At 69.2% G+C, this 113683-nt stretch carries 99 protein-coding genes, 20 pseudogenes and 1 riboswitch (2 of these 120 cut by a window edge); of the genes and pseudogenes, 44 read left to right on the plus strand and 75 right to left on the minus strand.

The window, feature by feature from the left end:
• The 9 genes and pseudogenes from BTZ20_RS21125 to BTZ20_RS21165 all read right to left on the minus strand — a co-directional run.
• Positions 1–887, minus strand: partial view of a sensor histidine kinase gene (locus BTZ20_RS21125; RefSeq protein WP_077042703.1) — the 5' portion only. Its footprint begins 316 nt before the window's first position; 887 of the gene's 1203 nt are visible here — the first part of the coding sequence; it begins with the start codon at positions 885–887; the stop codon falls past the left edge of the window.
• Positions 884–1258, minus strand: coding sequence for an MmcQ/YjbR family DNA-binding protein (locus BTZ20_RS21130; RefSeq protein ID WP_077042704.1), 375 nt, complete (start codon positions 1256–1258; stop codon positions 884–886). Before BTZ20_RS21130 ends, BTZ20_RS21125 begins: the two co-directional genes overlap by 4 nt.
• Positions 1259–1302: 44 nt before the next feature.
• Complete coding sequence (locus BTZ20_RS21135) at positions 1303–2529, minus strand: lipase family protein (RefSeq protein ID WP_077043881.1); 1227 nt, start codon at positions 2527–2529, stop codon at positions 1303–1305.
• Between the two features lie 32 nt (positions 2530–2561).
• Positions 2562–4150 (minus strand): annotated as a pseudogene (locus BTZ20_RS21140) (Na+/H+ antiporter).
• Positions 4151–4154: 4 nt separating this feature from the next.
• Entirely contained in the window at positions 4155–4538 is a 384-nt protein-coding gene (locus tag BTZ20_RS21145; RefSeq protein ID WP_077042705.1) for a thiol-disulfide oxidoreductase DCC family protein, read from the minus strand.
• Positions 4539–4560: 22 nt separating this feature from the next.
• Positions 4561–4749, minus strand: a complete 189-nt coding sequence (locus BTZ20_RS21150) for an antitoxin (RefSeq protein WP_077042706.1) — start codon at positions 4747–4749, stop codon at positions 4561–4563.
• An 87-nt stretch (positions 4750–4836) separates the two neighbouring features.
• A pseudogene (locus tag BTZ20_RS21155) lies at positions 4837–7298 on the minus strand (HAD-IC family P-type ATPase).
• A 73-nt stretch (positions 7299–7371) separates the two neighbouring features.
• Positions 7372–8490 carry an MBL fold metallo-hydrolase gene (locus tag BTZ20_RS21160; RefSeq protein ID WP_077042707.1) on the minus strand — a complete coding sequence of 373 codons (1119 nt, stop codon included), beginning with the start codon at positions 8488–8490 and terminating at the stop codon, positions 7372–7374.
• Entirely contained in the window at positions 8487–9218 is a 732-nt protein-coding gene (locus tag BTZ20_RS21165; protein ID WP_077043882.1) for an enoyl-CoA hydratase, read from the minus strand. The genes BTZ20_RS21160 and BTZ20_RS21165 overlap by 4 nt, the downstream gene beginning before the upstream one ends.
• Positions 9219–9257: 39 nt before the next feature.
• On the opposite strand from BTZ20_RS21165, the gene BTZ20_RS21170 reads away from it, so the two are divergent.
• Positions 9258–10340, plus strand: a complete 1083-nt coding sequence (locus BTZ20_RS21170; RefSeq protein WP_077042708.1) for an NAD(P)-binding domain-containing protein — start codon at positions 9258–9260, stop codon at positions 10338–10340.
• An 18-nt stretch (positions 10341–10358) separates the two neighbouring features.
• Here the strand turns inward: BTZ20_RS21170 and BTZ20_RS21175 are convergent, their stop codons facing one another.
• From BTZ20_RS21175 to BTZ20_RS21185, 3 genes are all read right to left on the minus strand, one after another.
• Positions 10359–11261, minus strand: a complete 903-nt coding sequence (locus tag BTZ20_RS21175) for a helix-turn-helix domain-containing protein (protein WP_189636523.1) — start codon at positions 11259–11261, stop codon at positions 10359–10361.
• A gap of 150 nt (positions 11262–11411) precedes the next feature.
• Positions 11412–12047: a relaxase domain-containing protein gene (locus tag BTZ20_RS21180; protein WP_077042710.1), complete on the minus strand. Its 636-nt coding sequence runs from the start codon at positions 12045–12047 to the stop codon at positions 11412–11414.
• Between the two features lie 106 nt (positions 12048–12153).
• On the minus strand, positions 12154–13890 hold the full coding sequence (locus tag BTZ20_RS21185) for a hypothetical protein (protein WP_077042711.1): 1737 nt from the start codon (positions 13888–13890) through the stop codon (positions 12154–12156).
• Positions 13891–14162: 272 nt separating this feature from the next.
• On the opposite strand from BTZ20_RS21185, the gene BTZ20_RS21190 reads away from it, so the two are divergent.
• From BTZ20_RS21190 to yidC, 3 genes are all read left to right on the plus strand, one after another.
• Positions 14163–14528: a hypothetical protein gene (locus BTZ20_RS21190; protein ID WP_077042712.1), complete on the plus strand. Its 366-nt coding sequence runs from the start codon at positions 14163–14165 to the stop codon at positions 14526–14528.
• A 157-nt stretch (positions 14529–14685) separates the two neighbouring features.
• Positions 14686–14934 (plus strand): DUF6412 domain-containing protein, encoded by a 249-nt coding sequence (locus tag BTZ20_RS28525; protein ID WP_083742982.1) that lies wholly within the window; start codon positions 14686–14688, stop codon positions 14932–14934.
• A 113-nt stretch (positions 14935–15047) separates the two neighbouring features.
• Entirely contained in the window at positions 15048–15980 is a 933-nt protein-coding gene (gene yidC / locus BTZ20_RS21200; protein ID WP_083742778.1) for a membrane protein insertase YidC, read from the plus strand.
• 22 nt (positions 15981–16002) lie between these two features.
• On the opposite strand, the gene BTZ20_RS21205 is transcribed toward yidC, so the two are convergent.
• Positions 16003–16851 carry an aldo/keto reductase gene (locus BTZ20_RS21205; RefSeq protein WP_189636524.1) on the minus strand — a complete coding sequence of 283 codons (849 nt, stop codon included), beginning with the start codon at positions 16849–16851 and terminating at the stop codon, positions 16003–16005.
• Positions 16852–16911: 60 nt separating this feature from the next.
• Here BTZ20_RS21205 and BTZ20_RS21210 point away from each other — a divergent pair, with 60 nt between their 5' ends.
• Positions 16912–18552: an ABC-F family ATP-binding cassette domain-containing protein gene (locus BTZ20_RS21210; protein WP_077042713.1), complete on the plus strand. Its 1641-nt coding sequence runs from the start codon at positions 16912–16914 to the stop codon at positions 18550–18552.
• Here the strand turns inward: BTZ20_RS21210 and BTZ20_RS21215 are convergent, their stop codons facing one another.
• From BTZ20_RS21215 to BTZ20_RS21235, 5 genes are all read right to left on the minus strand, one after another.
• Positions 18553–19764 (minus strand): Dyp-type peroxidase, encoded by a 1212-nt coding sequence (locus BTZ20_RS21215; protein ID WP_077042714.1) that lies wholly within the window; start codon positions 19762–19764, stop codon positions 18553–18555.
• Positions 19757–20281 carry a copper chaperone PCu(A)C gene (locus BTZ20_RS21220; protein ID WP_077042715.1) on the minus strand — a complete coding sequence of 175 codons (525 nt, stop codon included), beginning with the start codon at positions 20279–20281 and terminating at the stop codon, positions 19757–19759. The genes BTZ20_RS21215 and BTZ20_RS21220 overlap by 8 nt, the downstream gene beginning before the upstream one ends.
• On the minus strand, positions 20278–20850 hold the full coding sequence (locus BTZ20_RS21225) for a copper resistance protein CopC (protein ID WP_077042716.1): 573 nt from the start codon (positions 20848–20850) through the stop codon (positions 20278–20280). Before BTZ20_RS21225 ends, BTZ20_RS21220 begins: the two co-directional genes overlap by 4 nt.
• Positions 20847–22250, minus strand: a complete 1404-nt coding sequence (locus tag BTZ20_RS21230; protein ID WP_077042717.1) for a PepSY-associated TM helix domain-containing protein — start codon at positions 22248–22250, stop codon at positions 20847–20849. The genes BTZ20_RS21225 and BTZ20_RS21230 overlap by 4 nt, the downstream gene beginning before the upstream one ends.
• Positions 22251–22357: 107 nt before the next feature.
• Positions 22358–22861 carry a hypothetical protein gene (locus tag BTZ20_RS21235; RefSeq protein ID WP_145982382.1) on the minus strand — a complete coding sequence of 168 codons (504 nt, stop codon included), beginning with the start codon at positions 22859–22861 and terminating at the stop codon, positions 22358–22360.
• Between the two features lie 139 nt (positions 22862–23000).
• Between BTZ20_RS21235 and BTZ20_RS21240 the strand changes: the two genes are divergently transcribed.
• The 5 genes from BTZ20_RS21240 to BTZ20_RS21260 are packed head-to-tail and all read left to right on the plus strand — an operon-like array spanning position 23001 to position 27418.
• The gene (locus BTZ20_RS21240; protein WP_077042719.1) at positions 23001–23288 is read left to right on the plus strand and encodes a helix-turn-helix transcriptional regulator; all 288 of its coding nucleotides are present in this window, start codon (positions 23001–23003) and stop codon (positions 23286–23288) included.
• Positions 23281–23835 carry a hypothetical protein gene (locus BTZ20_RS21245; RefSeq protein ID WP_077042720.1) on the plus strand — a complete coding sequence of 185 codons (555 nt, stop codon included), beginning with the start codon at positions 23281–23283 and terminating at the stop codon, positions 23833–23835. The genes BTZ20_RS21240 and BTZ20_RS21245 overlap by 8 nt, the downstream gene beginning before the upstream one ends.
• Complete coding sequence (locus tag BTZ20_RS21250; RefSeq protein WP_077042721.1) at positions 23832–24734, plus strand: ABC transporter ATP-binding protein; 903 nt, start codon at positions 23832–23834, stop codon at positions 24732–24734. Before BTZ20_RS21245 ends, BTZ20_RS21250 begins: the two co-directional genes overlap by 4 nt.
• The gene (locus BTZ20_RS21255; protein WP_077042722.1) at positions 24731–25915 is read left to right on the plus strand and encodes an ABC transporter permease; all 1185 of its coding nucleotides are present in this window, start codon (positions 24731–24733) and stop codon (positions 25913–25915) included. Before BTZ20_RS21250 ends, BTZ20_RS21255 begins: the two co-directional genes overlap by 4 nt.
• A gap of 9 nt (positions 25916–25924) precedes the next feature.
• Complete coding sequence (locus BTZ20_RS21260) at positions 25925–27418, plus strand: carboxyl transferase domain-containing protein (RefSeq protein ID WP_077042723.1); 1494 nt, start codon at positions 25925–25927, stop codon at positions 27416–27418.
• A gap of 4 nt (positions 27419–27422) precedes the next feature.
• Here the strand turns inward: BTZ20_RS21260 and BTZ20_RS21265 are convergent, their stop codons facing one another.
• Positions 27423–28322 (minus strand): SDR family oxidoreductase, encoded by a 900-nt coding sequence (locus tag BTZ20_RS21265; protein WP_077042724.1) that lies wholly within the window; start codon positions 28320–28322, stop codon positions 27423–27425.
• A complete protein-coding gene (locus BTZ20_RS21270; RefSeq protein ID WP_077042725.1) occupies positions 28322–28999 on the minus strand; it encodes a GOLPH3/VPS74 family protein in 678 nt (225 codons plus the stop codon). The genes BTZ20_RS21265 and BTZ20_RS21270 overlap by 1 nt, the downstream gene beginning before the upstream one ends.
• Positions 29000–29035: 36 nt before the next feature.
• On the opposite strand from BTZ20_RS21270, the gene BTZ20_RS21275 reads away from it, so the two are divergent.
• Positions 29036–30934: a propionyl-CoA synthetase gene (locus BTZ20_RS21275; RefSeq protein WP_077042726.1), complete on the plus strand. Its 1899-nt coding sequence runs from the start codon at positions 29036–29038 to the stop codon at positions 30932–30934.
• On the opposite strand, the gene BTZ20_RS21280 is transcribed toward BTZ20_RS21275, so the two are convergent.
• From BTZ20_RS21280 to BTZ20_RS21295, 4 genes and pseudogenes are all read right to left on the minus strand, one after another.
• Positions 30931–31734, minus strand: coding sequence for a DUF1295 domain-containing protein (locus BTZ20_RS21280; RefSeq protein WP_077042727.1), 804 nt, complete (start codon positions 31732–31734; stop codon positions 30931–30933). The two genes, BTZ20_RS21275 and BTZ20_RS21280, sit on opposite strands and share 4 nt — an antisense overlap.
• Positions 31731–33000, minus strand: a pseudogene (locus BTZ20_RS21285) (class I SAM-dependent methyltransferase). Before BTZ20_RS21285 ends, BTZ20_RS21280 begins: the two are co-directional and overlap by 4 nt.
• Positions 32997–33773, minus strand: a complete 777-nt coding sequence (locus BTZ20_RS21290; protein WP_411269091.1) for a DUF1365 domain-containing protein — start codon at positions 33771–33773, stop codon at positions 32997–32999. The pseudogene BTZ20_RS21285 and the gene BTZ20_RS21290 overlap by 4 nt, the downstream one beginning before the upstream one ends.
• Positions 33728–35056 (minus strand): NAD(P)/FAD-dependent oxidoreductase, encoded by a 1329-nt coding sequence (locus tag BTZ20_RS21295; RefSeq protein WP_077042728.1) that lies wholly within the window; start codon positions 35054–35056, stop codon positions 33728–33730. The genes BTZ20_RS21290 and BTZ20_RS21295 overlap by 46 nt, the downstream gene beginning before the upstream one ends.
• An 83-nt stretch (positions 35057–35139) precedes the next feature.
• Here BTZ20_RS21295 and BTZ20_RS21300 point away from each other — a divergent pair, with 83 nt between their 5' ends.
• Positions 35140–35733: a lipocalin family protein gene (locus BTZ20_RS21300; RefSeq protein WP_077042729.1), complete on the plus strand. Its 594-nt coding sequence runs from the start codon at positions 35140–35142 to the stop codon at positions 35731–35733.
• Between the two features lie 16 nt (positions 35734–35749).
• Here BTZ20_RS21300 and BTZ20_RS21305 read toward each other — a convergent pair whose 3' ends face one another.
• The 4 genes and pseudogenes from BTZ20_RS21305 to BTZ20_RS26945 form a co-directional block, all read right to left on the minus strand.
• On the minus strand, positions 35750–37231 hold the full coding sequence (locus BTZ20_RS21305; protein ID WP_077042730.1) for an SDR family oxidoreductase: 1482 nt from the start codon (positions 37229–37231) through the stop codon (positions 35750–35752).
• Positions 37228–38592 carry a TIGR01777 family oxidoreductase gene (locus BTZ20_RS21310; RefSeq protein WP_077042731.1) on the minus strand — a complete coding sequence of 455 codons (1365 nt, stop codon included), beginning with the start codon at positions 38590–38592 and terminating at the stop codon, positions 37228–37230. The genes BTZ20_RS21305 and BTZ20_RS21310 overlap by 4 nt, the downstream gene beginning before the upstream one ends.
• Before the next feature lie 9 nt (positions 38593–38601).
• Positions 38602–39932 (minus strand): annotated as a pseudogene (locus BTZ20_RS21315) (cryptochrome/photolyase family protein).
• A gap of 75 nt (positions 39933–40007) precedes the next feature.
• The gene (locus tag BTZ20_RS26945) at positions 40008–41819 is read right to left on the minus strand and encodes a DUF222 domain-containing protein (protein WP_077042732.1); all 1812 of its coding nucleotides are present in this window, start codon (positions 41817–41819) and stop codon (positions 40008–40010) included.
• A 90-nt stretch (positions 41820–41909) separates the two neighbouring features.
• Between BTZ20_RS26945 and BTZ20_RS21325 the strand changes: the two genes are divergently transcribed.
• Positions 41910–42617: a response regulator transcription factor gene (locus tag BTZ20_RS21325; protein ID WP_077043886.1), complete on the plus strand. Its 708-nt coding sequence runs from the start codon at positions 41910–41912 to the stop codon at positions 42615–42617.
• Positions 42614–43936, plus strand: a complete 1323-nt coding sequence (locus BTZ20_RS21330; RefSeq protein WP_223263454.1) for a sensor histidine kinase — start codon at positions 42614–42616, stop codon at positions 43934–43936. Before BTZ20_RS21325 ends, BTZ20_RS21330 begins: the two co-directional genes overlap by 4 nt.
• 69 nt (positions 43937–44005) lie before the next feature.
• Here BTZ20_RS21330 and BTZ20_RS21335 read toward each other — a convergent pair whose 3' ends face one another.
• The 6 genes and pseudogenes from BTZ20_RS21335 to pdxH all read right to left on the minus strand — a co-directional run bounded on the left by BTZ20_RS21335 (position 44006) and on the right by pdxH (position 49147).
• On the minus strand, positions 44006–44371 hold the full coding sequence (locus BTZ20_RS21335) for an FKBP-type peptidyl-prolyl cis-trans isomerase (RefSeq protein WP_411269162.1): 366 nt from the start codon (positions 44369–44371) through the stop codon (positions 44006–44008).
• Positions 44372–44674, minus strand: a pseudogene (locus tag BTZ20_RS28530) (FKBP-type peptidyl-prolyl cis-trans isomerase); the annotation flags it as partial.
• 58 nt (positions 44675–44732) lie between these two features.
• The gene (locus tag BTZ20_RS21340) at positions 44733–46031 is read right to left on the minus strand and encodes a citrate synthase (RefSeq protein WP_077042733.1); all 1299 of its coding nucleotides are present in this window, start codon (positions 46029–46031) and stop codon (positions 44733–44735) included.
• Positions 46032–46142: 111 nt separating this feature from the next.
• Positions 46143–47090: an aldose 1-epimerase family protein gene (locus tag BTZ20_RS21345; RefSeq protein WP_077042734.1), complete on the minus strand. Its 948-nt coding sequence runs from the start codon at positions 47088–47090 to the stop codon at positions 46143–46145.
• Positions 47091–47172: 82 nt separating this feature from the next.
• Positions 47173–48458, minus strand: a pseudogene (locus BTZ20_RS21350) (MFS transporter).
• Positions 48446–49147 carry a pyridoxamine 5'-phosphate oxidase gene (gene pdxH / locus BTZ20_RS21355; RefSeq protein WP_223263455.1) on the minus strand — a complete coding sequence of 234 codons (702 nt, stop codon included), beginning with the start codon at positions 49145–49147 and terminating at the stop codon, positions 48446–48448. The pseudogene BTZ20_RS21350 and the gene pdxH overlap by 13 nt, the downstream one beginning before the upstream one ends.
• 237 nt (positions 49148–49384) lie before the next feature.
• On the opposite strand from pdxH, the gene BTZ20_RS21360 reads away from it, so the two are divergent.
• The 3 genes from BTZ20_RS21360 to BTZ20_RS28535 all read left to right on the plus strand — a co-directional run bounded on the left by BTZ20_RS21360 (position 49385) and on the right by BTZ20_RS28535 (position 52288).
• The gene (locus tag BTZ20_RS21360) at positions 49385–50509 is read left to right on the plus strand and encodes a citrate synthase 2 (RefSeq protein ID WP_077042735.1); all 1125 of its coding nucleotides are present in this window, start codon (positions 49385–49387) and stop codon (positions 50507–50509) included.
• A gap of 49 nt (positions 50510–50558) precedes the next feature.
• Positions 50559–51674 carry a phosphoserine transaminase gene (serC, locus tag BTZ20_RS21365; RefSeq protein ID WP_027500951.1) on the plus strand — a complete coding sequence of 372 codons (1116 nt, stop codon included), beginning with the start codon at positions 50559–50561 and terminating at the stop codon, positions 51672–51674.
• Between the two features lie 146 nt (positions 51675–51820).
• Positions 51821–52288, plus strand: coding sequence for a hypothetical protein (locus BTZ20_RS28535; RefSeq protein ID WP_077042736.1), 468 nt, complete (start codon positions 51821–51823; stop codon positions 52286–52288).
• 5 nt (positions 52289–52293) lie between these two features.
• Here BTZ20_RS28535 and BTZ20_RS21375 read toward each other — a convergent pair whose 3' ends face one another.
• Positions 52294–52482, minus strand: a complete 189-nt coding sequence (locus tag BTZ20_RS21375) for a hypothetical protein (RefSeq protein WP_027500952.1) — start codon at positions 52480–52482, stop codon at positions 52294–52296.
• A 204-nt stretch (positions 52483–52686) separates the two neighbouring features.
• On the opposite strand from BTZ20_RS21375, the gene BTZ20_RS21380 reads away from it, so the two are divergent.
• A complete protein-coding gene (locus tag BTZ20_RS21380) occupies positions 52687–54132 on the plus strand; it encodes a flavin-containing monooxygenase (RefSeq protein ID WP_077042737.1) in 1446 nt (481 codons plus the stop codon).
• A 64-nt stretch (positions 54133–54196) separates the two neighbouring features.
• Here BTZ20_RS21380 and BTZ20_RS21385 read toward each other — a convergent pair whose 3' ends face one another.
• From BTZ20_RS21385 to BTZ20_RS21415, 8 genes and pseudogenes are all read right to left on the minus strand, one after another.
• Positions 54197–54586: a RidA family protein gene (locus tag BTZ20_RS21385; protein WP_072751450.1), complete on the minus strand. Its 390-nt coding sequence runs from the start codon at positions 54584–54586 to the stop codon at positions 54197–54199.
• A 40-nt stretch (positions 54587–54626) separates the two neighbouring features.
• Complete coding sequence (locus tag BTZ20_RS28540; protein WP_223263456.1) at positions 54627–54815, minus strand: hypothetical protein; 189 nt, start codon at positions 54813–54815, stop codon at positions 54627–54629.
• Positions 54812–55132, minus strand: a complete 321-nt coding sequence (locus BTZ20_RS28545; protein WP_223263457.1) for a nucleoside deaminase — start codon at positions 55130–55132, stop codon at positions 54812–54814. Before BTZ20_RS28545 ends, BTZ20_RS28540 begins: the two co-directional genes overlap by 4 nt.
• The gene (locus BTZ20_RS21395; RefSeq protein WP_077042738.1) at positions 55129–56109 is read right to left on the minus strand and encodes an ornithine cyclodeaminase family protein; all 981 of its coding nucleotides are present in this window, start codon (positions 56107–56109) and stop codon (positions 55129–55131) included. The genes BTZ20_RS28545 and BTZ20_RS21395 overlap by 4 nt, the downstream gene beginning before the upstream one ends.
• 28 nt (positions 56110–56137) lie before the next feature.
• Positions 56138–57057 (minus strand): annotated as a pseudogene (locus BTZ20_RS21400) (ABC transporter permease).
• Positions 57058–57059: 2 nt separating this feature from the next.
• Positions 57060–58176: pseudogene (locus tag BTZ20_RS21405) on the minus strand (ABC transporter permease).
• Positions 58173–59731: pseudogene (locus BTZ20_RS21410) on the minus strand (ABC transporter ATP-binding protein). Before BTZ20_RS21410 ends, BTZ20_RS21405 begins: the two co-directional pseudogenes overlap by 4 nt.
• 17 nt (positions 59732–59748) lie before the next feature.
• Entirely contained in the window at positions 59749–60696 is a 948-nt protein-coding gene (locus tag BTZ20_RS21415; RefSeq protein WP_083742781.1) for a BMP family protein, read from the minus strand.
• A 254-nt stretch (positions 60697–60950) separates the two neighbouring features.
• On the opposite strand from BTZ20_RS21415, the gene BTZ20_RS21420 reads away from it, so the two are divergent.
• Positions 60951–61673, plus strand: coding sequence for a GntR family transcriptional regulator (locus BTZ20_RS21420; RefSeq protein ID WP_077042740.1), 723 nt, complete (start codon positions 60951–60953; stop codon positions 61671–61673).
• Here BTZ20_RS21420 and BTZ20_RS21425 read toward each other — a convergent pair.
• Entirely contained in the window at positions 61656–62453 is a 798-nt protein-coding gene (locus tag BTZ20_RS21425) for a hypothetical protein (protein WP_083742782.1), read from the minus strand. The two genes, BTZ20_RS21420 and BTZ20_RS21425, sit on opposite strands and share 18 nt — an antisense overlap.
• A gap of 198 nt (positions 62454–62651) precedes the next feature.
• Here BTZ20_RS21425 and sepH point away from each other — a divergent pair.
• Both sepH and BTZ20_RS21435 read left to right on the plus strand, forming a co-directional pair.
• A pseudogene (sepH, locus tag BTZ20_RS21430) lies at positions 62652–63520 on the plus strand (septation protein SepH).
• Between the two features lie 87 nt (positions 63521–63607).
• Entirely contained in the window at positions 63608–64681 is a 1074-nt protein-coding gene (locus BTZ20_RS21435) for an alpha/beta fold hydrolase (protein ID WP_077042742.1), read from the plus strand.
• A 260-nt stretch (positions 64682–64941) separates the two neighbouring features.
• Here the strand turns inward: BTZ20_RS21435 and BTZ20_RS21440 are convergent, their stop codons facing one another.
• Entirely contained in the window at positions 64942–65511 is a 570-nt protein-coding gene (locus tag BTZ20_RS21440) for a TetR/AcrR family transcriptional regulator (protein WP_077042743.1), read from the minus strand.
• A gap of 93 nt (positions 65512–65604) precedes the next feature.
• Here BTZ20_RS21440 and BTZ20_RS21445 point away from each other — a divergent pair, with 93 nt between their 5' ends.
• On the plus strand, positions 65605–66318 hold the full coding sequence (locus BTZ20_RS21445; RefSeq protein ID WP_077042744.1) for a lysophospholipid acyltransferase family protein: 714 nt from the start codon (positions 65605–65607) through the stop codon (positions 66316–66318).
• A 23-nt stretch (positions 66319–66341) separates the two neighbouring features.
• Entirely contained in the window at positions 66342–67076 is a 735-nt protein-coding gene (locus BTZ20_RS21450) for a DUF6928 family protein (RefSeq protein ID WP_077043889.1), read from the plus strand.
• 7 nt (positions 67077–67083) lie between these two features.
• Here the strand turns inward: BTZ20_RS21450 and BTZ20_RS21455 are convergent, their stop codons facing one another.
• Both BTZ20_RS21455 and BTZ20_RS21460 read right to left on the minus strand, forming a co-directional pair.
• Positions 67084–67359, minus strand: a complete 276-nt coding sequence (locus BTZ20_RS21455; protein WP_077042745.1) for a DUF2537 domain-containing protein — start codon at positions 67357–67359, stop codon at positions 67084–67086.
• Positions 67356–68161 (minus strand): annotated as a pseudogene (locus BTZ20_RS21460) (TrmH family RNA methyltransferase). Before BTZ20_RS21460 ends, BTZ20_RS21455 begins: the two are co-directional and overlap by 4 nt.
• 57 nt (positions 68162–68218) lie before the next feature.
• Between BTZ20_RS21460 and BTZ20_RS21465 the strand changes: the two are divergent.
• Complete coding sequence (locus tag BTZ20_RS21465; protein ID WP_077042746.1) at positions 68219–69421, plus strand: GNAT family N-acetyltransferase; 1203 nt, start codon at positions 68219–68221, stop codon at positions 69419–69421.
• A 72-nt stretch (positions 69422–69493) separates the two neighbouring features.
• Here the strand turns inward: BTZ20_RS21465 and BTZ20_RS21470 are convergent, their stop codons facing one another.
• Positions 69494–69925, minus strand: a complete 432-nt coding sequence (locus tag BTZ20_RS21470) for a MarR family winged helix-turn-helix transcriptional regulator (RefSeq protein ID WP_077042747.1) — start codon at positions 69923–69925, stop codon at positions 69494–69496.
• Positions 69926–69959: 34 nt separating this feature from the next.
• Complete coding sequence (locus tag BTZ20_RS21475) at positions 69960–71414, minus strand: NCS2 family permease (RefSeq protein ID WP_077042748.1); 1455 nt, start codon at positions 71412–71414, stop codon at positions 69960–69962.
• A 79-nt stretch (positions 71415–71493) separates the two neighbouring features.
• Here BTZ20_RS21475 and BTZ20_RS21480 point away from each other — a divergent pair, with 79 nt between their 5' ends.
• Entirely contained in the window at positions 71494–71742 is a 249-nt protein-coding gene (locus tag BTZ20_RS21480) for a DUF2530 domain-containing protein (RefSeq protein WP_077042749.1), read from the plus strand.
• A 6-nt stretch (positions 71743–71748) separates the two neighbouring features.
• On the opposite strand, the gene BTZ20_RS21485 is transcribed toward BTZ20_RS21480, so the two are convergent.
• From BTZ20_RS21485 to BTZ20_RS21500, 4 genes and pseudogenes are all read right to left on the minus strand, one after another.
• Complete coding sequence (locus tag BTZ20_RS21485) at positions 71749–73674, minus strand: YhgE/Pip domain-containing protein (RefSeq protein ID WP_077042750.1); 1926 nt, start codon at positions 73672–73674, stop codon at positions 71749–71751.
• Positions 73675–73722: 48 nt separating this feature from the next.
• Positions 73723–74286 (minus strand): phosphatase PAP2 family protein, encoded by a 564-nt coding sequence (locus tag BTZ20_RS21490; RefSeq protein WP_077042751.1) that lies wholly within the window; start codon positions 74284–74286, stop codon positions 73723–73725.
• Positions 74276–76931 (minus strand): annotated as a pseudogene (locus tag BTZ20_RS21495) (ATP-binding protein). The gene BTZ20_RS21490 and the pseudogene BTZ20_RS21495 overlap by 11 nt, the downstream one beginning before the upstream one ends.
• 182 nt (positions 76932–77113) lie before the next feature.
• Positions 77114–78076: a DUF3027 domain-containing protein gene (locus BTZ20_RS21500; protein ID WP_083742783.1), complete on the minus strand. Its 963-nt coding sequence runs from the start codon at positions 78074–78076 to the stop codon at positions 77114–77116.
• 41 nt (positions 78077–78117) lie between these two features.
• Between BTZ20_RS21500 and BTZ20_RS21505 the strand changes: the two genes are divergently transcribed.
• The 3 genes from BTZ20_RS21505 to BTZ20_RS21515 are packed head-to-tail and all read left to right on the plus strand — an operon-like array spanning position 78118 to position 81126.
• A complete protein-coding gene (locus BTZ20_RS21505) occupies positions 78118–78918 on the plus strand; it encodes a glutaminyl-peptide cyclotransferase (RefSeq protein ID WP_077042753.1) in 801 nt (266 codons plus the stop codon).
• A gap of 58 nt (positions 78919–78976) precedes the next feature.
• Positions 78977–80647 carry an MFS transporter gene (locus BTZ20_RS21510; protein WP_077042754.1) on the plus strand — a complete coding sequence of 557 codons (1671 nt, stop codon included), beginning with the start codon at positions 78977–78979 and terminating at the stop codon, positions 80645–80647.
• Entirely contained in the window at positions 80644–81126 is a 483-nt protein-coding gene (locus BTZ20_RS21515) for a DUF2771 domain-containing protein (protein WP_077042755.1), read from the plus strand. Before BTZ20_RS21510 ends, BTZ20_RS21515 begins: the two co-directional genes overlap by 4 nt.
• A gap of 67 nt (positions 81127–81193) precedes the next feature.
• Here the strand turns inward: BTZ20_RS21515 and BTZ20_RS21520 are convergent, their stop codons facing one another.
• The gene (locus BTZ20_RS21520; RefSeq protein WP_077043890.1) at positions 81194–81607 is read right to left on the minus strand and encodes a cold-shock protein; all 414 of its coding nucleotides are present in this window, start codon (positions 81605–81607) and stop codon (positions 81194–81196) included.
• A 122-nt stretch (positions 81608–81729) separates the two neighbouring features.
• Here BTZ20_RS21520 and BTZ20_RS21525 point away from each other — a divergent pair, with 122 nt between their 5' ends.
• From BTZ20_RS21525 to BTZ20_RS29575, 4 genes and pseudogenes are all read left to right on the plus strand, one after another.
• Entirely contained in the window at positions 81730–81957 is a 228-nt protein-coding gene (locus tag BTZ20_RS21525; protein WP_077043891.1) for a hypothetical protein, read from the plus strand.
• The gene (locus BTZ20_RS21530; protein WP_077042756.1) at positions 81954–82361 is read left to right on the plus strand and encodes a YccF domain-containing protein; all 408 of its coding nucleotides are present in this window, start codon (positions 81954–81956) and stop codon (positions 82359–82361) included. Before BTZ20_RS21525 ends, BTZ20_RS21530 begins: the two co-directional genes overlap by 4 nt.
• A complete protein-coding gene (locus tag BTZ20_RS21535) occupies positions 82358–83650 on the plus strand; it encodes a glycosyltransferase 87 family protein (RefSeq protein ID WP_083742784.1) in 1293 nt (430 codons plus the stop codon). The genes BTZ20_RS21530 and BTZ20_RS21535 overlap by 4 nt, the downstream gene beginning before the upstream one ends.
• A 188-nt stretch (positions 83651–83838) precedes the next feature.
• Positions 83839–84023: riboswitch (cyclic di-AMP (ydaO/yuaA leader) on the plus strand.
• A 5-nt stretch (positions 84024–84028) separates the two neighbouring features.
• A pseudogene (locus BTZ20_RS29575) lies at positions 84029–84642 on the plus strand (transglycosylase family protein).
• Positions 84643–84710: 68 nt separating this feature from the next.
• On the opposite strand, the gene BTZ20_RS28565 reads toward BTZ20_RS29575, so the two are convergent.
• A complete protein-coding gene (locus BTZ20_RS28565; RefSeq protein WP_072751546.1) occupies positions 84711–84905 on the minus strand; it encodes a hypothetical protein in 195 nt (64 codons plus the stop codon).
• Between the two features lie 60 nt (positions 84906–84965).
• On the opposite strand from BTZ20_RS28565, the pseudogene BTZ20_RS21550 reads away from it, so the two are divergent.
• The 4 genes and pseudogenes from BTZ20_RS21550 (at position 84966) to BTZ20_RS21560 (ending at position 90371) form a co-directional block, all read left to right on the plus strand.
• Positions 84966–87277, plus strand: a pseudogene (locus tag BTZ20_RS21550) (helicase-associated domain-containing protein).
• Between the two features lie 109 nt (positions 87278–87386).
• Positions 87387–87512, plus strand: a complete 126-nt coding sequence (locus tag BTZ20_RS29275; protein WP_257017835.1) for a hypothetical protein — start codon at positions 87387–87389, stop codon at positions 87510–87512.
• Positions 87513–88018: 506 nt separating this feature from the next.
• Complete coding sequence (locus BTZ20_RS21555; protein ID WP_189636525.1) at positions 88019–89701, plus strand: DNA repair helicase XPB; 1683 nt, start codon at positions 88019–88021, stop codon at positions 89699–89701.
• Between the two features lie 10 nt (positions 89702–89711).
• Complete coding sequence (locus BTZ20_RS21560) at positions 89712–90371, plus strand: DUF3239 domain-containing protein (RefSeq protein ID WP_077042758.1); 660 nt, start codon at positions 89712–89714, stop codon at positions 90369–90371.
• Here BTZ20_RS21560 and BTZ20_RS21565 read toward each other — a convergent pair.
• From BTZ20_RS21565 to BTZ20_RS21590, 6 genes and pseudogenes are all read right to left on the minus strand, one after another.
• Positions 90368–90937 carry a GNAT family N-acetyltransferase gene (locus tag BTZ20_RS21565; RefSeq protein WP_077042759.1) on the minus strand — a complete coding sequence of 190 codons (570 nt, stop codon included), beginning with the start codon at positions 90935–90937 and terminating at the stop codon, positions 90368–90370. The two genes, BTZ20_RS21560 and BTZ20_RS21565, sit on opposite strands and share 4 nt — an antisense overlap.
• Before the next feature lie 13 nt (positions 90938–90950).
• Complete coding sequence (locus BTZ20_RS21570; RefSeq protein ID WP_077042760.1) at positions 90951–91976, minus strand: LLM class F420-dependent oxidoreductase; 1026 nt, start codon at positions 91974–91976, stop codon at positions 90951–90953.
• A gap of 44 nt (positions 91977–92020) precedes the next feature.
• Positions 92021–93365 (minus strand): annotated as a pseudogene (locus BTZ20_RS21575) (LLM class flavin-dependent oxidoreductase).
• A gap of 13 nt (positions 93366–93378) precedes the next feature.
• A pseudogene (locus tag BTZ20_RS21580) lies at positions 93379–94170 on the minus strand (ABC transporter permease); the annotation flags it as partial.
• A gap of 75 nt (positions 94171–94245) precedes the next feature.
• On the minus strand, positions 94246–95079 hold the full coding sequence (locus tag BTZ20_RS21585; protein ID WP_077042761.1) for an ABC transporter ATP-binding protein: 834 nt from the start codon (positions 95077–95079) through the stop codon (positions 94246–94248).
• Positions 95076–96179, minus strand: coding sequence for an ABC transporter substrate-binding protein (locus tag BTZ20_RS21590; RefSeq protein WP_077042762.1), 1104 nt, complete (start codon positions 96177–96179; stop codon positions 95076–95078). Before BTZ20_RS21590 ends, BTZ20_RS21585 begins: the two co-directional genes overlap by 4 nt.
• 120 nt (positions 96180–96299) lie before the next feature.
• On the opposite strand from BTZ20_RS21590, the gene BTZ20_RS21595 reads away from it, so the two are divergent.
• On the plus strand, positions 96300–97223 hold the full coding sequence (locus tag BTZ20_RS21595) for a sigma-70 family RNA polymerase sigma factor (protein WP_077042763.1): 924 nt from the start codon (positions 96300–96302) through the stop codon (positions 97221–97223).
• Here BTZ20_RS21595 and BTZ20_RS21600 read toward each other — a convergent pair.
• From BTZ20_RS21600 to BTZ20_RS21610, 3 genes and pseudogenes are all read right to left on the minus strand, one after another.
• A pseudogene (locus tag BTZ20_RS21600) lies at positions 97195–97796 on the minus strand (carboxymuconolactone decarboxylase family protein). The gene BTZ20_RS21595 and the pseudogene BTZ20_RS21600 sit on opposite strands and share 29 nt — an antisense overlap.
• 81 nt (positions 97797–97877) lie before the next feature.
• On the minus strand, positions 97878–99461 hold the full coding sequence (locus tag BTZ20_RS21605; protein ID WP_077042764.1) for an ABC transporter permease: 1584 nt from the start codon (positions 99459–99461) through the stop codon (positions 97878–97880).
• A pseudogene (locus tag BTZ20_RS21610) lies at positions 99458–100368 on the minus strand (ATP-binding cassette domain-containing protein). Before BTZ20_RS21610 ends, BTZ20_RS21605 begins: the two are co-directional and overlap by 4 nt.
• A 114-nt stretch (positions 100369–100482) precedes the next feature.
• On the opposite strand from BTZ20_RS21610, the gene BTZ20_RS21615 reads away from it, so the two are divergent.
• Together BTZ20_RS21615 and BTZ20_RS21620 are read left to right on the plus strand one after the other, a co-directional pair.
• On the plus strand, positions 100483–101667 hold the full coding sequence (locus BTZ20_RS21615; protein WP_077043893.1) for a pyridoxal phosphate-dependent aminotransferase: 1185 nt from the start codon (positions 100483–100485) through the stop codon (positions 101665–101667).
• A gap of 7 nt (positions 101668–101674) precedes the next feature.
• Positions 101675–102693: pseudogene (locus BTZ20_RS21620) on the plus strand (AraC family transcriptional regulator).
• 15 nt (positions 102694–102708) lie between these two features.
• Here BTZ20_RS21620 and BTZ20_RS21625 read toward each other — a convergent pair.
• From BTZ20_RS21625 to BTZ20_RS21640, 5 genes are all read right to left on the minus strand, one after another.
• A complete protein-coding gene (locus tag BTZ20_RS21625; protein ID WP_077042765.1) occupies positions 102709–103134 on the minus strand; it encodes a VOC family protein in 426 nt (141 codons plus the stop codon).
• A gap of 40 nt (positions 103135–103174) precedes the next feature.
• Positions 103175–103426: a hypothetical protein gene (locus BTZ20_RS29950; protein WP_411269092.1), complete on the minus strand. Its 252-nt coding sequence runs from the start codon at positions 103424–103426 to the stop codon at positions 103175–103177.
• Positions 103414–103989, minus strand: coding sequence for an alcohol dehydrogenase catalytic domain-containing protein (locus tag BTZ20_RS21630; RefSeq protein WP_411269163.1), 576 nt, complete (start codon positions 103987–103989; stop codon positions 103414–103416). Before BTZ20_RS21630 ends, BTZ20_RS29950 begins: the two co-directional genes overlap by 13 nt.
• Positions 103986–104414: a CBS domain-containing protein gene (locus BTZ20_RS21635; RefSeq protein WP_077043894.1), complete on the minus strand. Its 429-nt coding sequence runs from the start codon at positions 104412–104414 to the stop codon at positions 103986–103988. The genes BTZ20_RS21630 and BTZ20_RS21635 overlap by 4 nt, the downstream gene beginning before the upstream one ends.
• A 109-nt stretch (positions 104415–104523) precedes the next feature.
• Positions 104524–105168 (minus strand): LysE family translocator, encoded by a 645-nt coding sequence (locus BTZ20_RS21640; RefSeq protein WP_077042766.1) that lies wholly within the window; start codon positions 105166–105168, stop codon positions 104524–104526.
• A gap of 118 nt (positions 105169–105286) precedes the next feature.
• On the opposite strand from BTZ20_RS21640, the gene BTZ20_RS21645 reads away from it, so the two are divergent.
• Genes BTZ20_RS21645 through BTZ20_RS21655 form a run of 3 tightly spaced genes read left to right on the plus strand, consistent with a single transcriptional unit; the run spans position 105287 to position 106820 of the window.
• Positions 105287–105784, plus strand: a complete 498-nt coding sequence (locus BTZ20_RS21645; protein WP_077042767.1) for a GbsR/MarR family transcriptional regulator — start codon at positions 105287–105289, stop codon at positions 105782–105784.
• A 13-nt stretch (positions 105785–105797) separates the two neighbouring features.
• A complete protein-coding gene (locus tag BTZ20_RS21650; RefSeq protein ID WP_083742984.1) occupies positions 105798–106142 on the plus strand; it encodes a hypothetical protein in 345 nt (114 codons plus the stop codon).
• Positions 106143–106187: 45 nt separating this feature from the next.
• Positions 106188–106820 carry an alpha-ketoglutarate-dependent dioxygenase AlkB gene (locus BTZ20_RS21655; protein WP_077042768.1) on the plus strand — a complete coding sequence of 211 codons (633 nt, stop codon included), beginning with the start codon at positions 106188–106190 and terminating at the stop codon, positions 106818–106820.
• On the opposite strand, the gene BTZ20_RS21660 is transcribed toward BTZ20_RS21655, so the two are convergent.
• From BTZ20_RS21660 to BTZ20_RS21675, 5 genes are all read right to left on the minus strand, one after another.
• Positions 106786–107883, minus strand: a complete 1098-nt coding sequence (locus tag BTZ20_RS21660) for a 3-deoxy-7-phosphoheptulonate synthase (protein WP_077042769.1) — start codon at positions 107881–107883, stop codon at positions 106786–106788. The two genes, BTZ20_RS21655 and BTZ20_RS21660, sit on opposite strands and share 35 nt — an antisense overlap.
• Positions 107884–108338: 455 nt before the next feature.
• A complete protein-coding gene (locus BTZ20_RS26960) occupies positions 108339–109064 on the minus strand; it encodes a hypothetical protein (RefSeq protein ID WP_145982384.1) in 726 nt (241 codons plus the stop codon).
• 184 nt (positions 109065–109248) lie between these two features.
• Positions 109249–109740 carry a DUF6301 family protein gene (locus tag BTZ20_RS21665; RefSeq protein ID WP_077042770.1) on the minus strand — a complete coding sequence of 164 codons (492 nt, stop codon included), beginning with the start codon at positions 109738–109740 and terminating at the stop codon, positions 109249–109251.
• A gap of 83 nt (positions 109741–109823) precedes the next feature.
• Entirely contained in the window at positions 109824–110108 is a 285-nt protein-coding gene (locus tag BTZ20_RS21670) for a hypothetical protein (RefSeq protein WP_145982385.1), read from the minus strand.
• 86 nt (positions 110109–110194) lie between these two features.
• Positions 110195–110695 (minus strand): DUF6301 family protein, encoded by a 501-nt coding sequence (locus BTZ20_RS21675; RefSeq protein WP_077042772.1) that lies wholly within the window; start codon positions 110693–110695, stop codon positions 110195–110197.
• 118 nt (positions 110696–110813) lie between these two features.
• Here BTZ20_RS21675 and BTZ20_RS21680 point away from each other — a divergent pair, with 118 nt between their 5' ends.
• Positions 110814–112001, plus strand: coding sequence for a hypothetical protein (locus tag BTZ20_RS21680; RefSeq protein ID WP_223263463.1), 1188 nt, complete (start codon positions 110814–110816; stop codon positions 111999–112001).
• 536 nt (positions 112002–112537) lie between these two features.
• Here BTZ20_RS21680 and BTZ20_RS21685 read toward each other — a convergent pair.
• Entirely contained in the window at positions 112538–113134 is a 597-nt protein-coding gene (locus BTZ20_RS21685; protein WP_077042774.1) for a DUF4178 domain-containing protein, read from the minus strand.
• A gap of 277 nt (positions 113135–113411) precedes the next feature.
• Here BTZ20_RS21685 and BTZ20_RS21690 point away from each other — a divergent pair.
• A pseudogene (locus BTZ20_RS21690) lies at positions 113412–113683 on the plus strand (DinB family protein); it runs 231 nt beyond the window's last position.

Here is a 113683-nt window from a genome sequence, read left to right on the forward strand (position 1 = left end):
CCGTGTCGCACGGCGTTTTCCACCAGGGGCTGCAGTGCAAGGAACGGCAGCACGACACCAAGCACCTCCGGGGCGACCTGCAGGCGTACCTCGAGGGCCTTGCCGAACCGGGCCCGCTCGAGGGTCAGATACCTGTCGATGTTGCGCAGTTCGTCGGCCAGCAGGGTGTACTCGCCCGCGGACCGGAACGAGTACCGGGTGAAGTCGGCGAACTCGAGGATCAGCTCCCTCGCCCGGTCAGGATCGGTACGGACGAAGGACGCCACCGTGTTGAGTGCGTTGTAGATGAAGTGTGGGCTGATCTGCGCGCGCAGGGCGCGCACCTCGGCCCGGTCCAGCCGCGCCCGGGACGTGTCGAGTTCGGCCAGCTCGATCTGGCTGCACGCATACCGGGCCACCTCCGCTATCGCACCCAGCAGGCCGGGGCCGGGCGCACCCGCGGTCAGCACGCCCATCACCCCGACCACCCCGGAATCCTCGATGAGCAGCGGTTGGGCGATCAACGCCCCGACCTCGGGCTTGCCGAGTTCGGCCGATTCGACCAGTACCCGTCGCTCACCGGCGACGGCCCGGAGCCCGGCCTCCCGGAACCGCTCGGCCAGGTCCGCGTGCGGTCCGTGCCAGGCCAGCAGCACCCCGTCCGCGGAGGCCAGCGCCACGGCATCCGCACCGGTCAGTGCCTGCAGGTGCGGGGCAGCCTCGGCCGCGGACGTGGCGTCGAGGCCGCGGCGCAGCGGTTTCGCGGCGAGGGCGGCCGTGTGCAGGGTGGCGTGCACGGCTCGCTCCGCAGGCGTGGTGAGTGTTCTGCGGCCGCGCAGCCACCACGCGCCGAGCGCGAGGGCCGCGGCGACGATGACCAGTAGAACCGCGGCGGTGGTGCCGGTCACCGGTCCCGACTCTCATCGAGCAGGGCGAGCAGCTTCCGCGGGGCGACCGTGCGGTACGCGTCCTCGACGATGTCCGCGATGTCGTCCCACTCCTGCGGACGGTCGAGGTACACGCCGATCCAGCCGCGCCCGCCCACGTACGGCGGCACGAAGAAGCGCTCCGGGTCACGGGCCACCCAATCCGACTGCGCCCCGGCGGGCGCCGCCGCCCAGAAGGCCAGCCGGTCGTCGTGATGGTGGTCGGACAGGGTCGCGAACTGCGGGGCCTTGCGGACGAACCAGGCCGGCTCGCCGTGGCTGATCCGCTCCGTCGCCTCGGGCATCCGCAGGCACAGCTCGCGGAGCCGGTCGAGCGGGCTGGTCGCGGTCATGAGTAGACGCTACGACAGCCGGGCGGTCGCCGACCGCGAGACGCTCACGGGGTGCCCGGGCAGGTGTTCGGCGCGGGCACCCCGGCGAACCGGTCCGCGATCCAGGCCACCGCCCCCGGGGTGGCCCGCGGGTCGGCATGTCCCTCACCCGGCCGCGACTCCAGCGCGATCACGTCGCCGAGGGCACAGGCCTTCGACACCGCCACCCTTGTCCAGTCCGCGGGGATCAGATCGTCGGTGTCCCCGACCACCACCAGCATCGGCGCCTCGGTGCGTTGCTGCGGCAGCGCGATCCGCTCCAGCCACGCCCGCATCCGATCGGTGTCGGCGGTGGTCAGCGGGAGGCTGTCGGCCCGGGTGATCTGCACCGCCGCATCCCATTTTCGCTCGGCCGCCGGCCCGGTGCACGACATCAGGATCTCGCGACTGTCCGCCAGCGCGCCCCGGATGTAGTTCGCCGGATCGAGGCCGGCGTGCTGCGCCTCGCCGCCCGCGAGCAGCATCGGCAGGAAGATCTGTTGCGGCAGCGTCAGCGAGATTCCGCCGAGGTCGTCGGCGATATGCGACAGGTCCGCTGCCGGGGACAGGTTTGCCGCGCCGACGAACTCGAGCCCGTCGCCGTATCCGGCCGCGTGTTCGGCCGCGGACCACGACGCCTGACCACCCTGCGAGAGGCCGAGCGCCGCCCAGCGGTTCGAGGTGCCCGGCACCGCCGCCCGGGCGGCCCGGACCCCGTCGATCAGGTTGTAGGCGGCGGACTTCGGCTCCAGGTACGGGTGCGGTCCCGGTGTGCCGAGCCCCTGGTAGTCGGAGGCGACGACGACATAGCCCCGATCGAGCAGCGCGGTGACCATACCGACAGCCCCGAGCAGGTCGGGGTACTGCGAGGGCGCACACTCGTCGGTGACGCCGGTGGTGCCGTGCCCGACGGTGACAATCGGCCACCCGCCCTCCGGCGCTGCGCCCGGCGGGACGAAGACCGTGCCGGACACCTCGGTTCCGCTGCCGTCCAGGCCCGAGGTGGAGCGGTAGACGAGCTTGCGGGCCGTGACCGGGCCGTGCGGACTCGCCGCCGCGGTCTCGGCGAGCGGCTGGTCCTCGATCAGCGCCCCTCGCTCGTCGCCAATGGGCGCCTGCGCCGACGTGATCGCGGCATCCTCGTCAGCGGCCGAGGTCGTGGCGTCGCGCACGGACTCGGCGGGCGCATCGGAGCAGCCGGCGGCGAGCGCCACACACGCGATCGCGGCGAGGATCGCCTTGGTCCGGTTCACGATCCGATTGTGCCCGAGCTGCGCCCGGGTGCTCACCACCGCGACCGCCGCACCCTCGACTCGGCCGCGACCTCTTCGATGTCGAGCCCGTCGAGCACGTACCTCAGCACCTCGTCGTCGAGTTCGCCCGCGTTCCTGGCCGCGATCAGCGCCGCCCGCTGGTCCTGGAGAACCCCACGACGCAGCCGGTTGAACACCGCGCTCGCCCGCAGTGCCTTGGCCTCGTATTCGCTGACCTCCTCGGCCCGATCCACGTTCGCCCTGGCCTCGGACACCCGCTGGACCCGCTGCACCAGCGCCGACAGCTCCGCGGTCGGCATCCCGGCAGGCGGATCCCGCAGCGCCTCCTCGAGGAACTGCGCGGCCGCATCGTGAGAGATCCGCCGCGCGAGCATCATCTGCTCGCCTTGTCGCTGGTCCTCATCCGGATCGGCCACATCGAGCCGCCGGATCAGCAGCGGCAGAGTCAGGCCCTGGATCAGCAGCGTTCCCACCGCCACGGTGAAGGCGACCGCCACGATGACGCCTCGTCCGGGGAACGGATCGCCCGCCAGGGTCGTCAGCGGCACACCGGACGCGGCGGCGAGGGTGACGACGCCGCGCATCCCCGCCCAGGAGATCACCAGGTTCTGGCGCCAGCCCTCACTCCTGGCCTGGGTGGCGAAAATCCACACGGGGCGGATCAGGATCACCAGGGCGAGGATCGCCAGCCCGTAGGCGAAGATGTGGTGGACGGGGAGCCCCTCGTCGCGCACGTCCTCGATGACGAACCGCAACTGCAATCCCATGTACGCGAAGACGAAGGTCTCCATGACCAGGTCGATCGTCGGCCACACCGCGCTCTCCTGGAGACGAGTGGAGACGGACTCGTCCCCGACATCGCGCCCGAGGACGAATCCCGCCGTGACGACGGCGAGCACCCCGGAGGAATGGACCTCCTCTGCCGCGAAGTACGCGGCAAACGGCAGCAACAACCCCAGCACGGTCTCCATCGGCGGGTCTGCGATCCGCGCGCGAACGAACCGGACCGCGAACGAAAGAGCAAGCCCGACAAGGACTCCGCCCACGACCTCGTAGAGGAAGTACAACACCGGCGACCCGATCGCGATCTTTCTGCCGGTGACCGCCGCGGTCGCAAGGGCGAAGAGGGTCAGCGCCGCAGCATCGTTGACCAGGGATTCGCCCTTGAGGATCGCCATCATGCGGCGAGGCAGACCCAACTTCCGGCCCACCGCGACCGCGGCCACGGCGTCGGGCGGCGCCACCACGGCACCGAGAACGAGCGCGGCTCCCAGGGTCAGCTCCGGCACCAGCCAGTTGGCAAACCATCCGACGGCGAAAGTGGTGACGACGACCATTCCGATGCCGAGCCGCAGGATGGGCGCGAGATTGCGCCGAAAGGTACTGAACGAGAAGTCGAGTGCCGCCGAGAAGAGCAGTGGCGGCAGGACGACGCCGAGCATCAGCTCCGGCGAGAGCTCGAGGCGAGGAAGTCCGGGGATGAACGAGGCGGCGCCTCCGATGGCGACGAGCACCAGGGGACCTGGAGATCGAACCGCTTGGCAAACCCCGTCACGGCCATCGCGACGATCACGACGAGGAAGAGCCAGGTGACCGACATCGGCCTAGTTCACCGCGCAGCTTCCACCCTTACCCGGCAGCCGATGCCTGTTGGCCGCCACCCAGTGATACAGGCGGTCCTGGAGCTGGCGAACACCCCAGATCCTGTAGACGAACAGGGGGATTCGGGTACCGAGCACCCCCGAGAGCGCAGCGTTGATGGCGCCGGCGCCCGCGTATCGGTCACCTCGGGAGTCCACCGCCCATGCCTGCTCGAGCGCGGCCTCGGTGTCCACTCCGAATCTCTCCGGCGCGCCCCGCTGCTGCAGCGCGACCGCGCTGACCCGACCGCGGCGGTCGATGCGCTCGAGGAACTTTGCACTACGTACACAGAAGCCGCAATCCCGATCGAACAACAGCTCCACCGTGTACGGGGAATGATCGGGCATTGCGGCTCCTGTTCGGGATCGGCTATTCGTTCGGGATGATCTTCTTGGCCGCGTCCTGGGCCTTGTCGACGTGCTGGGCGTACTTGCCGCCGGTCTTGTCGTCGATGAAATCGCCCGCCTTGTCGACGGCGTCCTCGATCTTGTCGGAGTGCTGGGCGGCCGCCTGCTTGCCCTTGCCGAACAGGCCCTTGAGGGTGTCCATGAAGCTCATAGCGTCTCCTCCTCCGGTGCCGACCAGGCACCTTGGGTCGCCGGGGCGTTCCCCCGCTCCGACCCCAGTCTCACAGAGATCCCGTGGTCACGCCACCGGATCCGGGCCATTCGAGCCGGTCACGCCGCCGACATCCGGCGCTGCGAACAGCCGCCGCTTCTCGCCGTGGATCGCACCGGAGACCCACCACGCCGCCTCCACCAGCACGATGCCAACCGCGCCGCAGACGAGCGCCGTGGTCGTGGCCGCCACGTTCGACGGGTCGAGCTTGAAGAACTCACGGGTGAAGGGCAGCGCGAACAGGACGAGGTATCCGGCCACCGACCCGGCGATCAGCGGCACCTTCCACCACGTGTACGGCCGCGCCACGATGGCCAGCACCCAGAGCGCGATCATGATCAGGGTGATCAGGGCCGTGGTCCCGGCCTGCACCCGCTGCGTCTCGGTGGCCTCCGGCCCCGCATACACCAGGGCATAGGCGACAAACGTGGCGACACCGATGACCAGGCCGGACGGCACCGCGAGCCGCATCACCCGCGGGACGAATCCGCTGCGCGCCCGCTCGTTGTTGGGCGCCAGCGACAGGATGAACGCCGGGATGCCGATCGTGAACCAGGCTGCGATCGTGACGTGCCGCGGCAGGAACGGGTACGGCATCGGCTCGAAGTCGAAGAACTCGGAGAGCACCCCGACAGCCCGACGAGCAGTGCCAGCAACACCGAGTACACGGTCTTGGTGAGGAACAGGTTCGAGACGCGCTCGATGTTGCCGATCACCCGGCGCCCCTCGCCCACCACGTACGGCAGGGTGGCGAACTTGTTGTCCAGCAGCACGATCTGGGCGACCGCCCTGGTCGCGGGGCTACCCGAGCCCATCGACACCCCGATGTCGGCATCCTTGAGCGCAAGCACGTCGTTGACGCCGTCACCGGTCATGGCCACGGTGTGACCGCGCGACTGCAGCGCCCCGACCATCTCGCGCTTCTGGTCCGGCCGCACCCGGCCGAACGTGGTGGCCGTGTCCAGGGTGTCGGCCAGCGCCTCCCGATCTTTCGGCAGCTCCCTCGCGTCGATCGGACGGTCACCGCCAGGCAATCCGAGTGAATCAGCGACCGCGCCAACGGAAACCGCGTTGTCCCCGGAGATCACCTTGACCGCGACATGCTGATCGGCGAAGTACTCGAGGGTCTCCCGGGCGTCGGGCCGCACCCGCTGCTCGAGCACCACCAGCGCCGCAGGCGTCACCCGACCCGGTGCCGCGGAGTCGTCCACCGACATGTCACTGCTGCCGAGCATCAGCACGCGCAGGCCCTTCGAGCCAAGCTCCTCGGCCTCACGGGCGGTCTCGGTCTCCGGGTCGAGCAACACGTCGGGGGCGCCGAGCACCCAGTTCCCGTTGTCGCCGTAGGAGATACCGCTCCATTTCTTGGCGGAGGTGAACGGCGCTGTGGCCGTGCTGGTCCAGCCGGGATCGCCGTCACAGGATTCCGCGATCGCCAGCATGCTCGCGTTCGGACGGGGGTCGCTGCCCGCCATCGCCGCCAGCGCGTCGCGGGCCGAGGCCTCGTTCCCGTCGAGGGAACGCAACTCCGACAGCCGCATGCCGTTCTCGGTGAGCGTGCCGGTCTTGTCCGCGCACACCACGTCGACGCGGGCGAGCCCCTCGATCGCGGGCAGTTCCTGCACCAGGCACTGCCTGCGCCCGAGCCGGACCACGCCAACCGCGAAGGCCAGCGAGGTCATCAGCACCAGGCCCTCCGGCACCATCGGGACCAACGCCGCGACCATGCCGTTGAGCGCCGCGGACAGATCCTGCTCGCTGACGAACAACTGGTTGTAGATGATCAGCAGGCCCGCCGGGATCATCAGGTACGTGATGAACTTGAGGATCCTGTCGACGCCGCTGCGCAGCTCGGAATGCACCAGGGTGAACTTGCTCGCCTCCGCCGCCAGCTTCGCCGCGTAGGCGTCCTTGCCGACCTTCGTGGCCTGATAGGCGCCGCTGCCGGACACCACGAAACTGCCCGAGAGCACCTGCTCGCCCGGCCGCTTGTGGACGGGGTCGGCCTCGCCGGTCAGCAGCGATTCGTCGACCTCGAGGACCTCGCCCTCGACAACGGCGCCGTCGACCACGATCTGGTCGCCCGCGCCCAATTCGATGATCTCGTCGAGAACCACCTCGTTCGGTGCCACCGACACCGCTACGCCGTCGCGGCGCACCTGGGGCTTGGCCTGGCTGACGATCGCCAGCTTGTCGAGGGTCTGCTTGGCCCTGACCTCCTGGATGATGCCGATCGCACTGTTCGCGATGATCAGCAGCCCGAACATGCCGTCGATCACCGAGCCCGTGGCCAGCACGATGATCAGCAGCACACCGAGGATCGCGTTGATCCGGGTGAACACATTGGCGCGGACGATCTCCTTGACCGACCGGCTCGCGCGCCCGGGCACGTCATTGGTCTGCCCGTCCACGACCCGTCGCGACACCTGCGCCGCTGTCAATCCGGTCGAGACGTCGACCTCGCCTGCCGTCAGTGTCGCGACCGTCACACCGTCGCCGGAATTCTCGTCGGGGCCATGCCGCCAGGCTATGCCAGACCCGGGGACACCCGCCGCCTCTCGATCACGCGAGCCGCAGCCACCACTGCCGCTGCGAGGCCGGCCGCAGCACGTCGATCCGCTGTCCCGGCATCGGCACGCTCACCTTCGTTTCCACCTCGCCCGCCGCCGCCAGCAGCCGGGTCACCGGCTCCGCCCACGGATGGAAAGCCAGATTGAAGGTCGCCCAGTGCACAGGCACCAGCACGCCGGATCCGGGCTCGCCCAGGTTGAGGTCGGCGTGCATCCGGACCGCCTCCTCCGGGTTCATGTGGATGTCCGGCCAGTGCTCGTCGTAGGCGCCGACCGGGAGCAGTGTCAGGTCGAACGGGCCGTGCCGCCTGCCGATCTCCGCGAACCTCGGGGTGTAACCAGTGTCACCACCGAAGAACACCGCTCGCTGCGGTCCTGCGATCACCCAGGACGACCAGAGCGTCGGGTTGCGCACCAGTCCGCGGCCGGAGAAGTGCCGCGCCTCGGTGCAGGTGAGGGTCATGGCACCGACCGTCGCCTGCTCGTCCCAGTCGAGCTCGATGATCCGATCGTCCGGCACCCCCCAGTGCCGCAGGTGCGCCCCGATGCCCTTCGGCACCACGAACGGGGCCCGCTGGGTGCGCACCAGGGCCATGACGGTGGCCTTGTCGAGGTGGTCGTAGTGGTCGTGCGAGACGACGACGGCATCGATCTGTGGCAGCGCCTCGATCCCGACCGGGGTCGGATGCAGCCGGGCGGGGCCGACAAGCCGGGAGGGCGAGACCCGATGGCTCCAGACGGGGTCGGTGAGCACCCGGTGCCCGTCGATCTCGATCAGCGCGCTGGAGTGGCCGTACCAGGTGACGGCGAGTTCCGCGGGCTGCGCGGGTGCGAGCGGGGTGGCCAGCGGGATCGGGTTGCGCGGACGTCCCAGCCGGCCGCGGGTGAGCAACGAGGTCACGATGCTCGAGCGGGTGGTCACGAACTGGCTGCTGGGTTCGGTGTTGTGGAACCGTTTGCCGCGATACCGGGCGGAACCCTTCGCGTGCGGCACGATCGCCGTGGTCGAGGCGCCCATCGCCGAGGACAGGTCCGTGCCGACGCGCACGAGCGCCGCGACCCCTGCCAGGCCGGCCGCGGCCGCGATGGCGCCCTTGATCCCGAGTCTCATCGGCCCTTGAACTCCGGCTGCCGCTTCTCCCACCGAGCCTGGCGGGCCTCGTCCATGTCCTCGCTTCGCCAGGCCGCCTGCAGCGCGCTGAGCTGTTCGGGAGTCGGGTCGTCCTGGGTGCCGTCGTCGTTGAACACCATCTTGAGGTGTCGCAGCGACAGCGGGGCCAGCGCCCCGATGCGCTTGGCCCAGTCCTGCGCGGCCGCGAGGTTGCCGATCTTGTTCGCCAGGCCCGCGGTCAGCGCCGCCTCGGCGGTCAACGACTCGGCTCCGAGCAGCATGGTGCGGGCCGGGCCGCCGCCCGCGAGGGACACCAACCGCTTCACGGTCCAGGTGTCGACGGAGATGCCGAACTTGGCGGCGGGGATCGCGAAATGGGCGTCGGGGGCGACGACCCGCAGGTCCGAGGCCAGGGCCAACTGGGTGCCCGCACCGACCGCAGGGCCGTTCACCGCCGCGATCACCGGGATCGGCGCCGCGTCGATGGTGTGCAGCATCTCGAGCAGGGTGTCGGTGAAACCGTCGGCGTACACGTCACCGGACAGGTCGGCGCCCGCGCAGAACGCGGAGCCCTGCCCGGTCAGCACGATCGCCCGCGCCCCAAGGGCAACGGCCTCGTCGACGGCATCGCGCAGGAGCACGCATTGCTCGGTGTTCAGAGCGTTCCGCCGCTCCTCTCGCTGGAGCTCGATGGTCACCACATCACCGTCGCGGCTGGTCCCGATCATGTGAATGACCGTACCGTTCACACCCGGGAGGTTGCCACCATGCAGACACGGTCGGACGTCGTGGTCATCGGCGCCGGGCAGGCAGGCCTGTCCGCGGGCTACTACCTGCGCCGGTTCGGACTCGAGCCCGGTGCGGGATTCGTGATCCTCGACCACTCCCCCGGCGCGGGAGGTGCGTGGCAGTTCCGGTGGCCCTCACTGACATTGAGTACCGTCAATCGCGTGCACGACCTGCCCGGCATGCCGTTCACCGATGTTCTGGACGACACCGCCGAGGTACACGCCGCCGAGGCCGTACCGCGATACTTCGCCGAGTACGAGCGCCGCTTCGAACTGCCGGTGCACCGGCCGGTGCACACCCGGGTGGTGTGTGATCAGGCGGGCGACGGCCTGCTCAGCCTGGAGACCGACTCCGGCGCGGTCACCGCCCGCGGGATCATCAACGCCACCGGCACCTGGGAGCGTCCGTTCATCCCGCGCTACCCCGGCGCCGAGCTGTTCTCGGGGCGTCAGCTGCACACCAGGGACTACCGGAGCGCCGCCGAGTTCGAGGGCCGTCACGTGGTCGTCGTGGGCGGCGGCATCTCCGCCGTGCAGCTGCTCGACGAGATCTCCCTGGTCACCTCCACCACCTGGGTGACCCGCAGCGTCCCGCAGTTCCGGGACGAACCGTTCACCGCGGAGGAGGGCAGGGCCGCAGTCGCGGTGGTCGAGGACCGGGTGCGGCGCGGCCTGCCGCCCGGCTCGGTGGTGTCGGTGACCGGGCTCCCGGTCACCCCGGCGATCCGGGCAGCCCGGGCCCGCGGCGTCCTCGCGCGACTGCCGATGTTCAGTGAGATCACCGCGGACGGGGTGCGCTGGGCGGACGGCACACACCGTCGCGCCGAGGTGATCCTGTGGTGTACGGGCTTCCGCAGCTCGCTCGACCATCTGGCCCCGCTCCGGCTGCGCGGGCCCGGCGGCGGGATCACCATGACCGGGCGGCTGGCCACGCAGGTTGCGTCCGACCCGCGGATCCACCTGCTCGGGTACGGCCCGTCCGCGAGCACGATCGGCGCAAACCGGGGTGGACGGGCGGCCGCGGCGGAGCTGATCGAGCATCTGGGCGCGACCACTCGGTAGCGGACCGCACCCGGCCCGTCAGACCGAGGCCGCGGCCCGTTGCCGGATCTGCCGCGGAGACTCACCGGCGAGGTCCCTGACGGCGCGACCGAACTGGCTCAACCCGGTGAACCCGCTCCTGCTCGCGATCTGGCCGACCGACAGGTGCGCGGCGTCCGGATCCGAGAGCAGGTCGATGCCATGTCTGACCCGTCGCCTGCGGATCATGCCGTAGACCGAAATGCCGTCGCCCTCCATGAGTTTATGGAGGTACCGGGGGCTGACGTTGATCCCCGCGGCGACGCGATCGACGTTGAGGGTCGGGTCCGTGAAGTTGCGCTCGATGAAGTCGTACACCCGGGCCCGGTTGCCGACGGCCCTCTCCTCCGGCGTTGGCGCCTCGTCGGCCGATGACTGGATCACGGCAAGCGCCAGATCCACGATCGCGTGCTCGATCAACGACTGTTCCGCGAGGGTGTTTGGGTGGTGGCGGGTGAGCGGCTCCAGCATTCCCGCCAGCGCGCTCCCGACGGGCGATCCCGGAATGACGGCGCCGGTGAGCTTTCGAGTGTCGATCGACCTCTCCGCGAGCAGCCGGCGAGGGAGATAGACGAAGACGACCTCGCTGCCTGCCGCGACATCGAGCTCGAACTCACGCCCGAAATCGACGAACGTGATGTCCCCGGCCGCGCCCCGACCCGAGGACCGATCCTGTTCCACGCCAACGGTGCCCGACCGGATGGTCGCCACCGAGACGTAGTCACCCATCTCGTCGTCCAACATGGTGCGGGTGCGGACCGCCGTGACCGCGGTCGATTTCATCCGATTCACGCGGATCGTCCCGAAGTCCGTGGATCCCATCGTCGCCCGGAACTGCGACGGTTGCTCGGCCCTGAATCGGCAGATCCCGGAGATCATGTCGATCCCATCGGCCCCGCGCATGTGGAGACCGCCAAGAAACCGTTGCGTCAGACCCGCGGTCTGCAGAGTTGCCGTGCCAGCGTTCAATTCGCCCCCAGTGTCGCCCGTGCCCCCCGACATGAGTTTCAGAACGCACTGTAACGCAACGCAACGGAACCCGTGGTCAGTCGGTCAGCCCGCGTCGGCGACCACCTGGCGCGTCTGCGTCAGCGGAGCGAACTCGAATCCCCAACCGAGCGACCGCCGCACGCCCAATGTGAGCAGCCGCTGGTACTGGGACCAGGCATGCGACTGCCAGTCCAGGAACCGCTCGACCACGAGCGTGCGCCACTGGGCATCGTCCAGGGTCAGCGCAACGGTGGACACGTGCAAACGGGTGCAGATCAGCTGTCGCTCGGCGCAGATCTCGGTGTCCGACAGCCCGGCCAGACCCACCGCGGGACACCACTCGACCCCCGCACAGGTGTCGAACCTGACGGCCGTCGCATGCCGCTCCCAGGTCGCCAACGTCTCCTCGACCGCATGCTCGTGGGCCGACAGCACCGCGTCCAGGCGGTCCCGCAACCTTCCCCCGAATGCCGCACGCAGAACCGATCGCGGCGGGGTGAAGGTCACCTCGAGCGCCGACACCGATGCGCTCTCGCGCCGCACACCACAACCCTCCCCGAACAGCCACTCGGCGACGCGCATCTCGGGTGGATGCGCGAACTCCGGTCCAGCGGTGGAGGACCCGACCCAACGCAGCCGGGAGATGTCGGGACACTGGAGCGGCGGAACCGAATCCGCGTGTGCGATAACCCACGTCATAGCGGGCATGATGACATCCGGACAACCGTTCAGACCGGACCGAATACCCAATTGTGACCCTGATGCGCGAATCGTCGAATCCCCATGCGCGGATCACCCAGTCCGGTCACGGACTCGGCACCACCACACCAATGGGTCCTGATCCCACGCACAGCGTGAGGTCCGGCTCGGCCGCGCGCACCTTGAGCAGGCCGCCGCCACCCGTCAGGCGCACGAAGACACTGTTCGCTCCGCGCCCAACCGGGACCGTCACCGGCTCCCCCTGCTGGAGCGACACCGTGATCTCGCCGTCGGCCGAGGCCAGGTAGTTCAGCCGAACGGTCCACTCCCAGCCGGCCAGCGGTCCGTCGAGCGACAGCTCGGAGACGTCCGTTCCGACGCGGTGCCCGCAGCCCGGTTCCTGGCCCGGATCGATGGCCCGAACCCACGTCACCTGCGCGTCGACCAGTCGGCCGTCATCGTCGAGCATGCGCAGCTCCGGTGTGGACGCCGCGAACTCCGGGCGATCCGGCAGCGGCCCGAGGACATGACTGACCAGGTTGTGGGGATGGGCGACGGGCAGCAGCACCCAAATCGACGCAGGCTGCTCCAGCAGCGGAACCTCGGGATGCGCCGCGAGCGCCGACCGTGCGTTGGCCAGGTAGTCGCGTGTCGTGTCGTCCCGCCAGCTGTCGGCAAAGGTCGCGGTCGAGACCAGGCTGCCTGCGACGAACGTGGACATCACCGCCACCGCCACCGCCGGTCCGCGCCGGGAACCCGCCCTTGCGGTTCGGGCGGGGGCGCGCAGGATGACGGCAAGCGCGATGGCGATGATGACGGCGCTGTCGGTCAGGTAGCGCAGCGTCTGCCCGAGCTCGAAGGTCGTCTCCGCACCCGATCGGGTGACGACCATCGCCGCGACCGAGGCGAACACATAGGCTCCCACCGCGATCCACACCCACGCGACCCGTCGCTTCCAGACGATCGTGGCGACGACAACCGCGGCGGCGAGGACCCCGCTCGCTGCGATGAGCACCCCGGGTGGGTCCGCCCACGGCGGACTCGGTGGCCAGCGGTCCCAGGTCCATGGCCCGCCGAAGAGCGTCGGCAGCAGCCCTTTCGACGTCGCATGCCGGACCATCTCGACTGCCGACGAGCCGTCGTATTCCGCGAAATCCACGGTGACGGTGAGGCGGTAGATGAGCGACCACACGACTGCCAGGAGCAGCGTGGGCGCCCAGAGGAGCGCCCCCCTGACGGCGGCGGCCCGAATCGGTCGTACCCGGCCGTCCACCCGGTAGATCAGCGCGACCGCGGCAAAGGCCACCAGCGGCACCAGCACCGCCTTCTCGAAAAACTGCAGCGATACGGCGAATGCCAGGAACCCGGAGATCGCATAGCGCGCATTACCGGTGCGGCACAGCCGAATCGCGTCCCCCGCCACCCAGGCGAGGCCGATCTGCAGCGGTAACGCATTGAGACCCGCGGCCCACCACGCGAAAGCGGGCAGGGTCAGCGGCGAGAAGAGGTAGAACACCAGCGGGATCAGGATGACCGGGCGGCGACCGAGGATCAGACGGAGCAATCGCAGCAGGGCCAACGAGGCCAGCGTCTGGAGGACGAGCAGCATCAGAGCCGCCACCAGCCAGTTGTACGGCGCCACCCTCGTTGCGATCCCGGCGACGAGGAATGCCGCCGGCATGAAATGACCATCGTGGTCGTAGAACAGGAACTGCGACGACAGCAGCGACATCGATCCGGACCGTCCGGTCAGGATCAGGTCGTCCCAGTAGAAGTAGCCGCGACTCAGGACCAGACCCCGCACGACCAGCTGCAGGGCGATCAGTGCCAGCGCGAGTTGCATGACCCGGATGCCCGACAGTTGCCACCAGCGAGGCGCCCGGGTCCGCCGCCCGTCGGCGGCAGACCCCGAGCGCCACCAGCGAGGCGCCCGGGTCCGCCGCCCGTCGGCGGCAGACCCCGAGGCGGACGCCGGGTCCGCGGGGACGAGCATCTCTGCGCGCATGGTTGCACCGACCCTAGTGGCTCGAGTCCATTGAGCCCGCATTCGTGCTGACGCTGGCTAGAATCGGTGCTGGTGTTTCCTGAGAGTCCCGTGCGACCGAGAGGACCCGAATGCGTTTCCTCAAGCTTGCCGCCACTGCCGCCGCACTCATCGCTGTGCCCGCCGCCCTCGCGGCACCAGCCGCACAGGCTCTGACTCCGCGGACCGTCTTCGGGACGGTGACCTGCAAACAGGGTCAGCGGAGTTCGCCACCGGTGGCGGTGTGGGTGGTCGCCGAGAAGGGCGAATCCGGGTGGGCGGAACTCGACGACCCGGTCGGCGCCCGCGGATCGGTGCGCGAGTACTCGTACACGGCCTATGACGCCGAGCGATTCCGACTCGTCGTCGGGTGCGGGGGAACAGCCAAGCAGGCGGAGCGGGCCGTCGTCACCGACTGGGTCAAATCCGGTCGACACAACCTGACAGTGAACTACTGACCGTCCGGCACCCGTTGCCGTGGAATTGCGCTGGGCGAGCCTCACGCCACTCCTGCCCTCCTGACCGACGGGTATTGTCGGGCGGGTGACGTGGAATGGGGTCGGGCCGATGCGATCGCTGCATCTCCGGCATCTGCTCCTCATTTCCACCATTGCGATGCTGATCGCACCGGCCGTCGCCCCGAACGGCCCCGCGACGGCAATCGGCGCGACAGTGACGGTTCTCGCCCTCCTTGCGATTGCCGGTCGCAGCGCGATCGAACCGCTGTGCCTTCTTTTCGCGCCCTCGACAGGGCCCGCGCGCGATGAACAACGCCGGCGTGGCTCATTCCGCCGCCAGAGCAGCCCCGATACACCGGGAAAGCCGCAGCCCCGGGCTCCAGGAACTCACCTCTCACTCGCGTAGCTCGTTCCCTGACTTATCCCTGCGCGCTCCCGTGCAGCGTTGAGCAATCGACGGTCAAGCGTCGCAATTCCCGCCTGCACTCGTAGAGCGCGCCTCGCAGGAGGTGTTCACTCATGCTCGATTTCATCTACTACCCGGTATCGGGAATCCTATGGATCTGGCACGCCATCTTCGGGTTCGCCTTCGGCCCGGACAGCGGACTCACCTGGGTCCTTGCCGTCACGTTTCTCGTCTTCACCCTGCGGGCATTCCTGTACGTACCCGCGGTCAAACAAATACGCACCGCGCGGCAGATGCAGGAATTGCAGCCGCAGATCAAGGCCCTGCAGAAGAAGTATCAGGGTGATCGCCAGCGGCAAGCCCTCGAAATCCAGAAGCTACAGAAAGAACACGGGTTCAACCCACTCATGGGCTGCCTGCCGATACTGGTGCAGGCACCGGTTTTCATCGGCCTTCTCCACGTCCTCCGGTCGTTCAATCGGACCGGCGACGGATTCGGGCAACTCGGTATGTCGCCTGAGGCCAATGCGAGCACTCCGAACTATTTCTTCAGCGTCGACGAGGTTCAGTCGTTCCTCTCGGCGCGCGTGTTCGGGGCCCCGATCTCGGCGTGGATCACCCAGCCGAGAGAAGCCCTCGAGGCGTTCGCTCCGTTCGGAGGGATCCCATCGGTCGCGAGTATCGCGGCAGTAGCGATCCCGCTGATGGTCGCCGCTGGCATCGCCACCCATGCGAATGCCCGCGCCTCGATTCGGCGACAGAGCCAGGCGGCTCGGGAGAACCCGCAGGCCGCAATCATGAACAGATTGATGCTCTGGGTGTTTCCGCTCGGCGTCCTCGTCGGCGGGCCATTCCTACCCATCGCGATTCTGATCTATTGGGTGAGCAACAACCTCTGGACCTACGGGCAGCAGCATCTCATTTTCCGCCGGATCGACGCCGAGGAGGACGCTCGGCAACGAAAGATCACCGCGGAGCAGGCATCGGCCGCACCCCGCCCCGGCGTTCGCCCGACACACGCAAGGCGACCCAAACGCCGGCGCTGACGCCGGGCCGCCTCGGAGGCACTCACATGTCGAACACGTCCGGATCCGGTCCCAGCCGGTTGCCGGAGTCCAGGCCGGCGATCGCGACGAGGTCATCCGCGTCGAGCTCGAATTCGAAGACGTCGATGTTCTGCCGAATCCGGTACGGCGTCACGGACTTCGGGATGACGACGTTGCCGATCTGCAGGTGCCACCGCAGCACCACCTGCGCGGTGGAGCGCTGATGCTTCTCGGCGATCCGGGCCAACACCGGATCGTCGAGCAGCGCACCGCCCTGGCCGAGGGGCGACCACGCCTCGGTGACGATGCCGTGCTCGGCATGGAACGCCCGCAGCCCCGGCTGCGCGAAGTCGGGATGCAGCTCGATCTGGTTGACGGCGGGGATCACGGACGTTTCGTCGATGATGCGGCTCAGCTGCGCGGGCTGGAAGTTGGAGACCCCGATGGAGCGCACCCGTCCCTCCGCCTTCAGCTCGGCGAAGGCACGCCAGATGGCGATGTAGTCCTCGCGCGCCGCGCGAGGCCAGTGGATCAGGTACAGGTCGAGGTAGTCGAGGCCGAGGCGCTCGAGGGAGGCGTCGAACTCGCGGCGAACCGAGTCCGCCGTCCAGGTCTCCCCCGCGCCGTTCCACAGCTTGGTGGTGACGAACAACTCGTCCCGCGCCACCCCGGAGTCCGCGATCGCCCGGCCGGTGCCCACCTCGTTGCGGTAGATGGCCGCGGTGTCGATGCTCCGGTAACCGATGCTCAACGCGCTGGTGACGGCCGAATAGCTCTCGTCGTCGGGCACCTGCCACACGCCGAAGCCGAGCTGCGGGATGGTGTTGCCGTCGTTCAACGTCACGTTCGGGACAGGGCTCACAGAGGTCATGCAACGGACAACTCCGGCCGTCGGAGCCTTGTTCCCCACGCGACTGAGACAATCGTCGCCATGACCGCAACACTGCACGCCGACGGGCTGTCCGCATCCCGCGGCGAGCGCACCCTCTTCTCCGGGCTCGACCTCGTCGTGGCCCCCGGCGACGTGATCGGGCTGGTAGGCGCCAACGGCGCGGGCAAGTCGACCCTGCTCTCCATCCTGTCCGGACACAGCACCGCCGACATCGAGGGCGCGGTGACGCTCAGCCCGCCGCACGCCACCGTGGGCTATCTCACTCAGGAACCCGAACGCCTCGCAGGCGAGAGTGTCGAGGGATTCCTCGGCAGGCGCACGGGCGTCACCGGGGCAGAGGAGGAGATGAACGCGGCCGCGGAGGCGCTCGCGGAGGACGGCGGCGACGACCGGTACTCGCACGCGCTCGAGCGGTGGCTCGGCCTCGGCGGCGCCGACCTGTCCGAGCGCGCCGAGAAGGTACTGAGCGACCTCGGCCTGGACGTCGGACTCGACGCGGAGATGACCGCACTGTCCGGCGGCCAGGCCGCGCGTGCCGGCCTCGCCTCGCTACTGCTCTCCCGATACGACGTGCTGCTGCTCGACGAACCGACAAACGACCTGGACCTCGACGGCCTCGAGCGGCTCGAACGGTTCGTCGAGGAGGCCCGCACCGGCATCGTGGTGGTCAGCCACGATCGAGAGTTCCTGGCGCGGACCGTGACCGGAATCGTCGAACTCGATCTCGCCCAGCAGCAGATCGCGGTCTACGACGGCGGCTACGAGGCCTACCTCGCGGAGCGGGCCATCGCCCGCCAGCACGCGCGGGAACGCTACGAGGACTACGCCGACACCAAGTCCGGTCTCGAGGATCGCGCTCAGATGCAGCGCAATTGGCTCGAGCACGGTGTCCGCAACGCCCGGCGGAAAGCCAAGGGCGCAGACTCCGACAAGATGGGACGCAAGGCCCGCTCCGAGTCCACCGAGAAGCAGGCCGCGAAGGCCAGGCAGACGCAGCGCCGCATCGAGCGGCTCGAGGTCGTCGAGGAGCCCCGCAAGGAGTGGGAACTTCGGATGCAGATCGCGGACGCACCACGAAGCGGCACCGTGGTGGCCACCGTCAGTGGCGCGGTTGTTCAGCGTGAAACATTCCGACTCGGACCGATCAGCGCCCAGATCGAATGGGGCGACCGGGTTCTCATCACCGGGCCGAACGGTTCGGGCAAGACGACACTGCTTCGGCTGCTCCTCGGCAAGCTCGTTCCCGACGCGGGCACCGCTGCGCTCGGGTCCGGCGTCGCGGTCGGTGAGGTCGACCAGGCCCGCGGACTGTTCGAGGGCGACGAGGCCCTGGCGGCGGCGTTCGGCGCCCAGGTCCCCGACTGGCCCGACGCCGAGGTGCGCACCCTGCTCGCCAAGTTCGGCCTACGCGGCGCGCACGTCCTGCGGTCGGCGAGCTCGCTCTCCCCCGGCGAACGCACCAGGGCCGCACTGGCTCTCCTCCAGGCCCGCGGGGTGAACCTGCTGGTCCTCGACGAGCCGACCAACCATCTGGACCTGCCCGCCATCGAGCAGCTCGAGCGCGCGATGGACGAGTACGAGGGCACACTGCTGCTCGTCACCCACGACCGGCGGATGCTGGACACGATGCGCAGCACCCGCCGGTGGCGGATGGACGGCGGTCAGCTCACGGAATCCTGATCAGCCACCGAAGAGCTGCTGACCGATATAGCCACCCTTGGCACAGCCGGGCGGGATCGCGAACACCGCGGACCCGATCGGCGTCGTCCACTGGTTCAGCATGTCCAGCTCCGAAAGTCGTTGCTGGATGGGCACGAACTGGGCATCGACGTCGGCCTGGTAGCAGACGAAGATCAGACCCGAGTCCGAGATCTCGCCCCCAGCCGGCGCCTCGTCGTAGTTGTACCCGCGCCGGTGGATCCGCTGCCGCGGGTCCGCCGACCTGGCCCTGGCGATGTGCGAGAACTCCGGGATCACCGGAAACCCGGTCGCGCCCATCGCGGCGAAGTCGGGCTCGTCATGTTCCGAATCGCCTGTCAGCGGCGCTCCGTCCGACAGCCTGCGCCCCACCGATTGCTCGCGTCCCGGCCGGTCCACCTTGTCCCACTCGTCGAGGTCGAGGTGGGTGCGCCGGATCACCACCGAGGTTCCGCCCGCCATCCACGCCTGCCCGGACCCGGTGTCCCAGACCAGGTCCGCGAAATCCGCGGTACCGGGTGACGGGTTCACCGTGCCGTCCACCTGACCGAACAGGTTCCGCATCGTGGTGCCGGGAGCCTGCGTGCCACGGGCCCGGCGGAAGCCGCGCTGGGTCCAGCGCACCGAGCTGAAACCCGCGGAGCCCTTGAGCAGCACCCGCAGCGCGTGCGCCACGGTGACCGGGTCCTCCGCGCCGACCTGGAGCAGCAGATCACCTCCGCTCCACCGGTCCTCGAGCTTGTCAACCGCGAACGGGGGCAGCGGCCGCAGCCATGCCGGACGCAGGTGCTCGACGTCCCCGAGCCGGAAGACGCCAGGACCGAAGCCGACCGTGACCGTGAGTCGGGTCGGCTCGGTGGCCAGGTCCGGTTCGGTGTCCGCCAGCGCCGCTCGGCCCTCGGTGAGCCGGGCCGCGTCCTCGGTCCACACCTTCAGCAAGCGGATCAGCGCGGCCCGGTCCACCTCCGGTCGGAGATCGAGCGCGACGAACGTCGAGTGCGCCTGCGGCGCCGTGGCGATGCCCGCCTGATGCGTGCCGTAGAACGGCTCGACCTCCGATTCGGTTGGCACCGACGGCACCGCCGCCTGCTGCTCCTTGTCGAGCGTGACCTCGCGTGCGCCCCAGGCCAGGCCGGTGCCGCCGAGAACGACGGCACCGGCGCTGAGCAGGCGGCGCCGGCTCAGCTCAGCCATGATTCCCTTCGTAGCTCTCGTTGGCTCCTGTGAAATCCCGAACCTGAACGTTGGTCTCGGAGGTGGACCCGTCGCCGAAGGTGAGGGTCAGCGGCACGTCGGTGCCCGCCTTCACGGGAGCGGGCAGGCGAAGGAACATGATGTGGTCCGCCCCTGGCTCGAGCTTGTGCGTACCCGAGGCGGGGATCGCCACCCCGCCCTCCTTCTTCTGCATCACCATGGTCCCGTCGGGGCCCATCGCCATCTCGTGCACCTCGACGGCAGGCGAGATCGGGCTGCTCACCGCGACCAGGGTCGCGTCGGTCCCCGATTCGTTGACGAGGGTGCCGAAGGCCGCGGTCATCCCGCTGTCGGCCGCCTTCACCCAGGACTCGGTCAGGGTCACCGATTCGGCGGCCGGACGCGCCTCGTCGGCAGAGTTGTCGGAGTCCGAGGAGCAGCCCGCGAGTGCGAGTCCCATGGACAGAGCGGCGCCTGCGGCCAGCATTCGCCTGCGAGTGAAGATGTTGTTGCTCATGACTGATGTTCCTTCGATACGAGTTCGTTTGTCTTGGAGTGTTTTCCGGAGCGCCACGCGGCGATCGCGAGCGCGAGCCCGGCGATCACCAGGGCGGCCGGCCCGAGCAGGCGGCGATACAGCGGCGATGATTCCGCGGTAGGCGGCCGCTCGGCGGGCACCTGGGCAGCGGAGACCGGCGCCTGCGTCGTCGCGGCGACCGAGTCCCCTGAGGGCGCGCCCACCTGGTAGCCGAACGTGCCGGTGAGCGGGTGCCCGTCGTCGGACACCGCCCGCCAGCGGACGTTGACGGACCCGGAGCCTGCCTTCACCCGTTGGATCATCCTGGCGCCGTCGCGCGTGACCGGACCGTCGTCGAGCCGGGTCCCGTCCGCGGTGGTGACCACGATCGCGGCACCCGTCTTCTGCACCGCCGTGGAGAAGGTCAACACCACCTCGGTTGGCGGCGCCGCCAGCACGCCGTCACGAGCGGGAGACGTGGACAGCAGTTCGGAGTGCGCCGACGCCATCGGTGCGGTCAGCAGGACCGCGCCCATGGCCAGCAGCAGGGCGATCGCCGCCCGCCTCATGCCGGTTGCCGCCTCGAACGCAGCCCCAGCAACACGTCCACGATGAGGAAGCCGAGCAGCGAGAGGCCGAGCAGCGGCACGAAGATGCCGACGGCAACCGCGACCGCCGCGATGCCACCGATGGCGGGCCAGGGCAGCCGCCGCAGGGCGCCGCGGCGCGGCACGGTGCCGAGCGCGAAGCCCTCCGAGCGGCGGGGACGTCGCTGCCACCACATCCGGTAGCCGGTCACGATCAGCGTGATCAGCGACAGCGCGAGCGCCCCGAGCAGCAGCTGGTTGGCGAAGCCGAACAGGGTGCCCATGTGGCCGGCGATCCCCCACTGGCTCAGCTTGGCCGCCAGCGGCCAGTCCGCGAACCGGAGCTCGTCGGTGACCTGCATCGTCGCGGCGTCGACCGCGATCGAATCGCCGCCGGTCGCGGTCTCCTTCACCGTCCAGGCCTTCGAGGCGCTGGCCGGGATCGTCGCGGACAGCGATCCGGTCATCCCCTGATTGCGGGCCACCGCCAGCACGCCGTCCACGGCCGACGGGTCCACCGGCGCGCCGTCGACGACCGGGACGGCCGGTGCGCCGTGCCCCGCGTGCTCGCCCGCGGGCGCAGCCGGGACGGACCCGAGCGTGGTGTCCAGCTTCGGGGTGGTCCAGCTCATCTCGGTGCGGACCGTCTTCACGTTCTTGCCGGCATGGTCCGACCAGGTCAGTCCGGTGATCGAGAGGAAGATCAGGCCGAGCGCCGCGCAGGCACCGACGACACCGTGCCAGTTCAGCGTGCTCCGTCGGCCGGTCACCGACCGGTCCACAGTCAGCAACCGGCCCCGGGTGCCGTTCGCGCGGTCGCGGCGGTACTTGGTCCACCACAGGTACAGACCGGCCAGCGCGATCACGCCGAGCCAGGATGCCGCCAACTCGCTGTAGAGGTTGCCGACCTCGCCCAGGTGCAGGTTCTTGTGCAACGCCGACAGCCAGGCCCGCAGCGGGAGGTCACCGGAGTCCGTCGCGAGTGCGCCGAGCACCTTGCCGCTGCCCGGGTCGACGAAAACGGTCGTCTCCCCCGAGCCGACGCTCGGGTCGGCGAACACCACTCGGGTCGACCCTCCGGCCTCGGCGGTCTGCAGCGACAGCACCGTGGACGGGTCGCGGCCGTCGAGCGCGGCCTGGAGCTGCTCGGACGCGGGCAGCGGGCTATCCGAGGCGGGCGCCTCGAGGTAGCTCCCGTAGGCGAGCTTCTCCAGCGTCGGCGCGAACGCGTAGACGAATCCCGTCATGGCCGCGACCAGGAGGAACGGGCCGACGAACACGCCGGCATAGAAGTGCAGCCGCAGCAAGAGCTTGCGTAGCGCCTGGGATTCGGTGCCCGGCGGGGTGGATTTGGGCACGCCGGGTTCGGTGGTGATGGTCATGACATCGCTTTCGTCGATCAGACTTTGGGTGCGCGGGACCCTATGGGAACCGCGAGAGACCGCGCCCCGGCCAAGCGGCCGTGGTTACGCGGTGGGGTGAGGTGTGATCAGACGAAAAGCGGTGGGCCGCGCCGCGATACCGACACGCGGCAGAGCGCGGATACGAGCGGGTGCACCTCGGCGACAGGTCGCCAGCTGCGGGGTCGTTCGAGGACCGGGATGGCGACGACGACCGCGGCGACGATCGCGCGCAGCGCGGCCTCCGTGCGCGGGCCGATCCGTTCGGCCGCCGCGATGAGTGCGGCACAGACGCCGATCGCGACGGCGTGCGCGGCGAGCATCTGCGTGCTCATGCCGCCGATCGGCCCCGAGGACATGTCCGCGTGGTGACCGCCGCCGCCGAACGCCAGCGTCGTGTGGGCGCCGAGCTGCCCGACCGCCAGGATCGGGACCAGCGCGGGTCCCCCACGGCGAAGCACGGGCACCGCGGCCATCACGGCGACCAGCACCGCGGAGAATCCGACGAGGAGCATGAGGGTGGATCCGGAAGGCAGTCCGCCGCCGCCCGCGCCGTGCGCGGCAACGGCCACGGCCGCGGTGGTCGAACCCACGGACGCGCAGCGCACACGGCGAGAGAGCTTCTCACCTGGGCCGACGCGCATGGGCGAACCGTACTACATCGAGTAGGACTCATTCGCCGGCCGTGGGAACTACTTGACAGACTGTTGTGTTTTCCCAACAATCTGATGCATGAGCCCGGTACGACGCGGCGAATCGCGCCCGATCTTCAACCGCATCGCGGTGCTGCGGGCCGAGCGCTCGCTGAGTCGGGTCCGGCTGGCGGAACTGATCGAGGTGAACCCGCAGACCGTTGGCGCGCTCGAACGCGGCGACCACTACCCGAGCCTCGACGTGGCGATGCGGATCTGCGAGGTGTTCGGCCTGCCGATCGAGGCGGTGTTCTCGCGGTCCGAGTTCACGCCACTGTCCACCGAGCTCTACCGATCACGCGAATCAGGAGCGAACCGAGATGCCTGAGATGAACCTCGTCGAGCGCTATCAGGCGTACCGAGTGCGCCGGTTCCTCGCGAACTCCGAGAAGTGGCGGCACATGCTGCCCGGCTGGCGTACCCAGCGCCGGCGTCGAATCCTCGTGATCGCGCTCGCCGCGACCTTCGCCTTCATGCTCACGGTCGGGGTGTTGTGCCACTTCTTCGAACGCGGCCCGCTGCTGTGGCTGCCCGCCTGCCTGCTGTTCATCCCGATCTGGACCTCACTGCAGATCGTCTCCGGCCGCCTTGGCGACGCGCCCTCCGGGACCCTCGACGAGTGGGAGGTGCAGCAGCAGAACGCCGCCCGCTCCACCGGACTGTCCATCACCCAGTCGCTGGTGATGATCCCGGTGACCTACCTGATCGTCGGTAGCGTGGTCACCGAGGGAAACCACACCACGATGGCCTACACCGGCGGGCTGCTGACCCTCACCACGCTGATGATCGGCGGCTGCTCGCCCGCCATGATCCTGGCCTGGAGCCGACCCGATCCCGATCCCGAGTCCGACGAATTCCCCATGGAGGCAGCGTGACCGACAGCAACACCCTCACCATCGACCGCATCTCCAAGCGCTACGGCGACGTGGTCGCGCTCGACGACCTCAGCTTCGAGGTGCGCCAGGGCGAGATCTTCGGATTCGTCGGCAGCAACGGCGCGGGCAAGACCACCACCATGCGGATCGCGCTCGGCGTGCTGTCCGCCGATTCCGGCGAGGTGCGACTCGGCGGCAGGCCCGTCGACCTGGACGTGCGTCGCACCATCGGGTACATGCCCGAGGAGCGCGGCCTCTACCCGAAGATGAAGGTCGGCGCCCAGCTTTCGTACCTTGCCGAACTGCACGGACTCTCGCGCGCCGAGGCGAGGTCGGCGGTGGCCCGCTGGACCGAGCGGCTCGGTATCGCCGAACGCGTCGGTGACACGGTCGACTCGCTGAGCCTGGGCAACCAGCAGCGGGTCCAGTTGGCCGCGGCGCTGGTGCACGACCCGGCGGTGCTGGTCCTGGACGAGCCGTTCTCCGGGCTCGACCCGGTCGCGGTGGACGTGATGAGCGACGTCCTGATCGAGAAGGCGAAGACCGGGGTGCCGGTGATCTTCTCCAGCCACCAGCTCGACCTCGTGCAGCGACTGTGCGACCGCGTCGGCATCATCAAGCACGGCAAGATGCGTGCGATCGGCACAGTTGACGAACTGCGCGGCGGCGAGAACACCCAGCTCGTCGTGCACGCCCCCGGCGCGACCGCGGACTGGGCACGGCACCTGGCAGGGGTGAGCACGGTCAGCCACACCGACGGGCGCACCGTGCTGACGCTCGACCCCGGCGCCGACGACCAGGAGATCCTCGCCGCCGCCCTGAAAACCGGACCGGTGCACGAGTTCTCGTTGCACCGCCCGTCCCTCACCGAACTGTTCCGAGAGGTGGTCGCGGCATGAACACCGCCCGCGCGGTACGCCTGGTCGCCAAGCGCGAGTTCCTCACCCAGGTCCGCAAGAAGAGCTTCCTGATCAGCAATCTGGTCATCCTGATCGCCATCGTCGGCGGCATCGTCGGGTACTCGATCTTCTCGGGCGGCGACGAGGCCGACCGCGCCGCCATCGGACTGGTCGGGGACCAGTCGCTGTCCCCGGCCCTGGTGGCCGCCGGTGAGCAGGTGGGCACGTCGGTTGAGGTGTCCGAGATCCCCGACGAACAGACCGCTCGAGATCGCGTCGGCAGCGGTGACCTGGACGTGGCCCTGATCCCGAACCCGGACGGTTCCGCCACCGCGGTCACCGAAACCGAGATCGACGCCGGGCTGCGCACCGTGGTCGACATCGCGGTCACCGGCCAGGCACAGCAGCGGGCGCTGACGGCCCAGGGCGTCGACGTCGAACAACTGAGCGCGGACGTGGGCGCGGCCGTGGTCACGGTGGAGACGATCGATCCGCCCGACCCCGAGGAGGGCCAGCGCGTCGCGATGTCCATCGCCGCGGTGACCCTGTTGTACATGCAGATCCTCGGCTTCGGCATGTACGTCGCGATGGGCGTCGTGGAGGAGAAGTCCAGCCGGGTGGTCGAGCTGCTGCTGTCCACCCTGCGCCCGCTGCAACTGTTGTGGGGCAAGGTCATCGGCATCGGCGCGGTCGGACTGGTGCAGCTGACGGCATACGGTGTCGCTGGGGTCGGCGCCGGGCTCGCCACCGGCGTCCTGACCGTCACCGGCACCGCGCTCGGCGTGTTCGCGGGCACCCTCGGCTGGTTCGTCCTCGGCTTCACGTTCTTCGCGGTGCTCTACGCCGCGGCCGGCTCGATGGTCTCGCGCCAGGAGGACGTGAACTCCACCACGATGCCCCTGATGCTGCTGATCATGGCGATGTTCTTCTCCGCCTTCTCCGCGGTCGGCAACCCGGACGGCACCCTGAGCAACGTGCTGAGCTGGATCCCGCCGTTCTCGGCGATCCTGATGCCGCTGCGGATCGCGGCCGGGGTGACAGGCCCGGTGCAGGTGATCGGCACTATCGTGCTGATGACAGCGGTCACCGTGGCGCTCTCGCTCGTCGCCGCGAAGATCTACCAGCGCTCGATCCTGCGGGTCGGCAAGACGGTGTCCTGGCGGGAGGCGTTCGGCCGATAGGGTCGGGCCATGACCGTGCGCCTGTCGGCCCAGCAGATCCTGGACCTGGTACTCGATTCGGGGAGCTTCGAGCCCTGGGACCGGCCGCCGGTACCGGTCCAGGCGAACGCCTCCTACCGCGCCGACCTCGACGCGGCCGCCGCCAAGACCGGCCTGGACGAGTCGGTGATCACCGGAGTCGGGACGGTTCGGGGTCGCCGGGTCGCGGTGATCGCCTGCGAGTTCGGCTTCCTCGCCGGGTCCATCGGCGTCGCCGCCGCCGAGCGGATCGTCACCGCGATCGAGCGGGCGACCGCCGAGCGGCTGCCGCTGCTGGCCTCCCCGACGTCGGGCGGCACCCGGATGCAGGAGGGCACCCTCGCCTTCGTGCAGATGGTGAAGATCGCGGCGGCGGTCACCGTGCACAAGGCCGCGCACCTGCCGTACCTGGTGTACCTGCGCAACCCGACGACCGGCGGGGTGTTCGCGTCCTGGGGTTCGCTCGGGCACGTCACGGTCGCCGAGCCGGGGGCGCTGATCGGTTTCCTGGGTCCTCGGGTCTACCAGGCGCTGTACGGCGAGAAGTTCCCCGAGGGCGTGCAGACCGCCGAGAATCTCTACAACAGCGGGGTCATCGACGGCGTCGTGGCACCGGAGTGGTTGCGGCACCTGGTTCATCGCGCGTTGCGGGTGATGACCGGCGAGACCGGGCGGTGGCAGGATCCGCATCCCGAGCCCGCCGACATCCCGGACGTGCCCGCCTGGCAGTCGGTGATGCTCTCGCGCCGGGCCGACCGCCCCGGCATCCGGCAACTGCTGCGGTACGCGGCCACCGAGCAGATCCCGCTCAGCGGCACCGGTCAGGGCGAGGCGGACCAGACCGTGCTGGTGTCGCTGGCGCGGTTCCGGGGGGCGCCGTGCGTGCTGTTCGGCCAGGACCGCAGCGGTCAGTCCCCGGAACACACGATGGGTCCGGCCGCGCTCCGCGAGGCGAGGCGGGCGATGAAACTCGCCGAGGAACTGCGGATCCCGCTTGTGCTGGTCATCGACACGCTCGGTGCCTCGCTGTCGAAGGAGGCCGAGGAGAAGGGGCTGGCCCCGGAGATCGCGCGCTGCCTCGCGGACCTGGTCACCCTCGACACGGCCACCGTCTCGGTGCTGCTCGGGCAGGGCACCGGCGGCGGCGCCCTCGCGCTGCTGCCGGCGGACCGGGTGTTGTCCGCGCAGAACGGTTGGCTCGCACCGCTTCCCCCGGAGGGCGCGAGCGCCATCGTGCACCGCGACACCACGCACGCGCCACAGATGGCCGCCGCTCAGGGCATCCGCTCATTGGACCTGTTGCGGGACGGCATCATCGACGCGATCATCCCGGAATTGCCCGACGCGGCTGACGAGCCGATCGGGTTCTCCAAGCGGGTCGGCGAGGCGATCGCCAGGGAGCTGTCCGGCCTGGTCGATCAGCCCGCGGCGGATCGGTACGCGGCCCGGATCGCGCGCTACAGGAACCTGGGCGTGCCGCGCTGAACCGTCAGCGATACCCGGTGGTGTCGGCCGGTTTGCCGGGGTCCTGGACCTCGACCAGGTATCGCCACGCATCGGGCCTGCTGCCGTCGAGATCGGTGAAGCCGTACTCGCGCGCCAACTGCCCGCTGGAGAGCGACTGCCCGTTCCAGCGCGCGACATCGGGATCCTGCGCGAGGGCCGCGACGCCTCGGCCCACGTAGCTGGGGCTCTCCGAGATGGCGAAATGCGGGATCCGCTCGGTGGCATCGCGCCAGTTCGCTTCGGTGACCCCGAAGTTGTCGAGCATCATCTCCGACCGCAGCCAGCCCGGAGTGACCAGGACCGCGGTCGCACCGCGCGGGCCCAGCTCGTGGGCCAGCCCGAAAGCCATCCGGCTGACCGCGGCCTTGGCCAGGTCGTAGAAGAACGACACCCGGTAATTGGCGGCGTTGTACTCGTCGGTCCCGTCGGTCACCTCGACGACCAGGCCACCCGGGGTCTCCAGGAGGAGCGGGATCGCGAAATGGCTTGTGATGGCGTGGGTGTCGACGCCGAGCCGCAGGTACCGCAGGCCAACATCGAGGGAGGACTCCCACACCGTCTTGTCCCATTCCATCTCGGTGGCTCCCCAGATGTCGTTGACCAACACGTGCAGGGCGCCCTGCTCGTCCCGGATCCGCGCCACCAGCGCGCGCACCTCCTCCGGCACCAGATGGTCGACCCGGACCGGGATCCCGTGACCACCCGCGGCGTCCACGAGGGCCGCGGTCTCCTCGATCGTCTCCGACCGGTCCATCTCCGACCGCTCCGACCCACTGGTGCGGCCGGTGACGTAGACGGTGGCGCCCGCCGCACCGAGCTCGGTGGCGATCCCCCGGCCCGCGCCCCTGGTCGCGCCCGCGACCAGTGCCACCTTCCCGCGCATCAGGAAGCTCCGCCCGCCGCGGTCGCGGGGATGATCACCGCCACCACGATCGCCGCGTTCACGGCCTCGACCGTCCTGCGAACCGCCACCCCCGCCCACTCACCGTCGGCGATCTCCTTGGCCCGCTTCTTGATTGCGCGTCGGTCACCGTCCGTGACGACCTTGGTCGTCGCGTCGACGGCGGAGAGCAGCGAGATCAGCGCGGCGGTCCGCTCGGTCGGCGTGGCGCCGTCCACCAATGCCGCACGTAGCTCGTCGCGGACCGCACGCTCGTGGCTCTCGTCGACCGCGGGCCACACCGTGGTCGGGAAGATCCCGAGCAGGCGCCCCTTCGACTCGCGGACCCAGCCCCTGTCCACGATTCGCTGGAGAAGGGCCTCGCGCAGCCGCTGGTCGATCTTCTCGATCGCGCGCTCCGGCTTGAGCGGCTTCGATTCCCGGATCCGAGCGACCGCACCCGCGAGGATCGGGTCCTCGGGCGGCGCGTCCTCGCTCAGCACGAGCCTGCCCTTCTTCACCTCCTCCCCCTCACCGGCCGGGTGAACCAGGCCACCCAACGCGAGTTCGAGGAGGACGGCACCGGCCAACGCCCTGGGCAGCGCGGTGCTGTCGATCAGCGGCTTGCCGGATTCGTCATCGAGCAGGAGCAGGAGCAGATCTTCGGCGAGAAGAGTCATGCATCCACGGTACTTCGGATCAGTAGGGTGAGGGCCATGAGCACCGCGGGCGCGTACAGGTCAGCCATCGCCGAGAGCACCGCCGACCCGGAAGCCTTCTGGCTCCGGGCCGCGGAGGCCATCGACTGGGACACCGCGCCGACGAGTGCCCTCGACGACTCCGACGCCCCGATGTACCGGTGGTTTCCCGGCGCCACGCTGAACACCTGCTTCAACGCGCTCGACCGGCACGTCGCCGCCGGTCGCGGCGAGCAGGCGGCGCTGATCTACGACTCCGCGATGCTGGGAACCACCCGCACCTACAGCTACGCCGAGATGCTCGACGAGGTATCGCGTTTCGCGGGCGCGCTGGTCGCGCAGGGCGTGACGGCGGGCGACCGGGTGATCGTGTACATGCCGATGATCCCGGAGGCCGCGATCGCGATGCTCGCCTGTGCCCGCATCGGCGCGATCCACTCCGTGGTGTTCGGCGGTTTCGCGGCCGCGGAGCTGGCCGCCCGCATCGACGATGCCGAGCCGAAGGCCCTGATCACCGCGTCCGGCGGACTCGAGCCGGGCCGGACCATCGAGTACCTGCCCATGGTGGAGCGGGCGCTCGGGTTGGCCGCGAACGCCCCCGGCACCGTGATCGTCAAGAACCGCGAGCAGATCCCGGGATCGGCGAGCGACGTCGCGGGCTGGCTGGACTGGGACGCCGCGGTCGCCGATGCCGAACCGGCCGGCTGCGTGTCGGTGGCCGCGACCGATCCGCTCTACATCCTGTACACCTCCGGTACCACCGGGAAGCCGAAGGGCGTGGTGCGCGACAACGGCGGCCACGCGGTCGCGCTGGCCTGGTCGATGCGCAACCTCTACGACATCGGCCCGGGCCAGGTGATGTGGACGGCGTCCGATGTCGGCTGGGTCGTCGGGCACTCGTACATCGTGTACGGCCCGCTCCTGGTCGGCGCGACGACGGTGCTCTACGAGGGCAAGCCGGTCGGAACCCCCGACGCGGGCGCATTCTGGCGCGTGATCGGCGACCACGGCGTGCGCGCGCTGTTCACCGCGCCGACCGCGATCCGGGCGATCCGCAAGGTCGATCCCGAGGCGAAAGAGCTTGCCAAGTACGACATCTCCTCCCTCGAGACGCTGTTCGCGGCCGGCGAGCGACTCGACCCCGACACCTACGAGTGGGCCACCGAGAAGCTCGGCGTCCCGGTCATCGATCACTGGTGGCAGACCGAGACCGGCTGGGCCATCTGCGCGAACCTGCGCGGGCTCGACCCGATGCCCATCAAGGCCGGCTCCCCCACCGTGCCGGTGCCCGGCTATCACGTCGAGATCCTGGACGGTGAGGGCGCGCCGCTGCCCGCAGGCGCCGAGGGCAATATCGTCATCACGCTGCCGATGCCGCCCGGCACGCTTGCCGGGCTCTGGCGCGACGAGGACCGGTACGTCAAGTCCTACCTGGCGACCTTCCCCGGCTACTACCTGACCGGCGACTCCGGCTACATCGACTCGGACGGCTACGTGTTCGTGCTCGGTCGCAGCGATGACGTCATCAACGTTGCGGGGCACCGGCTTTCGACCGGGAGCATGGAGGCCGTGGTCGCCGGGCACGTCGCGGTCGCCGAGTGCGCGGTGATCGGGATCAAGGACGAGCTCAAGGGCCAGCGACCGAGCGGATACGTCGTGCTCAAGGCGGGCGCCGACATCGACCCGGAGCAGCTCAGGGTGGAGCTGGTGGCCATGGTGCGCGATCAGATCGGCGCGGTCGCGACGTTCCGCGACGTCACCGTCGTGCAGGCACTGCCCAAGACCCGGTCCGGAAAGATCCTCCGCAAGACGATGCGTCAGATCGCCGACCACGACGAGTACACAGTGCCCTCGACCATCGAGGACCCCGCGGTGCTCGACGACCTGGCCCGATTGCTGGGCGGGCTGGACGCCTAGGACGGTCGGGGCGCGCGGGGGAAGAAGAACCCGGTGCGCCTCTGATACTCGGCGTACCCCGGGCGCCGCGACATCGACTTCTCGAGAAGCGCGGCCCCGGTGGCGTACACGAGGAAATAGGTCATCAGGAGCGGCGAGAGGACGGTGAGCGGCCCCGGCCAGACGCTCGCGGTCACAAGCCACAGCCCCCACCACACGCAGGCGTCGCCGAAGTAGTTCGGGTGGCGGGTCCACGCCCACAGTCCGACGTCCATGATCCGGCCGCGGTTGGCGGGCTCGGCCTTGAAGCGCTCGAGTTGGCTGTCGCCGACAGCCTCGAACGCGAAGCCCACGACCCACACGGCCACGCCGAGGCCGATAACCGCTAGACCGGGCCCATGGGTGACTCCGAGCACCGCGGACAGTTGCAGCGGCAACGACACGAACCACTGCGCGGCACCCTGGGTGAGAAAGATCTTCCGAATCACCACCGCGGTGCGAGAACCCGCCGACCGAGCCAGCAGCTCCTCGTAGCGGGGGTCCTCGCCGCGCCCCCTGGACTTGGCGTGCATGTGCCAGCTCAGGCGCAGCCCCCACACCGCGACCAGGAGCACCAGCAGGACCCGGCGGGTCAGGTCGCCCCCGCCGACCGTCGCCGCCACCACCGCAACAAGGACAAAGCCCAGGCCCCAGGACACATCGACCACGTTGAAGCGCCCGACCCTGCGGCCGATCGCGAACGTGGCGGCCTGCAGCAGCGCCAACACCACCAGGCTGGCGACGCTGACCGCGGCAAAACCCGCGGGGCCGGTGGCGTTCACCGCGGACCGGTCCCACGGTCGAGCACGATCTGCTGGACGTCGAGATAGCCCGAACGAAACCCCGCCTCGGAGTACGCGAGATAGAACAGCCACATCCGCCGGAAGGTCTCGTCGAACCCGAGCGCGGCGACGTCGGCGCTACGCGCGGCAAACCGCTCCTTCCACAACCGCAACGTTTCCGCGTAGTGCCCGCCCATCGAGGTCAGCTCCCGCACCCGGAGCGTCGTGTGCCGCGAGGTGACGGCCTCGATCGCCTCCGTCGACGGCAGGCAACCGCCGGGGAAGATGTACTTGTGCACCCAGGTGTAGGTGTCCCTGGTCGCCAGCATCCGGTCGTGCGCCATCGTGATCGCCTGCAGTGCCACCGTGCCCTCGGGGTGAGCAGTCGGTCCAGCGCGGCGAAGTACGTCTCCCAGAACCGATGACCCACCGCCTCGATCATCTCCACGGAGACGATCGCGTCGTATTCGCCCTCGACCGCGCGATAGTCGAGCAGGTCGATCTGCACCGAGTCGGCGTGCCCGGCCTCGGCCACGCGACGGCGCGCCAGCGCCCGCTGCTGCGTCGACAAGGTGACCGAGCGGACGGTGGCACCCCGCTGCGCGGCGCGGATACACAGCTCCCCCACCCGGTGCCGATCTCGAGCAGCCGGGTGCCCGGTCCCACGCCCGCGGCATCGAGCAGCCGATCGATCTTGCGGCGCTGCGCGTTTGCGAGCTGGTCCCATCCGACCGGTCCCCCGTCGAACAACCCGCTGGAGTAGGTCATCGTCTCGTCGAGGAATAGCTCGAACAGTTCATTCGACAGGTCGTAGTGCCGGGACACATTCGACCGCGCGTTCTGTTCGGTGCCGAGGTCACCAGTGGGTTGCGCGGCGACGAACAGCCTGCGGAGCCGCTGCAGCGGACGCGGGACCAGCGTCTCCACGCCCGCGGCGAAGGTCGCCAGGACCGCGGCCAGGTCTGGCGCGGTCCAGTCGCCCGCCATGTAGGCCTCCGCGAACCCGATCAGCCCACCGTCGGCGAGCCGCGCGGCGAACGCGTCCGGTCTACGAATGATCATTCGCGGCAGGATGTCTCGGCGGTCGCCTGCTCCGACGATCGAGCCGTCCGGGTACTCGACGCGGATCTCGAGGCGACCGGCCGCGCGACGGAACAGTCGATCGGCGCCGGCCGCAAGAAATCGCGCGCGCGGCCCCGTGGGGACACCTGCGAGACCAGGCCAGATCCGGTCGTCGATATCGGTTCTCACACTCTCCGCGGTCACTGGGCCCTCTCCTTTTCCTCGGTGGCCGGGCGGGGCGCGATGGGTACCCCGCGCGCCCACAACCTGACGCCCTGGACTCTGATTCGCGCCGCAACCACCAGCGGGGCCAGCGGCGCCGCCAGAAGTGCGCGCACCACGTTCGCGGCGGTCGCGGGTCGTCGCCGGCCGCGCATCGTCGCGGCGAACGGTGCCCGCCCGTCCCGGTACAACACGACGCGGACGTCGAGATCCTCGGAGGGTTCCGTCAGCCGCATCGCGTAGACGCCATCGACCTCGTTGAACGGCGAGACGTAGAACCGCTTGTCGGTCTCGGCGCGACCGTTCCGATCCGTGCGGACGAGGTAGCAGTGCCTGCCCCCGTAGGTGTTGTGTACCTCGGCGAGCACGCAGCGCAGGTCACCGGCTTTGTCGTGACACCAGAACAGGCTCAGCGGGTTGAACACGTAGCCCAGCACCCGCGCGTTCATCAGCGCCGTCACCCGCCCGCCCCGCAGGTCGATGCCGTGCACAGCCAGCAGGGCATCGACGCGGTCCCTGAGGGTTCTGCCCCCGCCGGGCTCGAGATGGTCCTCTGCCCGGAATCCGGCGAACGGCCGGAGCCACCACGGTAAGCGGGGCAGCGCGTCGAGGTCGATGAACCAGCTGTAGCTGCGGTAGCCGAACGCGTTGTGAACGGGTTCGGTTCGGACGTGCCGGATCCTGGTCCGGTAGAGGGCGGCTGACCCGTTCACCGCGCGGCCTGCCGAACCGTGGTGGCCGCGTTCGCATCCCACACACCACCGAGCCGCTGCGCGGCGCGCACTCCGGAGAGCGCCCCGTCCTCGTGGAACCCCCAACCGTGATAGGCACCGGCGAATGCGACCGTGTCCGAGCCGAGGTCCGCCAGACGGGACTGCGCCTCAACGGACTCCGGTGTGTAGATCGGATGCTCGTAGGTCATCTCCGCGATCACCGACGCCGGGTCCACCAGGTGCGATCCGCCCAGCGTCACGAGGAATCGACGGTCGGTGACCGAGTCGATGCGCATCAGGCGAGTGAGGTCGTAGGTGACGATGACACCGTGCGGGCCGACGCCGCGCTCGGGAATCAGGTAGTTCCAGGAGGCTCGTGCCCGCCGTGCCCGCGGCAGAACGGACTGATCGGTGTGCAGCTGAGCGTGATTGGTCGAGTAGGGCATGGCGCCCAGCACGGACCTCTCGAGCGCGGAGGCGCGGCCGCCGAGCATCGCCAAGGCCTGGTGCGGGTGCACGGCGACCACGGCGGCGTCGAAGTAGCGCACCTCGCCCGTCGAGTCGATCACGCACACCCCGTCGCGGCGGTCGATCCGGGTGACCGCCGTGCCGGTGAGTACCTCGTCGATCCTGGATGCGATCTTCTCGACGTAGTTCGACGATCCGCCGGTGACGGTCCGCCAGGGCACCGAACCGAAAACCGTCAGCATGCCGTGGTGGTCGAGGAAGGTGAACAGGTACCGCGCCGGATAGCTCGCGGCCAACGCGGGGTCGCAGGACCAGACCGCCGCCACCAGCGGCGTCATGAAGTGGTCGAGGAAGTACCGGCTGAAGCGGTGCCGGGCGAGGAAGTCGGCGAGTGTCTCGTGCGAGTCGGGGTGGTCGGCAGGCATGCCGAGGACGCCACGGGCGGACCGGTGAAACCTCGTGATCTCCGCGAGCATGCGCCAGTGCCGCGTACGCCGCAGCGCGCCTACCGTCGGGAACAACCCACGCAGACCCCGCGCGCCCGCGTATTCGAGGCCGTTGATGTCGGACCGGATCGACATGGACATGTCCGACTCCTGCGTGTCGACGCCGAACTCGGAGAAGAGATGGAGCAACGTGGGATACGTCCGGTCGTTGTGCACGATGAACCCGGTGTCCAGCGACACCGTCTGCCCCGTGTCGAGGTGCACCCTGTGCGTGTGCGCATGCCCGCCGAGCCGGTCGTCGGCCTCGTACAGGGTGACCCGATCTCGGCGGGACAGGACGTGGGCGGCGGTCAGACCGGCGACGCCGCCACCGATCACGGCGACGTTCCGGCCCGCGGGGAGGTTCTGCATACGAGTGGTTCGGAGCAGGTCCGGATTCGGATGGGTGGCAATTCGGACCAATCCGGCCGGCCGTCCGCTACGAACCACATCGCATGACGAAGAATCCGATCTTCCACGCCGCCGTTGGCTTCGCCGTGCTCGCGGGCACCGTGCTCGTCGCGGCGCCCGCCACCGCCGCGCCCCTGAGTCCGGTCCCGTCGCTCGACGTGCAGCGCTACCTGGGCACGTGGCATCAGCTCGCCGCTATACCGCAACCGTTCAGCCTGACCTGTGCCCGTGACACCCGGGCCACGTACTCGTTGCTCGACGCGCGGAACGTGCGCGTCGAGAACAGCTGCACCACGTGGACCGGGGGCAGCAGCGGTGTCACCGGCAATGCGCGGGTGAACGACCCCGCCACCATGGCGCAGCTGCATGTGAGTTTCCCCGGGGTGTCCACGCAGGACTCGCTGGACGGGCCGACGAACTACGTCGTGAGCCACATCGCCGACGACTACTCGTGGGCACTCGTCGGGGACCCGGCCCGACTCTCCGGATTCGTGCTGTCCCGGTCCGCCTCCGCCTCCGCCGAACGCTGGCGGGAGATCCGCGCCGTCGTCGAATCACGCGGGTACAACTCGTGTCTGCTCCTCACCTCGCCAACGACCGGCGGGCGCGAGGACATCCGTCCGCTGTGCACGGTCTGACAAGCGCCGGCTGGGTTCAGGTTTCGTGGGGATGCTGCCGGGCCGCGGTGCCCGTGATGTTGTTGACCATGCCCTTGAAGATGATCCCGTGGAACGGGAGGATCGCGTACCAGTAGACGCGCCCCGCGATGCCACGCGGGAAGAAGATGGCCCGCTGATCCAGCCGGGCGGTGCCCGCGTCGCCTGGACGCACACGCCACTCCAGCCACGCCCCTCCAGGTGCACGCATCTCCGCCCGCAGTCGCAGCAGGGTGCCGCGCTCGATCTTTTCCACCCGCCAGAAATCCAGCGCGTCTCCGGTCTGGAGCCGCCGCGCGTCGCGGCGGCCACGCGACAATCCGACTCCCCCGACCAGTCGGTCGAGCCAGCCACGGACCGCCCATGCGAGCGGGAACGAGTACCAGCCGTTCTCTCCGCCGATACTCTCGACAACCTGCCACAACGTCCGCGCGTCGGCATCGCACATCTTGCTGCGCTCATCGGTGTAGACCACCTCGCCTGCCCAGGTCGGGTCCGACGGAAGGGGGTCCGAGGGTGCCCCCACCGGTGAGGCATTGGCCCACGTGGTCTCCACCTCCCCGCGTTCGATGCGGCGAAGAGCCAGACCAACAGCGTCGCGGTACGAGGTCAGCCCCTCCACAGGCGGCGGGATGACCTCGTCGATGCCGTGTTCGACCATCACGGCATCGTTGTGCAGCGACTCGATCAGGGCCCGGCCCAGGCCGGTGGGGATCGGCGTCACCAGCCCGATCCACAGACCGGCCAGCCTCGGTGTCAGCACCGGGAGCACCACGATGCGGCGGTTCGCCAGGCCCGCGACCTGCGCGTAGACCTTCATCATGTCGCCATAGCGCAGCACGTCCGGTCCCCCGATGTCGTAACTGCGGCTATGCGGCAGTGGGGCCTCGGCGGCCGCGATCAGGTAGTACAGGACGTCGCGGACCGCGATCGGCTGGATGCGGTTGTTCACCCACCTCGGTGTCGTCATCACCGGCAACCGATTGGTCAGGTGCCGGATCATCTCGAACGACGCGGATCCTGACCCGATGACCACCCCGGCCTGCAGCACCATCGTCGGGATCCCCGAGCCGACGAGGATCTGCCCGACCTGGGTGCGCGATCTCAGGTGCGCCGAGAGGTCGGCCGTGGCGGGGTGCAAACCGCCGAGGTAGACGATCCGCGATACTCCCGAGGACAGCGCGGCCGCAGCCACATTCAGCGCTCCGCGTCGCTCGGTTTCGACGAACTCGGCGCTGCTGCCCATCGAGTGGACGAGGTAGTAGACGACCTCGATGTCGGCGAACGCCCCCGCAAGCGACATGGGATCGTTCAGATCGCCACGCACGATCTCCACATCGGTCGCCCACGGCACGTCGTGCAACTTGTCCGGGGAACGCACCAGCACCCTGACGCGGTGGCCGGCCGCGAGCAACCGCGGCGTCAATCGGCCACCGATGTAGCCGGTCGCGCCCAGCACCAGGACGTGCGAGCCACTCATGGGGTGTCGATCGCCTTGCCGAGCTGGTGGCGCAGCACCGCGTCGACCTCGGGGTGCCGGAACCCGTGCCCCGCGAGCGCGAGCCTCGTCGGGACCACGTGCTGATCGGCCTCGGCCAGCTCGCGGGCACCCCGCTCGCCGAGCAGCAGGCGCGGACCGAAGCTCGGGACCGGCAGGACCGCGGGGCGGTGCAGGACCCGCGCGAGGGTGCGGGTGTAGTCGACATTGCGGACCGGGGCGGGCGCCACCGCGTTGACCGGTCCGCGGAGCGCGTCATCGAACAGGGCCCGGTGATAGACGTCCACCAGGTCGTCGAGCCCGATCCACGACAGCCACTGGCTACCGTCGCCGATCCGCCCACCCAGCCCCGCCGCGAACAGCGGATGGAGCAGCGCGAGGGTGCCGCCCCTGGCGGACTGTACGACCCCGGTGCGCACCCGGACGACCCTCAGCCCGGCCTCCTCCGCGGGCCCGGTGGCCGCCTCCCAGTCGGCGACCACGTCGGCGAGGAACCCGTCGCCGCGGGAGCTGTCCTCGGACAGGAGTTCCTCGCCGCGATCGAATCCGTAGTACCCGATGGCCGAGGCTGACACAAAGGTTCGCGGACCGCCGTCGGTGCGGCCCGCGAGCTCCGCCAGCAGCCGGGTGGGCCCGACGCGGCTGTCCCTGATCTCCCGCATGTGTGCCGAGGTGAATCTCCCGGCGATCGACGCCCCGGCCAGGTGCACCACGGCGTCGACGCCCGCCAACAGGTCCGCGGCGGGATTCGTGGGATCCCACCGTCGTTCGTCCTGCGTCCGCGGCGCGCGCCGCACCAGGCGGATCACCCGGTGCCCGCCCGTGCTCAGGAATGCGGTCAGCGCCGACCCGACGAGACCGGAGGCGCCGGTGACTGCCACCACCGCATGCCGGACACCCCGCTCGCTCGCCCAGCGGTGTGCGGCCAGGTCCCCGGCGAGCTGGCGATGCCGATAGGCGAACGTCGACCGCAACAGGAACTCCGGCACCGAGGTCTCGACCCGGTCGATCACCCGGGTCGATCCCGCGGTGACCTCGGCGAAATCGTGAATGTGCCTCCAGGACAGGGTGGCCCGGACCGGGATCGATGCCGGCCCGTCGGCGGCGAGCTCGTCGACGAAGCGATGGGGTGGGTCGTATGCGGCGCCGTCGTGGCGGGCCACCCACCGCAGCCCACCGGGCAGTGCGAGCACAGCGCGTCCGGTGGCGAGCGAGTCCGCCTCGGAGACGATCTGCAGCGGCTGCCACGGCGGGGACAGCCGGGCGAAGGCGCCCGGCCTGCCGTACCAGTCGAAGACCTCGGCTCGGGGCGTGTCCACCACGCTCGAGTACACGATGCCCATCGTTCGACCCTAGCCCCGTTTCAGCTCGCCGTAGCGTGCCAGCGCCTCCCGACGCTCGATGCCGTGATCCACGATCGGGTCCGGGTAGCCGTGGGGGCGACCGTCGGCCAACGTGTGTACCCGGGCTCCGGCGATGCCGCGCAGCTCCGGCACCCAACGGCGTACGTAGTCGCCGTCGGGGTCGAACTTCTGCCCTGGCTGATCGGGTTGAACACCCGAAAGTACGGGGCCGCATCGGTTCCCGATCCGGCGGTCCACTGCCAGCCGTGCTGATTCGAGGCCAGGTCACCGTCGATCAGGTGCCGCATGAAGTACCTGGCCCCGCGCCACCACGGCAGGTGCAGGTCCTTCACCAGAAAGGACGCGACGATCATCCGGACCCGATTGTGCATCCAGCCCTCGGCCAGCAGCTGACGCATGCCGGCATCGACGATCGGGTATCCGGTCCGGCCTGCGCACCAGGCCGACCACGCCGATTCCGCATCGGGTCCGCTGTCGTAGCGCAGCGCGTCGAAACGCGGGTCGTGGTTGCACCGTGCGGTGTCGGGGCGGTGGTGCAGGACGTCGGCATAGAAATCCCGCCAGGCCAGCTGCCGCCGGAACGCCGCAGGACCGGCGCCGCTCCGACCGGCGAGATCCGCGAGCATCGTGCGCGGGTGAATGCACCCGTACTTGAGGTACACCGACATTCGGCTCGTGCGGTCGAGGTCGGGCCGGTCCCTGCCGGTGTCGTAGTCCGCCAGGTCGTCGTCCCGGAATTCCGCCCACCGCGCGAGCGCCGCCCGCTCCCCCGCCCGCTCTCGGGTCGCGGGGCCGGTCCGCGGAATCGGCACCCGGATCGACAGCCCCGGATCCAGCCACGAAACCGTGCGCGCGGAGGTGTCCGCGGGTGCACGCCAGCCGTGGTCGAGCCAGCGACCGAAGTACGGGGTGAACACCCGGTAGGGCGCGCCGTCGGCCTTCGTCACCCGGCCCGGCGCCACCGCGTAGGGCGAACCGGTACGGACGAGATCGACCTCCCTCGCCACGGCGTCGTCGCGAGCACGCCCGTATGGCCCGAAGTCGGCGCTGACGTGCACCGCGCCTGCGCCGATGTCCCTGGCCACCTGCGGGACGACGACCCGTGGATCGCCCCTGACCACACACAGCCTGCCTCCGAGCTCCTCGTCGAGCGCTGCCAGGCAGGCGTAGAGGAAGTCGCGCCGCGGCTCGCCGGACGGTCGCAGCAACGCCTCGTCGAGCACGAAGAGCCCCAGCACCTCGTCCCCGGCGGCCGCCGACAGCGGCGGAAGGTCGCCGGTGCGCAGGTCACGCCGAAACCACACGATCGCGGGGCCCATGCCTGCATTTCTACACCGCAGCGCGGCCGGTTTCGCTGCGCCGCCCGACTCAGAACGGTGGCGGGTCCGGTGATGTCACCGGTGGTGGGGTGTGGCCGCGGCGGCCGGTGATCCGCGGGGCCGGAGTCGTGAGGGTGTGGCTGCCGTGGGCGCCGGTGGGGAGGGTGAGGGCGGTGGTGCCGGTGCGGGACGTCCAGAGCATGGCGTGGCCGGGTAGTGCGGTGACGGTCCAGAGGCCGAGGGTTTTGAGTTGATGATGGAACTGGCAGAGGCATTGCAGGTTGGTGGTGATGGTCCAGCCGCCGGCGATGGGGTCGTGAGCGCGGTATTCGATGATGTGGTCGAGTTGGCATCCGGCGGCGGGGCGGGTGCAGCCGGGGAATCGGCAGTGGCCGTCGCGGGCGTGGACGAGCGCGGTGGTGGCGGCGTCGGGACGGTAGGTGAGGGCGCCGACGGGTGGGGTGGTGAGGCCGCCGTGTCCGTCGGGGTGTTCCGGTCGGGCGAGGGTGGGGTCGGCTTCGATGGCGGCGAGGATCGCGTCGGTGATGGTGCCGATGCTGGTCGGGGGTGGTGGTGAAGTGCACGATCGCGGTGGAGGTGCCATACCGAATTCGGGATGTAGCCGGCTTTTCGGCGACTGCCTCGGGAGAGGAACGACCGCACGCAGAACCGCGGAGGTAGCGGTGGTGGCGGAGTAGCGAATTCGGGTGGGTCGGCCTCGGTCCGAGCTGACCTGTCTGCTGACTTCGACTCCGGCGCAATCTCATCGACCGCTCCGACCCTTCCCGCCGGGTAGTCGACCGGTTCCGCCGTCGGCTGATTGTCGGAGTCGTGGACACCCTCGCAGTCGGCGGCGCGGTGGTTGCCCTCACCGTCGGTGTCGTCGCCCTCCGGGTGGGTGACCAGCCCCAGCTCCTCGGCCAGATTGAGTGCCTCGGTGAGCAGTGCCTGCCAGGTTCCGTCCGCGGCCAGTTTGCGTGCCAGCTCCGGGTCGATCAGCCCGTGCCCGTGCAGGTACGCCGGCTCGGACAACAACCCGAGCAGCGTCGCAATATCAATGGTGACCTGCGTCAGCGGCGCCCGCCGACCCGGCAGCGCGGCCCGCTCGGCCTGTGTGCAGTCGGCGCGCCCGCAGCTGCACCGCAGGTACGGCTCGCCGTGCATGATCGCCATCACCGAATCCACCAGCCGGCACTGCTTGCCGCGCTTGTCATGCGGGCACACCGTGGCCGCGAACTCCGCGACCAGCTGCATCACCTGCTCGGCCTCCTCCGGCGACACATTCACCTCGATGGTGGAAATGATGCCGCGGGAACGCTTGACGATCCGGCGCCCCAACTCCTGCGCGGTTTCCCGTCGCGCGGCCGCCTCCTCCGCCGAAAACTCCGAGACGAGCCGACCGATCTCACCGGCCAACGGGCCCGGCGTCAGCCGCCGCGCGGCCGCCACGATCCCCAGCTCCAACGCCGCCACCGTCTCCGGCCTCAGCCCCGCCGTCTCACGACTGATCACCCGCACCCGCGGCAGATCCAGCTCACCGGACTCGAACACGGCACGGGCCAGCGGCAGCCGCAACCGGAGATCCATCCCCAGCGCGGCATGGGACTCGGCCACGGTCTTCGAGCAACCCATCCGCACCGCCAACTCCGCGACCGCACCATTGCCGCAATCGACGATGTCACCCGAACCCAACCGCACATCGCGTTCGATCCACGACTCCCAGAACCGGCCCGCCGCCAACACCTTCCGCGCCGCGAACCGATTCTCCGCCCGGCAGGACCAGGCCACCTCGTCGAGGGCAGCGACATCGGCCAGCAACGAGGCGACCTCCGCCTCGACACCGGACCCCACCTCGCCAACCCCGACCGCGCCACCGCTCTCGAACATACATTCGATTCTATGCCCAGAGGTTTGACGACAGGTCCGCTTTCGAGAAGGCGACAGAATTTCCACCATCGTTCCGGGCACAATGGCGTGGTGACCGAACCCGCCAACGCCACCCTCCTCGTCGTCGATGACGACGAGGACGTGCTCGTGTCCCTGCGACGGGGCCTGCGCCTGTCCGGCTTCACGATCCTGACGGCCTCGGACGGGGCCGAGGCGCTCACCGTGGTCGCCGACCGCTCCCCCGACGCCATCGTCCTCGACATGAACATGCCGGTCCTCGACGGCGCGAGCGTCGTCACGGCGTTGCGTGCGATGGGAAACGACATCCCCATCTGTGTGCTCAGCGCCCGCGCCTCGGTCGACGACCGGGTGTCGGGGCTCGAGGCGGGCGCCGACGACTACCTCGTCAAACCCTTCGTGCTCGCCGAACTGGTCGCCCGCATCCGCGCGATGCTGCGCCGCAGGACGACGCCGCCCGCCGCGCCGACGCCGCAGGGCGCGATCACCGTCGGCCCACTGACCGTCGACCTGCTGGGCAGGCGAGCACACGAGGGCGACCGCGAAATCGAGCTCACCAAAAGAGAATTCGAGCTGCTGGCCATCCTCGCTCGCAACAGCGGCGTTGTGCTGAGCCGGGAGCGGCTGCTCGAACTGGTGTGGGGCTACGACTTCGTCGCCGACACCAACGTGGTCGACGTGTTCGTCGGCTACCTGCGACGCAAGCTCGAATCGAACGGCTCGCCCCGTCTCCTGCACACCGTCCGCGGAGTCGGGTTCGTGCTCCGGGAAATGCCGTGAAGCGCGGGCACTCGTACTCGCTGCGGGTCCGGGTGGCGGCCGCCACCGCCCTCGGTGCCACCATCATCGTCGCGCTGCTCGGCGTATTCGTCGCCCTCGCGATCTCCCGCAACAACATGAGCCAGCTCGACCGCCGGCTGGAGACCGCTGCGAAGGTGCTGATCGTCAACATCGGCACCGCCTCGATGTTCCTGCCCCGGTTCGGCGACGCCGGCGCGTTCGCCGTCACGATCCGCAACGACGGTGCGCTCGCCGCCAGCACCCCCACCCAGCTCCCCGAGCTGCCCGTTGGCGCGGCCACGGTGAACGTCGAGCACACCGCGTACCGCGTGAACACCACCGCGGTGGCGGGCACCAACACGACGGTCTCGCTGGCGGTGCCCGCCGCCGAGGCAAAGGACGTGACCGCCGATCAGCAGCAATGGGTGCTGATCGCCGGGCTGCTCGCGATCGCCGCCGCGGCCGGACTCGGCTGGATCTTCGGCGGACGGGCCGTCCGCCCGATCGTGCAGCTCACCCACCAGATCGGCGGCGGACCACCGCAGGAGGGCCCGCCGCCGACTGCGTCCGGGGTCCGCGAGGCCGAGGAACTGGCCGACGCCATCGAGCTCATGCTGCGACGCATCGCCGAGGCCCAGTCCCAGACCACCGCCGCCCTCGACACCGCACGCGACTTCGCGGCCGTCTCCGCGCACGAGCTGCGCACGCCGCTGACCGCGATGCGCACCGACATCGAGGTGCTCAGCACCCTCGAACTCGACGAGTCGCAGAGGGCAGAGATCCTCGCCGACCTGGCCAGGACCCAGGGCCGCGTCGAGGCAACCCTGTCCGCGCTCGAACGCCTCGCGTCCGGGGAACTGTCGAGCGACGACGACCACGTCCCGACCGATGTCGTCGAACTCTGCGACCTCGCCGCCCAGGACGCGCGGCGGCACCATCCGGACGTACAGGTCCGGGTCGAATCCGAGCCCTCGCTGGTGATCCGCGGCCTGCCTGCCGGCCTGCGGCTGGCGCTGGACAACGCCATTGCCAACGCGATCCGCCACGGCGGCGCCACGACGGTGGTACTCGCCGCCCGCCGCACGTCCCCCGACACCGTCACGATCACCGTCGACGACGACGGCGCCGGGGTGCCCGAGGGCGAGCGCGAGGCGGTCTTCGCGCGTTTCTACCGCGGCGCCGGCGCCAGCAAGGGCGGTTCCGGGCTCGGCCTGGCGCTCGTGGCGCAGCAGGCGCAGCTGCACGGCGGCCGCGCACACTTCGAGGTCAGCGACCTCGGTGGGGCCCGGCTGGTGCTGGAGTTCCCGCACCGGCCGTGAGCCGGTCCCTGAGCATGCGAAAGGCCCCGTACCGCAACGCGATACGGGGCCTCTCGAGGCGAAGATCTACTAGACGTCCAGCAGGTCGATGACGAAGACCAGGGTCTTGCCGCCGAGCGGGTGACCCGAGCCGGCAGGCCCGTAGGCGAGCTCCGGCGGGACGGTCAGCTTGCGGCGACCGCCCACCTTCATCCCGGGGATCCCCTCCTGCCAACCGGGGATCAGCCGGCCGAGCGGGAACTTCACGGACTCACCACGCTGGAACGAGGAGTCGAACACCTTGTTCGTGTCGAACTCGACACCGTGGTAGTGGACGTCGACGACGCCACCGGGCTGCGCCTCCGCGCCGTCACCGACGGTGATGTCCTCGATGACCAGCTCGGTCGGGGCCGGACCCGTCGCGGGCTCGATGACCGGTGCGGCGGGCGGAACCACGACATCGAGCAGGTCGATGACGAAGACCAGGGTCTTGCCCGAGAGCTGGTGCCCGGCGCCTGCAGGACCGTAGGCCAGCTCCGGCGGGATGGTGAGCTGCCTGCGCCCACCGACCTTCATCCCGGGGATGCCCTCCTGCCAGCCGGCGATGAGGCCGGACAGCGGGAAGTTGATGGACTCGCCGCGGCTCCAGGAGGAGTCGAACTCCTCGCCGGACTCGAACTCGACGCCGAGGTAGTGGACCTCGACCTTGGCGCCGGGCGTTGCCTCCGCACCGTCGCCGACGGTGATGTCCTTGATCACGAGCTCGGTCGGCGGGGGCCGTCCTGGAACTCGATCACGGGCTCGTCACTCATCCGAGTCACCTGCTTCCCAGATCGGTGTAGTTGCGCTCGTTGTAGCCGGTGTAGATCTGACGCGGGCGGCCGATCTTGGTGGCCGGGTCCTCGTGCATCTCGCGCCAGTGCGCGATCCAGCCGGGCAGCCGGCCCATGGCGAACAGCACGGTGAACATCCGGGTCGGGAAGCCCATCGCGCGGTAGATCAGGCCGGTGTAGAAGTCGACGTTCGGGTACAGCTTGCGCTCGATGAAGTAGTCATCGGTGAGCGCGGCCTCCTCGAGCGCCTTCGCGATCTCGAGCAGCTCGTCGTCGCCGCCGAGCTTGGCCAGGATGGTGTCCGCGGCCTTCTTGGCGATCGCCGCGCGCGGATCGTAGTTGCGGTAGACGCGGTGCCCGAAGCCCATGAGCTTCACGCCGTCTTCCTTGTTCTTGACCTTGCGGACGAACTCCTTGACGTCGCCGCCGCCGGCCTTGATCTCGTCGAGCATCTCGAGCACGGCCTGGTTGGCGCCGCCGTGCAGCGGGCCCCACAGCGCATTGATGCCTGCCGAGACCGAGGTGAACAGGTTGGCGTCCGACGAGCCGACCATGCGCACCGTCGACGTCGAGCAGTTCTGCTCGTGGTCGGCGTGCAGGATCAGCAGCATGTCCAGCGCCTTGGCGACCTCGGGATCGACCTCGTACGGCTCGGCCGGGAAGCCGAACGTCATCCGGAGGAAGTTCTCGACGAGCGACAGCGAGTTGTCCGGGTACAGGAACGGCTGCCCGACGGACTTCTTGTACGCGTAGGCCGCGATGGTCGGCATCTTCGCGAGCAGGCGCGTGGTGGACAGCTCCACCTGCTCCGGGTCATCGGGGTCCAGCGAGTCCTGGTAGTACGCGGACAGCGCGTTGACCGCGGAGGAGAGCACCGGCATCGGGTGCGCGTTGCGCGGGAAGCCGTCGAAGAACCGCTTGAGGTCCTCGTGCAGCAGCGTGTGGCGCTGGATGCGGGTGGTGAAGGCGGCCAGCTCGTCGACCGAGGGCAGCTCGCCGTAGATCAGCAGGTAGCTGACCTCGAGGAAGGTCGAGCCCTCCGCGAGCTGCTCGATCGGGTAGCCGCGGTAGCGCAGGATTCCCTGTTCGCCGTCGATGTAGGTGATCGCCGACTTGGTGGAGGCGGTGTTGACGAATCCGGGATCCAGGGTGGTGTACCCGGTCGCGGACAGGAGCTTGCCCAGCTCGATGCCGTCATTGCCCTCAGTTGCTCGGGCAATCGTCATCGCATGTTCGCCACCGGGGTAGCTGAGCGTCGGTGTGGTGTCATCGGCAGCGGGCACGAAGGATCCCTCTCAAACTCGGATCAGCGAGTAGCACTATCAGTCGGATAGAACCTAGTCGCTGTTACACCCACTTGCCCAGGGAGGGTCCACGCCGAGTGGGATTTACCACTAGAGCGCGCCGAGACCCCAGGTCCCCGTCCAGGTCTCGCCGGACCGCAGTACCACCTGGTCGATGCCCGTGTTGAACGCGTCGGGCGGGCAGGTCATCGGTTCGATCGCCAGGGCTCTGCCGCGGCCGGGATAGCCCTGACCGCGCTCCGGATCCGCTGTGAACACCTGGATCCAGCCGAACTGGCGGTCGGTCCACAGCACAGCCCCCGAACCGTCCGGGGCGCGCAACTCGTGCCGGGCACGGCCGTCCGGATCCGGGACGATCGAGCTGAAAGGCGTGTCCAGCCAGACGCCGTCGAGCGAGCGCGGGGCGGTGAAGTCGAATTCGGTCCCGTACACCGACTCGGAGTTGCCCACCGGCAGCATCCGCTCCTGGTCCAGCGGCAACCGGGTGCCCGCGGTCAGCCGCAGGGTGCACTCGTCGAGCGGGGTGTCGCCCGCCCGGACGAAGGTGTGCACGCCCATCCCGAACGGTGCGGGCATCGCGCCGATGTTCTCGGCCGTGTGCGTGACGGTCAGCCCCGCCGGTCCCAGCTCGTGCGTGGTCGTGAGCTGCAGCGGGTAGGGCCAGCCCTTGTGCAGGCCGAGGCGGATGCTCTGCCGCACCCGGTTCTGGGTGTGCTCCTCGAGCTCCCAGTCGTCGCGGCGCACCAGCCCGTGGATCGCGTTGTTCCTGGCCGGCTCGGTGATGGCCAGCTGATGTTCGACGCCGTCGAAGATGAAGTAGCCGTCGCGAATCCGGTTCGGCCACGGCGCGAGGACCAGCCCCGCGGACAGCGGCGGCTTCTCCCCCGCGGGCGAGGTCTCGGTGAGCGGCCTGCCGCCGATCTCGAGCAGCAGGAGACCGGCGCCACGGGAGACGACCTCGGCGCGGTAGTCACCGTGCTCGATCTTGAGGCTGCGCACACCGGACGAGCGAACGGCGCCGTTGACGGACTCAGACATGACACGACTCGCACATGGCAAACAGTGTCCACCAATCGGCGCGCGACGGCATCCATCCCACCAAAGCCACCGCCCGTTGGGATCAGTCGCGCCGCACCCGGTACCGCAGGAACATCGGGAACGCGAGGCAGGCCAGACCGACGCCGATGACCACCAGCACACCGCCGCCCGCGGCGGCGGCCGCGGTGCCAACCGCGAAGGCCGCCGCGCCGTGCAGGACGTCGCCGATCCGCGGCCCGCCCGCGACCACCACGATGAACACCCCCTGCAGCCGCCCACGCATCTCGTCGGTCGCCACCTGCTGGAGCATCGTGCTGCGGAACGCGGCCGAGACCATGTCCACGGCACCGCCGAACGCGAGGAAGCCGAGGGCGACCCACAGCAGTGCCACCGAGCTTTCTGGGGTGGCGAACCCGACCGCGACACCGAAGCCGACCATCGCCAGGCCCCACGCCACGATGCAGACCACCACCGCCCGGCCCTGGTACCTGACCCCCGGCAGCCAGCCCGAGAACACGCCGCCGATCACTGCGCCCGCCGACATGGCCGCGAACAGCAGGCCCAGCGCGACGCCGCCGCTCACCGGGTCGCCGAAGCTCTCGTGCGCGATCTGGGGAACAGCGCCCTCGGCATGCCGAACACCATCGCGATGATGTCGACGACGAACGACGCGAGCAGCACCTTCTGCGTGGACAGGTACGCGAAGCCGTCGAGCACCGCCCGGAGCCCGGCCCTGGTGGCGGTGCCGGTCGGCGGCAGCGCGGGCAACCGCAACACCGCCCACAGCGTCGCCATCAGCGCGACCGCGTCGACCAGGTACAGCACGGCCAGCCCGGTCAACGGGACGAGCACGCCCGCCAGCAGCGGGCCCGCGATCGCACCGAACTGGAAGACCGTCATGTTCAACGAGTTGGCGGCGGGCAGCGCTCGCGAGGGCAGCAGCCGCGGGATGATCGCATTGCGGGTCGGCGAGTTGACCGCGAAGAACGACTGCTGCAGCGAGAACAGCCCCAGCACCAGCCAGACGTTGTTCACCCCTGCCGCGGCCTGCGCCCAGAACAGCACCGAGGTGACCGCGAGCCCGATCGTCGTGATCGTCATCAGCCTGCGGCGATCCATCACATCGGCGAGCGCGCCGCCCCACAGCCCGAAGACGACGAGCGGGACCAGCCCGAACAGACCGGTCAATCCGACGTAGGCCGAACTCCTGGTGATCTCGTAGACCTGGAGCGGCACCAGAACGACACTGATCTGGGCGCCGATCACGGTGACGATGCCAGCCACCCACAGCCGACGGAAGTCCTGGTTCTGCAGCGGCGTGACGTCGGCCAGCAGCCGCCTGCGCGTGACCTCGGTCAAGGCTGCAATCGCTCCGCGGTCCAGACGCCGTCCGTCAGCGTGGTCTTCACCCGGTTGTGCATCCGGTTCGCCCTGCCCTGCCAGAACTCCACGCTGTCCGGACGGAGCAGGAAGCCGCCCCAGTTCGGGGGCACCGGCACGTCGTCGACGTCCGCAAACCTGGCCGTGACCTCGGCCAGCTGCGCCTCGAGCGCGGCGCGCGAGTCGATGGGGCTCGACTGATTCGAGGCCCAGGCCCCGAGCTGGGATCCGCGCGGCCGGGTGTGCCAATACTTCTCGGTCACCAGCGGGTCCACCCGGGAGACCGATCCCCTGACGGTCACCTGGTGGGCGAACGCGATCCAGGAGAAGGTCGCCGACGCGTAGGGGAAGCCGGCCAGCTCCCGCGCCTTGTTCGACTCGTAGTTGGTGTAGAACACCAGCCCGTCCTCGGACAGGCCCTTGCACAGCACCGTCCGCGAGGCGGGCCTGCCCGCCGCGTCGACCGTGGCGAGCACCATCGCATTGGGCTCGGCGATGCCGGACGAGCGGGCCTGGTCCAGCCACCGGCGCAGCAACGGGTACCAGCCTCCGCGCAGCGATTCCGCACCGAGATTTCCCTCCGGCACAGCAGGATTCGGGTCCTGATGGGCATAGCCGACCCGCATCGCGGCGAGGTCGGGGTTCGCGGCGGACTCGGGCTCGGAATCGGGTGACACAGCCGCTGACGTTACTCCCGGGTATGTGCCGCTCACCCACGCCACGCAACGGGCTAGAGTTTGACCTGACCCACCCTGTCGACCGTGTATCGCACCCGCGATTCCCGTGAGGCAGGGTCACCAGTCACGGCGGCGCAGAGCCTGCACACCATGCATGCGCCCCGCAGACGGCGATGACTTAGGCGGAGCAGCCCGGACCGGGCGAATACCGAAGACGACGAGGAGAGTCCACGAGCAATGGCAGCGAGCGCGGCAGTACCCGAGGATTTTGTCAGCGGTCTCGAGGGCGTCGTCGCCTTCACCACCGACATCGCCGAGCCTGACAAGGACGGTGGCGCGCTGCGCTACCGCGGAGTCGACATCGAGGACCTGGTCGGTCGCGGCGTCACCTTCGGCGACGTCTGGGCACTGCTCGTCGACGGCGAGTTCGGCCAGGGCCTGCCGCCCGCCGAGCCCTTCCCGCTGCCGATCCACACGGGCGACGTCCGCGTCGACGTGCAGGCCGGCCTGGCCATGCTGGCGCCGATCTGGGGATACCAGCCGCTGCTCGACATCGACGACGACACCGCCCGCGAGCAGCTCGCCCGCGCCTCGGTGATGGCGCTGTCCTACGTGGCGCAGTCGGCCCGCGGTGTCTACCAGCCCGCCGTGCCGCAGAAGGTCATCGACGAATGCCCCACCGTCACCGCGCGTTTCATGACCCGCTGGAAGGGTGACCCGGACCCGGCGCACACCGAGGCCATCGACGCGTACTGGGTCTCCGCCGCCGAGCACGGCATGAACGCCTCCACCTTCACCGCCCGGGTCATCGCCTCCACCGGCGCCGACGTCGCGGCCTCGCTCTCCGGCGCCATCGGCGCGATGTCCGGCCCGCTGCACGGCGGCGCCCCTGCCCGCGTCCTCCCGATGATCGAGGAAACCGAGAAGAGCGGCGACGCCCGCGCTCTGGTCAAGGGCATCCTGGACCGCAAGGAGAAGCTGATGGGCTTCGGGCATCGCGTGTACCGCGCCGAGGACCCCCGCGCCCGCGTGCTCCGCGCCACCGCCAAGCGCCTGAACGCGCCCCGCTACGAGGCCGCCGCCGCGCTCGAGCAGGCCGCCCTCGCCGAGCTGCGCGAGCGCCGCCCGGACCGCGCGATCGAGACGAACGTCGAGTTCTGGGCCGCCGTCATCCTCGACTTCGCCGAGGTCCCGGCGCACATGATGCCCGCGATGTTCACCTGCGGCCGTACCGCCGGCTGGTGCGCGCACATCATGGAGCAGAAGCGTCTCGGCAAGCTGGTCCGCCCGGCTGCCATCTACACCGGACCCGAGCCCCGCACCCCCGAGTCCGTCCAGGGCTGGGACCAGATCGCCGGCTGATTCGGGCCCTCTGCCCGTTCGCACCACCAACGAGAAGGAACTCGAACCGATGACCACCCCGATCATCCCCGCCGACCTCAAGCCCGTCGATGGCCGATTCGGTTGCGGACCGTCCAAGGTCCGCCCCGAGCAGCTCCAGTCGCTCGTGGACGTGGGCGCCTCGGTGTTCGGCACCAGCCACCGTCAGAAGCCGGTCAAGGACGTCGTCGCCCGGGTGCGTTCCGGCCTGGCCGACCTCTTCTCGCTGCCCGAGGGCTACGAGGTGGTGCTCGGCAACGGTGGCACCACCGCGTTCTGGGACGCGGCCGCGTTCGGCCTGATCCGCGAGAAGTCCCTGCACCTGACCAACGGCGAGTTCAGCTCCAAGTTCGCCTCGGTGGCCAAGGCCAACCCGTTCATCGGTGACCCGATCGTCGTCTCGGCCGAGCCGGGCAGCGCGCCCGCGCCCGTGTCGGACCCGTCGGTCGACCTCATCGGCTGGGCCCACAACGAGACCTCCACCGGTGTCGCGATCCCCGTGTCGCGTCCTGCCGGCTCGGAGAACGCGCTCATCGCGATCGACGCCACCTCCGGTGCGGGCGGCCTGCCGGTGAACATCGCCGACTCGGACGTCTACTACTTCGCACCGCAGAAGTGCTTCGCCTCCGACGGCGGGCTGTGGATCGCGATCATGAGCCCGGCCGCCCTTGCCCGCGTGGAGGAGATCAAGTCCACCGGTCGCTGGACCCCGGACTTCCTGTCGCTGCCGATCGCGGTGGACAACAGCTCCAAGGACCAGACGTACAACACCCCGGCGCTGGCCACCCTGCTGCTGTTCGCGAACCAGATCGAGTGGATGAACAGCAACGGCGGGCTGGACTGGGCCACCAAGCGCACCGCCGATTCGTCCTCGCGCCTGTACAACTGGGCCGAGGCCAGCGAGTTCGCCACCCCGTTCGTTGCCGATCCGGCGCACCGCTCCCAGGTCGTCGGCACCATCGACTTCGACGACAAGATCGACGCCGCCGCGGTGGCGAAGATCCTGCGCGCCAACGGAATCGTGGACACCGAGCCGTACCGCAAGCTGGGCCGCAACCAGCTGCGTGTCGGCATGTTCCCGGCGATCGACCCCGAGGACGTCACCGCGCTGACCAAGAGCATCGACTGGGTCGTCGGCCAGCTCTGAGCCGAACCCAATACGTCAGCCCCCGGCATCGCTTGCCGGGGCTGACTGCTTTCTACGGCAGACCGCATCCGCATGGGTTGCCGCACTTTTCGGCCGGGGATGACAGGATCGGCAGCGACTGACATCGATTGGGAGGGAATCGCTTGATGTTCAAACGCAGTTTCGTCGTCCTCGCCGCACTGACCCTGGCCGCGTTCGCCGCGGGATGTGGGAGCGACTCATCGGACACGTCCACGACCACGACCACGACATCGGCGGCGATGTCGACCACGACCGCGCCGACCACCACGGCCGCGCCCGAGACCCCGGCGGCGGGACCCGTCGGCGCGGACGGCTCCACCGGCAACAACCTGAGCACCGAATACTGTGCGCGCAACCAGGATCCGGGATGCCCCATCGGCAGCTACGTCGCACCGAACGCCATCCCGCACCCCGACGGCAGCGGAAAGTACGTCCCGTGTGAAGGCACCATCTGCACCAACCCGAACCACGGCGCAGGCACCGACCCGCAGCAGAACGGCGGCGCGGTGATGGAGAACCCGAACGGCGACGGCACCGACGTCCCCTGCGAGGGCACCATCTGCACCAACCCGAACAACGGCGCGGGTGGGTAGTCGCCCTAAGGCCCGGTGATCGTGGTCAGGAAACTCGCTCGGATATCGTCGCGGCCCGCCGCCTCGAGCAACGCGGAGAACGCGGTGGCCTCCTCCGCGGATGCGCGGCGGGCCGTGTCGGCGAGGAAGGTCGGGTCGTCGAACAGGTCGGCGACGGCGTCGGCCGCACGGGCCAGGGTGAAGATGTCATACATGGCAGATCGGTCCTGACAACTGCGGTGAGCACGAAGGCCCTCCGCCAGTAATTAGCTTAGCGTGCCCTTCGTTAGGTCTGCCTAAGTAAAGGCGACGAGGGAACGCAAGTCAACACAGGTGGAGACCGGTCGCCATTTCACAACCACAGCCTATGCGGTACCTTCGGTCACATATACATTGCCCCGTCTCCGAGGAGGTCCGCCGTGACCGAACACATCGACGTGCTGATCGTCGGTGCAGGACTGTCCGGGATCGGCGCCGCCCACCAGATCCAGGCCAAGTTCCCCACCCGCTCCTTCGCGATCTTCGAGTCCCGCGATGCCATCGGGGGCACCTGGGATCTGTTCCGCTATCCCGGGATCCGGTCGGACTCCGACATGCAGACCCTCGGCTATCGGTTTCGGCCGTGGACGGACGAGAAGTCGATCGCGGACGGCCCGGCCATCCTGGAGTATGTCCGGGACACCGCCCGCGAGGCGGGGATCGACAAGCAGATCCGCTTCGGACACCGGGTGGTGCGCGCTCAGTGGTCGAGCGAGGACACCCGATGGACCGTCGAGGCCACGCACGGCGACGACACCGTCACGGTCACCTGCGACTTCCTCTACGTCTGCAGCGGCTACTACCGCTACGACGAGGGATTCACGCCGAACTTCGAGGGCACCGACCGCTTTCAGGGCCGGATCGTGCACCCCCAGCACTGGCCTGCGGACCTCGACTACACCGGCAAGAAGGTCGTCGTCATCGGCAGCGGCGCCACCGCCGTCACCCTGGTGCCCTCGATGTCCGACCGGGCCGAGCACGTGACGATGCTGCAGCGCTCCCCCACCTACATCGCCGCCCTGCCCGCCAAGGATCCGACCACCAACGGGCTGCGGCGACTGCTCGGCGACAGGCTCTCCTACCCGATAGCCCGATGGAAGAACGTCGCCTTCTCCACCGTCACCTACCAACTCAGCCAGCGGCAGCCGCGCCTGGTCAAGTGGTACCTTCGGCGAGCCCAGCAGCGCGCGCTGCCCGCCGGGTACGACATCGACACCCACTTCACGCCGAGCTACAACCCATGGGACCAGCGGATGTGCCTGGTGCCGGACGGCGACCTGTTCCGGGCGATCCGACACGGCAAGGCGTCGGTGGTCACCGACCGGATCGCGACCTTCACCGAGCGGGGCCTCGAGCTCGAGTCCGGCGCGGAGCTCGCGGCCGACGTGATCGTGACCGCGACCGGCCTGAACCTGCTCGCGTTCGGCGGGATCGAATTCGCGGTCGACGACCGCGAGGTATCTCTGCCGGACACCCTCGCCTACAAGGGCATGATGCTCAGCGACGTGCCCAACTTCGCCTTCACGGTCGGCTACACCAATGCGTCCTGGACGCTCAAGGCCGACCTCGTCGCCGACTACGTGTGCCGTCTGCTCGCACACATGGACCGGCAGGGCCACACGGTGTGCGTGCCGACCAACGACGACCCGGCGCTGTCCACCCGCCCGCTGCTCGATTTCGCCGCCGGTTATGTCCAGCGCTCGATCGACGAGTTCCCCAGGACCGGCACCAAGGCGCCGTGGCAGCTCGGCATGAGCTACGCACACGATGTGGTGACGCTACGGCACGGCCGGCTCGAGGACGACGCGATGCAGTTCAGCTCCTGACCCGGGAAACAGGTCGGCCCCCGACATCGCGTCGGGGGCTGACCTGTCTGCTGCGAGTGGAGATCTACTCCGCGATGATCGCGTCGGCCTCAATCTCGACCAGCAGCGCGGGATCGATGAGCGCGCTCACCTCGAGGATCGTGGTGGCGGGACGGATCTCGCCGAAGACCTCACCGTGCGCGAGACCGGCCTCTTCCCAGCGGCTCATGTCGGTGAGGTAGATCCGGGTGCGGATGACGTCCTCGGGCTTTGCGCCCGCCTCGGCGAGGGCGGCGACGATCCGGCTGACCGCCTCACGGGTCTGCTCGGCGAGGCTGTCGCCGCCGACCGGGCCGTCGGGGCCCGACGCGGTGGTACCGGACACCGACACCTGCTGGCCGATGCGGACGGCCCGCGAGTATCCGATCTTCGACTCCCAGTCGGAGCCGGACGAGATGTTGTTTCGATTCGACATGGCGCTGATTCTGTCAGGCCGCCGAGTCGCCTTCCGCAGGCTAGTCCGGGTTTGCCGCTACGAAGCGTCGGAACGGGTCGAGCGCCTCGTCGCCGAGGTGCGGCCCGGTCACCTCGATGCCTGCATCGGCGGACGCGGTGATGTCCGCACACCCGAGCGCGAAGCGCGGTCCGCCCTCGAGGATCGCGCCGAACTCCGCAGCCGACGCCGCGAACACGACCCGGCTCACCCCGCCCACACCATCGCCGCGCCGCACATCGGGCACGGCTCCCCGCTCGCGTACACGGTGCTGCCGACCAGGTCGTCCGTGCGATCCTCCGCGCAGGCGGTGGTGATGGCGTCGAGTTCCGCGTGCTCGGTCACGTCACCGGAAGTGGCAACGGAGTTCGCGCCCTCGCTGATCACCTCGCCGTCCGCGCCGACGATCACCGCACCGAATGGCCGGTTGCCTGCCTCTCCTGTCTCGTTCGCGAGCTCGATCGCCCTGCGCAGGAGTGCGCGGTCCTGGTCATCGAAGGCGTTGTCGTCAATACCCTTGTCGCTCATCGGCTCAGATCCACTTCCGTTCCCACTCCGACCGTTCTGGCTCTGTCGATCAGTATGCGCGCCGTGACCAGGTCCTGGAGTCCGATCCCCACCGAGTTGTACAGCGTGATGTCGAGGTCCGACACGCGCCCGGCCCTCCTGCCCGTGATCACATCGCCGAGCTCCGTGCTGACATCGGTCTCGGTGATCGCCCCCTCGGCGATCGCCAGCAGCGACTCCCCCGATTTCGTCAGCGTCGTGGCCGCCGAGTCGACCACCACGCGGGCCCGGCGCATGCCGACGCCGTCGATCTCGCGGTGATCCGCGCGCGGCGGCGCCCCGACGGCGTTGACATGAAGGCCCTCGCCGAACCACTCCCCGAGCACGATCGGATCACGGGACGGGGTGAGCGTGCACAGTACGTCCGCGGCCCTGGTCACCGCCTCCGGCGACTCCATCGCCTTGACCGCGACCCCGAGGTCGGCCAGGCGGTGACGGAACGCCTCGACGGTGGTGCCGGAGCGGGACCAGACCAGCACGGTCTGCAGTTCGAGGATCTGGGCGATGGCCCGGACGTGCTCGACCGCAAGCGCACCCGCGCCGACCACCCCCAGCACCGTGCTGTCGTTGCGCGCCAGGTACTTGGTGGCGACCGCGCTCGCCGCCGCCGTCCTGGTCGCGGTGATCAGCCTGCCGTCGAGCAACGCCTCGCACTCGCCCGTCTCCGCCGAGGTGACCAGGATCGCCGAGCGCTGCACGGGCAGACCCCGTTCCCGGTTGACGGGCAGGTCCGCGAGTAGTTTCACCCCCGCGGCCGCGGCTGACCGCGCGGTGGCCACCATCGGGATGAAGGCGGTGGCGCCCGAGCTCATCGCGGGCGGGGCCGGTGCGGCCGCGGCGCCGTCGGCCAGGTCGGCGTGCGCTCGTTCGATCGCCGCGAACACCTCGGCGCGGTCGAGCAGGCGCTCGACGTCGGAATGGGACAGGATCAGGGTCACGGGCAGAGTCCTCGAATCAGGTTGCAGATCAGGAAGTCCGGGCGAAGGCGACAGTGAGGTTTCCCGGTGAACGGCTGCGGCCGACCAGTCCGCTCACGGCGGCGATCGCGATCACGTAGGGCAGCATCACCAGCAGGGCGAACGGGACACTGACCCCGAGCGCGGGCAGGGCGAACTGCAGCGCCTGGGCGATCCCGAAGAAGACCGACGCCCAGATCACCCGAGCGCGCGCCATCGGCCCGCGATCACCGCGACCACGGCCAGGTAGCCGATGCCCGCGGTCATGTTGTCGCTGAACGAGCGCACCTCGGACAACGCCAGGTGCGACCCGGCGAGTCCGGCCGTGCCCGCCGCGACCAACACGCAGAGGTACCGGACGCGGCGCACCGGCAGTCCGGTCCAGTCCGCCGACACCGCGTCCTCGCCGACCGCGTCGATGACCAGCCCGGCCCTGGTCCGTCGCGACAGCGCCACCGCGAGCGTGGCGACGACGGCGATGCAGACGTAGCCGAGCGCGGTCTGGCTGAACAGCGCGGGTCCGAGCACCGGGATGCGGTGCAGCACGGGGATATCGATCGCCGAGAAGCCCGGTGCGCCCTGACCCTTGCCGTCCGAGAGCAGCAGGCGGGCCGCATAGGTGGTGCCGCCGAGGGCTAGCGCGTTGCAGGCGATGCCGACCACGATCTGGTCTGCGCAGAGTCGAATGCTCAGCACCGCCTGGAGCAGGCCGAACACCAGACCCGCCACGACACCCGCCACGAGACCCAGGACCGGGGACCCGGTGGCGACGGACCCGAGGATGCTCGCGAACGCGCCGGTCAGCATCATGCCCTCGAGGCTGAGGTTCAGCACGCCTGCACGCTCGCTGACCAGTTCGCCGCTGGCAGCGACCAGGATGGGCAACGCAAAGCCGACCCCGCTGCTGACGACATCGGACACGGTGCTCATGGTCATCGGTGCGCTCCTGCCAGATCCGGCACTGTTTCGGGTTCTGCCTGCTGGGCGGCAACGGGTTTCGACCGTCGGGAACCGGCCGTCCACAGCACCGCGCCCGCGATGAGGATGATCATCAGCGACTCCATGATCGACACGGTCGAGGCGGGCACACCAGCCGCCAACTGGAGATTGATCCCACCCGACACGAGGAACCCGAGCAGCAGCGAGACAGCCACCACCGCGAGCATCGAGCCGCGTGCGAGCAGGCCCACCACGAGGCCCGAGAACCCGTAGCCGGAGGAGAACCCCTCGACGAGGATGAACGGCGCGGTCGCCACCAGGATCCCGCCCGCCAGTCCGGCGAACGCGCCCGCGCAGGACAGGCTGAGGAACCGGAGCCGGTCCACGCGGACGCCCAGCCGCGCGGATGCGTCCGGATTCAACCCGACCGACCGGAGCCGGACGCCGACAGCGGTGTGCCGCAGCACCACCCCACGCAGATGACGCCGATCACGGCGATCCACAACGCGATCGTGGCGGGCGAACGCTCGATGCCGAGGAGCGGGAGCTGCGCCGGGTCGGACAGCGGCGCGGACTGCGGGAGTGTCTCCGAAGAGGTCACCGGCTGCCGCAGCAGGGCAGGCTCGTGCACCATGAGCAGGACCAACGCCAGGCCGACGAAGTTGAGCAGCAGCGTGGTGATGATCTCGCTGGTGCCGCGGCGCACGCGCAGGTAGGCGGCGATGGCCGCCCACACCCAGCCGGCCGCGGCGGCGGCGAGCAGCACTGCCACGATCGCCACCGGGGCGGCGTTCCCGAACCGAGGTTGGTGCCGACCGCTGTGGCCGCGATGCCGCCGACACAGAGCTGGCCCTCGCCGCCGACATTGACCAAGCCTGCGCGGTGCGCGACGGTGAAGCCCGCCGCGATGAGCATCAGGACCGCGGCGGTGTTGAGGGAGACACCGATCGCGTAACCGCTACCGAACATCCCCTCCGCCAACGCGTTCACCGTGTCGGAAGGCGAGGCGCCCGCGGCCGCCGCGAGCACGAGCCCGACCGCACCAGCCGCCACGATCGCGAGCAGCGCGACGGCGAGCGGGTGGTGCGTCCAGATCCTGATCCTGTTCATGCCGCCGTCCCCATCATCAGCTCGCTGATCTCCTGCATCGCTGTGGCAGAGCCCGTTTCGACGGGGCCACGAAGTGCGCCTCGATAGGAGACGAACACCCGATCGCACAGCGCCAGCAGTTCCGGTATCTCGCTGGAGACCACCAGCACCCCGCACCCCTGCGCCGACGCGGCGCGCAGCTGCGTCAACACGAAGTCGACAGCGCCGATGTCGAGGCCCCTGGTGGGCTGGGCCGCGACGAGGCACCGCAGGTTCTCGATCGTGAGTTCCCTTGCCAGCACCACCTTCTGCTGATTGCCACCGGACAGCGACCCCATGGGAGCCCACGGCCCGGCGGCCCGCACCGAGAACCGCTCGAGCTGCTCGCGGGCCGCCGCCTCCATCGCCCGGCGGCTCACCACGCCCAGCCGCCGGAAGCGGTTCAGCCTGCCGAGAAAGAGGTTCTCGGCGACGGACATCTCCGAGATCATCGCCTCGCGGTGCCGGTCCTCCGGTACCACGCCGAGCCCCAGTCCCGTCCTCGTCGAGGGGACATGGTGGTGATGTCGACATCGCCGAGGGTCACGGTGCCCGAGTCAGGACGGAGCGAACCGGAGATGATCGCGACGAGCTCGCTCTGCCCGTTGCCCTCGACCCCGGCGACCCCGACTATCTCGTGCGGGCGGACCTCGAGCCGGACACCGGCCAACGCGACGCTGCCATCGCCACGGGTGGCCGCGAGGCCGTCGAGAGTCAATATCGCCGAACCGGTCGGTGCGGGGATCATGTCGGGCGCCACCACATCCGGCGCCTCGGCGTCGATGCCGAGGCTCGCGGCCAGTGCCGGGTTCAGGTCCGACACTGGCCGGCCGACCATGGAGGTGAGTAGTTGCGGGATGGTCAGCTCCGACATCCTGCCGCCGCCTGCCACCTCGCCGCCGCGCAACACCGTCGCCGCGTCGGCAACCCTGGCCACCTCGCCGAGCTTGTGGGTGACCATGACCACCGACTTGCCCGAGGCCGCCACTGCTTGGCAGGTCCCGATGAGCGCGTCGATCTCGCCCGGATCGAGGACACCGGTCGGCTCGTCGAGCAGGATCAGGGACGGGTCGCCGAGCAGCGCCTTGACGATCTCCACCTTCTGCCGGGCTCCGATGGGCATGGCGGAGACCGTCGCGTCCAGGTCGACACGAAGCTTGAACTCGTCGGCGAGGCGCTCGAGCCTCCGCTCCAAGTGGGCCCTGCGCATCAGGAACCCGGAGCCGGTCAGCATCAGGTTCTCCGCCACCGTCATCGTGGAGATCAAGCTGAAATGCTGATGCACCATGGCGACCCCTGCCGCCATGGCGGCGGCGGGCGATGCGGGTGCGTACGGCGCTCCGCCGAGCGTCATGGCTCCCGCATCCGGCCGATAGCCGCCGTAGACCAGGTTGCAGACGGTCGACTTGCCCGCACCGTTCTCCCCGAGAATGCAGTGCACGGTGCCGGGCTGGACGGCCAGGTCGACACCGCGCAACGCCTGCACCTTTCCGAAACTCTTGCTGATCCCGGACAACTCCAGTGCGGGACTACTCATCGTGCGCCTCCGACATCTCAGTAGGCCGTGATCGCGCCGGACGCCAGTCCAGCCTTCGCCTCGCCGAGCTTCGCGGCGACGACAGGATCCGTGCTGCACAACACGAAGTCGGTGCCGCCGTTCGGGGAGGTGAGCCCGAATCGCACGTTCTCCGCCTTCCAGCTGCCGTCGAGAACGGCGTCCACGGCGTACTCGAGTTCTTTGCCGATGTCGGTGTGCACGTATCCGAGGTAGGCCTTGTCGGTGCAGTCGCCCGGGATCGGGCCGCCGACCATCGCGGCGCCGGACTGTCCTGCGGCCTGCTCCATGCCCGCCTTCCCGAGGTTGACGATCTGCCCGAGTGCGTCGGCCCCCGCGCCGTAGTCCGCCAGCGCCGCCTGCTTCGCCTTCGCCGGATCGTTGAAGTCACCTAGATACTGCGGGGTGAGCACCTTCGCGTCGGGCCGGCCGAACGCCGCGCCGTTCCCGAACGCCTTGGCCGCGTTGACGATCGCAGGCAGTTCGACTCCGCCGATGAAGGCGACCGACCCGGACTTGGACCCGCTGGCGGTCACCGTGCCGCTGAGGAACTCGGCCTCCGCCTGCTGCGGGTCGTAGTACGCCAGGTTCGGCAACGGAACCGCGTCGGCGGGGCCGCCGATCTCGACGAACTTCACGTCCGGGAACTGCGGCGCGACTTTGCGCACGTCGGCATCGGTCTGACCGCCCAGCGAGATGACCAGGTCGTTGCCGGTCGCGAACCGGACGAGGGCCTGCTGGTAGTCCGCGGCGGCGACCTGCTCGACGTGGCTCAGTTCGACCTTGTCGCCGAGCTCTTTCTCGATGCGCTCGTATCCGAGGTAGCCGGACTCCATGAATCCGGTGTCGGAGATCGAGCCGGGGAAGAACACGCCGACCTTGAGCTTGTCTCCCGATGAGCCGGAGGCGGCGCTGTCCGCGTCCGAGGAGCCACAGCCGGTGAGCATCGCGCCGAGCGCGACGACCGCGCACGCGGCGGGTACGGCGACGCGGGCACGGCGTGGGGAGGAAGAGTGATTCACGCGCTGGACTCCTTGACTGAAGACACCGCCACCAATTAGCGGTATACCGTTATTCGAGAATCCTGGGGTCGCCGTATTTCCGCCGCGTTACCGCAACGTAAGTACCGGCGTCCCCGGCGAAACGGTCCGATGACGCGTTCTACGGTGGCCTGAGACAACTTCGGACAACAGGAGGCGACGTGAGCACCGCGCCGGACCAAGCGAGCCGAAAGTCGCTGCGGGAAATCGCGTACGACGAGCTGCGGCAGCGCATCGTGGACCTGCGCCTCGCGCCTGGGCAGCGACTGATCGAGCGCGACCTGGCGGCCGAGCTCCAGGTCTCCCGCATCCCACTGCGCGAGGCGCTCCAGCTGCTGCAGAACGACGGACTGGTGGTGATCGTGCCGAGGCGGGGTGCGATCGTCGCCCCGTTCGGCGTCGACGAGGTCCGCGACCTCTTCGACGTTCGGGAAAGCCTCGAGGTGCTCGCCGCACGGCTCGCCGCCGAGCGCGCCGAGCCCGACTCACTGACCGCACTACGTGATCAGCTGCAAGCCGCCCGCGCCGCCACCGAGCGGCACGACGAGCCTGCCATCGCGGCAGCCAACGCCCGCTTCCACTCCCTCATCGTCGAGATGTCCGGCAATCCACTGCTGCGATCCTTGCTGCAGCCGCTCGAGGCCCGGGTGCAGTGGCTGTTCCACCTGACGAAGGAGCGCGACCCGGGCAAGCAGTGCGAGGAGCACGAAGAGCTCTGCACCGCCATCGCGGCAGGCGATCCCGAGCGGGCGGCGGAGATCGCCTACCTCCACGTGGCGTCGGGACGCGGGCAGAGCCTCGAGCTCGCCGAGGGGTGGTCCACACCCGCCGTCGATCCGCTCGAGGCGACCCGCACCCGGCAACGCTCACCGCGAAAGCGCTGAGCCCTCGTCCGACCGTCGCAGAAATGCCTGTACGGCGATCCCCGCCGCGATGAACGTGTACCCCAACCAGCCGGGGCCGCCGTCGGCTGTGAGGATCAGGATGCCGACCGGGATCAGCCACACGGCCAGCGGGGCCAGCAACGCGCTCAGCGGTGGCCGCGGATCCTCCGGATACCAGGCCGAGAACTGCAGCGCGATCAGCATCGCCGCGGTCTGGATCACCCACCCCGTCCACAGGTTGTCGCTGTCGCGCAGCACCGCATCGCCGTAGAACCCGGCGATCGCGGCGACCAGGAACGCCGCGGCCCACACACCGGTGATCACGTAGTTGATCCGCAGGAACCGCGGTGTCCGCCAGTACTGCTCGTCCACCTCCTCGCGCGCGTACTGGATGGTGAACGGCATCCGGGCCAGCATCGAGCCGACCGCGATGACCACCAGCGTGATGTTCGCGATCTCGCCGACCCAGGTCTCCATCCAGTCCTGCCCGGCTTGGTCGAGCAGGAAGTGGACGGCCAGCAGCGCCGCGAAGAACACGACGTCGATCACGCCGAGCAGTTTCAGGGACCGCCCCCGCAGCAGATCGACGGCGACGAACAACACAGAGAGGGACAGTGCGATCCCGGCCGCCCATGCGAGGCGCCCAGGACCCTCGACGACCGCGAGCACGATCCACGGAGCGAGCCCGGTCAGGGGGCCGTCCAGCACCGCGCCGAGCGCATCCCACGCCCGACGCACGGGCGAGGGACCTGCCCGCGTATCCGGAGCCTTCTCGATCATCGCTGCGCCCCCGCCGGTCCGACCACATCCGATTTCCTGAGGGTAGCCCCGAATTCGACAGAATTTCGGCCAGAGACAATAGCGCGCCCCGATCCAAACCTGTTGACCGGGCGAGGCGTGTCCTGACCCGACCCCCATCACGGGTCGATTACAGTCGGCAAGGGCAATATCGCGAGCTACGCGATGAGGGAGGTCACGGTGCGAGAACTTCGAGTGATCGGACTTGAGCCCGACGGAACACACATCGTGTGCGCCGACAGCGAGAGCGGCGAGCGCTTTCGCGTACCAGCCGACGACAAGCTTCGCGCCGCCTCTCGGGGCGACGTCGCCCGGTTCGGGCAGATCGAGATCGAGACCGAGAGCCGCATCCGACCCCGCGACATCCAGGCCCGCATCCGGGCCGGTGCCACGGTCGAGCAGGTGGCGACCGAGGCCGGTGTGTCGGTCAAGAAGATCGAGACCTTCGCACACCCGGTGCTGCTCGAACGCTCGCGTGCCGCCGAGATGGCGCAGGCCGGTCACCCGGTGCGCGAGAACGGCCCCACCGTCCTGACCCTGGCCGAGATCGTCGGCCTTGCCTTCCGCGCCCGCGGCCACAACCTCGACGAGGCCGAGTGGGACGCGTGGCGCGACGACGAGGGCCATTGGATCGCCCAGCTCGAGTGGCAGGCCGGACGCACTCGCAATGCGGCGCACTGGCGTTTCCAGCCGGACTCCCACGGCGGCACCATCGCCCCCCTCGACGCGGCCGCGACCGACCTGATCGACCCCGATTTCGGGCGCCCGCTACGCGGACTCGCCCCGATCTCCGCCGAGGACCCGCACTCCCCGTCCTCGAAGCCGTGATCGAGGCCGAGGTCGAAGAAGAATTGGCGGAGTCCGAGCCGCTCGAACCCGGTGCCATGGATGCCCTCTTCGAGGAGGAGGACATCGTCCCCGCCGAGGACGAGGAGCACCAACCGAAGCCGGCGCCGCAACATCAGGGCGCCAAGGACAAGCGCGGCAAGCCCTCGCTGCCCTCCTGGGACGACGTCCTGCTCGGCGTGCGCAGCAGCGGTCGCGGCTGACCGATACCCGGACCGACTCCCGCCACAGGGATCACTTAGAGTTACGCCGAGTAACACTAAGTTCCTGAAGTGAGCAGGGGGAAGACTGTGCTTGATTTCGACTGGCGTCCGCGGCTGAACACGCTGACCCGGAACGCCTGGGGCCTGACGTTCGGCGACGGAGTCCAGGAGGCCGAGCCGACCCCGTCCGAGCAGATCACCCGGGGCCTACACCGGGACCTGTACCGGTTCGGCCCCCAGATCGGCCCCCAGATCGGCACCCACCCGGTCCTCCTGGTGCCCCCGCTCGCCGCGCCTGCCCAGTGCTACGACCTGCGCCCCGGCCAGAGCCTCGCGGCACACCTGCTCGACAGCGGTCGCACGCCCTATCTCGTCGACTACGGCACCATGACCTCCACGGACCGGGGCCTCGGCTTCGAGGCCTGGGTCGACGACATCATCCCCGAGGCCCTGCGGCACGTCTCCGAGCTGCACGACGGCGCGCCGGTCGACCTGATCGGGTGGAGCCTGGGCGGGACGATCTCGCTGCTCACCGGGGCGGCGCACGCCGACCTCCCGATCCGGTCGATCACCGCGATCGGCACCCCTGTCGACTACACGGAGATCGCGGCCATCGCGCCACTGCGGGCCATCGGCCGGATCACAGGAGACCGGCCGCTCACCGCCGCCACCTGGGCGCTGGGCGGCCTGCCCGCCCCCGTGGTGCAGGCCAGCTACCGGGTCACGGCACTGCAGCGTGAGTTGACCAAGCCGTGGTTCATCGCGCGCAACCTGCACGACACCGAGACGTTGGCCCGGATGGAATCCATCGACAAGTTCATGGCCGCCATGCCCGGGTACCCGGCCCGGTTCTTCCATCAGATCTGCACCCAGTTGATCCTGGGAAACACTCTGGCGGCGGGGCAATTCCGGCTCGGATCCCGCACGGTCGAGCTGTCCGCGCTGTCGGTGCCGGTGCTGGCTATCGGCGGCACCGACGATGTCATCGCGCCGGTCGCCTCCGTCGCGCGCATCACCGACCTGCTGACGGGGGCCCCATCGGTCCGCTTCGAGACCGCGCCGGGCAGCCACCTCGGATTGCTCGCGGGCCCGGGAGCGAAGCAGACCACCTGGGCGCACATCGACGACTTCCTGAGCGAAACCGCGCCGCAGCTGGTCTGAGGGCTCACCCGTCGAACAGCGGCAGGCTCGGGTGCGTCACAGCTCCGCACCCGAGCCCTCGACAAGCTAGATCCCCGACGAGCCGAAAATCATGGCGATCGTCAACAAGATGCCCCCGATCACGCCCGAGAGGGGGTTGGCATCGCTGAGCAGCCATTCACCGACAGATCCCATATCGCTTCTCTTTCCAGTTGTGATCGATGGTCACGCGGAGCCTACTGAAAAGTGAATCAGTGACTGTTCACTTTCGGTCTGAGGGCTCACCCGTGGGCGAGGTGCGCGTCCACGGTCCGACCGACGAGGGCGGCCGCGCCCTGCGGGTCCCCGATGACCTGCAGGGCCCGGCCGGCCGCCAGCACGGCCATCCCGTGCAGTCCCGTCCAGATCCCGAGCGCCCGCTCCCGCGCATCCGCGCCGTCCGCGGTCGCCTCCTCCACCAGCGCGACGAGCGACGCGAACAACGGCAGACTCGTGCGCCGCAGGTCCGCCCCCGAGCCCTCAAGCAGGTCGTGGCGGAACATCAGCTCGAACATCGCGCGCCGGCGATCGGCAAAGCGCACATAGGCCCAGCCGAGCGCGACGAGCCGGTCTCGGGCAGGCAGGTCGCGGTCGTCCAGGATGGACCGGACAACCGCCGCGAGGTCGCCGAGGCCCTCGGCCGCGATCGCCGCGAGCAGCGCCTTGTGAGTCGGGAAGTACCGGCGCGGGGCGCCGTGCGACACCTCCGCCGCCCTGGTGATCGCGCGCAGGCTCACCCCCGCGATGCCCTCCCGCTCGAGAAGCTCGACACCACACCTGACCAGCTTGTCCCGTAATGGTTCGTCGTCCACGTAGACATTGTCTAACACTCGGTGACAGAATCGGCGACCTACGCGTAGACATTGTCTACGACCTGTCGATCGATCACCTCGGGAGCGCGCACTGTGTGGTACTGGCTGTTCAAGTACGTCCTGATCGGACCCGTCCTGCGCCTGTTCGGCAGACCGACGATCGAAGGCGCCGAGCACATTCCGCCGACCGGGCCGGTGATCCTTGCAAGCAACCACCTGACTGTCGCCGACTCGTTCTTCCTGGTCCTGATGGTGCGACGGCGCATCACCTTCGTGGCAAAGAGCGAGTACTTCACCGGCACCGGACTCAAGGGCAGGCTCACGCGCTGGTTCTTCTCCTGCACCGGCCAGGTCCCCATCGACCGCAGCGGGGCGGACGCCGCTCGGGGCGCACTGGCGACGGCGACCGGGATTCTCGAGGCCGGCGGCGTCTGGGGCATCTACCCCGAGGGCAGCCGTTCACCCGACGGGCGGTTGCACCGCGGCAAGACGGGCGTCATGCGGGTCGCGCTGCCCACCGACGCCCCGGTCGTGCCCGTGGTGATGCGTGGCACGCCCGCGGTCAATCCGGTCGGTTCCCGGATGTGGCGATTCGGCAAGGTCCATATCACCGTGTGCGCGCCACTGGATCTGGCGCACCACCGCGCGGCCGTCCCCAGCGAACGGTCGGTGCGCGAGGCGACCGACGAACTGATGCGGACCCTGCTCGCCAACTCCGACCAGGAATACGTGGACGCGTATGCCGCCAAACGGGTGGGGGTTTCGCTCCCACACGAAACCGCGCCCAGGTCGTACCCTTTCAGGTAAGCGACGAAAGGGAGGTGCAGGCTGTGGGGGCCAAAGCATCAACTATCTGGTACGTCGACGCCCCCGACCCCATGGCCGTCCTCCGCGATCATCCCGAGCCCGACGCCGAGGCGGCACACGCGCTGGTCGGCAAGCTCTATCCCGAAATGATCGTCACGCCACTCGAACCCGGCCTCCTCGCCACCTCGGCCGGGGTGCCACCCGGCGTGGTCTACGTCGGCAGTTATCCGGGGCTCACCGTGGTGTGCGGATCGAACCTCACGGTGCACGAGCCGTCGAAACTCGATGAATCCTGGACTCGCCCACTGGCTTCCGAGCGTACCTATCTGATGTGTACCGAACCGGACACCGCCTGGGCGTCTTTCGCGTACTGGGAACGCGGGGCACTGCGCCGCTCGTTCAGCGCGACGCCGGTGCACATCTACGAGGACTTCGGATTGCCGCTGGTGTGGGAGCGAGGGTTCTGGGCCGGGGAACATCCTATGGCCTACCCGGCGGAGGCGCTGCCCGACCCGCAGGCGCTGCCGTTCCATCCCGGCGAGTTCGCCGAGGCGGCCAACGCCGAGTGGCTCGGGTTTCGCTACACCGGGCCCGTCCGCGACGGCGAGATCGACCCCGCCATCGTCGGGGTCTGCGGATTCGCGATCTACAAGGAGGGCGAGGCGCCGCCCGCGATCCTCTCCGGGAAGCCCGACAGTGCGCCCCGGGTCGGACTCTTCCGCGGGATCCGCCAGTGGTTCGGGTTCGGCTTCGGCTGACCCGAGGTCAGCCGGCCCCGGCCAGCAAGGCGATCCACCCGGCGACGACTCCCACCACGGCACCGAGCACCGCCCAGCGCCACACCGGCACCGTCCGCCACTGCCACAGCGTCGGCGCCACACCGACCGCGACCAGCACGTTCACCACCAGCGCCAGCAGCGGGTGCACCGCCGCCATCGCCGCCCCGCAGGCGGCCACCCCGATGCCGGTGAGCACGGCCGCGAAACCCGACACCAACAGGCCGGTGGCCCACGGTGTGCGGGCGCCGACCGGACCACTCATCCGGCCGTCCTGACCCGTTCGTAGAACGCCATCGCGGCCGCGGTCGCCACGTTCAGTGAATCGGTTCCCGGCGCCATCGGGATCCGCGCGCGCACATCGGTGTTGCGCATCGCGTACTCCGACAGGCCCGGCCCTCGGCCCCGAGCAGCAGCGCCACCTTGTCCCCCGTCATCGCCTCGGCCAGCGTCACCGCGGACGGATTCGGAGTCAGGGAGATCAGTTGAAATCCGTTGTCCCTGAGCACATGCAACCCGCGCGGCCACTCCGGCACCCGCGCGAACGGCACCCGCAGCACGTGCCCCATCGACACCCGCACAGCCCGCCGGTACAGCGGGTCGGCGGTGCTACCGCCGAAGAGGACGGCGTCAACACCGAGTCCCGCGGCATTGCGGAACATCGAGCCGATGTTCTCGTGATCGTTGACGCCCTCGAGCACCGCGACGGTACGCGCACCGCGCAGCACCTCCTGCAGCTCCAGCGGGGGTGGGCGGTGTGCGGCGGCCAGCACGCCACGGTTGAGATGGAATCCGACCACCTCGGCCATCACATCGGCGGAGGTCCGGTAGAACGGCACGTCGACGCCCTCGAGATCGTCGGCCAGTTCGCTGAGCCGCCGATCCACACCCAGCAGACTGATCGGCTCGAACCGGGAGGCGAGCAACCGCTGGGCCACCAGCACGCCCTCGGCGATCACCAGACCCTTGCCCTCCGGCAGATCCGGGCGCCGATCCGACGAGTTCAGGTCGCGGAAGTCGTCCAGGCGGGTGTCGGCCGGATCGTCGATATCGATTACGTGAACCACACAGCCATCCTGCCGTACACAACAGTGCCACCTACAAATCTGTGCCACCCTCGAAGGATGACCGAGAGGGCGATCGCGATCAGGACGGCAACGGAGACGGACTGGGACGCGGTCGCGCTGCTCGATGCGCACGCGTTCGGTTTCCACCCCACCGACGAGGACATGGCCTTCACCAGGCGGTTCGCCCGGACGGAGGATGTCATCCTGGCCACCGACGACGACAGGCCCGTCGCGGTGGTGATGCACTTCGCGATGCGGATCACCGTCCCCGGCGGTACCCAGTTGGATCTGCCGGGGGTTTCCTGGGTCTCGGTCGCGCCGACCCACCGCAGGCGCGGCATCCTGCGCGCGCTGTTCACCGAACAGCACCGGCGGTTCGTCGCGGCGGGAGCACCGTTGTCGATCCTCACCGCCACCGAGGCCACCATCTACGGCCGCTTCGGCTACGGTCCCGCGACCAGCGAGCTCGCGGTGTCGGTCGACCGGCGTTCGGCCCGGATCCGTGACACAGCAGCGGATCCGGGCGGGGTGGCCCTGGTGCCACCCGCCGACGCCCGCGCGGCACTACCTGCGATCTACGACCGTTGGCAGGCGCGCACTCCCGGGGCCCTGGCCCGGCCGAAGGTGTTCTGGGACCGGATGTTCGCCGATCTCGAGCACCGCCGCGACGGCGCCTCCGCCCTGTTCTACCTGGTGCACGCGGACGGCTACGCGACCTATCGTCGCAAGCAGACCCCTGGCGGGATGGTCGCGGTGGTCGATGACCTCGTCGCCGCGACCGACGAGTCGTATGCGGCGTTGTGGCGGGTGCTCGCGGGCATGGACCTGATGAGCGAGATCCGGGTCGATCAGGCCGCGGACGACCCGCTGCCGTGGCTGCTGACCGACGCCCGGCTGCCGCGGGTGACCTCGCGGGACGACGCCGTCTGGGTGCGCATCATGGACGTGCCTGCCGCGCTCACCGCGCGCACCTTCGCCGTCGACCTGGACGTGATCCTCGAGATTCACGACCCGTTCCTCGACGCGGGCGGCAATTTCTCACTGCGCGTGGTGGACGGCCGGGCCACGGTCACCCGAACCGATGCTCCCCCGCAGGCCCGTCTCGATCTCGACGTACTCGGCAGCCTGTACCTCGGCGGCCACCGGGCGCGCTCGTTCGCTCGGGCCGGGCGGCTGTGGACGAGCGACGAGGCGGTCCTGGACCTGCTGGATCTGGCCTTCCGTGCCGACCGGGAACCGTTCGCCGGCTGGCACTTCTGAGGCTGGGGCAGGAGCGGAGCCTGCGGAGCGACCAACAGGACAGGAGCGGAGCCTCCGGAGCGACCGAAGGCCCTATTCCGAGTCGCTGACCATCGAACTGATGATCTCGACCGACTCGCGAAGCACGGCGATCTGCGAGTCGTCGAGCGCTGCCAGACGATCGTTCATCCACTTCTCCCTGGCGCTGGTCTCGTCTGTCACCAGGGCCTGACCGGAGTCCGATAGGGACACGATGATCTGACGGCCATCGGTGGGGTGCGGGGTCCGCACGACCAGGCCCAGGTCCGCGAGCGAAGCGATGACCCGGGTCATCGACGGCGGCTGCACCCGCTCCTTGGCCGCAAGCGCACCCGGCGTCATCGGCCCGTCCGCGGAGAGGCTGGCAAGCGCCGACAGCTGCGTCAACGACACCTGAGAGTCGGTGCGCCGCCCGCGGAGATGCCGCGTCAGACGCACGACGGCCAACGAGAGATCACTGGCCAGAGTGCGAGTATCCAATGTCACCCTCCGGAGGATACGGCACTACCTGACAAGCGGTTCAGGTAATCGCATCCGTGATGGGCCCGACCGCGAAATAGGCCACGAACAGGCCCGCGACCACCCACAACAGCGGGTGGATCTGCTTGATCTTGCCGCTGAACGCACCGATCACGACCCAGGCGATGAAGCCGACGCCGATGCCGTTCGCGATCGAGTAGGTGAAGGGCATCACGACCATGGTCAGGAACGCGGGCAGCGCGATGTCGAACTTGGTGAAATCGATGTCCCGGACCTGGCCGATCATCAGCGCGCCGACGATCACGAGGGCGGGCGCCGCGGCCTCGATCGGCACCACGGAATACAGCGGGGTCAGGAACATCGCGGCGAGGAACAACAGTCCGGTGACCACGTTGGAAAGCCCTGTGCGGGCGCCCTCCGCGATGCCGGAGGCGGATTCGACGAACACCGTGTTCGAGGAGGCGGACGCGCCGCCGCCGACGATCGCGCCTGCACCCTCCACGACGAAGGCCTTCCCGATCCCGGGCAGATTGCCGTGCTCATCGGCGAGTCCGGCCTCCTTGCCGAGGCCGGTCATGGTGCCCATCGCGTCGAAGAAGTTGGCCAGCACCAGGGTGAAGACCAGCAGGCTGGCGGCCAGCACGCCGATCCGGGTGAAGGCCCCGAACAGGTTGACGTCGCCGACCAGGCTCAGATCCGGCATCTGCGCGAGCACGTCCGGCATCGTCGGGACACTGAGGTTCCAGCCGCTCGGGTTCACCCCCTTCGAGGGGCCGACATGCCAGATCGCCTCGATGACCGCGGCCAGCACCGTCGTCACCACGATGCCGATGAGCAGGCCACCGCGGACCTTGCGCGCCACCAGGATTCCCATCAGCAGCACGCCGAAGACGAAGATGACCGTCGGCCAGGTGGAGATGGAGCCGCTGATACCCAAGCCGACAGGAACGCTCGTGCCCGCGACGTCGGGAATGCGGCGGACGAAGCCGGCGTCGACGAATCCGATGAACGCGATGAACATGCCGATACCCGCGACGATGGCCGACTTGAGCGCGTCGGGGACCGCGTTGAACACCGCGGTCCGGAAGCCCGAGATCGCCAACACCACGATGATGATGCCGTCGATCACCACCAGGCCCATCGCCTCCGGCCAGGTGACCTGCGGCGCGATCGTCACCGCGAGCAGCGCGTTGATGCCGAGGCCGGCGGCGATGCCGAAGGGGTAGTTCGCGATGATGCCGAACGCGATGCTCATGACACCGGCGACGAGCGCCGTTACCGCCGCCACCTGAGTGACCGGCAGGATGTTGCCGAGCACGTCCGTCTTCGCGGCCGCGTCGTCAGGCGAGAAGCTGCCGAGGATCAGCGGGTTGAGCACGACGATGTATGCCATCGCCACGAAGGTGACCAGGCCGCCGCGGACCTCGTTGCTGACCGTGGAACCACGTTCCGTGATCTTGAAGTAGTTGTCCAGGAGCCTCGAGGTTCCAGCCATAGCGTCCAATGTCCCAATCGCCGAAGGTGCGCGTCGCACCTGGGAGGTTAGGGCAAAGGGGAACGGGTAGCTTAATTATGTGACCGAGACCCGCGATGACCCGTTGATCCCTCGCAGGCTCACCGATCCGCGTCCGGTGGTGACGATCGGCACACTCGCCTGGCTGGTCACCACCGCGGTGGTGCTCGCCTCGGGTGAGCGCTGGCACGCGGCGCTGCCGATCTGTCTGGCCGGATTGGCCGTCGGCGCACTCGGATTCACGCTGTTCCTCGTGCAGCGGGCCGCCGCGCGCCGCGGCAGCAAGGGCGCGCAGCGCGGCCTGAGCTGACCGGGCCTAGACCCGGCTCGGCTCCATCGTCGGGTCGTCCCCTGCCTCGAACTCCTCCAGCTCGTCGTACTCGTCGTGATACTCCTCACCCGCGACGGGATCCTCCGTTCGCCTGCGCCACCAGAGTGTCACCGCCACGGCGGCGGCCACCAGCGCCAGCAGTACCAGGACCGCGAACCAGAACCTCGGACCGTAGTAGCCGCTCAGCGTCATCCGGAGAGCGTTCCTCGCGTAGGTGAGCGGCATCAGCGCCTGAAGCCACCGGAACGGCTGCGGCATCTGCTCGATCGGGAACACGCCGCCGAACGAGAACAGCTGGACCATCAACAGACCCAGCGCGATGAAGGTGCCGTTGACGGCGCCGAAGACGACGGTCAACATCCGGGCGAGGGCGAGGGCCGCCGCGCCGATCAGCAGCATCACCGCGACCATCATCACCACGCTTGGCGGCTCCGCGCCCGTCAGGGTGATCGCGGCGATCGAGGCCAGCACGGCGCCGCCGGCCATGATCGCGGCCGGCATCCGGTAGCGCCGGAGCCCGTCGCGCCTGGTCGGCCTGACCACGAACCAGATGAGGATCCCGAGCAGGAACAACGCAACGGACATCACCACCGGCACGGCACCCGGACCGAAACCGGCCGCGACGTTGATGTTCTTGGGGCTCAGGCTCACCGGCGATGCGAGCATCGCGGCTGTGGCCTTGCGCTCGTCCGGCGTGAACGCAGGCACCTGCGCCGCGCCGTCGGCGAGACCCTTGGCGAGCTCCGCGCTGCCGTCGTCGAGCTGTCCGACGCCGACCTGGAGCTCACCGAGGCCGTCGCGCAGCTGCACGCCGCCCGCGTCGAGCTGTCCAAGTCCGGAGTTCAGCTCGGCCGCGCCCGCGTCGAGCTGGTGCGCGCCGTCGGCCAGTTGACCCAGCCCGCCCGACAGTTCGCCGGCACCCGCGGCCGCGGACTGAAGCCCGCCCCTGTAGTCCGCCGCCGGGTCCGAGAGCTGGAAGGCGAGCTCCCGCGCGCCCGCCTGCAGCTGCTTGAGCTGACCCGCCACATCCTCGTCGCCGGTCGGGAGCCCGGCGGCGACCATGGTGTCGACGAGCGGACCGACCACCGTGTCGATCACCTCGCTGATCTGCTTGGCGCCCGCGCCCAGCTCGTCGGTGCCCGAGACCAGCTGCGAGAGTCCGCTGTTCAGTTCGGCCGCGCCCGCCGCTGCCTCATCGCTGCCCGCGGCCAGCTCCGAGGCGCCCGCGGAGAGCTCCCCGCTGCCCGCGTACGCCTCACTCAGGCCCGAGGAGAGCTCGACGCTGCCGTCGGCGAGCTGGGTGGTGCCCGACAACGCCTCCCCGGTACCGGCCGAGAGCTGGCGAGCGCCCGAGGCGGCCTCCTCGAGCCCCTTGCCCACGTCACCGAGCCCGACGAGCACCTGATCCACCGACTGTTCGCCGATCGACTCGGAGACCGCGGAACGCACCTGCGCCATCAGGCCCTCGCCGACCGGCGTCGCGACCAGGCTGTTGTGGTCGTTGTAGACGACCTCGAGCCGCGCCTTCTGCGCGTCGGGCGTCCCGGCACTCGCGATGTCGGCGCTGAAGTCCTGCGGGATCACCAGCGAGAAGTAGTACTCCCCGTCCTCGACGCCCTCGGTGGCCTGCTCCAGGTCCACCTCCTGCCAGGCGACGTCGCCGCTCTCGACCAGCGAGGCGGCCACCTCCTTGCCCGCCTCGAGCCGGGTCCCGTCCATGTCCGCGCCCGCGTCGTTGTTGACGATCGCGACGGGCAGCCGGTCGAGGGTGTCACCGGGGTTCCACAACGCCCACATGTAGAAGCCGATCAGCGCCAGCGGGGCGATCACGATCGCGGCGAGCACCCCACGGCTCAGGTGGATCCGCCGCGTGGGCTGGTCGGGAACGCCAGGGGTGGCTGCTGCCGCCATGGGTGACCTCTTCTCGTGACCGCAAAGCTGGACGATCGTCCAAAGCGGTCACCTTAGGGAAGACGGCGCTCCATTGGCAGAGTTTCGCGAAGATTTAACAATCGCCCAGATCCACAGACCCGCCCAGGCCGCGCCGAAGAGCCAGCCTGCGATCACGTCCGTGAGCCAGTGCGCGCCCAGGTAGACCCGGGAGAGCCCGACCGCCAGCGTCCACAGGCCCAGCCCCACGAACACAACGGGGGTGTTCCAGCGCGGCCCCCCGATCCGGACGATCACCGCCGCAACGACGCACACCAGGATCGACGACATCATCGCGTGCCCTGACGGGAACGAATGGGTCAGCTCGACCACCAACCGTTCCGGTTCCGGCGGTCGTTCCCGGCCGAATGCGAGCTTGAGCAGGGACATCACCAGCTGGCCGGTGAACATCGCGCCGCCGACCAGCAGCGCCTCCGCCCGATGCCGTCGCGCCAGCAGCGCGAGCACGATCACCGAGGTGATCACCCACGAGGCCACCGTGCCACCGAGATTCGTGATCACCATGACGACGTCGGTGAGCCAGGGGGTCCGGATCCCGACCATGAAATCCAGCACCGCCTGGTCAATCGGCATCCGGCCGGCCCCTTTCGAGATCCTGTCGCTCCGCGGGCTCCGCTCCGGCCAACAACCCGCGCTCCGTGCAGTGCGTGCGCCCCTCCTCGTCCACCCACCACGGCAGTTCGACGTCGCCCCGCACCGCGCCGCTGAGCCGAACGGTCAGGCGGTCGTGCACCACCAGGGTGCCCTCGGGCAGTGGCAGGCCGAGCGCGATATGGGCGAGCACCGCGGCGGGCTCGCGGTCCCAGGCGCTGACGCGGCGGCCTGCGCCGAGCACCTCGCCGCGGATCGCCTCGGACGCGGGCGGCAGGTCGAGCAGCTCGGCCAGCCCGGCCGCGCTCGGCAGGTCACCGACCACCAGCAGTTCCGGCGGCACGGCCGCCGCCAGCCAGGGCCGGTCCAGCACGACGGCCTCCGCCGGGTCGGCCAGTTGCCCGGACAGCGTCCGGACCGCCGCGGGTGGCGAGAGCTCGTCGAGATCGAGGATCCCCGACGCGGTCGCCTCCGCCAGCAGCCGGTGCGCACGCGCCACCACTGCGGGGCCCGGATCCCTGTCGCGGTCGGCGAGCCGGTCCAGCAGCAATTCCGCCATCTCGACACCGTCGACCCGGTCTGCGGCCACGACCCCCGACAACGCCGGGGCGTCCGGGTGCTCGAACACGTCGAGCAGCCCCTCGAAGGTGTGATCGTCGGGCAGGCGCATCGCCCCCAGCTGAACCCCGCCGAGGAGCCCGTGCCTGCGCAACCACCAGGCGGTGTACCCGGTCCGGTCGGAGAGCAGCGCCGCGGTCGCGGGCTCACCGGCCAGCAGGCCGAGCGCCTCCTGCCAGGCGCCGGAGTCCACGAGATCGAGGTCACGGACGGCGAGCAGCACCTCCGGATCCTCCTCGAGCGTCGACCACCAGGCGTCCTCGTCGTCGAGGTCCTGCTCGGGTCCGGTCGGCAGGTCCGCCCGGAGCACGGTGAATCCCCAGCCGACCCCGACGCCGCGCAGCGCTGCCTCGCCGAACCGCTCGACCAACTCGGACGACACGGTTCCGAACGGCGAGTCCGCCGCGAGCACGCGGGCGAGCGGCGCGCCCGGCAGCAGCAACTCGTCCGCGGCGCGCAGCGTTCCGTCCGCATCCGGCAGGGGCAGTTGGCCGAGCCAGCCGGGCAGGTCGCCCGCCGCGGCGGCGACCGCGGACAGCGACAGTACCGGTTCGACGAGTTCACTTGCGGCGGTGGGATCGTCGAGATCGATGTCCTCGATCGCCGACCGCAGGGCGGGGTCGGCGAGAACGTCGAGCGCGGATGCGCTGCCCGCCCTAGCCGGCCGAGCAGCCGGTGGGCGGCATCGGGATGCACCAGCCGGATCCAATGGACCCCGTGCGCGTCGACGCCGTGACCGAGCGCCCCGAGGTCGTGGCCGAGCACGACGGTTCGCGGGCCGGTCACCGTGCGCCCGTCCGTCAGCGGCACCGGGATGGCGGCGAGCTCTTCCGCGGCGACCGAGTCCACGACCAGCGGCTCCAACGCCGCGTAAAGCCTTCCCCACCAACCCGGTTCGCGATGGATCTCGGCGAGCAGCTCGGTCAGGTGCGCCAGCCCGATGCGGTGCACCCCGACGGCGGACAGCGCCTGGGCCTCGCGCTCGGTGGACAGCCCGGGACCGAGCAGCCCGGGGATCACGTCCTGCAGCAGATCGACCAGCTCTGCCGACAGCCCCGGCAGCACGACAGCGGATCCCGGCACCAGCGCCAGCCCGTCGGCGCCCGGCAGCCAGGCGTTGCCGGTCAGCTCCCGCAGTACCGCCTCGCGCAGCACCGCATCCACCTCACCGCGCGCGAATCCGGGCAGCGGCACCAGCCGCAGTCGTTGCGACTCAGGAAGCGCCGCAACGAAATCGGCATATCCCTCGGCCAGATGCTCGAGGGCGGCACCCGGCATCAGACGCCTGCGGTCGGGCTGCAGCGCCGCGTCCGCGATCAGGATCGCGGGCAGCGACAGCTCCTCGTCCGACCGGGTCGGCGCGCGCAGCACATCGGCCGAGACCGGACGGACCCGTCCGTCGCTGACCGGCACCGCCCAGCGAGCGGACTGCCCCGCCGAGTACTGCCACCAGGTGCGCTCGCCTGCCGGATCCTGCGGGGCGATCTCAACGCGGAGCTCTGTCAGCCCGTCGGCGAGCGGCCGCTCGAATCGGGTGAAGGTCTGGTCGGCGAGCTCGATCGACGCCAGCGCGGGCAGCTCCAGCAGCAGGTCTGGGGCGTCGTCGGCCAGCTGCCGCAGCAGCTCCTCCCCGTCCACCCCCGGCCGCAGCGCCAGCACCACCTCCGAGTCGAAACCAGCGGCGGGCGCCGCCTCGGTGGGCCACACCAACCGCAGCACGGGCACGCCCCGCTCAGGTTCGTCCAACCCGGCGGCGCGGAGTTCGTCGCGGGTCCGCTCGGCGGAGAAGGCGATCGAGCCGGTCCTGGACCGCACCTCGACCTCGTCGCTCACCGACAGCACGGCGGTGAATCCGACCCCGAACCTGCCGACCACCGGGGCGCCGTCGGTGTCCTTGCCCGAGACCCGCAGCGCGGACAGGGCCTGTACCCCCGACTGATCGAGGGGGTACCGGTGTTCGCGACGTGCAGTCGGGTGCCGTCGAGCGTGATCCGCATCGCTCCCGGCACTCCGGCCCTGGCGGCGGCGTCCGCGGCGTTCTGGGCCAGCTCGGTCAGCAATCGGTCGCGGTACCCCGCGGCCGCGAGGTCGGCCTCGGTTGCGGCATCCTCGCGGAGCCTGGTCGGCGAGGAACGCCACGCGAGCAGCGTCGATTCCCTCAGCGCATCGGCGCCGAAGGGATCGGCGACCGTCAGTCCGTCGATGCCGGTTCCCCGGCGGCGTCGGAGGTCGGCGCCTCGTCCGCGGGCACCTCGTCCGCGGGCACCTCGACTGTGGGCGCCTCGTCCGCGGGCGCCTCGTCCGCGGGCACCTCGACTGCGGGCGCCTCGTCCGCGGGCGCTTCGTCCGTGGGTGCCTCGTCTGCCGGAGCTTCCACCTTCGGTTCCGGCAACGCGACCATTTCCACCGCGCCGTCGTCGTAGGCGTCGAACTGCGGGCTACCCGCGCCGGTGGGCAACGTGGTGTCCGAGTGGGCGCCGCAGCCGTACTCGGCGTACACGACGTGACCGTCGGCGGCCATCTCGTTGCCACACACCCCGAACGCCACCTTCAGCGAACCGGACAGCGGCAGGTAGAACCCGCACAGCTCGCAGGTGGACGGCGCGGCCTTCGCCATCTCGGAGTCGGGACCGTAGTCGCCGTCGCGCCAACGCTCCGCGGCGTCCAGTCGGCCCTCGAGACTCATGACCTGCTTGCGGCCGAGCCCGACCTCGAGCGCCACCTCGTCGACCGCGGGGTCGCCGGTCGCCACGTAACCGGGCACCAGCCGCGGGTCGCCGGGCAGCGGGGCCAGCAGGTCGCCCGGCGAGAGGTCGCCTGGGCGGATCCGCTCATCCCACGGAAGCCAGTCGGGCGCGGTCAGCGCGTCAGGACCGGGCAGCAGGGCCAGCTCACTGACGGTCGCGTGGTCGGACTCCGGGTCGGCCGCGAGAACCACCGCCCACTGCCAGCCGCGGTAACCGGGCAGCTGCGCGGCGAACCGATGGGTGGCGGCGCACTCGCCCTCGGAGGTGACTCCCAGGTGTGCACCGACTTCCCCCTCGCCGAGGTCGATCAACGCCTGACGGGCCAGGTCCACCGCATCGGCGAGGACGGGGCGCACGGGGGCAAGCTCGGGGGCAGATTGGGCACTCACACCCCCATTTTGCCGTATCGCAGCAAATCATCGGCGCAACGGGCTGCAATGCTGGTCCGATGACCGGGCGACGGCTACCCCAGATCGCGGCCGTTGTGGCCGCCTTGATGCTCACCGGCTGCGCGAACGCGGCCACGAATTCCGGCACGGAACCGGACGCGGACCGCGTCGAGCGACTTCGCGTCGAGGTCGTGGGCGAGCGGCCACACGACCGGGGAGCCTTCACCCAGGGCCTCGAGGTCTCCGACGGCGAACTGCTCGAGGGCACCGGAATGGCCGGACGGTCGGACCTGCGGGCCGCCTCGCTGGAAACCGGCGTGGAGCGCCTCCGGGTGCCGGTGCCCGAGCAGATGTTCGGCGAGGGCATCACCGTCGCGGGCGACACCGTCTGGCAGATCACCTGGCGTGACGGCGTGGCGATCGCGCGCGATCGCGACACCCTCGCCGAGCGCTCCCGCACTAGGTACGAGGGCGAGGGCTGGGGCCTGTGCGCGCAGTCGGACCGCCTCGTGATGAGCGACGGCTCGGACACCCTCACCTTCCGCGACCCGGTCACCTTCGAGCCGCGCGGCACCGTGGCGGTCACGCTCGACGGGCAACCGCAGGACCGACTGAACGAACTCGAATGCGTCGGGGACACAGCGGTTTACGCGAACGTGTGGCAGACCCAGCAGATCGTGCGGATCGACCCGGACTCCGGCCGGATCACCGCGGTGATCGACGCGTCGGGCCTGCTCACGGACGAGGAGAGCCGCTCGGTGGACGTGCTCAACGGGATCGCGGAAGTGCCGGGCACCGACCGATTCCTGATCACGGGCAAGTACTACCCACGCCTGTTCGAGGTCCGCTTCGTCCCCTGACACCCGCGACGGGCGAGGCGTGTGGTCCTTTGTCGCCCATCTAGGACAGAATTGACCCGTGACCGGACCACGCGTGCCCAACGATCCCGACGGGAGTCGGGCATCCGACGACCTCGGACCGGGCCAGGGCCATCCGGGATTCGAGAACTATCCGCCGACGCGCCGGACCTCGGCCCGCCGCGCGCCGCTGCCCCCGCTGCATCCCGTTGGTGACACCCGACAGGGTTCCTCCGGTGAAACCCGGCAGGGCTCCTCGAGTGAAACCCGGCAGGGTTCCTCGCCGAAGCCGCCACCGATCCCCCGCAAGCTCACCGTCACCCGGGTGGCGGCGATGCGCAGCCGCGAACTGACGAACCGGGGCATCGCCACGTTCCACCGGGCGGCCAAGGCCGACGGCGCCGAGAAGTCGGGACTGACCGCGCTGACCTATGCGGTGATGGCGAACTTCGCCACCGACGCCGCCATCGCGGTCGCGCTGGCGAACACGCTGTTCTTCTCGGCAGCCACCGGCGAGGACAAGACGAAGGTCGCGCTGTACCTGCTGATCACCATCGCCCCGTTCGCGGTCATCGCCCCGCTGATCGGCCCGATGCTCGACCGGCTGCAGCACGGACGCCGGCTCGCGCTGGCGTCCTCGTTCGCGCTGCGCACCGTGCTGGCGGTCGTGCTGGTCTTCAACTTCGACAGCTGGGGCCTGTATCCGGCCGCGCTCGCGATGATGGTGCTGAGCAAATCCTTCTCGGTGCTCAAGAGCGCCGTCACCCCGCGCGTGCTGCCGCCGGAGATCGACCTGGTCCGGGTGAACTCCCGATTGACGGTCTTCGGACTGATCGGCGGCACCATCGGCGCGGGGGCGGTGGCAGGCGCGCTCGCGCTCATCGTCAGGTCGTCCTCGGGACCGTTGTGGTTCGCCGCCGCGGTCGCCGCACTCGGCGCGTACCTGAGCATGCGGATCCCGGCATGGGTGGAGGTCACGGAGGGCGAGGTGCCCGCCACCCTGACCTATCACGGCGACGACGCGCGCACCGAGCCGATCGGCAAGGACGTGGGCGAGGCGGCGAAGGCGAGCAAGCGGCGCCAGCCGCTCGGCCGCGCTGTCATCACGGGTCTCTGGGGTAACAGCACGATCAGGGTGTTGACCGGGTTCCTGACGCTCTACATCGCCTTCGTCGCGAAGTCCCGCACCGAGCACGAGCCGATGGCGCAGGCCGCCATGCTGGCCCTGGTGGGCGCCGCGGCCGCGATCGGCAACTTCGCGGGCAACGCCACCGGTGCGCGGCTCAAGCTCGGCAGACCGTCGGTGATCGTGCTGCGCTGCACGGCCGCCGTCACCGCGATCGCGATCATTGCCGCCCTCACCGACAGCCTGCTCACCGCGGCGCTCGCCACCCTGGTCGCGTCGGGTGCGAGTGCGCTGGCCAAGGTGTCGCTGGACGCCTCGCTGCAACACGACCTGCCCGAGGAGTCCATCGCCTCCGGCTTCGGGCGCTCGGAGACCGTCCTGCAGCTGAGCTGGGTCATCGGTGGGGCGCTCGGCGTGCTGCTGCCAACCGAGTACTGGATCGGATTCTCCGTGGTGTCGGTGCTGCTCGTGCTCGGCCTGGCCCAGACCTTCCTCACCTACCGGGGTTCGACGCTGCTCCCCGGCCTCGGTGGCAAACGCCCGAATGTGGCCAACCAGGAGATCACTCGACCGATCTCCGCGAACGCAGGGAACCGAACGTCGTGACCAAGACAAAGAAGATCGTCCTCATAGGGACCCTTGGGCTGCTGATCGCGCTCGCCGGGTTCGCGGCCGTCGTGACCGCGCTGGTGCGGGGAGCCGACGAGGAGCCGCCGACGGTCACCGCGTTCGCGGGCGGCAAGTCCCTCGTGGTGGAGCCGACCCAGTACTGCAACCTCTATCTGGAGGACTGCGTCGAGAGCCCCGTCGCCGAGCTCCAGGTCCCTCGCGGCAAGCCGCTGCAGATCTCCCTGCCCGGCGACATCGCCGACGGGCTGTGGCGAGTGGTGATGGTCTACCAGCTCGACGACGGCCGGGTTGGCGTCGACGAGCGGTACCACTCGCCGGGTGAGTCCCTCGCGATCACCGTCGAGACGCCGGAGGGCATGCAGCTCAACGGCATCGAGATCCAGCAGCCGTCGGCCGTCGTCAACGAGCAGGGCCTGCCGCTGGTGCACGCGACGTGGGCCATCAAGACCGCCTGATCGGGTACAGCAACGCCGAGGGGCACCGTCTCGTGACGGTGCCCCTCGGCGTTGGTGTCGCGTGCGGCTAGCTGTCGAGCTCGCGGGCGACGGCGCGCACGACCTCGGAGATGCGCTGCGCGGTCTTGCGGTCCGGGTACTTGCCCTTGCGCAGGTCGGGCTGCACCTTGGCCTCGAGCAGCGTGATCATGTCCTCGACCATGCCGTGCAGCTCGTCGGGCGTGTGCTTGCGCGCCGTGTCGTCCTTGCGGGCGCCACCGCTCTGCCGGATCGACGGCGCCGGATCGAGCACCTTGAGGCTCAGCGCCTGCGGACCACGACGTCCCGCGGCCATCCCGAACTCGACGCGCTGGCCCGCCTTCAGCCCCTCGACACCGTCGGGCAGCGCAGACGAACGGACGTAGACGTCCTCCCCCTCTTCCTGGGAGAGGAAGCCGAAGCCCTTTTCAACGTCGTACCACTTGACCTTGCCGGTAGGCACTGCGTTCACCTGCTCATCTACATAAATGAACGCGCCCCACCGTTTGCGGGACGCGATGGACCGAAGTCTACCCCCGCGTGCCCCTCCCGAGCACCGGGGTTTCCGGGGGATACGGTTGGAACGTGGTCAGCCAATCCTCTCCCCGCGGCAACGGACTCTTCCGTGCCGCGCTCCTGTTCTTCTTTGTCGGCGTCCTCGCCATCGTCGCGATCTTCGTGGTGGCCGCGACCGGCCACGAGCCGGGACTGGTGCTGTACCTGATCGCCCTTGCCTGCCCGATCGGGTTCCTGCTCGGCATTGTTTTCGCGCTGCGGTCCGGCCGCCGCGTTCGAAGAGAGGGAAACCAATGAGAATCCTGCTCAACATCATCTGGCTGATCTTCGGTGGCCTCTGGCTCGCGCTCGGCTACTTCGTCGCGGGCATCATCTGCTGCATCCTGATCATCACCATCCCGTTCGGGATCGCGTCCTTCCGGATCGGCGTCTACGCGCTGTGGCCCTTCGGCAAGACCGTCGTCGAGCGCCCGACGTCGGGGATCGCCTCGTTGATCGGCAACGTGATCTGGCTGATCGTGGCCGGTATCTGGCTGGCCATCGGCCACGTGGTGAGCGCGATCGCGATGGCGATCACGATCATCGGGATCCCGCTCGCCATCGCGAACCTGAAGATGATCCCGATCTCGCTGATGCCGCTCGGCAAGGAGATCGTGGACGTCGGTGCGGCGCCCACGTCGTCAACGAGCTTCCCGGCATGATGCCGCCGCCCCGCGCCACCCCGGCTGCGGGGCGCGCACTCCCCTCTCACCCACTGTTCCTCGGCTCACTCGGCGCCCTTGCCCTCGCCGTCGTCGTGGCGCACGACCGGGTGGTGCCGATGGGATACCCGCTGTGGGGCCTGTTCCAGAACGGTCTCGACCTGCTGGTCTACCGCAGCGGCGGCGCCACCGTGCTGCGGTCCGACGGGCTCTACGACCACGCGCTGCACGGCGGCATGTGGTTCACCTATCCGCCATTCTCGGCCGTCCTGTTCGCCCCGCTCAACGCCGTGTCGGCGGAGCTCACCACCATTCTCGGATATCTCGCGAACTTCGGGATCCTCTACGCCGTCGTCCTGTTGTGCTGGCGGCAGCTCGGGTACCGGACGGACCGCAGGCTGTACGTGGCGACCGGACTGATGACGGTGACCTTCACCTGGCTCGAGCCGGTCCGCACGACGATCTGGCTGGGCCAGATCAATCTGCTGTTGATGGTGCTGATCATCTGGGACCTCGGACGCCCCGAGGGCAGCAGGCTGCGCGGCATCGGCGTCGGGATCGCGACCGGGATCAAGCTGACGCCCGGTCTGTTCATCGTCGAACTGCTCGTCACCCGGCAGTGGCGCGCGGCGGCGACCGCGATCGCAGGCTTCCTCGCGACCGTCGTCGTCGGGTTCGTGGTGATCTTCTCGGACTCGTGGTCCTACTGGACCGCGGTGATCCTGCACTCGACGCGAATCGGCGAGACTGCGTGGCCCGCCAACCAGTCCGCCGCCGGGGTACTGGCCCGCTGGCTGGACGTCGCGGACCCGCCGCTGATGCTGTGGCTGCTCTGCGCGGCCGTCCTGACCGCGCTCGGACTCGGCGCCTCCTGGCTGGCGCACAAGCGCGGACAGGCGCTGCTGGCCACCACCCTGTGCGGGTTGACCTCCGCGGCGGTCTCGCCGTTCTCCTGGGGCCACCACTGGGTGTGGTTCGTGCCGCTACTGGTCCTGGCCATGCACCGCGCGCTCGGCGCCGGGCGGGCGACCGCCTGGCTAGTGCCCGCGGCACTCGCGCTGCCGCTGCTCTGCTGGACGCATGAGTTCCCGGACAGCGTGCAGGCGATCGGCCTGTTCATGGTCCCCACCTCCGATGCCCTGGCTCCGTTCTTCGCCGCGGTGTACCCGCTGATGTTCGTCGTCATCGCCGTGACCACGCTGATCGCGCTGCGCCAGGGTCCACGCCAGGCGGAGCCCGAGGTCAGCCCCGATCGAAACTGTGATCTACCTCACATCACGGTAACATAACAGGACGGTCTCGGGCCGAGGTGACCCGATCTGACCTGCGAATACGCTCGAATTTTCGGGCGAAACGCCGAAAGAATCGAAATTTAGGTAACAGATGACTACACGGCCTCGGCCACGTACGGTCATCTGCGGCCGGAGAAGTTCGGCCAGATCCGATCCGCCGCGCCAAACCTCGTCCCGCGGAACCGGATTCCTACGAGTTACCCAGGGACGAGGACGGGGGACCCACGTCCCCAGTGGACACCGAGGAAATCGCGCAAGCGAATTTCTCTTGGGGTGAAGCCAGACCCGCACCATCCAGGAGCGGCGAGGCCGGGCGACCTCTCAGCCCGAACCCGACAGCTGACCTCGCAGGCGCGTGAGGAGAGGAAAACCCGCATGAGCACTGGACGCCATCGCAAGCCCACGAACACCCGCCGCAACGCAGCCAAGGTCGTCGTGACCGGCGCAGTGTTGGGCGCAGCCGGCGCGGCCTTCGCGGCCCCGGCCAATGCAGCCCCCGATTCCGACTGGGACCGCCTCGCACAGTGCGAAGCAGGCGGCAACTGGGGCATCAACACCGGCAACGGCTACCAGGGTGGACTGCAGTTCTCCCCAGCACCTGGAACGCCCACGGTGGTGGCGAGTACGCCGCGACCGCCAACCAGGCCACCCGTGAGCAGCAGATCGCGGTCGCCGAGAAGGTCCTCGCCTCGCAGGGTTGGGGCGCCTGGCCGTCCTGCTCCTCGAGCCTCGGCCTGACCAGCGGCTCGACCCCGCGCTCCGCTCCCGCCGCCGAGGTTGCTCCGGCGGCCGAGCTGCCCGCCGTGACCAGCCTCCCGACCACCGACGGCGCAGCCGACGTGCTCGACAGCCTCGACAGCGCCCTCGAGGCGGTCCAGGCCAAGGGCATCGCGCTCGATCCGCAGATCGAGGCGCTCTTCGAGCAGGCCAAGTTGAACCCCCAGGTCATCGACTTCCTGAAGGCCAACTCGGGTCTCCTGCCCCGCTGAGACTCCCCCTTCACGTGAAAGGCCCCGCACCTACGAGGTGCGGGGCCTTTCGCGTTCGGTATCCGAGGTCAGCGATTGATGACCGTGTGCGGGTGGGTGTAGGGCAGTTCAGAGACGGGGAGGGGGAACTCGGTGTCCTCCCCGAACGGGGACAGCCCACCGGAGCGGCTCGACGAGAGCTCCGTGACGGCATGATCGCCATCCTGGAGTTCCGGCGCCGGCCAGCCTGGATCTACGTATCGCTTGCTCGAATTGTTAGCCACAGTCCCATTTTGGCAGGAGCTCGCGCCGTGGTACACCCCAGGTCTCTAATCTGATAGTTGATGACCGATACCGAAGGTGCTGCCCCCGCCGCCGAATCACCTCACGGCACCGCCGTGCCGGACAGCCTGCTCGCCTGGCTGACCGCGAGGACCGATGCGGAGCTGGCCGAACTGCTCAGGCTGCGCCCGGATCTCGCGGTGCCGCCACCAGCGAACCTGGCGGTCCTGGCGGCCCGTGCCGAACAACGCGCATCGGTGCTTCGGGTCGCCGACGACCTGAACGTTCTCGAACTCACCGTGATCGGCGTGCTCTCGCTCGAACGCGGGGCGGAGGTCGGGGTCCGGCGCGAGGTCCTCGCGGAGGCGCTCGCCGGACGGGCGCCGGTCAAGGCCGTCGACCGGGCGCTCAAGGCGCTGCGCGCCCGAGCACTGGTCTGGGGCACGCAGGTGCTGCGGGTCGTGGCGACCGCGAACGACGCCGTCTCCTGGCGGGTCGACCGGCCGCAGGAGCCGATGTCCGCGGCGCAGGTCATCGCGGGCCTGGCGACCGTGACCGATGCCGAGCGCAGGCTGCTCGAAACCCTGGCCACCAGCTCGCCGATCGGCCGCACCCGCGACGCCGCGCCCGGCACGCCACCGGACCGCCCCGTCCAGCGACTGCTGTCGCTCGGCCTGCTGACCTGGGTGGACGAGCAGACCGTCGAGCTGCCCCACCAGGTCGGCCAGGCACTGCGCGGCGAGACGATCACCGACCCGATGGCCCTCACCCCGCCGCCGATCCGCACCAACAAGCAGAAGATCGCGGACGTGAACGCGGTCGCGGCCGGCGAGGCGCTCGAGCTGATCCGGCACTGCGAGGACCTGATCGCGGCCCTCGGCGACCAGCCCGCACCGACCCTCAAGGCGGGCGGGCTCGGGGTCCGCGAGACCAGGCGCCTGGCGAAGGCGGCCGGCGTCGACGAGAACCGGGTCGGCCTGATCGTGGAACTACTGTCCGGGGCGGGCCTGATCGCGAGCGGCGCCCCCGACCCGGCCCCCGCCGCCGACACCGGCGACGACTACTGGGCACCGACGGTCGCCGCGGATGCCTGGCTCAACACCGGTACCGCCCAGAGGTGGTACACCCTCGCCCACGGATGGCTGGAGATGCCCCGCAGGCCCTGGGTGATCGGGCTGCGCGATCCCAACGACAAGGCGATCGCCGCGCTGTCCGAGGAGGTACGCGCATCCGGCGCCCCCGCGACCGCAAATTCGTGCTCGAGCTGCTCGGTGAGCTCTCGCCGGGGCAGGGCGCGACCACCTCCGAGCTCGCCGCGCTGGTCGCGTGGCGGCGCCCGCGCTGGTCCGGCCGGTTCGGTGCTGGGGCCGTCGAGCACACCGTCGCCGAGGCGGCCGCGGTCGGCCTGATCGGCCGAGGCGCGCTCGCGTCACCTGGCCGCGGGCTGCTGCACGGGGCCGCCGCAGAGGCGGTGGTCGCCGAGATGACGGCGAGCCTGCCCGCCCCCATCGACTACGTCCTGGTGCAGGCGGACCTGACGGTGATGGCTCCCGGCCCGCTGATCCCGGAGCTGCAGGAGCAGATCACCCTGGTCGCGGACATCGAATCGGCCGGTGCAGCGACCATGTACCGGATCCGGGAGGACAGCGTGCGACGGGCGCTCGACGCCGGGAAGAGCGCCTCGGAGCTGCACGCGCTGTTCGAGAAGCGCTCGAAGACGCCGGTGCCGCAGGCCCTGACCTACCTCATCGACGATGTCGCGCGCAGGCACGGCCAGCTGCGGGCGGGGGTGGCGTCCTCGTTCATCCGCTGCGAGGACCCGGCGCTGCTCGCCGAGGTGCTGGCCTCCGCGGTGTCCGAGCAGCTGGCGCTGCGTGCCCTGGCCCCGACCGTCGCGATCTCGCAGGCGCCGCTGAGCGAGGTGCTCGACCAGCTCCGGTCGGCCGGGTTCGCACCGGCGGGAGAGGACTCCTCCGGCGCGATCGTGGACCTGCGACCGCGCGGCGCCCGGGTGCCGCGACGCCGGACGCGCCCCGCGCTGCGGATGCCCGCGATCCCCACCGATGACCAGCTCGGGTCCCTCGTCAGCCAGCTGCGGGCCGGCCAGCGGGCCGCAACCGCCCAGCGTGGTCAGGGTGTGCGTTCGGACGGCAGCCGGGCGGGCGGCGCCGCGACGATGGCGCTGCTCCAGCTCGCGGCGAAGGTACGCCGCAGCGTGGCGATCGGTTATGTGGACGCGCAGGGCGTGGCGACGGAGCGCGTCGTCGATCCGATCAGCGTCGGTGGCGGACAGCTCGATGCACTGGATCCGGACACCGGGGCGGTCCGCCGATTCACCCTGCACCGGATCACCTCGGTGAACCTCCTCGACTGATTCCGGGCCGCGCGGGTAGGAAAAGCACGCCCGCGTGCGCGACTGGCTTTTTCCTGGAAATGACGTATGGTCGGCCCAAGTGATTGCCACTTCGAATTCAGGAGCGACAATGGCAGACAAGAAACCCGGCAAGAGCCTGAAGAAACCGGCACAGTCCCTCAAGGAACGACGTGCCGAAAAAAGGGATCGCGCAGCCGATTCCGGAGAGCTGATCAGAAAACGGAAACGCCACTGATGCGCACCGAGGTGACCGCACCACCCATCCCCCTGGTCCTCGACACCCTGCACAGCCGGATCTACGAACTAACCGGGGAGGCGATGTTCTCGAATGCGCGGTCCAGCGGGTATCACGCCGCACTGCGTTCCGCCAGACTGTTCGTACTGGATGAACGAGCACGGCAGTGCGCACTTCCAGAATGCCGCCCAACCGTAAAAGACAAGAAGGACCATCCGTGAAAAGAACACTTCTCGCCCTGGACCGAATTCAGGCCAGGCTGGAAAATGAACTCGACACCACGGAGGTCCGCACCGAGCGAGACGCCGGATACCGTTCCGGAATTTCCGAGGCGCTCGTGCATGTAATGGAGACGAAGAAAAGGGTGGCCACACAACGGTGACGCACTAATAGTGACGGATTCTCCGGATCGCGGGAGAATCCTTCACTTTTTTCGGCCACGGACACGGATCAGCCGGGACCGCGGGCCTGTGACGACCACCCCACAGCAAAGTGTGGACAATGGAGTGGTTGTCTACGTAGGAGGCGCACGTGTCCGACGGCCCTTGATCGTCCAGTCCGACAAGACCCTGCTCCTGGAGGTCGACCACGAGCTCGCCGGCCAGGCCCGACAGGCCATCGCCCCGTTCGCCGAACTCGAGCGCGCGCCCGAGCACGTGCACACCTACCGGGTGACCCCGCTCGCGTTGTGGAACGCGCGGGCAGCGGGACACGACGCCGAACAGGTGGTGGACGCGCTCGTCACATTCTCCCGGTACGCGGTCCCGCAGCCGCTGCTGGTCGACATCGTCGACACGATGGCCCGGTACGGCCGGTTGCAGCTGGTGAAGAGTCCGGTGCACGGCCTGATCCTGGTCAGCATGGACCGCGCGGTGCTCACCGAGGTGATGCGGCACAAGAAGATCTCGCCGATGCTCGGCGCCATGGTCGACGAGGACACCGTCGTGGTGCACCCGAGCGAGCGCGGCCACCTCAAGCAGATGCTGCTCAAGATCGGCTGGCCGGCCGAGGACCTCGCCGGCTACGTGGACGGCGAGGCACACCCGATCGACCTCGCCTTCGAGGAGGGGCACTGGGAGCTGCGCGACTATCAGCAGATGGCGGCCGACTCCTTCTGGGCCGGCGGCTCCGGCGTCGTCGTGCTGCCGTGCGGCGCGGGCAAGACGATGGTCGGCGCGGCGGCGATGGCCAAGGCCAAGGCCACCACGCTGATCCTGGTGACCAACACGGTCGCAGGCAGGCAGTGGAAGCGGGAGCTGATCGCCAGGACCTCGCTCACCGAGGAGGAGATCGGCGAGTACTCGGGCGAGCGCAAGGAGATCCGCCCGGTCACCATCGCGACCTATCAGGTGATCACCCGCCGCACCAAGGGCGAGTACAAGCACCTGGAGCTGTTCGACTCCCGCGACTGGGGCCTGGTCATCTACGACGAGGTGCACCTGCTGCCCGCGCCGGTCTTCCGGATGACGGCGGACCTGCAATCGAGGCGTCGCCTCGGCCTGACGGCGACCCTGGTCCGCGAGGACGGGCGCGAGGGCGACGTGTTCTCGCTCATCGGCCCCAAGCGGTACGACGCGCCGTGGAAGGACATCGAGGCGCAGGGCTGGATCGCGCCCGCGGACTGCATCGAGGTCCGGGTGACGCTGACCGATGCCGAGCGGATGGCGTATGCCACCTCGGAGCCGGAGGAGCGGTACAAGCTGTGCTCGACGGCGCACACCAAGATCGCGGTGGTGAAGTCGATCCTGGACCGGCACCCGAATTCGCCCACCCTGGTCATCGGCGCCTACCTCGACCAACTCGAGGAACTCGGCGAGGCGTTGAACGCACCGGTCATCCAGGGGTCGACGAAGAACAAGGAACGCGAGGCGCTGTTCGACGCGTTCCGGCGCGGCGAGATCCAGACGCTGGTGGTGAGCAAGGTCGCGAACTTCTCCATCGACCTGCCCGAGGCCTCTGTCGCGGTGCAGGTCTCGGGGACCTTCGGTTCCCGGCAGGAGGAGGCACAGCGGCTCGGCCGCCTGCTGCGCCCGAAGCAGGACGGGGGCCAGGCGCACTTCTACTCGGTCGTGGCCCGCGACACGCTGGACGCCGAGTATGCCGCGCACCGCCAGCGTTTCCTCGCCGAGCAGGGCTACGCCTACCGGATCACCGATGCTGACGACCTGCTCGGCCCGACCATCGGGTAGGAATAGGACCGTGCGCAGCTTCGAGTTCCCCGTCGACCACTCCCACGCCAACTCCGTCAACGAGACGGTCGGCGACGTCCGTCGACTCCGGGCCTCGGCCATCGTCACGGCCCTGCTGCTGGCCGGGCTCGCGGCCTGGCTGATCTCCCTGGCCCATCCGTGGTCCTACATCGTCGGCGTTGTGGTCGCCCTGCTGGCCGTCACCTCGCTGTGGGTGGCGTTCTGGGCCCCGAAGAAGGTGGGCTCGGTCGAGAAGCTCTACGCCGAGGGCCCGCTGGTGCCCGCCGTCGTGGCGGTGACCCGGCCCCGCGGGGCCACGCTGTTGGCGCTGGTGGACGTGGCCAAGCCATCCGCGGATCGCCCGCACTACGCCCTGGTCACCCGCAACATCCGGGCGCTGCCGGGACATTCGCTGACCAACGTCGGCGAGCGGGTGCCGTCGATCGCGGTGCTCTCCGACCGCAGCACCAAGTCCACCGCGGACACCTGGCAGATGGTCAGCCCGATGCCGATCGCCTGGGGCACCAAGGACCAGAAGGTGATCCGGCGGGCGGCGGACTCGATCAGCGGCACGGAGTGGAAGCTGCTGGCGAAGTCGATCCCCCTGGCCGAACAGGTCCCGCGCGCCGAGAACCAGCAGATCCCCGTCGACCCGGCGGACCTGCGCTAGCCGAGATCCGGCCAGCCCCCGGCCTGCTCCCGAGGATCCTCGTAGAGCAGGCCCGCGACCCATTCGTCGCGCCTGCGCCCGCGCTGGAGACCGCCCGCGCGCAGAGTGCCCTCGAATCGGAAACCCACCCGCCGCGCCACGGAAGCGGATTGCTTGTTGCCGACGTAGGCGCGCCACTCGATCCGTTCCAGCGCCATCCCGTCCGGACGGAAACCGAAGTCGCACACCATGTTCACCGCCCTGGCCATCAGGCCGCGGCCCCGGACCGCCTGGTTCAGCCAGAAGCCGATGTCCGCGGCCGAGTCGTCACGGCCTGCGAGACCGATCATCCCGACCACGGCGCCCGCGGGGGTGTGCCGCATCGCCCAGGTCGGACTGCGATCCGCCCATCCGACGGGCACCACCCGCTCGACGAACCGTTGCGCGTCGTCGTGGGTATACGGCACCGGCAGTGTGGTCCACTCCCCCACCGCCTCGTCCTGACAGCACCTGGTGATGGACTCGACGTCGCCGGGTCCCGGCGGCGTCAGCCACAGACCCTCGTCGCTGAGCGATTCCACGAACATGTCGGCTCCTGCCTCACGTACCCGGCTGTGCTTCCTGGGCACTCCGCGGGCTCCGCGCCAGTGCGGGGATCACCTCGCGTTCGAACAACTCGATGCCCGAGGTGTCGTACGCGGCCTCGGGGAAATAACAGATCCCGTAGCTCAGGCCCTGATCGCGCAGCGCGGTCAGGTTCTCGATGATCTGCTCAGGCGTCCCGACCCCCGGCATCCCGCGAAACGCCGCCATCGACGCCTCCGCGAGGTCCTCGCCCACGAATCTCGCCATCCTGGCCTTGGTCGCGGCCAGCCGGTCCTCGACCTCCGCCTCGGTGGCACCGATCGCCACGTTGTAGTTCGCCGAACGCACGATCGCGTCGAAGTCGGTGCCGACCGCCGCGCAGTGCTTTTTGAGCACGGCGGACTTCTGGGTGAAGCCCTCGAGGGTGCCGTCGAAATTGGTGTACTGGGCGTACTTCGCCGCGATCTTGAGGGTCACCTTCTCGCCGCCGCCCGCGATCCACAGCGGGATGCCGCCCTCCTCCAGCGGCAGCGGGCGCACGATGGCGCCGTCGACCCGGTAGTGCTTGCCGTCCAGGGTCGCGGACCCGGTGGTCCAGGCCTGCCGCAGGATCTGTACGCCCTCGTCGAGACGGGCCAGACGCTCACCGGCGGACGGGAATCCGTACCCGTAGGCACGCCATTCGTGTTCGTACCAGCCCGCACCGATGCCCATCTCGATTCGGCCACCCGAGATGAGGTCCGCGGTGGCGGCGATCTTGGCCAGGTAGGCGGGATTGCGGTAGCTGATCGCGGTGCACATCTGCCCGAGCCGGATGGTGGAGGTCACCGCGCCGAGCGCGGACATCAACGACCAGGCCTCGTGGGTGGCCTGGTCCGTCGGCGCGGGCACGGTGTGGAAATGGTCGTACACCCAGGCCGACTCCCACGGTCCGGACTCGGCCCGCAGCGTGACCGACTTCATCGCGTCCCACTGCTCGGCCGGGTCGATGCCCACCAGGTCCAGACGCCAACCCTGCGGTACGAACATCCCGAAACGCATGGCGCTGATCCTACCGAGGAGCCGGCCTGCCCATCAGGCTTCGCTCATGCGCTGTTCCTGGCCTGCGACGCGGCGAACTGGCTGGCCGGATGCGCCAGCCCGTAGTGCCCGCGCAGGGTCGACGCCGTGTACTCCGTGCGGAACAGCCCGCGGCGTTGCAGGATCGGCACGACCTGGTCGACGAAATCGGTCAGACCGCCAGGCAGGAAGGGCGGCATGATGTTGAAGCCGTCGGCAGCCCCCTGCTCGAACCACAGCTGGAGCTCGTCCGCGATCTGCTCCGGGGTGCCCGCGAAGGTCCGATGCCCGCGCCCGCCCCCGAGCAACCCGATGAGCTCCCGCACGGTCAGGGAATCGGATTCGGCAAGCTCCTTGACCAACTCGTAGCGGCTCTTGTTGCCCTGGATCTCGTGCACAGGCGGCAACGGCGGCAGGGGCGCGTCGAGGGAGTGCTCGGTGAGGTCGACGCGGAGGATGGCGGACAGTTGGCGGAGCGCGTAGTCGGGCGAGATCAGATCGGTGAACTCCCGCTCCAGCGCCCTCGCCTCGGCCTCGGTCGGGGCGATGAACGGGACGATCCCCGGCAGCACCTTCAACTCGTCCGCGTGGCGCCCGTGCGCGGTCACCCTGGCCTTCAGGTCCCGATAGAACTCCTGCCCTGGGCGAGCGTGCGTTGCGCGGTGAACACCGCCTCGGCGTGCCGTGCCGCGAACTCCTTCCCACTCTCGGACGAGCCCGCCTGTACCAGCAGGGGCGGCCCTGCGGTGAGCGCGGCGAGTTCAGCGGGCCACGGATCCGGAAGTGCTCGCCATCGTGGTCGATCGCGTGCACCTTGTCCGGATCGGCGAACACCCCGGTACCCGGGTCCAGCACGACTGCGTCGTCCTCCCAGCTGTCCCACAGGGCGACCGCTGCTTCGACGAACTCCTCGGCGCGCTGATACCTGCCGAGGTGATCCGGGATCGCGTCGAGGCCGAAGTTGGCGGCCTCGTCCTCGCCTGCGCTCGTGACGATGTTCCAGCCCGCCCTTCCGCCGCTGATGTGGTCGAGCGACGCGAACTTGCGGGCGGTGGTGAACGGATCGCTGTATGTGGTCGAGGATGTGGCGATCAACCCGATCTGCTCGGTGGCGCCCGCGATCGCGGTGAGCAGGGTGACCGGCTCGAAGGTGGCCAGCGCGTTGTGCTTGATGCGAGGGCCGACCGCGAGGCCGTCGGCGAAGAACACCGAGTCGAGCTTGCCCCGTTCGGCGATCCGGCCGAGCTCGGCGAAATGCTCGACCGACCGCACGTCGTTGGCATCGGTGCGCGGGTGACGCCAGGCCGCCTCGTGGTGGCCGACGCCCATGAGAAACGCATTGAGGTGAAACTGCTTGGACCGCTGAGACATTGCGATGATCTCCTTAGATCGGACCGACGCGCCAGCGAGACAGGCGGCGCTCGGCGAGGATGAGGATTCCGTTGAAGACGAGACCGAGAAGCGAGATCGCGATGATTCCGGCGTACATCTTCGGGATCTGGAAGTTGTACTGCGAGGCCGTGATCAGATATCCCAAACCTGCTTTGGCGCCGACCATCTCGGCGGCGATCAGGACGAGGATCGAGGATGCCGCCGCCATCCTGATGCCCGTGAAGATGGTCGGGACGGCAGCGGGGAGGATCACTTTCTGGAACAGCCGGATCGGTGTGAGGCCCAAGGACAGGGCGGACTTGACCAGCAGCGGATCCACCGTCCGGACGCCCGAGATGGTGTTCAGCAGGATCGGGAAGGTGCTCGCGTAGATCACAAGGGCGACCTTGGAGGTCTCCCCGATGCCGAGCACGAGCACGAAGACCGGCAGCAACGCGAGCGCGGCCGTGTTGCGCAGCAGTTCGAGGATGGGATTGACGAACTCGGCCACCGGGCGGTACCACGCTATGGCGACGCCGAGCGGGATGGCGATCGCGATGGCGATCGCGAAACCGGTCAACGCCCGGCTCAGGCTCGCGGAGGCGTGGTTCCACAGCTCGCCGCTGGCGGCCAGGTCACCGAAGGCGCCCGCCACACCGGAGAACGGCGGCAGGAACACCTTGTCCACCAGGCCCAACCGCGGGGCCAGCTCCCACAACAGCAGGAACAGACCGATCGCCAGCGATGGCTTGAGAATCCGCCAGGCGGTGGCGCGGACCGCCCGGCCGCCGCGGGTGAGAGCCCCGGACGTCGCGGCGCCGCTTGCGCGGAGCGTGGCACCTGGCCGCGGGCGGCGACCGGCGGCGCGAGCAGTTCGACACTAGACATGAGCCGTCTCCTTCTGTGCGGGCGCCTGCGCCTCGAGTTCCTGGTGCTGAGCGCGCGCCACCTCGCCCTGCAGTTGGCTCCAGATGTGGTGGCGGAATTCCCGGAAGCGCGCGTCGGAGCGGACATCCGCCGCGGTGCGGTCGATGTCGATGTCGACCACCGTCTTCACGCGACCCGGCCTGGAGGTGAGCACCGCCACCCGCTGCCCCAGGTACACGGCCTCGTCGATGCCGTGGGTGATGAACAGGATGGTCTTGCCGGTGGTGCGCCAGATCCGCAGCAGCTCGTCCTGCAGGGACTCCCTGGTCTGGGCATCGAGCGCCGCGAACGGCTCGTCCATCAGCAGCACCTCCGGGTCGAAGGCCAGGCTCCGTGCGATCGCGACCCGTTGCTTCATCCCGCCCGACAGCTCGTGCGGGTACCGGTCGCCGAAGCCCTGCAGCCCGACCAGTTCCAGGTAGTGGCCGGCGATCTCCCGCCGCTCCCGCTTCGGCAGGCCCTTCGCCTCCAACCCGAATTCGATGTTGTGCTGCGCGGTCCGCCACGGCAGCAGCGCGTACTGCTGAAAGACGATCCCCCGGTCGAGGCCTGGTCCGGTGATCGGTTCACCATCGAGCAGGATCCGCCCCGACGACGGTGTGGTCAGGCCGCCGAGGAGATCGAGCAGGGTGGACTTGCCGCAGCCACTCGGTCCCACAAGGACGAGGAACTCGCCGTCGGCGACGTCGATGCTGATGTCCTCGATCGCGGTGAACCGGGCATCGGACCCGCGAATACCGAAATGCTTGCTGACCCGGTCGAGCCGGAGTTTGGGTTCGGCGGTCATTTCGCTGCCCCCAATGCTTGCCCGTCGGCGCCGCTGGTGGCGGCGTACGCGCCGTTCGCATACGGGTTGTATTCGTTCGTGAACAGGTCGGCGGCCGTCAACTCACCCGGCTTCAGTTCGCCGTTCCTGACCAACCAGTCGATCCAGGTCTGCAACTCGCGGTCGGCGATGACCGCCCCCGCGACCGGGATACCCGGACTACGCCAGTAGTCCGTCAAACTCGTGTTCTCGTTGCGGCCTCGTTCACCGATGATCTCCTTGAACCTGGCCACGACCTGATCCCGCGGTGTGGTCTGGGTCCATCGGACGGCCCGTGCCACGCCCTGCGTGAAGTCCTTAGCGGCCTCGGGGTTCTCGGCGATGAAATCGTCACGCAGGACGTAGGTGCCGTAGCTGAAGTCCCCGAAGATGGCCGAATCCGTGAAGAGCGGACGCAGCCCGCCGCGGCCGACCGCGGTCTCCCGGAAGACACTCCCGAGTGCGGCGACGTCGATCTGGCCTTCCCGCAGCGCCTGCTCGGTGTTGATCGGGGGAACCACGATCAACTCGACCTGCTTGATCTCCTCGGGCGTGAGCCCCTGCTTGGCCAGCCATTCGCGCACGACGAATTCATGATGGGCACCAAGGGTGTTCATGCCGACCTTTTTGCCGATCAGATCCCGCGCACCGGTGATCGGCGCGCCGTCGAGCACGAAGTACCCGGTGAAGGTGCCCTGATCGGCACCGTACGAGCTCACCACCGAGGTGATCGGGGAACCTGCGGAGCGCAGCTTGACGATCGCGCCGTTGAAGGCGCTGCCGAACTCCGTCTGCCCGGTCGCCACGGACTGGATGTCCTGCGGCCCGCTGGTGGTGTCACCGACCCACTTCAGCTCGATGTCCTGGAAGTAGCCGAGGTCTGCTGCCAACTCCGGGAAGGTGACCTGTCCGGCCGCGCCCTGGTAGCGCAGCACGGTCTTGCCGTCCGCGGTCTGCTCGGTCTCGGATGACCCCGCGCGCGCCCCGACCAGGGAACCGATCGTCAGAAGCGCGGCGAGAGCCGCGAGGGCGCGCAGGGTTCGCGACTGCGTTGATCGTCTCTTGAGCGTCGGTGATGCCATGGTCTGAGTCCTCAGGTCGGGCGTGGCTGGATGGTGCGTCAAAGATGACGGACGCCGCGGCCACCGGGAACAGTTCCGTTCACCGGGGTTTTAAGTAGAAGGCGTTCGTAGAATCGACCCATGGCCACCGTCGCACTCGCCGAGACCTTCGAATCCCACCGCCGTCACCTGCTGTCGGTCGGCTATCGGATGACGGGCAGCGTGTCCGACGCCGAGGACGCCGTGCAGGAGGCCTGGTTGCGGCTGAGCGAGACCGACCCCGACTCCGTCCGCGACCTGCGCGCCTGGTTGACCACCGTGGTCGGACGGATCTGCCTCGACCACCTTCGCAGCGCCGCCGTCCGGCGCGAAAGCTATGTCGGACAGTGGCTTCCGGAACCGATCGTGATGCCGCTGGAATCCTCGGGGTCGATGGACCCGCTGGAAGCCGTTGTGCGCGAGGAGGATGCGCGGTTGGCGGCGATGGTGGTCCTCGACACCCTCGGCCCGGATCAGCGCACCGCCTTCGTGCTGCACGACGGGTTCGGTGTCCCCTTCGACGAGATCGCCGGGGTCCTCGGCACCTCGACCGCCGCGACCCGGCAACTGGCCTCGCGCGGACGACGCGCGGTGGCCGGCGCCGAGCGGCCGACCCCGGACGACGAGCACGCGGAGGCGGTCGGCAGGCTGATGGCCGCGATGGCGGCGGGCGACCTCCAGGCCGTGCTGGACGCGCTACACCCGGACGCCCTGGTGATGGGCGATGCCAACGGCACCACCCGCACCGCCGTCAACGTCATCCACGGGTCCGACAAGTTCGCCCGCTTCTTCCTCGGCCTGATCAATCGCTATGGGCCACAGGCACTCCTGGCGCTCGAACCGGCCATGGTCAACGGCCAGCTCGGTTTCTACACGCACGGGTCGCCCGGGGACGAGACCCACCCGGGCTTCCCGTCGCGCGTGGGGGGATTCACCGTCCGCGACGGCAAGGTGAGCGCCGCCTATGACATCGCGAACCCGGAGAAGTTCGCGGGTGTCAGGCTCCCTGACCGGCCTGCCCCGTGACCGCCTGATCGGCCCACGGCACCCGGCACGCGTCCCCGAGTTGAATCCCTGCTCGGTGATCCCGAGCGCGGAGTACATCCGGGCCCGCATGTTCTCCAGCCCGATCTGATAGGTCAGTTCGACGACCCCGTCCTTGCCGAACCGGCGTTCCAGGTCGGCCACCTGCTCGTCGGTCACGGTCCCCGGAGTTGCCGTCACCGCGTCGGCGTATGCGATCGCCGCGCGCTCGTCCTCGCTGTAGAGCGGGGAGTTCTCGTAGTCGCCGATCTTCTGGAGCCGCTCGATGTCGAGGCCGTCGAGGCGCTGCAACATGGTGCCGAAGTCCACGCACCAGGAGCACCCGACGGTCCACGCGACCCGGAACACCGCCAGCTCGCGAATGTTCGCGGGCAGCACCTTGGAGGCCTTCTCCGCCGCCATCTCGTGCCGCGCGCAGGCCACGAAGAGCTTGCGATGATTCGCCAACACGGTGAAGGGCTCGGGCACCGCGCCGAACCTGCGGCCGGCGAACTTGTAGGCCACCTTGATCAGCGGTCCGGCATCCTTCGGAGCCACCGGCTGGATTCGAGTCATGACGCCCTCCTGTTTCTCATAGCGGCGACCGTTCGAGCCGCCTACCCTTGGACGAGACAGCCCAGGAAAACGTGACAACCCTCAGTTCGTCTGCAGATCGCGCCGCCGGAACGCCGCCGTCCCCAGCAGGCACAGCGCACCCGCGACGATTGTGGTGACCAGCACCGGCGCCAACCGGAAGTCCACCGCGGGCACCAACGGCAGGTTCTCGAACGGCGAGACGCTCATCAGCCGGTCCGGGAACTTCAGCGTCGTCCCGAACATCAGGACGAAGAAGCAGAAGGCCAAGCCGATCCAGGCGGCGGAGGCCAGCCGCGGCAGGAGGCCGAACAGGAGCAGGGTGAGCCCGCCCAGGACCCAGACCGCAGGCAGGTAGACGAGGGTGGCGCCGAGCATCCGCGGCACCTGCGCCATGTCGTCGGCGATGATCCCGTACATCAGTCCCATACCGAGACCGGCGAGCGCCAGCACCAGGGCCGAACCGGCCAGCGTGATCACCGCGTGGCCCGCGATCCAGCGGATCCGGGTCAGCGCGGTGGAGAGCAGCGGCTCGAGATGCCCGGCCGCCTCCTCCGCACGCGGCCGGAGGGCGGAGGAGATCGTGTACGCGGACCCGATCATGGCCAGCATCGCGGCGGCCATCGCGTAGAACGCGTCGACCATGCTCGCGCTCTCCTGCCCCAGCAACTCCCCGATGTCGACGTCGCCGAGCAGGTCGCCCACGTCATTGCCGATCGTGCCGAACGCCAGTCCGCCGAGGAACAACCCGACCGACCAGCCGACGAGCGTGCCGCGCTGCAGCCGCCAGGCGAGCCCGAACTCGCCCAGCAACCCCTGCGGAGCGCGAGCCGGGCCCGGCCGAGGAGGGAACACGCCCGCGCCGACGTCGCGATGGTCCAGCACGCGGAGCGCGACGAGGCCGACGGCCACGGCGACGGTGAGCGACAGCAGCGCGGGCCACCAGATCTCGCCGTCGTAGGGCCGCATCGCCTGGCCCCAGCCCAGCGGCGAGAGCCACGACAGCGCACCACTTCCGACGTCGCCGACCGCGCGCAGCACGTAGGCGACGCCGATCGCGGCCCCGGTGATGCCGTAGACGGTTCGGGTGTTCTCCGTGATCTGCGCGGCCAGCAGCGCGATCGCCGCGAACACCAGGCCCGCGCAGGTGGCGCCGACGCCGAGGGCGAGCGATCCCGCAGCGGCCAGACCGTAGGAGATCAGACTCAGCGCGACCACCGCGCCGTAGAGCACGTTCGCCACCGTCGCGATGATCGCCGCCGCGGCGAAAGAGGCGTGGCGCCCGACGACGGAGGACCGGATCAGCTCGTCGCGGCCGGTCTCCTCGTTGGCGCGGGTGTGCCGTCCGATCACGAACATGCTCATCAGGCCCGCGACGATCGTCCCGAAGGCGCTGGCCTGGAAGGCCACCTGACCCCCGATCGTGTCGAGGGCGCGCGGCGGTCCTGCCATTGCCACCATGGCCGCGTTGCCCTCCATGCTGGCGGCGACCGCATCGAGCTCCGGCTGGGTCGGATACGCGATGTCGACCCCGACTGCCTGCGAGTAGTAGACGAAGGCGCCCGCGAGGACCCACAGGACCAGGGCCAACCTCTCGCGCCGGAAACCGAACCGGGTCAGTGTCGCGGTTCCGGCCAGCGTGGTCACGATTCGTCCACCCCGGCCGCCGCGAGCTCGTCGCCGTAGTGTCGCAGGAACAACTCCTCCAGGGTCGGCGGCTGGCTGGTGAGGGTGCGGATGCCGAAACGGGTGAGGTGCGTGATCGCCCCGTCCAGTTCGCCCGTGTCCACCTGGAACCGGGCCCTTGTCCCTCCACCACCAGGTCGTGCACACCGGCCAGCTCGTCCAGACCGGTCGCCGGGTTCCTGGTCTCGCAGGCGATGGAGGTACGGGTGAGGTGGCGCAGGTCGGCCATGCTGCCGGTCTCGATCGATCTTCCGAGCCGGATGATCGTGAGTCGGTCGCACAGGGCCTCCACCTGGGCGAGGATGTGGCTCGACAACAGCACCGTGCGCCCCTGCCCCGTGACCTCGGCGATGCACTCCTGGAACACCGCCTCCATGAGCGGGTCCAACCCGGAGGTGGGCTCGTCGAGGATCAGCAGTTCCACGTCGGAGGACAGGGCCGCGACCAGCGCCACCTTCTGCCGATTGCCCTTGGAGTAGGTCCGGCCCTTCTTGGTCGGGTCCAGGTCGAACCGCTCGAGCAGCTCGGCCCGGCGTCGCCCGTCGAGGCCGCCGCGCAGCCGTCCGAGCAGGTCGATCACCTCGCCGCCGGAGAGGTTCGGCCACAGATTCACGTCGCCGGGGACGTAGGCGAGACGCTTGTGGAGTCCGGCCGCCTCGCGCCAGGGGTCGCCACCGAGAAGTCGCACGTCGCCGCTGTCGGCGCGGAGCAGGCCGAGCAGGACCCGGATGGTGGTGGACTTGCCCGACCCGTTGGGGCCGAGGAAGCCGTGCACCTCCCCGGTGCGCACCTGGAGTTCGAGGCCGTCCAGGGCCCGCGTTCGGCCGAAGGTCTTGACCAGGTCCGAGATCTCGATCGCGGCGCTCATGTATCGACGGTAGAACGGTCCGGCCGCGCCCTGCTGCGGATTGCCGAGTCGGGGCGCCTGCAGTTCGTCGACCATGCGGTCGGAACCCGCCCGGACGGCGAATAGGCTGTGACGATGCCCGCAGCACGCCACTCGCAGACGGTCTCGCGCCTGCAACCGTTCAGCTCCACCATCTTCGCGGAGATGACAGCGCTCGCCGTGCGGACGGGCGCGATCAACCTGGGCCAGGGCTTTCCCGACACGGACGGCCCGAACGCGATGCTCGAGGTCGCCAGATCCGCGATCGCCGACGGTCTCAATCAATATCCGCCGGGTCCGGGGATGCCGGTCCTGCGGGAGGCCATCGCCGCCGACCGCGCGGCGCGATACGGCCTGGAGTACGACCCGGACACCGAGGTGCTGGTGACGGTCGGCGCCACCGAGGCGATCAGCGCGACCCTGCTCGGCCTGGTCGAACCGGGCCAGGAGGTGGTGCTCATCGAGCCGTACTACGACTCGTACGCCGCGGCCGTCGCCCTCGCAGGCGGCGTGCGCCGGTCCGTGTCCCTGGTCCCGGACGGCGACGGCTTCGCCCTCGACCTCGACGCGCTGCGCGCCGCGGTCGGCCCGAACACGCGGATGCTGGTGCTCAACACCCCGCACAACCCGACCGGCACGGTGTTCACGGACGCGGAACTGCGGGCCGTTGCCGAGCTCGCCGTCGAGCGCGACCTGCTGGTGCTGAGCGACGAGGTGTACGAGCACCTGGTCTTCGACGGGCGCACTCATACCCCCGTGGCGGCGCTGCCGGGAATGGCGGACCGGACGGTCACGGTGTCCAGCGCGGGCAAGACCTTCAGCGTGACCGGATGGAAGACCGGCTGGGTGTGCGGCCCCGCCGAGCTGGTGGACGCGGTCCGCGCGGCCAAGCAGTTCCTGACCTTCGTCGCGGGTGGGCCGTTCCAGCCCGCGGTCGCGCACGCGCTGACCCACGAGCAGGCGTGGGTGACCGGTCTGCGAGAAGACCTGCAGCGCAAGCGGGACGTGCTCAGCGGGGCCTTGCGCGAGGCGGGGTTCGGGGTGCACGCCAGCGGAGGCACCTACTTCGTGTGTGCGGACATCACCCCGTTCGGCACCACCGACGGCGAGGCGTTCTGCCGCGCGTTGCCGGAGCGGATCGGGGTGGCCGCGGTGCCGGTCAGCGTCTTCGCGGACCACAAGGCGCCGTGGAATCACGTGGTGCGCTTCGCATTCTGTAAGCGCGACGAGGTGCTCGCCGAGGCCGCCGAGCGCCTCATGGGGCTGGCGGGGCGGTGGTGACGCGGCGATGAGTCAGCGCACCATTCCCGCGGACTTCGTGCGCAGGGCCGCCGCCTTGGCGGCGAGCGGCGGGTTCGACATGTCCATTCCCCTTGCGGCCGCGGGCATCACCCTGCCCATGCTGCGCGACGAGAACGCACGGTTGACCGCCGACCAGCTGACACTGTTCACCCAGGCGGCCTGGCAGCTGACCGGCGACGAACTGTTCGGCCTCGGCGCGGCACCGGTGCCGCGCGGCACGTTCAAACTGGTCTGCCTGTCGCTGATCCACACCCCCGACCTCGGCAGCGCGCTCGAGCGGATGGCCGACGTCATGCGCGCGCTCCCTGGTCCGCCGCCGCTGCGGATCCGGACCGGAGAGTCGACCACCCGGCTCCAGGTCGTGATCCCCGGCGGGACGAAGCGCTGCCCGCAGCGACCGCGGACGCCGCCGACCGTCTGCTCACCGACTTCGAGCTGATACTCCTGCACCGGTTCGCGGCCTGGCTGGTCGGCAAGCGGGTCAAGCTGATCTCGGTGGAAGTGCCGTATCCGGCTCCGGATCCGTCGCTGGCCAGGAATTACGACGTGATCTTCGGCGTCAAGGTCACCTTCGGCGCCGACATGGCGGCACTCGAATTCGACAACGCCGTGATGCGTGCGCCGATCATCCAGACCGAGGAGACGCTGGAGGACTATCTGCGGGAGTCTCCGAATCTGCTTTTCTCCGAACGGGATTACGACAGCACGGCCTCCGCGCAGGTCCGCAAGGTTCTCGAGTCCGGGGTCAAGGGCCGCACGTCCACGGCCGACGACATCGCGGAGATGCTCTCGATCAGCGTCCCGCACCTGCGCCGGCTGCTGCGGCAGGAGGGCACCTCACTCAATCAGCTCCGGGAGGAGGTGCTCCGCGACGCGGCCATCTCCGGACTCGGCCGCGGCGAGTCCGTCGACGACCTGTCGGCGCGGCTGGGGTTCTCCGAGCCCAGTGCGTTCCGGCGCGCCTTCAAACGGTGGACCGGCGAGACCCCCGGCGCCTACCGCTAGCCGCCGAGCAGGCGCTCAGCTGACGCAGAACTCGTTGCCCTCGGGGTCGGCCATCGTGATCCACCACTGCGGACCCACCTGCCCGCGATGCAGGAACGTCGCGCCGCGGGCGACGAGGGCATCGGCCACCGCCTGCTTGTCCTCGCCGACCCGGACGTCGAAATGCAGCCGGTTCTTCACCGACTTCGTCTCGGGCACCACCTGGAACAGCACCCGCGGGCGTTCCTGATGCTCGGGGTCACTGATCGCAGCGCCCAGCTTCCAGACCAGGGTGCCCTCGAAGACCTGAGTGTCCTCCTCGGTGGCGTGCCCGGCCGCGACCATCCTCCGGATGAAGTCCTCGTCGCTCGGCTCGACCCGCCAACCGAGTGTCTCCGCCCACCACTTGGCCTGGGTGTGCGGGTCGGCGGCGTCCACTGTCACCTGAAATTCGTATCCCATGTCGCGACAGTACGACCGGGGACCGACAGTGTCCGGGGACTCAGGGCCTGACCAGGATCCTGATCGGATCGCCCTCGTGCTTGTCCAGCTTCTCGATGCCGACCAGGACGTCCTCCAGCGAGACGATCTCGCTGATCAAGCGCGAGACGTCGAGACGACCGCGGGCCAGCAGTTCCGCCAGGGTCTCGATGTCGACGTTCTTGTAGCCGAGATGGCCCTTGACCTGCTTCTTCGACAGCCCGAAGGCGGTGGTGGTGCTCAGGACAGCCTCCTGGTCGCTCAGCCCGACCACGATGAGCCTGCCGGCGACAGCGAGGCAGTCCAGCGCGCACGACGGCACCGTACGGCGTGGACACCGCGTCGGCTGGGGGTCCCGCCCTGGACGTAGTCCTTGGGGAGGATCGCCGCCTGATCGAACGGGACGTTGTCGGGGATCCGGGTCAACCCGCCTGCCTGCGCCACCGTGTACTCCGCCCAGGCGCCGTCGTAGGCGAACGCCATCAGCTGGATGTTCAAGCAGTTGGTGAGATCCCCACGCCTGCAGTTGCGGCACCGGAGGCAGGCCTTGCCCGCGGACGGGATGACCCGGTCGCCCACCGCCCAGCCCGCTACTCCCGCACCGAGTTCCGCGATGGTGCCGGACGCCTCGTGGCCCTGGGTGACGACCGGCAGCATCGCGGGGAAGGTTCCGTTGATCAGGCTCAGGTCGGAGTGGCAGATCCCGCAGTACTCGACCTTGACGAGCGCCTCCCCTGACCCGGCTCGGGTATCGGGACGTCCTCCACCACAGTCTTTTTGGAGTCGGCATGGAATCGTGCGGCGCGCATGGCCTCCGCCATGTTCGGCTCCCGTCAGCCGTGTTCGATGTAGGCCTCGAGTTGGTCGCGTTCACCCTGCAGCTCACCGATCCGGCTCTTCACCACGTCGCCGATGCTGACGATGCCGACCAGCTGACCGTCCACGATCACGGGCAGGTGCCGGATCCGGCGCTCGGTCATGGTCTCGGCGAGGCTGTCGACGCTGTCGGTCGGCAGACAGGCGAACACCGCCGTGGTCATGATGTCCCCGACCCGGTCGTTCAGCAGCTCGGCGCCACGCTCGTGGATGCGGCGCACCACGTCGCGCTCGGTCACGATGCCGACCACCTCGTCGTTCTCGACCACGACGAGGGCGCCCACGTTGTGCCTGGCGAGTTCGCCGATCAGCACGCTGACGGTGATCCCCGGCCCGACCGTCGCCACCGCCGGGCCCTTGTTCCGCAACACATCCGCTATTTGCATCTGGACACCCCGATCCATCCGCGCTCGGCTACCGCTGTGTCGATCATAGGCAGCCGGAAGCCCCGCCGACCATCAACGGACGAAGGAATCCGGGGCGCATCGCCGCCGGTCAGGCGACCGCAGGCCGGGACCTGTCGAGGGCGAGGGTGACGGCCAGCCCGCCGAGGACCGATCCCATCACGTAGCGCTGTACCCTCAGCCAGCCGGGCCTGGCGTCGAGGAGCGTCGAAATAGTTCCTGCCACAACGACTATCGCGGCATTGACGGTCAGCGCGACCGCGATCTGCACGCCGCCGAGACCGAGACTCTGGGCCCAGACCCGCCCCGCCGCCGGATCGATGAACTGCGGGATCAGCGCCAGGTACATGATGGCGATCTTCGGGTTGAGCAGGTTCGTGACCAGCCCCATCGTGAACAGGCGCGTGGCGGAATCGACGGGCAACCGCCGGGGTGCGAACACCGAGGCCCCGCCCGGCCGGAGAGCCTGCCAGGCCAGCCACCCCAGATAGCCGGCGCCCGCGAGCTTCACCGCGAGGTAGAGCTGCGGCACCGCGACGAAGACCGCCGAGATCCCCGCCGTCGCCGCCGCCAGGTAGCAGGCGAAACCGACGGCGACGCCGCCGAGTGAGATCAGTCCCGCGCGTCGGCCCTGGGTGACGCTGCGGGAGACGAGGTACATCATGTTCGGCCCGGGGGTGAGCACCATGCCGAGTGCGACCGCCGAGACCCCGAGAACTGCCGCGCCGGTGATCATGGCGATCAGGTTCGCACGGTCCGCGCACCGCTGTCGCGGGCCAGTTGCGCACCACTGGACCCACAACCCAAATGACACAGATCTGTGTCATCTCAGTCGGAACTGTTACAGTCCAGGGGTGCCACACGACACGCAGCTGATCTTCGCCGACCATGTCGGCCGCTTCTATGCGCGCCAGTACGGGTTCCCTCCGATGGCGGGGCGGCTGCTGGGATACCTGTTCGTCTGCGATCCGCCGCAGCAGACGATCGACGAGCTCGGCGACGCCTTGCTGGCGAGCCGCAGCGCTGTGACCGGCGCCGTCAAGCTGCTCGAGGGCTATCAGCTGGCGCGGCGGACCCGTGCCGCGGGCGAGCGGGTGGACCGGGTGAGCCTGGACCCCACGAGCCGGCAACCCCAGAACTTCGATTCCGCCGTCCACCGCGAGCACGCGGCCCTGTTCCGGGAGGGACTGGCGCTGCTGGCCGACGCCCCGCCCGACCGTCGGGCACCACTCGAGGAGATGGTCGCCCTTGCCGAGTTCCTCAGCGAGCGACTGCCCGCCCTGCGCGACGAATGGCACACACATCGCGACGAACTGCGCCGATCGGGAGCACTTCCCGCTCCCAACAACTGAGAGGTTGCCGATCATGACCGACTTCGACCTGTCCGCCCTGCGGGAGCGGGCCGAGAGCGGCGACGAGACCGCCCTCGACGAACTGATCCAGCTCGCAGTCGAGCTGGGCGACATGGACGAACTCCGGCGCCTCGCCGACGGCGGAAGCGCCGACGCGACCGACGAGCTGATCCAGCTGGCAGGCGAGCTGGGCGACATGCAGGAACTGCGGCGACTCGCCGATGGCGGGAGCTCCGACGCGGCCGACCAGCTCATCGAACTCGCCACCGAACGGGACGACCTGGACGAGCTGCGGCGCCTCGCCGACCTGGGCAACATCACCGCGGCCGAGCAGCTCGCGGAGCTCACCGCCGAATAGCACGACACTAGAACAATTGTTCGATGCAGGCGTAGAATTCCGCCCGTGGACATCGCAGTACAGGCGTCGCTGTTCGACGACGCGACCGAGGGGGCTCGGTTCGAGCCGCTCGGCGACAGCGTCCGCAGGCGTGTGCTGACGGCGGGCGCCTGGATCGACGTGCGACCCGGCTGGCTGCAGGGATCCGAGCGACTGTTCACCGATCTCGTCGACACCGTCCCGTGGCGGGCCGAGCGCAGGCAGATGTACGACCGCGTCGTCGACGTCCCGCGGCTGGTGAGCTTCTACGCCGAGGACGCCACGCTCCCCGACCCACTGCTCACCGAGGCCAGGACCGCCCTCGACGCCCACTACCGGCGCGAACTCGGCGAGCCGTTCGCCACCGCGGGCCTCTGCTACTACCGCGACGGTGCGGACAGCGTCGCCTGGCACGGCGACACCATCGGGCGCGGCGGCACCGAGGACACGATGGTCGCGATCGTCTCCCTCGGCGCCGCGAGGACCCTGGCCCTGCGCCCCCGCGGGGGCGGCGCCTCCCTTCGATACTCGCTCGGGCACGGCGACCTGCTGGTCATGGGCGGATCCTGCCAGCGGACCTGGGAGCACGCGGTCCCCAAGAGCACCCGCCCCACCGGACCGCGGATCAGCGTGCAGTTCCGGACGCGCGGCGTGCGCTGACCGCGCCCGCGAGCCGGTCGAGCTGGGTCGCGGTGGTGTCCCAGTCCAGGCATGCATCCGTGATCGACTGTCCGTAGGTGAGCTCGTCCGCCCGCCCGAGGGTCAGGTCCTGACGGCCCGCGACGAGGAAGCTCTCCAGCATCAGCCCCGAGATGCCCGCCTCGCCAGCCTCGATCCGTGCCGCGACATCGGTGACCACGTCGACCTGCTTGTTGTGGTCCTTGCGGCTGTTGCCGTGACTGGCGTCGATGACGACCCGCTCGGGCAGGCCCGCCTTCGCCAGCCGCGCCATGGTGTCGGCGACGGTCGCAGCGTCGTAGTTCGGGCCGTCGTCGCCGCCGCGCAGGATGACGTGGCAATCCGGGTTACCCGCGGTGCGGATCAGCGCTGACAGCCCGTTGAGGTCGGTGCCGGGGAACACGTGGCTCGCCGCCGCCGCCCTGGTCCCGTCGACCGCCACCTGCACGTCGCCCTCGGTCGAGTTCTTGATCCCGACCGGCATGGACAGCGCGCTGCAGAGCTGGCGGTGCACCTGGCTCGCGGCGGTCCTGGCGCCGATCGCGCCGTAGCTGACCAGATCCGCGATGTACTGCGGCGTGATCGGGTCCAGGAACTCGCAGCCGACCGGCAGGCCGAGCGACGAGATGTCCAGCAGCAGTTTGCGTCCCATCCGCAAGCCGGTATTGATGTCGAAGCTGCCGTCGAGGTGCGGGTCGTTGACCAGACCCTTCCACCCGAGCGTGGTGCGCGGCTTCTCGAAGTACACCCGCATCACGATGTGCAGGTTGTCGCGGTGCTGCTCGGCCTTGGCCGCGAGCCGGCGCGCGTAGTCCATCGCGGCGTCCGTGTCGTGCACGGAGCATGGCCCGACCACCACGATGAGGCGGTCGTCGCGGCCGTCGAGGATGTTCACGGTCGCGTCCCGGCCGCCGCGCACCGTCGCGGCGACGGCGGGGTCGACGGCGTGTTCGCGGCGCAGTTCGGCCGGCGCGGCCAAGGGACTGATCGAGACGGTGCGCTGGTCGTCGAGGCCGAGCACATCGGTGTCGATGGTGAGGGTCATGGGGGGTCCTGTTCGTTCAGGCCGACCCAGGAGAATGCGTGCACACCCGCGAGCCGGTCGATAGCGGCTCGGGGTGGAAGGAAGTCAGCGCGTGGTTACGCCGACCGGCCCACCCGGGGCCAGCCTGCTAAACCAGAAATATGCGCGCTGCATGGGGGCCACTGTAGCAGCGCCCCGCGACCCCGGTGTGAATGGTCACCGTAGTTGGCGGATGGTCACCAAGTTGGCGGAGTCGTCACGATAGTTGGCGGATGGTCACCTAGTTGGCGGATGGTTCGCCCGTCCGCTGGGTCGAATCGTCTGGATCCCTGTCTGCACGACTATCGATCCCCGGCTCCGCGGGCTCCGCTGGCGCCGGCGGATGCTCGGGCAGCGGGGTGTTCTCGGGGATCCCGAAGCCGGGCATGTCCCACCTCTGCGCCGACTCGGGTCCGGTGCCATCGTTTATGGCAAGTTCAGCGGCCTCGGGCACGCCGATACTCTGGAAACCTATCCGCTAGAGCACTATCAAACGCGGCAGCACGCTCGAATGAATCAATATTCGGATGCACGTGATCGCGTTCAAGGTGCGTCGTCATCAATCCTGCTGCCTCAGTGAAGTAACCATTGACGATGCACAAGATGATCGTCGCCCGTAGAACATCGGGGTAAATCCGGTCGTGCGAGGTTCCCGGGATCGGCTCCTCCGCCACCCAAATCAACTTCTCAAGCGAGTTGCGATCGTCGAACCATTTCGCAACCGCCCCGGATACGCGATTCTCAAACCACTGCACGGAAATCGGCACGTCCGCTTCAGTAATCACCCATGGCGCCTTCCCCACCAACTCCAGACCTGGCAGTTCGTTGAAAAACCGATAGTCAACGTACTCAAGGGAGGAGCTGTCCGGCCCACGGCCTTTAAGCAGTGCGTCCGATGGCATTGACCGTAGTATGTCACCTACCGCCGGAGATAACAGGAATGCAGTTCCCGTGCACCTCACGGCACCGTCCCTCGAAAAGCCAATAAGTGCCTGCACGGCAGCGAAGGTATGCGGAATGCCAACAGCATCACTCTTGAACCAAAAGGCACCCTCATTCCTCTCCACTAGGGGATCAAACGGCATGTACCCCGCACGCACCATTGCATCGGTCAATTCCTCTTTAACCATATTGGCAACACGGTCTCTTTTGCGAGCAGCCACAACCTACCCCTTTCAGGCGAGAGCCCCACCAGATCAATTCACCCTAGATATCAGAAATTCGCACTGTATGCCCACACTGCTAGCGCCTCCATAGCCAGCCACCATTCGATGTGAGGGGTCCGATTCGCGTGAGGAGCGCGCTAACCTGTTCCCGCACCGGATGCGATCTCGCCGACCTCGATCGCTAGTCCTCGTCCTCGTACTCCGGTTCGGGCTCATCCACCCATGCCTGATACCCCGGACTCGTCAGATGGAGGTGGATCGCGCTGGGGCTCATACTGAGTTCGACGACCACTTTGGGCAGGTCCCACCGGATAGTTGCCTCAGGTCCGGGCTCGGAGTACGTGGGAATCGGCAGGACGGGAATCAGTGCCGCAGTGAGATTCGCGAATCCTTCGTCCAGCAGCGGACGCACCACTGTCATGGGCGTAGCGTCATCTGCCACGTCCGTGACGTAGATCGAGATCCATTTCATTCTGTGCTGCCGCCCGTACATGTGCGCCTCTGGTCGGCTGACAGGAAGGTTCGTCCGAATCGAGCCGCCGCCTTCCCGGAGTTCGACGAGCTCCCATCCGGCTTGTGCGCAGAAGGATTCCAGGTCGTCGACGGCCCAGGTCCAGTCGAATTCTGCTGCGAGGCGGGCGATCCGGGTGGCGCCTTCGATGTCGACGTGCACGCGTGGATGCTACTTCCTTCTCGATCGTTGTTGACGACGGCCCAATCGCGGGGGCGTCGAGGTGAGGGCTGGCGGGTTGTCGGTCACCGGATGTGAGCGCCATAGGTCAGCACCTTGCCAGCCTCGCGTGGGTCGACGTCGGTGACAGTTGGTTGCGGCATGCTGATGCTGACGACCATCGACTGGTCGACCTTCTTGTCGGTGTTCGCGGGCCATACGAGGCCGGCGAAGGGCGCGAGGGCGGGCAACGCCAGCGCGGTCCACAGGTTCAGATTGTTCAGGTCGTTCAGGCCTGACGACATCACGTCGGTGATCCACCGTGGTGCCGCGATGGGCGTCGCGCCCACACCGGCTGCTGGTGTCGGCATGAGGGCCACCGCCGACCAACGCATCGGCGCCACACCAGCTTCGGCGACGCGGCACTCTCCTGGTGCGGTGCACATGTATGCGCGGATCAGTCTTCGGCGTCCTCGTCCTCTACTTCGTCCCATTCATCTTCGGGTTCGTCGGTCCATGCTTGGTGCTTGGGGCTGACGAGGCGCATGGTGACGGACCAGCGCCCAGCCGAGAGGATGATCACCACGTTCGGCAGATCCCAGCGAAGTTCCTTGACAATACCGGCGGTGACGGGGGTTCCCTCCCCGAACTCCGCGGCCATCGGCGCACTCAACTCACCCAGTAGCTCCGCCATCACCTCCGGCATGCTCGTACCAGGGTCGGCTACGTCGGTCACCTTCAACCGTATGATTTGGAGGGGTCCCCAAGTCAGTGACGCTCCCCCGCTGGGACGGTTGATGTCGAGGTTCGTGGTGAGGGTGGCTGCGTTGTCGGAGAAGCGCTCTGCTTGCCAGCCGGCGGCGGCGCAGAAACGTTCGAGGTCCTCGGAGTCCCACGTCCAGTCGAAATGGGCTGCCAGGCGCGCGGTCCGGACCGCGCCTTCGATATCGGCGTGCATGATCAGGAATCTACTGAACCACCCCGGGGTGGTTCACGCAGCCAAAGGAGGACCCGGTCGAGCGTTGAAGTCGATCACCAGCTGGGTGCACCCGCACGCGGCGTGTCAGGATCGACCGATGAGCAGCGCGAGTCAGATCAGCGAGCAGGCCGTCGTCTTGGCGGTGGACTACGGGCAGTTCAGCATCTCCGGCGGCCTCGGGGACTACGAGGACAATCTCGAACTGCTCGAGCAGGCACAGGCCGCGCAGCCGTCCGCAGGTAACGGCAACGCGCTCGTGGTGCTGAGCCCGCACCAGAACAACTTCGAGATGCCAACCTCGGTGCAGGTGTGGAACGGGCGCCCACCCGCGGACCGGGACGAGTGGCAGCAGGTCAGCGAGGGACGACTCCGGGTCTCCGAGGCGGGGCAGATCATGATCGCCTCACCCACCACCGGTGAGGTGTTCTGCGAGGTCCCCGAGGGGGACTATCTGATCGAGGTCAGCGGCCGCGGGTTCGTCAACTACGGCTGGCCCGGATCCACCACTCCCGGGGATGTGTGGCGAATTCGGATGTGGCCCAACGATGGCACCGAACCCGAGCCAGCGCAGATGTGGGTCATGCCCGGCTTCGGGGTCCCCGAGAACAGCCCGCGACCCGAACCCGCAGCGGGGCCAGTGGAATCGGACGAGCCGAAGTGGATCACCGTGTTCGAGCCCGGCGGCGGCAGCCGCATGGTCAGAACCTCCGAGCTGCGCGCCGAAGCCGCCGAGGCGCAACGGCAGGCGTGGGGTGGCGGTGACCCCATCCCCGAGATGCTCGAGTACAACGGCGGACAGTCCCTCACCAAGTACGACCGGGCACTGGTTCTCGCGCTCCTCGAGATGGATGGCGGCCGACTGCGCGAGATCGCGCGATGGTGCGCGAGCAAGGCGTACGAGTTCGCGGGCCTCGCCGACCGAACTTGGGTTGCACCCGCATTGGCCGCCCTGCACGCCGGCGAGCCGCTGCCCCCGCCGTTCGACGACATAGCGTCGGCGTTCGCGCACCTCGAGGCCGATCGCCGCAAAGAGGCGCCGGCCAGCGAGGGCTCTGGACAGGGTGTCTTCGTCACCTACTCGAGCGGCGAGTTCGACCCGTTCGACCACGGCCCGATCAGCCGCCCCTCCTATGCGCTGCCCACGATCTTCGCCGCCGCCGGCCCGGATCCGAGGCGAGCGGCGTTCGATGCGCTCTCCTCCGCCTCAGTCACTTTCCAACGGGACGCACGCGAACTGCACGCTCAGCTCCGGGAGACCTTCGGGATCGCTCCCGGGCCCGCGTAGCCGACCACTCCGATGGCGCGTTGGCGTCGCCGCTCCCCCAGTCGGGCGGCGAGGCCCTTTCCGATACCGACGTGACGCGCGTCGCGCCGGTGGCAGAACTGCCGCGCCCTACTCCGCGTTCCACGGCGCACTTTGCGGCCGCGGCCCGGCACGCTGCGGTAACGCGACGCCATGTGTCCTCGATTTCCAGAATGTGCCACTCCCATCCCCCTGTGTGTGGCACACGAGCCCCGCCGGATGCGCGACATTCGGCGGGGCTCGTTTCATGAGTGAGGCCGAGTTCGGTGCCCAAGGCGGCGCGCATCGTCGCACCCACATTCGTTCGGCCAACGAACAGCTCTGAACAATTGCCAACTTCGATGACAACGATTGCGACCGGTCGTGGTCAGGATGGTCGTCACACCGCAGGTCAGGGCGCCGGGAATTGCCAACTACGATGGCGATTCACAACCGTGCGTGTGATCGGTCACCACAGTTGGCCAATCGCCAAGACAGTTGGCCACTTCGTCAACATTGTTTGGGAACCGCGCAGGTGCTCACTCGACGGAACCCGCGTGGATGACCGTCAGCTCGCCGCGAGTGACGGCTCGTACGGTCGACACCTCCCATGACGCGGTCTTCGCCCATCGCTCGAACGCGAGCAGCCCGCTCCTGTCGGCGGTCGCGTAGTCCGCATAGTCCATCGATCCGGACGGTGCGGTGCCGGTGGTTCCCTCGGCAGTGAACTGAACTGCACCGGACTTGACCTGCCGGTACACGCGGTTGTCGAGGACCACGTCGTCGCCGGGCGCGAGGCCGGTCCCCTCGCACCGCGTCCACAGCGTCATCTCCAGTTCGCCCTCGTCGTACTCGACCGTGAGCCGGCGACGGCCGGTCGGGCCGTCGAGCAGGTGCTCGTGCCAGCGAAATCCCTCCTGGTCGAAGTTGATCGTGCCGCCGACGACGTGGTCGACACCGGCGTACGTGACGATGTCACCGACACCGATCCGGAGCGGGTCGTAGGCCTCCGAGTCGGCGGCGAGCGGATCGACCAGCGGTAGCGCACCGGGAGTGCTTGTGCGCCGGCCGAGGATGACATTCCCGGCGATCGAGACCAGAACCAACAGGGCGAGTAGAAGAATCACGACACCCATCCGGACAGTGTTCCCTTCTGAAATCTGCGCTACATTGACCCCAGGCAGCGCCTCGTGACAGGCCTGGGCTGCGGTGTTGACGTCGACCCGCCTCTCTACGCTCCGTGCGCAATCCTCGCGACGAGCGGATCGAATGCCTCCCTTACCCCGGTTGTTCTCTGACACCGGACGTTTCGTCCCCGCTCGAGACCGATCACCGCTGCGCCGCCTTGTGCAATTCAGCCCGACCGATCCCCTACTGCGGGCCTTCACCCACACAACAGAATGGAGTAGAAGCATGAGCACCTACGGAACCACCAGCGGCGCCGAGCGAGCGATCATCGAGACCATGCTCGACCGTAACCGCGAAGCACTCATCGAGACCGCACGTGGCCTGTCTGAAGCCGATGCCCGCCGACGCCTCGTCGCGTCGCTGACGACGCCGATCTCATTGATCAAGCATGCTGCTGCCGCGGAACGGATTTGGTTCCAACGGTTCTGGGCAGGGCTCGACGAATCCGAGTGTGATGGATACTCGCGCCGCGACGAGGGCACCTTCGCCGTCGCCGA

It is taken from the genome of Rhodococcus sp. MTM3W5.2, assembly GCF_001984015.1.
In the GTDB taxonomy this organism is placed as follows: domain Bacteria; phylum Actinomycetota; class Actinomycetes; order Mycobacteriales; family Mycobacteriaceae; genus Rhodococcus_G; species Rhodococcus_G oryzae.

Excerpts from the sequence above, each read along its gene's own strand:
- BTZ20_RS21130 (WP_077042704.1), bottom strand. The coding sequence starts at position 1,258 with ATGACCGCGACCAGCCCGCTCGACCGGCTCCGCGAGCTGTGCCTGCGG.
- BTZ20_RS21145 (WP_077042705.1), bottom strand. The coding sequence starts at position 4,538 with ATGCCCGATCATTCCCCGTACACGGTGGAGCTGTTGTTCGATCGGGAT.
- BTZ20_RS21150 (WP_077042706.1), bottom strand. The coding sequence starts at position 4,749 with ATGAGCTTCATGGACACCCTCAAGGGCCTGTTCGGCAAGGGCAAGCAG.
- BTZ20_RS21160 (WP_077042707.1), bottom strand. The coding sequence starts at position 8,490 with ATGAGACTCGGGATCAAGGGCGCCATCGCGGCCGCGGCCGGCCTGGCA.
- BTZ20_RS21165 (WP_077043882.1), bottom strand. The coding sequence starts at position 9,218 with ATGATCGGGACCAGCCGCGACGGTGATGTGGTGACCATCGAGCTCCAG.
- BTZ20_RS21170 (WP_077042708.1), top strand. The coding sequence starts at position 9,258 with ATGCAGACACGGTCGGACGTCGTGGTCATCGGCGCCGGGCAGGCAGGC.
- BTZ20_RS21175 (WP_189636523.1), bottom strand. The coding sequence starts at position 11,261 with ATGCGCGGGGCCGATGGGATCGACATGATCTCCGGGATCTGCCGATTC.
- BTZ20_RS21180 (WP_077042710.1), bottom strand. The coding sequence starts at position 12,047 with ATGACGTGGGTTATCGCACACGCGGATTCGGTTCCGCCGCTCCAGTGT.
- BTZ20_RS21185 (WP_077042711.1), bottom strand. The coding sequence starts at position 13,890 with ATGCAACTCGCGCTGGCACTGATCGCCCTGCAGCTGGTCGTGCGGGGT.
- BTZ20_RS21190 (WP_077042712.1), top strand. The coding sequence starts at position 14,163 with ATGCGTTTCCTCAAGCTTGCCGCCACTGCCGCCGCACTCATCGCTGTG.
- BTZ20_RS28525 (WP_083742982.1), top strand. The coding sequence starts at position 14,686 with ATGCTGATCGCACCGGCCGTCGCCCCGAACGGCCCCGCGACGGCAATC.
- yidC (WP_083742778.1), top strand. The coding sequence starts at position 15,048 with ATGCTCGATTTCATCTACTACCCGGTATCGGGAATCCTATGGATCTGG.
- BTZ20_RS21205 (WP_189636524.1), bottom strand. The coding sequence starts at position 16,851 with ATGACCTCTGTGAGCCCTGTCCCGAACGTGACGTTGAACGACGGCAAC.
- BTZ20_RS21210 (WP_077042713.1), top strand. The coding sequence starts at position 16,912 with ATGACCGCAACACTGCACGCCGACGGGCTGTCCGCATCCCGCGGCGAG.
- BTZ20_RS21215 (WP_077042714.1), bottom strand. The coding sequence starts at position 19,764 with ATGGCTGAGCTGAGCCGGCGCCGCCTGCTCAGCGCCGGTGCCGTCGTT.
- BTZ20_RS21220 (WP_077042715.1), bottom strand. The coding sequence starts at position 20,281 with ATGAGCAACAACATCTTCACTCGCAGGCGAATGCTGGCCGCAGGCGCC.
- BTZ20_RS21225 (WP_077042716.1), bottom strand. The coding sequence starts at position 20,850 with ATGAGGCGGGCGGCGATCGCCCTGCTGCTGGCCATGGGCGCGGTCCTG.
- BTZ20_RS21230 (WP_077042717.1), bottom strand. The coding sequence starts at position 22,250 with ATGACCATCACCACCGAACCCGGCGTGCCCAAATCCACCCCGCCGGGC.
- BTZ20_RS21240 (WP_077042719.1), top strand. The coding sequence starts at position 23,001 with ATGAGCCCGGTACGACGCGGCGAATCGCGCCCGATCTTCAACCGCATC.
- BTZ20_RS21245 (WP_077042720.1), top strand. The coding sequence starts at position 23,281 with ATGCCTGAGATGAACCTCGTCGAGCGCTATCAGGCGTACCGAGTGCGC.
- BTZ20_RS21255 (WP_077042722.1), top strand. The coding sequence starts at position 24,731 with ATGAACACCGCCCGCGCGGTACGCCTGGTCGCCAAGCGCGAGTTCCTC.
- BTZ20_RS21260 (WP_077042723.1), top strand. The coding sequence starts at position 25,925 with ATGACCGTGCGCCTGTCGGCCCAGCAGATCCTGGACCTGGTACTCGAT.
- BTZ20_RS21265 (WP_077042724.1), bottom strand. The coding sequence starts at position 28,322 with ATGCGCGGGAAGGTGGCACTGGTCGCGGGCGCGACCAGGGGCGCGGGC.
- BTZ20_RS21270 (WP_077042725.1), bottom strand. The coding sequence starts at position 28,999 with ATGACTCTTCTCGCCGAAGATCTGCTCCTGCTCCTGCTCGATGACGAA.
- BTZ20_RS21275 (WP_077042726.1), top strand. The coding sequence starts at position 29,036 with ATGAGCACCGCGGGCGCGTACAGGTCAGCCATCGCCGAGAGCACCGCC.
- BTZ20_RS21295 (WP_077042728.1), bottom strand. The coding sequence starts at position 35,056 with ATGCAGAACCTCCCCGCGGGCCGGAACGTCGCCGTGATCGGTGGCGGC.
- BTZ20_RS21300 (WP_077042729.1), top strand. The coding sequence starts at position 35,140 with ATGACGAAGAATCCGATCTTCCACGCCGCCGTTGGCTTCGCCGTGCTC.
- BTZ20_RS21305 (WP_077042730.1), bottom strand. The coding sequence starts at position 37,231 with ATGAGTGGCTCGCACGTCCTGGTGCTGGGCGCGACCGGCTACATCGGT.
- BTZ20_RS21310 (WP_077042731.1), bottom strand. The coding sequence starts at position 38,592 with ATGGGCATCGTGTACTCGAGCGTGGTGGACACGCCCCGAGCCGAGGTC.
- BTZ20_RS26945 (WP_077042732.1), bottom strand. The coding sequence starts at position 41,819 with ATGTTCGAGAGCGGTGGCGCGGTCGGGGTTGGCGAGGTGGGGTCCGGT.
- BTZ20_RS21345 (WP_077042734.1), bottom strand. The coding sequence starts at position 47,090 with ATGTCTGAGTCCGTCAACGGCGCCGTTCGCTCGTCCGGTGTGCGCAGC.
- BTZ20_RS21360 (WP_077042735.1), top strand. The coding sequence starts at position 49,385 with ATGGCAGCGAGCGCGGCAGTACCCGAGGATTTTGTCAGCGGTCTCGAG.
- serC (WP_027500951.1), top strand. The coding sequence starts at position 50,559 with ATGACCACCCCGATCATCCCCGCCGACCTCAAGCCCGTCGATGGCCGA.
- BTZ20_RS28535 (WP_077042736.1), top strand. The coding sequence starts at position 51,821 with ATGTTCAAACGCAGTTTCGTCGTCCTCGCCGCACTGACCCTGGCCGCG.
- BTZ20_RS21375 (WP_027500952.1), bottom strand. The coding sequence starts at position 52,482 with ATGTATGACATCTTCACCCTGGCCCGTGCGGCCGACGCCGTCGCCGAC.
- BTZ20_RS21385 (WP_072751450.1), bottom strand. The coding sequence starts at position 54,586 with ATGTCGAATCGAAACAACATCTCGTCCGGCTCCGACTGGGAGTCGAAG.
- BTZ20_RS28545 (WP_223263457.1), bottom strand. The coding sequence starts at position 55,132 with ATGAGCGACAAGGGTATTGACGACAACGCCTTCGATGACCAGGACCGC.
- BTZ20_RS21415 (WP_083742781.1), bottom strand. The coding sequence starts at position 60,696 with ATGCTCACCGGCTGTGGCTCCTCGGACGCGGACAGCGCCGCCTCCGGC.
- BTZ20_RS21425 (WP_083742782.1), bottom strand. The coding sequence starts at position 62,453 with ATGATCGAGAAGGCTCCGGATACGCGGGCAGGTCCCTCGCCCGTGCGT.
- BTZ20_RS21455 (WP_077042745.1), bottom strand. The coding sequence starts at position 67,359 with ATGAGTGGTCCGGTCGGCGCCCGCACACCGTGGGCCACCGGCCTGTTG.
- BTZ20_RS21465 (WP_077042746.1), top strand. The coding sequence starts at position 68,219 with ATGACCGAGAGGGCGATCGCGATCAGGACGGCAACGGAGACGGACTGG.
- BTZ20_RS21475 (WP_077042748.1), bottom strand. The coding sequence starts at position 71,414 with ATGGCTGGAACCTCGAGGCTCCTGGACAACTACTTCAAGATCACGGAA.
- BTZ20_RS21485 (WP_077042750.1), bottom strand. The coding sequence starts at position 73,674 with ATGGCGGCAGCAGCCACCCCTGGCGTTCCCGACCAGCCCACGCGGCGG.
- BTZ20_RS21490 (WP_077042751.1), bottom strand. The coding sequence starts at position 74,286 with ATGCCGATTGACCAGGCGGTGCTGGATTTCATGGTCGGGATCCGGACC.
- BTZ20_RS21505 (WP_077042753.1), top strand. The coding sequence starts at position 78,118 with ATGACCGGGCGACGGCTACCCCAGATCGCGGCCGTTGTGGCCGCCTTG.
- BTZ20_RS21530 (WP_077042756.1), top strand. The coding sequence starts at position 81,954 with ATGAGAATCCTGCTCAACATCATCTGGCTGATCTTCGGTGGCCTCTGG.
- BTZ20_RS21535 (WP_083742784.1), top strand. The coding sequence starts at position 82,358 with ATGATGCCGCCGCCCCGCGCCACCCCGGCTGCGGGGCGCGCACTCCCC.
- BTZ20_RS29275 (WP_257017835.1), top strand. The coding sequence starts at position 87,387 with ATGGCAGACAAGAAACCCGGCAAGAGCCTGAAGAAACCGGCACAGTCC.
- BTZ20_RS21565 (WP_077042759.1), bottom strand. The coding sequence starts at position 90,937 with ATGTTCGTGGAATCGCTCAGCGACGAGGGTCTGTGGCTGACGCCGCCG.
- BTZ20_RS21570 (WP_077042760.1), bottom strand. The coding sequence starts at position 91,976 with ATGCGTTTCGGGATGTTCGTACCGCAGGGTTGGCGTCTGGACCTGGTG.
- BTZ20_RS21585 (WP_077042761.1), bottom strand. The coding sequence starts at position 95,079 with ATGACCGCCGAACCCAAACTCCGGCTCGACCGGGTCAGCAAGCATTTC.
- BTZ20_RS21590 (WP_077042762.1), bottom strand. The coding sequence starts at position 96,179 with ATGGCATCACCGACGCTCAAGAGACGATCAACGCAGTCGCGAACCCTG.
- BTZ20_RS21595 (WP_077042763.1), top strand. The coding sequence starts at position 96,300 with ATGGCCACCGTCGCACTCGCCGAGACCTTCGAATCCCACCGCCGTCAC.
- BTZ20_RS21615 (WP_077043893.1), top strand. The coding sequence starts at position 100,483 with ATGCCCGCAGCACGCCACTCGCAGACGGTCTCGCGCCTGCAACCGTTC.
- BTZ20_RS21625 (WP_077042765.1), bottom strand. The coding sequence starts at position 103,134 with ATGGGATACGAATTTCAGGTGACAGTGGACGCCGCCGACCCGCACACC.
- BTZ20_RS21635 (WP_077043894.1), bottom strand. The coding sequence starts at position 104,414 with ATGCAAATAGCGGATGTGTTGCGGAACAAGGGCCCGGCGGTGGCGACG.
- BTZ20_RS21640 (WP_077042766.1), bottom strand. The coding sequence starts at position 105,168 with ATGATCACCGGCGCGGCAGTTCTCGGGGTCTCGGCGGTCGCACTCGGC.
- BTZ20_RS21650 (WP_083742984.1), top strand. The coding sequence starts at position 105,798 with ATGACCGACTTCGACCTGTCCGCCCTGCGGGAGCGGGCCGAGAGCGGC.
- BTZ20_RS21660 (WP_077042769.1), bottom strand. The coding sequence starts at position 107,883 with ATGACCCTCACCATCGACACCGATGTGCTCGGCCTCGACGACCAGCGC.
- BTZ20_RS21670 (WP_145982385.1), bottom strand. The coding sequence starts at position 110,108 with ATGCCGACACCAGCAGCCGGTGTGGGCGCGACGCCCATCGCGGCACCA.
- BTZ20_RS21675 (WP_077042772.1), bottom strand. The coding sequence starts at position 110,695 with ATGCACGCCGATATCGAAGGCGCGGTCCGGACCGCGCGCCTGGCAGCC.
- BTZ20_RS21680 (WP_223263463.1), top strand. The coding sequence starts at position 110,814 with ATGAGCAGCGCGAGTCAGATCAGCGAGCAGGCCGTCGTCTTGGCGGTG.
- BTZ20_RS21685 (WP_077042774.1), bottom strand. The coding sequence starts at position 113,134 with ATGGGTGTCGTGATTCTTCTACTCGCCCTGTTGGTTCTGGTCTCGATC.